The 110453-nt window shown below is 65.3% G+C and carries 88 protein-coding genes, 2 pseudogenes and 1 riboswitch; of the genes and pseudogenes, 60 read left to right on the forward strand and 30 right to left on the reverse strand.

Translation table 11 applies throughout. From position 1 onward, the window contains the following. Positions 1-404: 404 nt before the first annotated feature. From frc to AX729_RS33535, 3 genes are all read right to left on the reverse strand, one after another. Positions 405-1682, reverse strand: coding sequence for a formyl-CoA transferase (gene frc / locus AX729_RS33525; protein ID WP_061028456.1), 1278 nt, complete (start codon positions 1680-1682; stop codon positions 405-407). Between the two features lie 154 nt (positions 1683-1836). Further along, positions 1837-3570 carry an oxalyl-CoA decarboxylase gene (gene oxc / locus AX729_RS33530; RefSeq protein WP_061028457.1) on the reverse strand — a complete coding sequence of 578 codons (1734 nt, stop codon included), beginning with the start codon at positions 3568-3570 and terminating at the stop codon, positions 1837-1839. Between the two features lie 63 nt (positions 3571-3633). Beyond that, on the reverse strand, positions 3634-4329 hold the full coding sequence (locus tag AX729_RS33535; RefSeq protein WP_162131044.1) for a GntR family transcriptional regulator: 696 nt from the start codon (positions 4327-4329) through the stop codon (positions 3634-3636). A 351-nt stretch (positions 4330-4680) separates the two neighbouring features. On the opposite strand from AX729_RS33535, the gene AX729_RS33540 reads away from it, so the two are divergent. The 7 genes from AX729_RS33540 to AX729_RS33570 all read left to right on the forward strand — a co-directional run bounded on the left by AX729_RS33540 (position 4681) and on the right by AX729_RS33570 (position 13333). Beyond that, a complete protein-coding gene (locus AX729_RS33540; protein ID WP_061028459.1) occupies positions 4681-6810 on the forward strand; it encodes an acetate--CoA ligase family protein in 2130 nt (709 codons plus the stop codon). 234 nt (positions 6811-7044) lie between these two features. Then, positions 7045-8013, forward strand: a complete 969-nt coding sequence (locus AX729_RS33545; protein ID WP_061028461.1) for a Bug family tripartite tricarboxylate transporter substrate binding protein — start codon at positions 7045-7047, stop codon at positions 8011-8013. After that, positions 8010-8495 carry a tripartite tricarboxylate transporter TctB family protein gene (locus AX729_RS33550; protein WP_061028463.1) on the forward strand — a complete coding sequence of 162 codons (486 nt, stop codon included), beginning with the start codon at positions 8010-8012 and terminating at the stop codon, positions 8493-8495. Before AX729_RS33545 ends, AX729_RS33550 begins: the two co-directional genes overlap by 4 nt. Then, positions 8495-9994 carry a tripartite tricarboxylate transporter permease gene (locus AX729_RS33555; RefSeq protein ID WP_061028464.1) on the forward strand — a complete coding sequence of 500 codons (1500 nt, stop codon included), beginning with the start codon at positions 8495-8497 and terminating at the stop codon, positions 9992-9994. The genes AX729_RS33550 and AX729_RS33555 overlap by 1 nt, the downstream gene beginning before the upstream one ends. 53 nt (positions 9995-10047) lie before the next feature. Beyond that, positions 10048-10848: an NYN domain-containing protein gene (locus AX729_RS33560; protein ID WP_061028466.1), complete on the forward strand. Its 801-nt coding sequence runs from the start codon at positions 10048-10050 to the stop codon at positions 10846-10848. Positions 10849-10933: 85 nt separating this feature from the next. Beyond that, positions 10934-12736, forward strand: coding sequence for an adenine deaminase C-terminal domain-containing protein (locus AX729_RS33565; RefSeq protein WP_061028468.1), 1803 nt, complete (start codon positions 10934-10936; stop codon positions 12734-12736). A 213-nt stretch (positions 12737-12949) separates the two neighbouring features. Next, a complete protein-coding gene (locus tag AX729_RS33570; protein ID WP_061028470.1) occupies positions 12950-13333 on the forward strand; it encodes a DUF1236 domain-containing protein in 384 nt (127 codons plus the stop codon). A gap of 40 nt (positions 13334-13373) precedes the next feature. Here AX729_RS33570 and AX729_RS33575 read toward each other — a convergent pair whose 3' ends face one another. From AX729_RS33575 to AX729_RS33585, 3 genes are all read right to left on the reverse strand, one after another. Then, positions 13374-13751: a VanZ family protein gene (locus tag AX729_RS33575; RefSeq protein WP_061028472.1), complete on the reverse strand. Its 378-nt coding sequence runs from the start codon at positions 13749-13751 to the stop codon at positions 13374-13376. Between the two features lie 76 nt (positions 13752-13827). Further along, positions 13828-14424, reverse strand: coding sequence for a thiamine pyrophosphate-dependent enzyme (locus AX729_RS33580; protein WP_061028474.1), 597 nt, complete (start codon positions 14422-14424; stop codon positions 13828-13830). An 8-nt stretch (positions 14425-14432) separates the two neighbouring features. Beyond that, positions 14433-14999: a thiamine pyrophosphate-binding protein gene (locus AX729_RS33585; protein WP_061028476.1), complete on the reverse strand. Its 567-nt coding sequence runs from the start codon at positions 14997-14999 to the stop codon at positions 14433-14435. 239 nt (positions 15000-15238) lie between these two features. Here AX729_RS33585 and AX729_RS33590 point away from each other — a divergent pair, with 239 nt between their 5' ends. After that, positions 15239-16288, forward strand: a complete 1050-nt coding sequence (locus tag AX729_RS33590) for a hydroxyacid dehydrogenase (protein WP_061028478.1) — start codon at positions 15239-15241, stop codon at positions 16286-16288. A gap of 130 nt (positions 16289-16418) precedes the next feature. Continuing rightward, the gene (locus tag AX729_RS33595; RefSeq protein ID WP_061028480.1) at positions 16419-16631 is read left to right on the forward strand and encodes a hypothetical protein; all 213 of its coding nucleotides are present in this window, start codon (positions 16419-16421) and stop codon (positions 16629-16631) included. A 2-nt stretch (positions 16632-16633) separates the two neighbouring features. Here the strand turns inward: AX729_RS33595 and AX729_RS33600 are convergent, their stop codons facing one another. The 4 genes and pseudogenes from AX729_RS33600 to AX729_RS33615 all read right to left on the reverse strand — a co-directional run bounded on the left by AX729_RS33600 (position 16634) and on the right by AX729_RS33615 (position 20474). Beyond that, complete coding sequence (locus AX729_RS33600; protein ID WP_061028482.1) at positions 16634-17209, reverse strand: GNAT family N-acetyltransferase; 576 nt, start codon at positions 17207-17209, stop codon at positions 16634-16636. Between the two features lie 6 nt (positions 17210-17215). Next, on the reverse strand, positions 17216-19573 hold the full coding sequence (locus tag AX729_RS33605; protein ID WP_061028485.1) for an Orn/Lys/Arg family decarboxylase: 2358 nt from the start codon (positions 19571-19573) through the stop codon (positions 17216-17218). 103 nt (positions 19574-19676) lie between these two features. Beyond that, positions 19677-19859, reverse strand: a pseudogene (locus AX729_RS33610) (2Fe-2S iron-sulfur cluster-binding protein); the annotation flags it as partial. Positions 19860-19997: 138 nt separating this feature from the next. Next, the gene (locus tag AX729_RS33615; RefSeq protein WP_061028487.1) at positions 19998-20474 is read right to left on the reverse strand and encodes an Lrp/AsnC family transcriptional regulator; all 477 of its coding nucleotides are present in this window, start codon (positions 20472-20474) and stop codon (positions 19998-20000) included. Between the two features lie 143 nt (positions 20475-20617). Between AX729_RS33615 and ald the strand changes: the two genes are divergently transcribed. Beyond that, the gene (gene ald / locus AX729_RS33620; RefSeq protein ID WP_061028489.1) at positions 20618-21733 is read left to right on the forward strand and encodes an alanine dehydrogenase; all 1116 of its coding nucleotides are present in this window, start codon (positions 20618-20620) and stop codon (positions 21731-21733) included. Between the two features lie 140 nt (positions 21734-21873). Here the strand turns inward: ald and AX729_RS33625 are convergent, their stop codons facing one another. From AX729_RS33625 to AX729_RS33635, 3 genes are read right to left on the reverse strand one after another with little or no spacing between them, the layout of a single operon-like run. Continuing rightward, positions 21874-23784 (reverse strand): flavin-containing monooxygenase, encoded by a 1911-nt coding sequence (locus tag AX729_RS33625; RefSeq protein ID WP_061028491.1) that lies wholly within the window; start codon positions 23782-23784, stop codon positions 21874-21876. Next, the gene (locus AX729_RS33630; RefSeq protein WP_061028494.1) at positions 23781-24422 is read right to left on the reverse strand and encodes a TetR/AcrR family transcriptional regulator; all 642 of its coding nucleotides are present in this window, start codon (positions 24420-24422) and stop codon (positions 23781-23783) included. The genes AX729_RS33625 and AX729_RS33630 overlap by 4 nt, the downstream gene beginning before the upstream one ends. Continuing rightward, positions 24419-25912: an AMP-binding protein gene (locus AX729_RS33635; protein WP_061028496.1), complete on the reverse strand. Its 1494-nt coding sequence runs from the start codon at positions 25910-25912 to the stop codon at positions 24419-24421. Before AX729_RS33635 ends, AX729_RS33630 begins: the two co-directional genes overlap by 4 nt. Positions 25913-26086: 174 nt before the next feature. Between AX729_RS33635 and AX729_RS33640 the strand changes: the two genes are divergently transcribed. The 7 genes and pseudogenes from AX729_RS33640 (at position 26087) to AX729_RS33670 (ending at position 32323) form a co-directional block, all read left to right on the forward strand. Then, entirely contained in the window at positions 26087-27346 is a 1260-nt protein-coding gene (locus tag AX729_RS33640; protein WP_061028498.1) for an ABC transporter substrate-binding protein, read from the forward strand. 87 nt (positions 27347-27433) lie between these two features. Further along, positions 27434-28286: pseudogene (locus tag AX729_RS33645) on the forward strand (branched-chain amino acid ABC transporter permease). Continuing rightward, positions 28283-29302 (forward strand): branched-chain amino acid ABC transporter permease, encoded by a 1020-nt coding sequence (locus tag AX729_RS33650; RefSeq protein WP_061028501.1) that lies wholly within the window; start codon positions 28283-28285, stop codon positions 29300-29302. The pseudogene AX729_RS33645 and the gene AX729_RS33650 overlap by 4 nt, the downstream one beginning before the upstream one ends. Positions 29303-29304: 2 nt before the next feature. Next, positions 29305-30060 carry an ABC transporter ATP-binding protein gene (locus tag AX729_RS33655; protein ID WP_061028503.1) on the forward strand — a complete coding sequence of 252 codons (756 nt, stop codon included), beginning with the start codon at positions 29305-29307 and terminating at the stop codon, positions 30058-30060. After that, positions 30057-30770: an ABC transporter ATP-binding protein gene (locus AX729_RS33660; protein ID WP_061028505.1), complete on the forward strand. Its 714-nt coding sequence runs from the start codon at positions 30057-30059 to the stop codon at positions 30768-30770. Before AX729_RS33655 ends, AX729_RS33660 begins: the two co-directional genes overlap by 4 nt. A 164-nt stretch (positions 30771-30934) precedes the next feature. Beyond that, positions 30935-31153 carry a hypothetical protein gene (locus AX729_RS33665; RefSeq protein WP_061028507.1) on the forward strand — a complete coding sequence of 73 codons (219 nt, stop codon included), beginning with the start codon at positions 30935-30937 and terminating at the stop codon, positions 31151-31153. A gap of 111 nt (positions 31154-31264) precedes the next feature. After that, a complete protein-coding gene (locus tag AX729_RS33670) occupies positions 31265-32323 on the forward strand; it encodes a YeiH family protein (protein WP_061028509.1) in 1059 nt (352 codons plus the stop codon). A 139-nt stretch (positions 32324-32462) separates the two neighbouring features. On the opposite strand, the gene AX729_RS33675 is transcribed toward AX729_RS33670, so the two are convergent. From AX729_RS33675 to AX729_RS33695, 5 genes are all read right to left on the reverse strand, one after another. Then, on the reverse strand, positions 32463-33335 hold the full coding sequence (locus tag AX729_RS33675) for an ABC transporter ATP-binding protein (protein ID WP_061028608.1): 873 nt from the start codon (positions 33333-33335) through the stop codon (positions 32463-32465). Then, the gene (locus tag AX729_RS33680; RefSeq protein ID WP_156457341.1) at positions 33332-34234 is read right to left on the reverse strand and encodes an ABC transporter permease; all 903 of its coding nucleotides are present in this window, start codon (positions 34232-34234) and stop codon (positions 33332-33334) included. The genes AX729_RS33675 and AX729_RS33680 overlap by 4 nt, the downstream gene beginning before the upstream one ends. Further along, positions 34231-35652 (reverse strand): ABC transporter substrate-binding protein, encoded by a 1422-nt coding sequence (locus tag AX729_RS33685; RefSeq protein WP_061028510.1) that lies wholly within the window; start codon positions 35650-35652, stop codon positions 34231-34233. The genes AX729_RS33680 and AX729_RS33685 overlap by 4 nt, the downstream gene beginning before the upstream one ends. 181 nt (positions 35653-35833) lie before the next feature. After that, positions 35834-36610, reverse strand: coding sequence for a Crp/Fnr family transcriptional regulator (locus AX729_RS33690; RefSeq protein ID WP_061028512.1), 777 nt, complete (start codon positions 36608-36610; stop codon positions 35834-35836). 248 nt (positions 36611-36858) lie between these two features. After that, positions 36859-37155 (reverse strand): gamma-butyrobetaine hydroxylase-like domain-containing protein, encoded by a 297-nt coding sequence (locus AX729_RS33695; RefSeq protein WP_061028609.1) that lies wholly within the window; start codon positions 37153-37155, stop codon positions 36859-36861. Between the two features lie 205 nt (positions 37156-37360). On the opposite strand from AX729_RS33695, the gene AX729_RS33700 reads away from it, so the two are divergent. From AX729_RS33700 to mmsB, 12 genes are all read left to right on the forward strand, one after another. Then, positions 37361-38134, forward strand: a complete 774-nt coding sequence (locus AX729_RS33700) for a ferredoxin--NADP reductase (protein WP_061028514.1) — start codon at positions 37361-37363, stop codon at positions 38132-38134. 101 nt (positions 38135-38235) lie between these two features. Continuing rightward, on the forward strand, positions 38236-39978 hold the full coding sequence (locus AX729_RS33705; RefSeq protein WP_061028611.1) for a fumarate reductase/succinate dehydrogenase flavoprotein subunit: 1743 nt from the start codon (positions 38236-38238) through the stop codon (positions 39976-39978). Between the two features lie 31 nt (positions 39979-40009). After that, the gene (locus AX729_RS33710) at positions 40010-40243 is read left to right on the forward strand and encodes a 4Fe-4S dicluster domain-containing protein (protein WP_011085981.1); all 234 of its coding nucleotides are present in this window, start codon (positions 40010-40012) and stop codon (positions 40241-40243) included. A 2-nt stretch (positions 40244-40245) separates the two neighbouring features. Next, positions 40246-41223, forward strand: coding sequence for a HEAT repeat domain-containing protein (locus AX729_RS33715; protein WP_061028516.1), 978 nt, complete (start codon positions 40246-40248; stop codon positions 41221-41223). A gap of 101 nt (positions 41224-41324) precedes the next feature. Beyond that, a complete protein-coding gene (locus tag AX729_RS33720; RefSeq protein WP_061028518.1) occupies positions 41325-42497 on the forward strand; it encodes a fumarylacetoacetate hydrolase family protein in 1173 nt (390 codons plus the stop codon). Between the two features lie 404 nt (positions 42498-42901). Next, positions 42902-43678, forward strand: a complete 777-nt coding sequence (locus tag AX729_RS33725) for a FadR/GntR family transcriptional regulator (RefSeq protein WP_061028521.1) — start codon at positions 42902-42904, stop codon at positions 43676-43678. Then, complete coding sequence (locus AX729_RS33730; RefSeq protein WP_061028523.1) at positions 43675-44601, forward strand: Gfo/Idh/MocA family protein; 927 nt, start codon at positions 43675-43677, stop codon at positions 44599-44601. The genes AX729_RS33725 and AX729_RS33730 overlap by 4 nt, the downstream gene beginning before the upstream one ends. Before the next feature lie 2 nt (positions 44602-44603). Next, on the forward strand, positions 44604-45680 hold the full coding sequence (locus tag AX729_RS33735) for an aldose epimerase family protein (RefSeq protein WP_061028525.1): 1077 nt from the start codon (positions 44604-44606) through the stop codon (positions 45678-45680). Next, positions 45680-46558: an SMP-30/gluconolactonase/LRE family protein gene (locus AX729_RS33740; protein ID WP_061028527.1), complete on the forward strand. Its 879-nt coding sequence runs from the start codon at positions 45680-45682 to the stop codon at positions 46556-46558. The genes AX729_RS33735 and AX729_RS33740 overlap by 1 nt, the downstream gene beginning before the upstream one ends. A 73-nt stretch (positions 46559-46631) precedes the next feature. Beyond that, complete coding sequence (gene chvE, locus AX729_RS33745) at positions 46632-47702, forward strand: multiple monosaccharide ABC transporter substrate-binding protein (protein ID WP_061028530.1); 1071 nt, start codon at positions 46632-46634, stop codon at positions 47700-47702. 182 nt (positions 47703-47884) lie between these two features. Next, positions 47885-49462 (forward strand): multiple monosaccharide ABC transporter ATP-binding protein, encoded by a 1578-nt coding sequence (mmsA, locus tag AX729_RS33750; RefSeq protein ID WP_061028532.1) that lies wholly within the window; start codon positions 47885-47887, stop codon positions 49460-49462. After that, entirely contained in the window at positions 49459-50649 is a 1191-nt protein-coding gene (gene mmsB / locus AX729_RS33755) for a multiple monosaccharide ABC transporter permease (protein ID WP_028177154.1), read from the forward strand. The genes mmsA and mmsB overlap by 4 nt, the downstream gene beginning before the upstream one ends. Positions 50650-50694: 45 nt before the next feature. Here the strand turns inward: mmsB and AX729_RS40820 are convergent, their stop codons facing one another. Then, complete coding sequence (locus tag AX729_RS40820; protein ID WP_197433740.1) at positions 50695-50850, reverse strand: hypothetical protein; 156 nt, start codon at positions 50848-50850, stop codon at positions 50695-50697. A 170-nt stretch (positions 50851-51020) separates the two neighbouring features. Between AX729_RS40820 and AX729_RS33760 the strand changes: the two genes are divergently transcribed. The 7 genes from AX729_RS33760 (at position 51021) to AX729_RS33790 (ending at position 57660) form a co-directional block, all read left to right on the forward strand. Then, entirely contained in the window at positions 51021-51596 is a 576-nt protein-coding gene (locus AX729_RS33760; protein ID WP_061028534.1) for a cytochrome c oxidase subunit 3 family protein, read from the forward strand. A 2-nt stretch (positions 51597-51598) separates the two neighbouring features. Next, positions 51599-51859: a cytochrome C oxidase subunit IV family protein gene (locus AX729_RS33765; RefSeq protein WP_061028535.1), complete on the forward strand. Its 261-nt coding sequence runs from the start codon at positions 51599-51601 to the stop codon at positions 51857-51859. 95 nt (positions 51860-51954) lie between these two features. Then, positions 51955-52407: a c-type cytochrome gene (locus AX729_RS33770; protein ID WP_061028537.1), complete on the forward strand. Its 453-nt coding sequence runs from the start codon at positions 51955-51957 to the stop codon at positions 52405-52407. A 37-nt stretch (positions 52408-52444) separates the two neighbouring features. Then, entirely contained in the window at positions 52445-53791 is a 1347-nt protein-coding gene (locus tag AX729_RS33775; RefSeq protein ID WP_061028538.1) for a cbb3-type cytochrome c oxidase subunit I, read from the forward strand. A gap of 62 nt (positions 53792-53853) precedes the next feature. Continuing rightward, the gene (locus tag AX729_RS33780; protein ID WP_061028613.1) at positions 53854-54663 is read left to right on the forward strand and encodes a CbbQ/NirQ/NorQ/GpvN family protein; all 810 of its coding nucleotides are present in this window, start codon (positions 53854-53856) and stop codon (positions 54661-54663) included. A gap of 9 nt (positions 54664-54672) precedes the next feature. Continuing rightward, complete coding sequence (locus AX729_RS33785) at positions 54673-56589, forward strand: nitric oxide reductase activation protein NorD (protein ID WP_061028540.1); 1917 nt, start codon at positions 54673-54675, stop codon at positions 56587-56589. A gap of 135 nt (positions 56590-56724) precedes the next feature. Then, complete coding sequence (locus tag AX729_RS33790) at positions 56725-57660, forward strand: carbohydrate kinase family protein (protein ID WP_061028542.1); 936 nt, start codon at positions 56725-56727, stop codon at positions 57658-57660. Positions 57661-57672: 12 nt separating this feature from the next. On the opposite strand, the gene AX729_RS33795 is transcribed toward AX729_RS33790, so the two are convergent. After that, the gene (locus AX729_RS33795; RefSeq protein ID WP_061028544.1) at positions 57673-58560 is read right to left on the reverse strand and encodes a LysR family transcriptional regulator; all 888 of its coding nucleotides are present in this window, start codon (positions 58558-58560) and stop codon (positions 57673-57675) included. 124 nt (positions 58561-58684) lie between these two features. Between AX729_RS33795 and AX729_RS33800 the strand changes: the two genes are divergently transcribed. The 7 genes from AX729_RS33800 to AX729_RS33830 all read left to right on the forward strand — a co-directional run bounded on the left by AX729_RS33800 (position 58685) and on the right by AX729_RS33830 (position 66447). Further along, entirely contained in the window at positions 58685-60106 is a 1422-nt protein-coding gene (locus tag AX729_RS33800; RefSeq protein ID WP_061028545.1) for an amidase, read from the forward strand. An 84-nt stretch (positions 60107-60190) separates the two neighbouring features. Beyond that, complete coding sequence (locus tag AX729_RS33805; protein ID WP_061028547.1) at positions 60191-61141, forward strand: ABC transporter permease; 951 nt, start codon at positions 60191-60193, stop codon at positions 61139-61141. Continuing rightward, positions 61138-62025, forward strand: a complete 888-nt coding sequence (locus AX729_RS33810; protein ID WP_061028549.1) for an ABC transporter permease — start codon at positions 61138-61140, stop codon at positions 62023-62025. Before AX729_RS33805 ends, AX729_RS33810 begins: the two co-directional genes overlap by 4 nt. Positions 62026-62027: 2 nt before the next feature. Further along, positions 62028-63041 (forward strand): ABC transporter ATP-binding protein, encoded by a 1014-nt coding sequence (locus AX729_RS33815; RefSeq protein ID WP_061028551.1) that lies wholly within the window; start codon positions 62028-62030, stop codon positions 63039-63041. Further along, positions 63038-64042 (forward strand): ABC transporter ATP-binding protein, encoded by a 1005-nt coding sequence (locus AX729_RS33820; protein ID WP_061028553.1) that lies wholly within the window; start codon positions 63038-63040, stop codon positions 64040-64042. The genes AX729_RS33815 and AX729_RS33820 overlap by 4 nt, the downstream gene beginning before the upstream one ends. Before the next feature lie 54 nt (positions 64043-64096). Further along, positions 64097-65593: an ABC transporter substrate-binding protein gene (locus AX729_RS33825; protein ID WP_061028555.1), complete on the forward strand. Its 1497-nt coding sequence runs from the start codon at positions 64097-64099 to the stop codon at positions 65591-65593. Positions 65594-66000: 407 nt separating this feature from the next. Then, entirely contained in the window at positions 66001-66447 is a 447-nt protein-coding gene (locus tag AX729_RS33830) for an SgcJ/EcaC family oxidoreductase (RefSeq protein ID WP_197433741.1), read from the forward strand. Positions 66448-66530: 83 nt separating this feature from the next. Here the strand turns inward: AX729_RS33830 and AX729_RS33835 are convergent, their stop codons facing one another. Next, the gene (locus AX729_RS33835) at positions 66531-67157 is read right to left on the reverse strand and encodes an alpha/beta hydrolase (RefSeq protein WP_061028559.1); all 627 of its coding nucleotides are present in this window, start codon (positions 67155-67157) and stop codon (positions 66531-66533) included. Next, positions 67154-68092 carry a ring-cleaving dioxygenase gene (locus AX729_RS33840; RefSeq protein WP_061028561.1) on the reverse strand — a complete coding sequence of 313 codons (939 nt, stop codon included), beginning with the start codon at positions 68090-68092 and terminating at the stop codon, positions 67154-67156. Before AX729_RS33840 ends, AX729_RS33835 begins: the two co-directional genes overlap by 4 nt. 129 nt (positions 68093-68221) lie before the next feature. Here AX729_RS33840 and AX729_RS33845 point away from each other — a divergent pair, with 129 nt between their 5' ends. After that, on the forward strand, positions 68222-69142 hold the full coding sequence (locus tag AX729_RS33845) for a LysR family transcriptional regulator (RefSeq protein WP_061028563.1): 921 nt from the start codon (positions 68222-68224) through the stop codon (positions 69140-69142). On the opposite strand, the gene AX729_RS33850 is transcribed toward AX729_RS33845, so the two are convergent. Together AX729_RS33850 and AX729_RS33855 are read right to left on the reverse strand one after the other, a co-directional pair. Continuing rightward, on the reverse strand, positions 69135-71828 hold the full coding sequence (locus AX729_RS33850) for a hybrid sensor histidine kinase/response regulator (protein ID WP_061028564.1): 2694 nt from the start codon (positions 71826-71828) through the stop codon (positions 69135-69137). The genes AX729_RS33845 and AX729_RS33850 overlap by 8 nt on opposite strands. Continuing rightward, positions 71825-72868 carry an ABC transporter substrate-binding protein gene (locus AX729_RS33855; RefSeq protein WP_061028615.1) on the reverse strand — a complete coding sequence of 348 codons (1044 nt, stop codon included), beginning with the start codon at positions 72866-72868 and terminating at the stop codon, positions 71825-71827. Before AX729_RS33855 ends, AX729_RS33850 begins: the two co-directional genes overlap by 4 nt. A gap of 290 nt (positions 72869-73158) precedes the next feature. Here AX729_RS33855 and AX729_RS33860 point away from each other — a divergent pair, with 290 nt between their 5' ends. The 3 genes from AX729_RS33860 (at position 73159) to AX729_RS33870 (ending at position 91960) form a co-directional block, all read left to right on the forward strand. After that, positions 73159-73896: a hypothetical protein gene (locus tag AX729_RS33860; protein WP_061028566.1), complete on the forward strand. Its 738-nt coding sequence runs from the start codon at positions 73159-73161 to the stop codon at positions 73894-73896. 69 nt (positions 73897-73965) lie between these two features. Then, on the forward strand, positions 73966-90270 hold the full coding sequence (locus AX729_RS33865) for a leukotoxin LktA family filamentous adhesin (protein WP_061028568.1): 16305 nt from the start codon (positions 73966-73968) through the stop codon (positions 90268-90270). A 4-nt stretch (positions 90271-90274) separates the two neighbouring features. Beyond that, a complete protein-coding gene (locus tag AX729_RS33870; RefSeq protein ID WP_061028570.1) occupies positions 90275-91960 on the forward strand; it encodes a ShlB/FhaC/HecB family hemolysin secretion/activation protein in 1686 nt (561 codons plus the stop codon). Positions 91961-92090: 130 nt separating this feature from the next. Here the strand turns inward: AX729_RS33870 and bluB are convergent, their stop codons facing one another. The 3 genes from bluB to cobU are packed head-to-tail and all read right to left on the reverse strand — an operon-like array spanning position 92091 to position 94010. Beyond that, a complete protein-coding gene (gene bluB, locus AX729_RS33875; RefSeq protein WP_061028573.1) occupies positions 92091-92723 on the reverse strand; it encodes a 5,6-dimethylbenzimidazole synthase in 633 nt (210 codons plus the stop codon). Between the two features lie 4 nt (positions 92724-92727). After that, the gene (gene cobS / locus AX729_RS33880) at positions 92728-93510 is read right to left on the reverse strand and encodes an adenosylcobinamide-GDP ribazoletransferase (RefSeq protein ID WP_061028575.1); all 783 of its coding nucleotides are present in this window, start codon (positions 93508-93510) and stop codon (positions 92728-92730) included. Continuing rightward, on the reverse strand, positions 93507-94010 hold the full coding sequence (cobU, locus tag AX729_RS33885) for a bifunctional adenosylcobinamide kinase/adenosylcobinamide-phosphate guanylyltransferase (RefSeq protein ID WP_061028577.1): 504 nt from the start codon (positions 94008-94010) through the stop codon (positions 93507-93509). The genes cobS and cobU overlap by 4 nt, the downstream gene beginning before the upstream one ends. A 126-nt stretch (positions 94011-94136) precedes the next feature. Here cobU and cbiB point away from each other — a divergent pair, with 126 nt between their 5' ends. Next, complete coding sequence (gene cbiB, locus AX729_RS33890) at positions 94137-95078, forward strand: adenosylcobinamide-phosphate synthase CbiB (RefSeq protein WP_061028617.1); 942 nt, start codon at positions 94137-94139, stop codon at positions 95076-95078. A gap of 11 nt (positions 95079-95089) precedes the next feature. Continuing rightward, entirely contained in the window at positions 95090-96055 is a 966-nt protein-coding gene (gene cobD, locus AX729_RS33895; RefSeq protein ID WP_061028579.1) for a threonine-phosphate decarboxylase CobD, read from the forward strand. On the opposite strand, the gene AX729_RS33900 is transcribed toward cobD, so the two are convergent. Further along, the gene (locus AX729_RS33900) at positions 96044-97492 is read right to left on the reverse strand and encodes a cobyric acid synthase (RefSeq protein WP_061028581.1); all 1449 of its coding nucleotides are present in this window, start codon (positions 97490-97492) and stop codon (positions 96044-96046) included. The genes cobD and AX729_RS33900 overlap by 12 nt on opposite strands. A 12-nt stretch (positions 97493-97504) precedes the next feature. After that, complete coding sequence (cobO, locus tag AX729_RS33905) at positions 97505-98140, reverse strand: cob(I)yrinic acid a,c-diamide adenosyltransferase (protein ID WP_061028583.1); 636 nt, start codon at positions 98138-98140, stop codon at positions 97505-97507. A 40-nt stretch (positions 98141-98180) separates the two neighbouring features. Continuing rightward, positions 98181-98402: riboswitch (cobalamin riboswitch) on the forward strand. Positions 98403-98495: 93 nt separating this feature from the next. Between cobO and AX729_RS33910 the strand changes: the two genes are divergently transcribed. From AX729_RS33910 to cobJ, 7 genes are read left to right on the forward strand one after another with little or no spacing between them, the layout of a single operon-like run. After that, entirely contained in the window at positions 98496-98870 is a 375-nt protein-coding gene (locus AX729_RS33910) for a DUF1636 family protein (protein ID WP_061028619.1), read from the forward strand. Continuing rightward, positions 98867-99901 (forward strand): cobalamin biosynthesis protein CobW, encoded by a 1035-nt coding sequence (cobW, locus tag AX729_RS33915; protein ID WP_061028586.1) that lies wholly within the window; start codon positions 98867-98869, stop codon positions 99899-99901. The genes AX729_RS33910 and cobW overlap by 4 nt, the downstream gene beginning before the upstream one ends. Continuing rightward, positions 99901-103149 carry a cobaltochelatase subunit CobN gene (gene cobN, locus AX729_RS33920; RefSeq protein ID WP_061028588.1) on the forward strand — a complete coding sequence of 1083 codons (3249 nt, stop codon included), beginning with the start codon at positions 99901-99903 and terminating at the stop codon, positions 103147-103149. The genes cobW and cobN overlap by 1 nt, the downstream gene beginning before the upstream one ends. Then, on the forward strand, positions 103146-104309 hold the full coding sequence (gene cobG / locus AX729_RS33925; protein ID WP_061028590.1) for a precorrin-3B synthase: 1164 nt from the start codon (positions 103146-103148) through the stop codon (positions 104307-104309). The genes cobN and cobG overlap by 4 nt, the downstream gene beginning before the upstream one ends. Beyond that, positions 104309-104938: a precorrin-8X methylmutase gene (locus tag AX729_RS33930; protein ID WP_061028591.1), complete on the forward strand. Its 630-nt coding sequence runs from the start codon at positions 104309-104311 to the stop codon at positions 104936-104938. Before cobG ends, AX729_RS33930 begins: the two co-directional genes overlap by 1 nt. A 2-nt stretch (positions 104939-104940) precedes the next feature. Next, complete coding sequence (locus tag AX729_RS33935) at positions 104941-105672, forward strand: precorrin-2 C(20)-methyltransferase (protein ID WP_061028593.1); 732 nt, start codon at positions 104941-104943, stop codon at positions 105670-105672. Further along, complete coding sequence (gene cobJ, locus AX729_RS33940) at positions 105669-106403, forward strand: precorrin-3B C(17)-methyltransferase (RefSeq protein ID WP_061028595.1); 735 nt, start codon at positions 105669-105671, stop codon at positions 106401-106403. Before AX729_RS33935 ends, cobJ begins: the two co-directional genes overlap by 4 nt. On the opposite strand, the gene AX729_RS33945 is transcribed toward cobJ, so the two are convergent. Then, positions 106379-107125 (reverse strand): cobalt-precorrin-6A reductase, encoded by a 747-nt coding sequence (locus tag AX729_RS33945; RefSeq protein WP_061028597.1) that lies wholly within the window; start codon positions 107123-107125, stop codon positions 106379-106381. The genes cobJ and AX729_RS33945 overlap by 25 nt on opposite strands. On the opposite strand from AX729_RS33945, the gene AX729_RS33950 reads away from it, so the two are divergent. The 4 genes from AX729_RS33950 to AX729_RS33965 all read left to right on the forward strand — a co-directional run. Then, positions 107124-108305, forward strand: coding sequence for a bifunctional cobalt-precorrin-7 (C(5))-methyltransferase/cobalt-precorrin-6B (C(15))-methyltransferase (locus AX729_RS33950; RefSeq protein ID WP_061028599.1), 1182 nt, complete (start codon positions 107124-107126; stop codon positions 108303-108305). The genes AX729_RS33945 and AX729_RS33950 overlap by 2 nt on opposite strands. Further along, positions 108302-108670 carry a cobalamin biosynthesis protein gene (locus AX729_RS33955; protein ID WP_061028601.1) on the forward strand — a complete coding sequence of 123 codons (369 nt, stop codon included), beginning with the start codon at positions 108302-108304 and terminating at the stop codon, positions 108668-108670. The genes AX729_RS33950 and AX729_RS33955 overlap by 4 nt, the downstream gene beginning before the upstream one ends. Further along, positions 108667-109449, forward strand: coding sequence for a precorrin-4 C(11)-methyltransferase (cobM, locus tag AX729_RS33960; protein WP_061028603.1), 783 nt, complete (start codon positions 108667-108669; stop codon positions 109447-109449). The genes AX729_RS33955 and cobM overlap by 4 nt, the downstream gene beginning before the upstream one ends. Next, the coding region (locus tag AX729_RS33965; RefSeq protein WP_061028604.1) for a cobyrinic acid a,c-diamide synthase CobB at positions 109449-110453 on the forward strand (1005 nt) is incomplete at its 3' end. The genes cobM and AX729_RS33965, both read left to right, overlap by 1 nt.

The following is a 110453-nucleotide window of genomic DNA, read 5'->3' on the forward strand; positions in this document are numbered from 1 at the left end:
AGATTGAATCACTGCTGTCTCTGAGTCGCAACTGCGGCCTTTTTCAACAGAATCGGCCCATCGCTGACGTCTCTCGCGCTGACGTTCGATAACCACCTTTGGACTCCGGATCTCTGCAGCCCTTTCCGCGAACGGTGTGGTCGGGGATTCGTTCCGCATATGGCCACAGTCAGCCCCGATGTGCGATCCCCGGCATGACATCCACGATGGCATACTACCCCTGTTTTGCCCGACGGGTCAGAACTTTTTCGTCGAATCAGAAATATCGTTACGCGCCAATGAGATGGCTACTGTGCATGGGGTTGTTTTTGCAGTTTTGATTTTGAGCCTGCGACTGCACGCCTTCCCAAGCAAAAAGGGCCGCCCCTTCGGGCGGCCCGTTCGTCTCGTTCAATGTTGGCCGCTTACTCCGCGGCCTGCTTCTGCGGCGGGTCGAGCGCGCCGGACTTGTGGATCTCGGCGACCTGGTTGTCGCTGAAGCCGAGCACCGAGCGCAGGATCTCGTCGGTGTGCTCGCCGAGCAGCGGGGAGCGCTGCACATCGCTCGGAGAGTCCGACAGCTTGATCGGGTTGCCGACCGAGACGTACTTGCCGCGGGTGGGGTGGTCGATCTCGACCACGGTGCCGGTCGCACGGAGCGACTGGTCTTCCGCGATCTCCTTCATCGACAGGATCGGGCCGCAGGGGATGTCGTCCTTGTTGAGGATCTCCATCGCCTCGAACTTGGTCTTGGTCATCGTCCACTGCTCGATGCGGCCGAAGATCTCGTTGAGGCGCGGCAGGCGCGCGGCCGGCTTGGCGTAGTTCGGATCGGTCTTCCACGAGGGCTCGCCGATCACGTCGCAGATCTTCTCCCAGACCGGGGCCTGGGTGATGAAGTAGATGTAGGCGTTGGGATCGGTCTCCCAGCCCTTGCACTTCAGGATGCGGCCGGGCTGGCCGCCGCCGGAATCGTTGCCGGCGCGCGGCACGGCGTCGCCGAACGGCACGCCCTCGCCGAACTGGCTGTACTCCTTGAGCGGACCATGGGCGAGGCGCTGCTGGTCGCGCAGCTTGACGCGGCAGAGGTTGAGCACGCCGTCCTGCATCGCCGCGGTGACGCGCTGGCCCTTGCCTGTGTGGGTGCGCTGGAAGAGCGCGGTGACGATGCCGAGCGCGAGGTGCAGGCCGGTGCCGCTGTCCCCGATCTGCGCGCCGGTGACGAGCGGCACGCCGTCGCGGAAGCCGGTGGTGGAGGCGGCGCCGCCGGTGCACTGCGCGACGTTCTCGTAGACCTTGCAGTCTTCATACGGTCCGGGGCCAAAACCCTTGATCGAGGCGACGATCATCTTCGGGTTGATCGCCTGGATCTTCTCCCAGGGAAAGCCCATGCGGTCGAGCACGCCGGGGCCGAAATTCTCGACCAGCACGTCGCACTTCTTGATCAGCTCGGTGAGGACCTCCTTGCCCTTGGGGTTCTTGGTGTCGAGCGTGATCGAGCGCTTGTTGTGGTTGAGCATGGTGAAATACAGGCTGTCCACGTTCGGGATGTCCTGCAGCTGGCCGCGGGTGATGTCACCCACGCCCGGACGTTCCACCTTGATCACGTCGGCGCCGAACCAGGCCAGCAGCTGCGTGCAGGTCGGGCCGGACTGGACGTGGGTGAAGTCGAGAATGCGAACGCCCGAGAGCGCTTTGGTCATCGTGTTGCTCCTGTTACCACTTTGTTTCCGTCATGCCCGCGAAGGCGGGCATCCAGTATTCGCTGTCGTTTCAGTTGGGCTCAGTGCTCGCCACCCATGTGGTCTGGCGGTTACTGGATTCCCCGCCTGCGCGGGGAATGACCCGGCGGTGGACTTACTTCTTCTTCTGCAGAACGCTCTGCGGATTGAGGTTGCCGATGCGGCCGCTCTCCGAGCCGGCGGCCGGATCGATCACCGCGTTGATCAGCGTCGGCTTGCCGGACTTCATCGCCTCGTTCACGGCGCGCTTGAGCTCGTCGGGCGAGGTCGCGTTGACGCCGATGCCGCCGAAGGCTTCCATCATCTTGTCGTAGCGCGCGCCCTTGACGAACACCGTCGTCGCCGGGTCCGAGTTCGCGCCGTTGACGTCGGTGCCGCGATAGATGCCGTCATTGTTGAAGATGACGACGCAGATCGGAAGGTTGTAGCGGCAGATGGTCTCGACCTCCATGCCCGAGAAGCCGAACGCGCTGTCGCCTTCCACCGCCAGCACGGGATGGCCGGTCTCGAGCGCGGCTGCGATCGCCTGGCCCATGCCGATGCCCATCACGCCCCAGGTGCCGACGTCGAGACGCTTGCGCGGGCGGTACATGTCGATGACGCCGCGGGCGAGGTCGAGCGTGTTGGCGCCTTCGTTGACGAGTATCGCCTCGGGATACTCCTTGATGACGTTCTTCAGCACGCCGAGCGCGCCGTGATAGTCCATCGGCGATTTGTTGTTCATGAGCTTCGGCGCCATCTTGGCGACGTTCTCTTCGCGCTTGGACGAAATGGCCTTGGTCCATTCGGCGGGCGGGGCGGTCCAGCCCGACGCAAGCGCCTGGTTGAAGGCGGAGACGACCGAGCCGATGTCGCCGACGACGGGCGCGACGATCTCGACGTTGGAGTCCATCTCCTTCGGCTCGATGTCGACCTGGATGAACTTCTTGGGCGTTTCGCCCCAGCTCTTGCCCTTGCCGTGCGAGAGCAGCCAGTTCAGCCGCGCGCCGATCAGCATCACGACGTCCGACTCCTTCAGCACGGTCGAACGTGCCGCGCCGGCGCATTGCGGATGCGTATCGGGGAGGAGGCCCTTGGCCATGCTCATGGGCAGGAACGGCACGCCGCTCTTTTCGACGAAGCTCTTGATCTCCTCGTCGGCCTGCGCATAGGCCGCGCCCTTGCCGAGGATGATCAGCGGACGCTTGGCGCTCTTGAGCACGTCGAGCGCACGCTTGACCGAAGCGGGCGAGGGGATCTGCACGGGCGCGGCGTCGATCACCTTGACCAGCGACTTCCGGCCGGCTTCGGCGTTCATCACCTGGCCGAACAGTTTTGCCGGCAGGTCGAGATAGACGCCGCCGGGACGGCCCGAGACCGCGGCGCGGATGGCGCGCGCGAAACCGATGCCGATGTCCTGCGCGTGCAGCACGCGATAGGCCGCCTTGCACAGCGGCTTTGCGATCGCGAGCTGGTCCATCTCCTCGTAGTCGCCCTGCTGGAGGTCGACGATCTCGCGCTCGGAGGAGCCCGAGACCAGGATCATCGGGTAGCAGTTGGTGGTGGCGTGCGCGAGCGCGGTAAGACCGTTGAGGAAGCCGGGCGCCGAGACCGTGAGGCAGACGCCGGGTTTCTTGGTGAGGTAGCCGGCGATGCCCGCGGCGTAGCCGGCGTTCTGCTCGTGACGGAAGGAGATCACGCGAATGCCCGCGGCCTGCGCCATGCGGCCCAAATCCGTGATCGGGATGCCCGGCACATTATAGATGGTGTTGATGCCGTTCAGCTTGAGCGCGTCGATGACCAGATGGAAGCCATCCGTCAGTTCCTGCTCGGTGCCCGGTGCTTCGGACTTGGTCGCGGTATTCAGCATGGGCCTTGTCTCCCTGGTCTCAAGGTCGTTGGGGCGAGTGTTTCGCCCTTCTGGTGAGCGTTGCTAAGTGAACAGTTCCTGGCCATGCGCTTCGACATAGGCGGCAAGGCCGAGGGTGTGGTCGCGGGCCCGCTTCTCGGCGAGCTCGGTGTCGCGCGCTTCCAGCGCTTCGATGATGCCGAGATGCTCGGGCAGGGAGGTCGCGGTACGGTCCTTGCGTCCGATGGTCAGCTGGCGATAGCCGCGCACGTGCAGCAGCAGGTCGTTGGTGAGATCGACCAGCACGGGGGATTCCGAGAGAGAGATCAGCGCCTGGTGGAAGGCGATGTTGGCGCGCGAATATTCCTCGACGTGATCCTCGGGCAGGCGGTCCTTGCTGAAGTCCTTGAAGAAGTCGCGCAGCGCCGTGATGTCCTTCTTGCGTGCGGTCGTGGTGATGAGGCGCGCGGCCATGCTCTCCAGCGCCGCCCAGGCGCGGATCATGTCGACGATCTCGCTCTTGGTCCTGCGCACCACCATGATGCCGCGGCGCGGCACCGTCTTCACAAAACCGTCCTGCTCGAGCATCGCGATCGCTTCGCGGATCGGCGTGCGGCTGACGCCCAGACGTTCGGACAAGGCGCGCTCGTCGAGCATCACCGGCTCGGGCGTCGAGTAGATGTCCATCTTGAGGATGGCTTCCTTCAAGGCGTCGTACGCCTTGTTCTTGAAGCTGCTCTCCGGGGCAATACGAACGATTGCGATGTCTGCCTCGGCCATGTTCGGCAACGCCTTGGTTGGTTTCCGTAGTGACACGACGAATCTCCTCCAGTGGGAGTCGTCTTTTACAGGAATATTAACGGGAAAGTTTTTGGCATACCACATGCCAGAATGTCAAGCTGACGATTTTTTGCGGCGTTCTAACGTGTGCTCTGGCTTGACAATCTGGCTTCTGGCATACCAAATGCCATCGCCAGCCATTTTTGATCCAAGCCGGCGGAGCAGTCTCGGCCTTAGGCCGGTTCGTTCCGACCCATGGAACAGAGCGCGGCGAATGGCAAGCATCACAGGCAGCCGCAAACTACGCGCGCGCTTTGAAAAAGAACGAACTGAGGTCAAGGGAGAAGCCACATGTCCAATTCCAAAGATGCCGTCCGCAAGGTGCTTGACCAGGTCAAGGCGGACAACCGCACCAGCCTGACGGCGCCGGAAGGCAAGCTGGTCTGCGACGCCTACGGCATTCCGGTGCCGAAGGAGGGCGTGGCGAAGTCGGCGGGCGAGGCCGGCAAGATGGCTTCGTCCATGGGCTTCCCGGTCGTGATGAAGATCGTCTCGCCGGACATCCTCCACAAGACCGAAGCCGGCGGCGTCATCGTCGGCCTCAAGACGACTGAAGAGGCCGAGAAGGCCTACGAGACCATTCTCTCCAACGCCAAGAAATACAAGTCCGACGCCAAGATCGAAGGCGTCCAGGTGCAGCAGATGCTGGCCGGCGGCACCGAGGTCATCGTCGGCTCGATCACCGACGGCTCGTTCGGCAAGCTCGTCGCCTTCGGCCTCGGCGGCGTATTGGTCGAAGTGTTGAAGGACATCACCTTCCGCCTCGCGCCTGCGACCAAGGAGGATGCGCTCTCGATGCTCGACGGTATCCAGGCGCATGAGATTTTGAAGGGCGTGCGCGGCAGCGAGCCGGTCAACCGGACGGCGCTGGCCGACGTCATCGTCAAGGTCTCGCAGCTCGTCACCGATTTCCCTGAGATCGTCGAGCTCGACCTCAACCCTGTCTTTGCGACGGCAAAGGACGCGATTGCCGCCGACGTGCGCATCGTCGTCGACTTCGCCTTTGTGCCCAAGCCGAAGCCGCGCCCGACCGAGGAGATCGTCGCGGCCATGAACCGCATCATGCAGCCGAAGGCGGTCGCCGTGGTCGGTGCCTCCGCCGAGGACGGCAAGATAGGCAATTCCGTGATGAAGAACCTCATCAACGGCGGCTACAAGGGCGATATCTATCCGATCCATCCCAAGGCCGCCGAGATCCTCGGCTACAAGGCCTACAAGAGCGTCAAGGACGTGCCGGGCGTGATCGACGTGGCGGTGTTCGCGATCCCCGCGAAATTCGTGGCCGCCGCGCTCACCGAATGCGGCGAGAAGAAGATCCCGGGCGCGGTGCTGATCCCGTCGGGCTTCGCCGAGGCCGGTGCGCCCGAGCTGCAGGCCGAAATCGTCGAGATCGGCAAGAAGTACGACATCCGACTGATGGGGCCGAACATCTACGGCTTCTACTACACGCCCGCCAACCTCTGCGCGACGTTCTGCACGGCCTATGACGTCAAGGGCCACGCGGCGCTGTCCTCGCAATCGGGCGGCATCGGCATGGCCATCATCGGCTTCTCGCGCTCCGCGAAGATGGGCGTCTCGGCGATCGTCGGCCTCGGCAACAAGTCCGACATCGACGAGGACGATCTGCTCGCCTTCTTCGAGCAGGATCCCAACACCAACCTGATCGCGCAGCATTGCGAAGATCTCAAGGACGGTCGCGCCTTCGCGGAAGCCGCAAAGCGCGTCTCCAAGAAGAAGCCGGTCGTCGTGCTCAAGGCCGGCCGTACCTCGGCCGGTGCCAAGGCGGCCTCGTCGCACACCGGCGCGCTGGCCGGTAACGACAAGATCTACGAGGATGTCCTGGCGCAGTCGGGCGTGATCCGCGCCCGCTCGCTGCGCCAGCTGCTCGAATTCGCCCGCGGCGTGCCGGTGCTGCCGACGCCGAAGGGCGAGAACGTGCTGATCATCACCGGTGCCGGCGGTTCCGGCGTGCTGCTGTCGGACTCCTGCGTCGACAATGGCCTGTCGCTGATGTCGATGCCGCCGGATCTCGATGCAGCCTTCCGCAAGTTCATCCCGCCGTTCGGTGCGGCCGGAAATCCCGTGGACATCACCGGCGGCGAGCCGCCTATCACCTACGTCAACACGGTGAAGCTCGGTCTCTCCGATGAGCGCATCCACGCGCTGATCCTCGGCTATTGGCACACCATCGTCACCCCGCCGATGGTGTTCGCCCGCAACATGGTCGAGGTGAAGAAGGAGATGGAGGCCAAGGGTTTCGTGAAGCCGATAGTCGCGTCTCTGGCCGGCGACGTCGAGGTCGAGGAAGCTGCCGAATATCTCTACCAGAACGGGATCCCGGCCTATGCCTACTCGACCGAGCTGCCGGTCGAGGTGCTCGGCGCCAAGTACAAATGGGCGCGCGGGGCAGGGCTGCTCTGAGCACCATTTCGCCTCTCCCCGCTTGCGGGGAGAGGTCGAATTCGAGCGCGCTCGAATCCGGGTGAGGGGACTCTCCGCGAGTCCATCTCTCGCCCCATTTGATGGGGTTTATCCCGATGCCCGGCTGACCGGAAGCTCCGGGGGGATGTTACTGGACAGCATCCGCCGTTTTGGTTGATATGCGACCAAACGACACAATGCGGCAAACGTCCGCATGAGCCTGGAGATGCCCCCATGTTCCGTATCCCCGCGCGCCTTGCCGGCGCAGCCGTCGCGCTGACCCTGGCGGTCGCCAATCCGGCCGTTGCCCAGCAGCTGGAACTCAAGCTGATGGCGCCGGCCGCGCCCGGCGGCGGCTGGGACCAGACGGCGCGCTCGATGCAGCAGGCGCTGGTGGCTTCGGGCGTTGCGCGCAGCGTGCAGGTCACCAACGTTCCCGGCGCCGGCGGCAGCGTCGGCATCGCCCAGTTCGTCAACGGCGCCAAGGGCGACGGCAACCAGATGATGGTCAACGGCTTCGTCATGGTGGGCGCGCTCGCCATGAACAAGTCGCCGGTGACGCTGGAGCAGGTGACGCCGATTGCCCGCCTCACCGAGGAGATCCAGGTGATCGTGGTTCCCGCGAATTCGCCGATCAAGAATGCGCAGGATCTCGCCGCCGCGGTGAAGGCCGATATCGCCAAGGTCACCTTCGCCGGCGGCTCGGCCGGCGGAGTGGACCATGTGATGGCAGCGCTGTTCGCCGGCGCCGTCGGCGCAGATGCGAAGAAGATCAACTACATCCCGTTCTCCGGCGGCGGCGAATCGCTGGCGGCGATCCTCGGCGGCAAGGTCACTGCGGGCATTTCGGGCCTGAGCGAATATGAAGGACAGATCAAGTCCGGCAAGCTGCGCGCGATCGGCGTCACCTCGGAGAAGCGCATTGCCGGCAGCGACATCCCCACCTTTAAGGAGCAGGGCATCGACCTCGTGATCGCCAATTGGCGCTCGGTGGTCGCGCCTCCCGGCATCACCCCGGAGCAGCGCAAGACCTTGAGCGATGCGGTCGAGAAGATGGTGAAGTCCGACGCCTGGAGGGAAATCCTCAAGCAGAAGGGCTGGGAGGATGCGTATCTCGGCGGCGACGCCTTCGCCGACTTCCTGAAGAAGGAAACAGTGCGCGTCACCGACGTGCTGAAATCGGTCGGCCTCGTCAAGTCATGAGCTCAGGCGATCCCGCGCAGCCGCCGCGGCGGGCCGACCGCGCCGGTATCGTCATCGCCGCATTGCTTGCACTGCTTGCCGTAGTGCTGGTCTGGGACGCACGCGGTCTGCCAACCACCGCGATGTACGGGATGGGGCCCGAGGCGATGCCAATCGTGGTCGCCAGCGGCCTTGCGCTGTTGGCGATCGGCAATTTCATCGACGCGCTGCGCGGTAACCTGCCGGCGCGCGAGAGCGCCGATCCGGTTCCTGTGTTTCTGATCCTGGTCGGCTTGGCGCTGCTGATCGCGATCATCGGCTTCGGCGGCGGCTTCATCCTGGCGACGTCCGCACTCTTCGTCACGACGTCCACGGCTTTCGGGCGCCGAGCCATCCTGGTCGATTCGATCATCGCCATCGCGATGTCGACCCTTATCTATCTCGCGTTCGACCGCCTGTTGACGCTGAGCCTGCCTGCCGGCCCGCTGGAGCGACTGCTGTGATGGATACCTTTGCGGCGCTGGCGCATGGCATGGCGGTCGCCGTCCAGCCGATGAACCTGCTTTATGCGCTGATCGGCGTGTTCCTCGGCACGGCCGTGGGCGTGCTGCCCGGCATCGGCCCGGCGTTGACGGTCGCGCTACTGTTGCCCGTGACGTACAAGCTCGATCCCGGCGGCTCGCTGATCATGTTCGCCGGCATCTATTACGGTGGCATGTATGGCGGCTCGACCACTGCGATCCTGATCAACACACCCGGCGAGAGCGCCTCGATGGCGACCGCGCTCGAAGGCAACAAGATGGCCAAGGCCGGCCGTGGCGGGCCGGCGCTTGCGACATCCGCGATCGGCTCCTTCGTCGCCGGCACCATCGCCACGATTGGGTTGGCGTTCCTCGCGCCGTGGCTGGTCGACTTTGCCGTGCGCTTTGGCCCAGAGGATTACTTCGCGCTGATGTGCGTTGCCTTCGTCACGGTGTCGGCGACCTTCGGGGATTCCCCGGTCCGCGGCCTGACCAGCCTGTTCATCGGCCTGACGCTCGGGCTTGTCGGCATCGATAAGCTGACCGGCCAGGCGCGGCTTGCGTTCGGCGTCCCCGAGTTGCTCGACGGCGTCGAGGTGACGACGCTCGCGGTCGGGCTGTTCGCGGTGGGCGAGGCGCTCTACGTCGCATCGCGACGCCATCACACCGAGGAGAAGCTCGAGCCGGTGCGCGGCTCGCTGTGGATGACAAAGGAAGACTGGAAGCGCTCGTGGAAGCCATGGCTGCGCGGCACCATGTTCGGCTTTCCGATCGGCGCGCTGCCCGCAGGCGGTGCCGAGATCCCGACCTTCCTGTCCTATTCCACCGAGAAGCGGCTGACGAAACACCCGGAGGAGTTCGGCAAGGGCGCGATCGAAGGCGTCGCGGGGCCGGAAGCCGCCAACAACGCCTCCGCTGCTGGCACGCTGGTGCCACTGCTCACGCTCGGCCTGCCGACCTCGGCGACCGCCGCGATGATGCTGGCAGGTTTTCAGCAATACGGCCTCAACCCAGGGCCGCTGCTGTTCGCCGAGCGGCCCGATCTGGTGTGGGGTCTAATCGCGAGCCTCTTCATCGCCAACTGCATGCTGCTGGTGCTCAATCTGCCGCTGGTCGGCCTGTGGGTGCGACTGCTCGCGATCCCGCAGCCGTGGCTCTATGCCGGCATCCTCGTCTTCGCGACCATGGGCACCATTGCGGCAAAGCCGTCGGTGGTCGAATTGTCGATGCTGGCGGGCTTCGGCGTGCTCGGCTTCCTGATGCGCCGGTTCGATTTTCCGATCGCCCCCGTGGTCGTCGGCCTGATCCTCGGCCCGATCGCCGAAAGCCAGTTGCGCAGAGCACTTGCGATCAGCCTCGGCGATCCCATGACTCTGGTCCAGAGCCCGATCTCGGCGACGCTGCTGGCGGTGGCACTGATCGCGCTGCTGGCGCCCTTCGTGATGAAGGGGCTCGGGCGATTCAAGGCGAACGAGGATTAGCCGTTCCGACGCACGCATGTTCTAATGCTGCGGACATCCTGTGAGGAAATGCCATGCCGTCGGAACTTCGCTCGCCCCGTTTGGCCGTCCTGATCGACGCCGACAATGCCTCCGCGAAGATCGCGGACGGTCTGTTCGAGGAGATCGCCAAGATCGGCGAGGCCAGCGTCCGACGCATCTACGGCGACTTCTCCAATGCGCGATCGAGGGCCTGGGCCGACATTCTGTCCAAGCACGCCATCATCCCGCAGCAGCAATTCGCCTATACGACGGGAAAGAATGCGTCCGACATCACCCTGGTGATCGACGCGATGGACCTGCTTCACAGCGGCCGGTTCGACGGTTTTTGCCTGGTCTCTTCCGACAGCGACTTTACCCGTCTGGCCGCCCGCATCCGGGAGCAGGGCATCGATGTCTTCGGGTTCGGCGAGCAGAAGACGCCGGAAAGCTTCAGGCAGGCCTGCCGGAGATTCGTCTACACTGAAAACCTGCTGGCCGTTCCTGCAACCACCCAGGATGCCGCCTCGAGATCGACGTCGCTCCAGCCGCTTGATGCCGCCACGCCCATCATCAAGAAGGTGATCACGCAGATGGAGAGCGAGGATGGATGGGTGACGCTCGGGGAAGTCGGTCGCCAGCTCGCCAATCTCGCATCCGATTTCGATCCGAGGACATTCGGCTTCCGCAAGCTGAGCGACCTCGTGCGAAAGACGAATGCGTTCGAGATCGATGAGGCAAATGGCCGGTCGATGCGGATTCGGGTCAAGCCCACTGCCGCACCGCCGAGGCGAAGGCGGAACCCGCGCAGGCCTTCGGGCGCGAGGGCGGCAGGTGCTTCGGCGCCCAAGACCTAATCAGGTCCTGTCGCCAGATTTGGGCTTGCCTGGGATAGGGTCCGGCGCAACCATCGCTCGGCCGTAACGTCACCCGAGAGCCCCGATGACCAGACTCACCCGTTTCTCCGTTGCGCCGCTGCATGGCATGACGCGGCGCCTCGCTGATGTCGCCTCGGCGCGCCTCGCGCCCGATCTCGTCATATCAGGTGCGCGGGTGCTCTCGACCTATTCGGAGCGCATCCACGCGAACCGCGAGGTCTGGATTACCGGCGGGCGTATTGCCGCGGTGAAGCCGGCCGGCACAGCGAAGAAGGTCTGGAGCGGCGTGCCGCTCTATGATGCTGCCGGCGGCATCATCGCGCCCGGCCTCGTCGATCCGCACATCCACATCGAATCCTCGATGGTGACGGCCTGCGCCTATGCGGAGGCCGCGCTGCTCAACGGCACCACCACGATCTTCTGCGACAGCCACGAGATCGGCAACGTCATGGACGTAGCCGGCGTCGAGGCGATGCTGGAGGACGCGCGCGAGGCGCCGCTCTCGATCTTCTTGACGGTGCCGAGCACCGTGCCGGCGACATCGGCGGAACTGGAGACCGCGGGCGGCGATCTCACGCCGGACAAGATCGCCGGCCTGTTCGACCGCTGGCCGGAAGCGGTGGCACTCGGCGAGAAGATGGACTTCGTTCCGGTCACGATGGGCGACGAGCGCAGCCACGCCATCCTGGCGGCGGCGCTGAAACGCGGCCGGCCGGTGTCCGGCCACGTCTATGGCCGCGAATTCGTCGCCGCCTATGCGGCGAGCGGCGTCACCGACACGCATGAGGCGATCGACCGCGACATTGCCGACGATCTGCTCGACGCCGGCGTCTGGGTATTCTTGCGCGGCGGCCCGCCGACGACGCCTTGGCATTCGCTGCCGCAGGCGATCCGGACCATCACTGAGCTCGGGGCCTCGCACAAGCGTACCGCCGTGTGCACGGACGACCGCGACGCAGATGATCTCCTGCTGTTTGGTCTGGACTGGGTGGTGCGTGAGGCGGTGAAGGCGGGGATGTCGCCGGAGCAGGCCTGGTCGATGGGCTCGCTGCACGGCGCCACGCGCTTCGGCATGGACGGTGATATCGGCGGACTTGGCGGCGGCCGCCGCGCCGATCTCGTGCTGATGGACGATCAGCTCAAGCCCCGATGCACCTGGTACGGCGGCGAGCTGGTGGTCGAGCACGGCAAGATCACGCCTCGGCTCGATCAGGCGCTGTCGCAACGCTACCAATATCCGAAGGCGGCCTACGCGACGGTGAAGCTGCCGGAGAACGTGAAGCTGACGCCGGAGCTGCCTGCGAAGGCCTGCACCGCCAACGCGATCAAGACCGCGCTGCCCGGCATCACACTGATCCATGAGAAACTCGCGATTGAGCCGGCGAAGGATTGGCCGTCGCTGTTCGCGCGCCATGGCCTGTGCTTCGTTGCGGTGGTCGAGCGTCACGGCAAATCGGCCGGCAATGTCGCCCATGGCCTGCTCAAGGATTTTGGCCTCAAGCGCGGCGCAGTGGCCTCCAGTGTCGGACATGACAGCCACAACATCATCGTCGCCGGAACCAACGAGGGCGATATGCAGGTCGCGATCGCCGCGATCAGGGATCAGCAGGGCGGCGTTTGCGTGGTCGCCGATGGCGAGGTGAGGGCGATGGTGCCGCTGCCGATCGCGGGTCTGCTCTCGGACAAGCGCGTCACCGAGGTAGCTGAAGAGGTCAGGGCGCTGAAGAAGGAATGGGCGGAAGCCGGCTGCACCATCCCCTACATGGGCTTCAATCTGATTCCGCTGTCGGTCATTCCGGAAATTCGCATCACTGACAAGGGCCTCGTGCTGGTGCCGCAGATGGAGCTGGCGCCGCTGTTCGAGTGATCTCGCGAGAATCTCCAACGCGCATGGCGAAAAAGACCCGGGATCATGCGGCGGTGTTGCGCGCGCTGGACTGCCTGTGGGCGTGATATCCGCGCAGTCTGAACTGTTACGGCGTAACAGTCGGTGGTGGCGCGTATTTGGCCGTGGGGGAACCGGAACAATGCTTCGGCCCCGTGGTTGAAGGCGCATAACAATCACTGGAGACTTAAGGACATGAAAACCCGTCTTGCGATTTCGTTGGCTGCCGCCTCGCTGCTGGCTTCGAGCGCAGCCTTTGCCCAGTCGACGACCGAACAGGGCGCCAGGGACGGCGCGCGCGCGGGCGGCGACATCGGCGGCCCGATCGGCGCGATGGTCGGCGGCACCGTCGGTGCGGCGGTCGGCGCCGGTCTCGAAATTCCGAATGCGATTCTCGGCGGGATTCCGCGGAGTGACTCGGTTGTCGTGGAAGAGCGCGTCGTCGTCGGCGAGCCCCTGCCTCCGACCGTGGTGCTGCGCCCGGTGCCGAACTACACCGAGTATCGCTATGCGGTCGTGAACGACCGCCGCGTGATCGTCGAGCCGCGCACGCGTCGCGTCGTCAAGATCATCGACTGACAGGCGCAAGCTTGTGCCCTGAACAGGGCCCTGCGGAGCGTCACTCCGCGGGGCCTTCGCTCGTCAGGGCCGCATTTGTGCGAAGCCGGGTCATGACCCAATCGGCCGCGGCTGCGAGCGCAAAGCCGACGCAGGCGGTGAGCGCGTCGACCAGAAAGTCCTCCAGCCGCGCATGGCGTCCGGGTGCCCAAAATTGCATCAGCTCAAGCGCACCGATCAGGACAACCGAGGCCGCCGCAATTGACAGGCGGTGCCGCCGATAGGCGAGGCCGAAGGCCAGGCCCACCAGGATGAAAGCGAGCGCGTGTTCACCGTCCTGACCGAGATCGGAATGGGGCCGCAGGCCCGGTGGACCCAGAGTTGCGAAAGTGACGGCGGCTGCGAGTAGCCAGGCAATGGAACGAACCAATATGGACATCCGGCTCGCTTAGCACAGATTTGCAACGGGCCGTACAGTCCCCCCATCAGATCGACGTGTGGTTAATGACGAAATGTTAAAGTGGCTCGCGCACACCGAGGCCGTGCATGAAGCGTTCCCGGATCTGCACGGGGTCGCGGCGGGTGGTGCCCACGCCCGGCTTGTCGTCGATCCTGACGGCGATCAGGCTGGGTTCTGACGCTGCCATCGCGTCCTCGACCAGGCGCTCGAAATCTTCTTCGTCCGCGGCCCAGGCGCTGTTGGCGAGGCCCGAGCCGAGGGCGATGGCGACGATGTCGGCAACGTTCGCGGCCGGTGTCGGTTGCGCACCAGTAATCTGGTAGATGCCGTTGTCCATGACGATCATCGTGAGGTTCTTCGGTTTCAGGGCCGCAATCGTCGACAGTGCGCCGAGCTGCATCAGCAATGAGCCATCTCCCTCGAGCGCGAAGACGTGGCGGCTCGGCTGCGCCAGCGCCACGCCGAGCGCGATCGGAAAGGCGAGCCCCATGCTGCCCAGCATGTAGAAATTCTGCGGGCGGTGGCCGGCCGCCCACAGATCGAAATTGGTGTTGCCGATGCCGCCGATCACGGCCTCCTCGTGCTTGAGCTTTCCGATCAGGCGCGAGGTGAGGTCGAAGCGGTTCATCACCTTGGTGTTGCGCGTATCCATCGCCAGCCTCACTTGTCGAAAGTCTTGCCGCCGGTGAGCAGCGGGTTGAGAATCAGCGCCACGGGCGCCTGCGTGGTGACGGCCTGCTTGATCGAGCGGTCGGCGATGAATTCGAGCTCGTCGAGCCGGGTGATGGTGTGGTGCTCCAGCGCCAGTGCATCGAGCACCGGGCGCATGGTGCGGCAGACCAGCGACTGGCCGTAGTTGAACTCGCCGAGCGTGCCGCGCTCGGAGACGAACATGATCAGCGGGATCTGGTAGGGCACCGCCAGCGAGGCCAGCACGTTGGCCAGCGTGGCAAAGCCGGAGGTCTGCATCAGCACCGCGCCGCGCCGCCCGCCCATCCAGGCGCCCGAGACGATGCCGACCGCTTCCTCCTCGCGGGCGGTGGCAAAGGTGGTGAAGAAGGGATCGGCGTGCAGGTTCTTGATCAGCGGCGTCAGAACGCGGTCGGGCACGTAAGGCACGAGGCTGATCTCGTTCCGCTTCAACGTTTGCAGGACGATGGCGTGCCAGCTCCTTTCGATGGAGCCTTCAGTCGCCTGGCGCGAGGTCTGTTGGTCCGCAATCGCCATTGCGTTCTCCCTTCAGCCGCGCATGCTTCTTTCTGGCCGTCGCGGCGGTCCGCCGAACTTGACGCAGGCGATGGGATTGTCAACATGTCCCGGCCGGCACGGTGATCTGCGCCAATTGGCCTGCCTTGGCCGGCACCGCCATGTCACAAGTGCGGCAACGAATAAACGGGAGGAAGCACCGGAGGGGGCGTCGTGCCGACCTTGCCGAGCTCCTTCGCGAGCGAGCCGGAAGGGTCCTGATGTCGGTCAACAGCAAGCGTGTCTTCTACGTCAAATATCTGGCCAATCCCATCTATATCGACATTCTGAAGGCGCGGCCCGACGTCCGGCTCGATCGGATCGAGAATGAGAGCCCTGAGGATTTCTATGCGCCGATCCTGAGTGCGGCCCATGTCTACCAGATCGGCGCCGCCCGTGACGAACTGGCGCCGCATTTTCACGTCGATGCCGCCTTCCTGAAGCGGACGCCGAATTTGCTGCTGGTCTCCAGCAATGGCGCGGGCTTTGATCCTGTCGATGTCGAGGCCTGCACGGACGCGGGGGTCGTCGTCGTCAACCAGTCGGGCGGCAACGCCCATTCGGTCGCCGAGCATGCGCTGGCGATGATGCTGACGCTGTCCAAGCGCATCATCCAGTCGGACCGCCGGCTGCGCCGGGAGCGCGACGTCAACCGCAACGAGCTCGTCGGCAACGAGGTCGAGCACAAGACCGTCGGCATCATAGGCCTCGGCAATGTCGGCCGCCGCATCGCTGCGCTCTGCAAGGGCCTGCTCGGCATGAAGGTGCTGGCCTACGATCCGTACCTGTCGGCCGAGGTGATGGCTGAGCGGGGCGGGGAGAAGGTCGAGCTCGACGATCTCCTGCGCCGGTCTGATTTCGTGTCTATCTCCTGCCCGCTCAACAAGGGCAGCCGCAACATGATCAGCGTGCGCGAATTCGCGCTGATGCAGCCGCATGCCTATTTCATTACCACGGCGCGCGGCTTCATCCATGACGAGGACGCGCTGCTCCAGGCCTTGCGCGACAAGCGCATTGCGGGTGCCGGCCTCGACGTCTGGTCCAAGGAGCCGCCGCCGCCGGAGCATCCGCTGCTCCAGCTCGACAACGTGCTGGCGAGCCCGCATACGGCAGGCGTCACCATCGAGGCGCGCCAGAACATGGGCCGCATCGCCGCCGAACAGGTGCTGGATGTGCTCGACGGCAAGCGCCCGCCGCGCATCATCAATCCGGAAGTCTGGCCGCGTTATGCGGAGCGCTTCAAGGAGGCGTTCGGCGTGACACCGGGTTAAGTACGCCACGTGGTCATTCCGGGGCATGGCGAAAGTTGCTGCCCGTTCGGCACTTTGATCCGCCTCAAAATCTCCTTCCCCAGCGCGGCCTAAATGGGATTAGAGTGCTGCTGGGGCAGCAGGAGGTCTCATGTCAACTTATGTCGTCAGATTCATGAAGGACGTTCTCGGCGAGTACGGTCGGCAGTGCGAGATTTGCCAGGGCACGCTGGAGGTCGACGCCGCCGACGAGGACGAGGCTATGGAGCGGGCGAAGGCGAAGTTCTGCGAGGATCAGGCGCTGCCTCATTGGTCGCTGCATGCCGATCGGATCCACGTCAGACCGGCTGACTTTCCCTCGTAAGCCTACTTGCCAGGCGTTGCGGCGGGCGGAGGTGCCGTCGTCCCCGCGCCAAGCGAGCGTTGCACCATGACGGTGTCGGACCAGCGGCCGTGGCGATAGGCGACGCCGCAAAGCAGGCCGGCGCGCGCGAAGCCGAACCTCTCGTGAAGCGCCAGCGAGGGCGCGTTGTCGGCGTCGATATAGCCGATCATCTGGCGGAAGCCGGCCGCCGCGCAGACGTCGATCAATTCCTGGAGGAGCAGCCGTCCAACGCCGCGACCGAGATGCGCGTGGTGGACGTAGATCGAGTGCTTGGCCGTGTAGCGATAGGCAGGACGCTTGCGGAACAGCACGGCATAGGCATAGCCGACGACCTCGCCGCGATAGGTCGCGACCAGATGCGGCAAGCGGGTCTGCTTCAGGTTCTTGCGCCGGTCGCGCAGATCATCCGGCTCAGGGGCGCCGGTTCCCTCGACATCGCGCGGCACACCGTTGCGGACGTGATGGCGGTAGATCGCCAGCATCGCGTCGACATCGCTTTCGCGTGACGGCCTGACCAGAACGGGCTCGTCACGCGTGCGCGGAGCTGTTTCGTTCATCGGTACCTACTCGGCAACGACGTAAGTGTAGAGCCCGATGCGCCCGTTCGCATCGACCTCCTTGTAGACGCCCTGGATCTCGACGTCGAAGCCCGGGAACGTGTTGAAGCAGGTCTCGAACATCTTGAGATAGTCGATCATGGGCTTGGCCCGTTCCGTCAGCCGCTCGCCGGGCACGATGGTGGCGATGCCGGGCGGATAGACCACGAAGGGCGTGGTGGCGATGCGCCCCGCGATCGCCTCGATCGGCAGATAGTCGACGTCGTTGCGGAACAGATACCGCGCGGCATCGCGGGGCGACATTGCGATCTCGGGCATGTGCTGGGGCATGAACTGCCGCGCCTGGAGCCCGCTGACGTCGGCGGCGCGGAAGAAGCGGTGCATCTCGCCGCAGAGATCGCGCAGGCGCACGCCTGCGTAGCGCGCCTGCCGCCGCTGATGAAACTCCGGGATCGCGTCGGCCAGCAGCGCATTGTCGTCGTGCAGCCTCTTGAATGCGACGAGGCCGGAGATCAGCGTGCCCGCCTTGCTCGCCTCGACGCCGGGGGTGAGCAGGAAGAGCAGGGAGTTGAGGTCGTTCTTCTCGGGGACGATGCGGTTCTCGCGCAAATATTGCGCGACGACCGGGGCGGGGATGCCATGCTCGGCATAAGCGCCGGTCGCACGATCGAAGCCGGGGGTGAGCAAGGTCAGCTTGTTCGGATCGGTCATGGCAAAGCCTTCCGCGAGATCGGGAAAGCCGTGCCAGCTGGTGTCCGGAGAGAGCTGCCACAGCGCGGGATTGGTGGCGAGCTCGTCGGTAGAGAGCGTCTCCCAGGCGACGTTATGCGCGGCACCGGGGCGGCTGACATCGGGAATGGCGACCCGATCGGGAACGAAGGGCTCGAAGAACCAGCGCCGGTCCGGGTTCTGCTCGTTCTCCTCGAACTCCCGGCGCATCGCCCGGATCTTCTTGCGCAGCTCGATGCCGAGCCGGATCGTGTCGTCCCACAGCACTTCGCCGGAGCGGCCCTTCATCATCTGCGCACCGACGTCGAGCGAGGCGAACAGCGGATAGAAGGGAGACGTCGATGCGTGCTGCATGAAGCTTTCGTTGAAGCGGCGGTGCTCGACGCGCCGCTTCTGGCCGCGGATATGACGATCCTTGATGTGGATCTGGGAGGCCTGCGAGAAGCTCGCCAGCTGCTTGTGGGTCGACTGCGTTGCGATGATGCCAGGTGCCTCGGGGGGAAGATTCGTCAGGCCCATCGCAAAGCGGCCGGCATAGAGCGGGTGGAACTTCATGAAGCCGGCCCAGGCCTCGTCGAACAGGATGTAGTCGCAGAGATGGCCGATGCGCTTCAGGATCATGTCCGCGCTGTGGATCGAGCCGTCATAGGTGCACTGCTCGATCACGGCGACGCGGAACGGACGCTCCTTGCGCCAGGCGTTCGTGTCCGCGACCAGGGGATGATGACGGATCGCCTCGCGCAGGGCCTTCTCATCGAGCATGTCCCAGCGCATCGGGCCGATCAGGCCCCACGCGTTGCGGACGGTCGGGACGTAGACGGGAATGCCGCCATTGATCATCAGAGCGCCGTGATGGGCGGCCTTGTGGTTGTTGCGGTCGAACAGCACGAGGTCACCGTCGGTGACGAGGGCGCCGAGCGCGACCTTGTTCGACGTCGAGGTGCCGTTGAGCACGAAATAGGTTTTCTCCGCGCCGAAGATCTGGGCCGCTTCCTTCTGCGCCTTCAGCGCCGGCCCTTCATGGGTGAGGAGGTCGCCGAGATCGAGCACGGAATTGTCGAGGTCGTCGCGGAACACGGATTCGCCGAGATGCTCGACGAACACGCGCCCGATCGGGCTGCGGTTGTAGAACACGCCGCCATTGTGACCCGGACAGGTCCAGAGCTGGTTGCCTTCCTCGGCATAGTCGACCAGCGCGCCGAAGAACGGGGTCTTGAGCGTCTCGGCATATTGCTTGAGACGGCTGATCAGGTTCTTGGCGATGAAGGGCGGGGTCTCCTCGGACAGGAACACATAGCCGTCGATGAAATCGAGCACCTCGACCGGCAGATCCTCGAACCGCTTGCGACGGATCAGGAGGATGATCGGGAAGTCGAGGCCCCGGCGGCGCATCAGATTGATCAGCGCCGAGGTCTTGCCTTCGAGACCCTTCTTTCCCCAGTCCACCACCATGCAGCCGATCGCCGCATCGGTCTGCACCGCCATCTCGGCATCCTCCAGCTTGCGGGCCCGGACCACCTCGAAGCCGGAGCGCTGGATCTCCTCGATGATCTGGTTGAAGCGAAGGCCTTCGAGATCGTCGGCGTTGAAAACAGGTGCGGCGAACAGGAAGTTGAAGCGCTTGAAATAGTCCATGTCGGGTCCCGAATGTGGCAGAGACACAGCTCTCGGCACATTCGATGACAGTTGGATGACACCCCGAGTGCCGCGGGAATGTCGAGTGTTTGCGGCCTCAGTCCAGCACGGTACAGGCACCGCATTGGCCGTGATCGCAGCCTTTCTTGGTGCCGGTCAGCTCCAGACGGTCACGCAGGGAATCCTGCAGCGTGGTCCAAGGCATGACCTCGAGTGCGCGCCTGACGCCGTTGACGACGAGATTGATCGGAATGCGTTCGGGGATTTGATCCGTGATGTCGGCCATTGTCTGTTCCCTGCGGAGAGGCCGAGCTGAGCAGGTTTGGATGCTGACGCGAGGATCCGTTGCCGCCGCTGGCCAATAGCGCCCAACGGATGACGGATTGCTTGGTTCCCGTCGGATCTACGGGTGGTTCGGACGAGATCAGCGCTTCTCGCCGAACACCACGATCGGCACGGCGCGGTTGACGACCTCGCGCAGCGCGAAGCTCGATTGCACCCGCGCGACGCGCGGCAGGCGTGACAGCTCGGTGCGGTGGATGCGCTCGAAATCCTGGATGTCGCGGGCGAGCACGATCAGGATGTAGTCGTCGGTCCCCGACATCAGGAAGCAGCGCACGACGGAGGGGCACTTGACGACCTCCGCCTCGAACGCCTTCAGCGCATCGTCGCTCTGGCTCTCCAGCGCGATCCGGACCAGCACCGTCGTGGTGAGGCCGAACCGTGCAAGGTCGAGCGAGGCCTGATAGGCTTGGATGTAGCCTTCGTCCTCCAGCGCCTTCTGCCGACGCGCCAGCGCCGTGCTCGACAACCCAATCTTGTTGGCGAGCTCGGTGTGGCTAGCCCGTGCATTGGTGGTGAGTTCCGCGAGGATCGCGAGGTCTTTCCGGTCGAGGGCCAAGGTTTCGTTTCCAGCGTGAAAAGACATTTCCGCGCCGGAAACCGGCGCGCCGGCGGCGAACCTAGCGCAAATTTGCACGGAACCAAACCGCGGCTGCCGCTACGATAACGAACGGAATCAATGCGTTGGCGAGGGAGCTCAGGATGCGCGTCGGTGTGCCCAAGGAGATCAAGGTGCAGGAATATCGCGTCGGGCTCACCCCAGGCGCCGTCCGCGAATATGTCGCCGCCGGGCACGAGGTGACTGTCGAGACAGGTGCCGGCAGCGGCATCGGCGCGTCGGACGAGGTGTACCGGCGGGCAGGGGCATCCATTGCCGCGACTGCCCGCGAGATCTTTGCCAAGTCCGACATGATCGTGAAGGTCAAGGAGCCGAATCAGAACGAATGGGTCCAGCTCCGCGAAAACCAGATCCTGTTCACTTACCTTCACCTTGCTCCGGATCCAGAACAGGCCAAGGGCCTGCTTGCCTCCGGCTGCTCTGCCATCGCCTATGAAACCGTCACGGATGCGAGCGGTCGCCTCCCGCTGCTCGCACCGATGAGCGAAGTCGCCGGCCGCCTCGCCATCGAGGCCGCCGGCGCCGCGCTCAGGCGCTCCGCCGGCGGCCGCGGACTGCTGCTCGGCGGTGTGCCCGGCGTGCAGGCGGCGCGCGTCGTCGTGCTCGGCGGCGGCGTGGTGGGGACGCAGGCGGCACGCATGGCCGCCGGCCTCGGTGCCGAAGTCACCGTGATCGATCGCTCAATTCCGCGCCTGCGCGAACTGGACGATCTCTTTGCCGGACGCGTGCGCACGCGTTTCTCGACGATGGAGGCTGTAGAGGACGAGGTGTTCGCCGCCGACGTCGTCATCGGTGCGGTGCTGGTGCCCGGTGCCAGTGCGCCGAAGCTTGTCACGCGCGTCATGCTGAAATCGATGCGGCCCGGGGCCGTGCTGGTCGACGTCGCGATCGACCAGGGCGGTTGCTTCGAGACCTCTCATCCGACCACGCACGCCGAGCCAACCTACGAGGTCGACGGCATCGTGCACTATTGCGTCGCCAACATGCCGGGCGCGGTGCCGGTGACCTCGAGCCAGGCCCTGAACAATGCGACGCTGCCGTTCGGACTGCTGCTCGCGAACAAGGGGTTCGCGGCGGTGCTGGAGAACCCGCATTTGCGTAACGGGCTCAACGTGCATCGCGGCCGCATCACCAACAAGGCGGTCGCGGAGAGTCTGGGATTGGAGTTCGCGCCGGTCGAGAGCGGGTTGGCGGCGTAGCCACGCAGGTCCGTCATTGCGAGCGCAGCGAAGCAATCCAGAATCTTTCCGCGGGAGGACTCTGGATTGCTTCGCTGCGCTCGCAATGACGATGAGGTGAGAGTGGGGCGCTATCGCCACAGCGATCTTGCGGCCACGCCTTAACCCACCGTCAGCCTGTACTGTCGCAGATCCGGGTCGTGCGTCATGCGCCAATAATCGACGAACCGCCACGGCATCGCCGAGAACACGCGGCCGCTCGAATTGCGGTAGTAGGTCGTCATGCCCGGATGGGTCCAGATCATCGACTCGTGCTCGGCATCGACCTTGCGGACGTACTCGTCGAGCACGTCCTGGCGGACGTCGATCGCTGCGACGTCGTGCTCGATCATGTCGACGAGACAGGCCGAGATGTAGCGGCTCTGGCATTCCGACTGGAAGATCACGCTGCCGCCATGGGCCGGGCCTGAATTCGGGCCGAGCATACAGAAGAAATTTGGAAAGTCGGGAACGGTGAGGCCGAGAAACGCGGTCGGGTTGTCGTTGTGCCACGCCTCGCGCAGGTTCCTGCCACCGCGTCCGCTGATGTTGAGGCGCGCCGCCATCTCCGTCACCTTGAAGCCGGTGGCGACGACGATGATGTCGGCGGGGCGCAGCTTGCCGTCGGCGGTGACGATGCCGCTTTCGTCAAAATGGTCGATCGCATCGGTGACGAGCTCGACGTCGTCTCGCTTCAAGGTCTTGAACCAGTTGTTGTCGAGCAGGATCCGCTTGCCGTAGGGCGGATAGGTCGGCACGCATTTCTCGATCAGATCCGGCCGGCCCTGCAATTCGGACACGATGAAGTCGGTCAACTCCTGGCGGTGCCGGTCATTGCCTTTGTTGACGGCGCGCTCGGGATGCGGCCAGGCCGGATCCTTGCGCAGGAAAGGCAAGAGGCCGTCGCCGTAGCGCCAGAACATGTTGAAGCGATACCACTGCACATAGAACGGCAGATGCGCCAGCAGCCAGCGCGCGCCCTCGCTGATCGGGTCGGCATAGCCTTTCACGGGCCGCGCCCATTGCGCGCTACGCTGGTAGACCGTGACCGAGGCAGCGCGTCCGGCGATCGAGGGCACGAGCTGCATCGATGTCGCGCCGGTTCCGATCACGGCGACATGCTTGCCGTCGAATCTGATGTCGTCCGACCAGAATGCCGAATGCAGGATCGTTCCCTTGAAGTTGTCCTCACCCTTGAAGCGGGCGCGGGAGGGATCGTTGAGCTGGCCGATGGCGCTGACCAGCGCGGTGGACTCGAAAATCTCTTCGCCGTTCACGGTCTTCAGCGTCGAAATCCACCGCTTCTTGTCTTCGTCCCAGCGCGACGAGGTCAGCTCGGTATTGACGCGCAGGTGCTTGCGGATGCCGTATTCGTCGGCAACCTTCAGCAAATAGCCGAGCAGTTCCTCGCGCTGGCAGAAGTAGCGCGTCCACGCATTGCGCGCGCCGAAGGAATACGAATAGGAATGGTTCGGCGTATCGACGCCGCAGCCGGGATAGCGGTTGATCCACCAGGTGCCGCCGAGTTCGTCGTTCTTCTCGACGATGGTGTAGGGAATGCCGAGATGGCCGAGTGCGACGCCGAGCGCAATGGCGCAGACGCCGGCGCCGACGATCAGCACGTGCTGGCCCGCAAGCTTTTCGTCGGAAGGACGCGTCGTCCAGCGCGCCTCGCGCGGCACGAAGCCCATCTCCTCGCGCATCAACGGGGCATATTCCGGCGCGACGTTCTCGCCGAGACAGGCGCGCATCATCCTGAGCAACAGTTCCTCGCCGGGGTCGGTGATGACCGGCCTGGGCGTCCCCTCGGCAAACAGCTGGACCACCGCGGCGCGGATTTCGTCCTGGATCTCGCGCGGCACCCCGGCCTCGGGATCGGGGATCAGGCGGATATCGCGTTTGGGCAGATAGGGCGGGGCCAGCCATTTCTCGTCGCCCGTCATGTGCACCAGCACCATCAGCAGGCAACGGATATCGCCCTCGGCGATTGCCGAGGCGAGGTCGAGCGGATTGTGTGGAGATTCGATGTTCATGGCGTGTCCTGATCTCCGGAGGCAGTGAAGAGGCCGCGCGTCATCAGCTTGCGATAGGCGGAGATGACGTGGTCGGGCACGGCGGTGACGCCGCCTTCCGAATAGGAATAACGGCGACTGAGATAGCCGCGCGCGCCCATCAGCATGTGGACGATCGCCTCGAATTCTTCGTCGCTGTAGTCCTCGATGGCACCGGCGAGACGGGCGCGGCGCAAGATGCGAACATAGGCGGTTGCGATATTGTCGAGATGCTTCTGATAGCCGATCGGTGCGAAGAACTCGGCCTCGTTGAGGATGCGCAAGAACTCCGGCACCTCGCGGATGAAGTCGAAGAAGGCGGAGAAGCGCTCGATCTCTTGCCGCGCTGCATCCGCCGTGCCGGTGCGGGCGCGGATGAACTCGACCATGTCGAGGCCGATCTTGGGCAGGAGCTGGTCGAGCAATTCCTGGCGGTTCTCGAAATGATTGTAGAATGTGCCTTGAGCGACGCCGGCCTGTTCGGTGATGCGGGCGACCGAGGCTTCCGCATAGCCGTATCTGCCCACGACCTTGGTAGCGGCCTCGAATATCTTCTGCTTGGTCCAGGCGTTTCGCTCGACGCGGTTGAGCTTTGTCACCTTGGCGTTCACTTGCGTCATTCAGACGTCTCCAGCTCGGCGCGTAGCACGCGCTTGAGAATCTTTCCGCTTGGGTTGCGCGGCAGGCTGTCGCGGATGACGAGCTGCTTCGGCACCTTGAAGCTCGCCAGCCGCGCGCGGCAGTGTTCGGTGAGGACAGGCAGGTCGAGGCCGGCGCCTTCAGCCAGCACGACGATGGCGACCGGGCGCTCGCCCCAGCGCGCATCGCGCAGGCCGATCACGGCGACCTCGCGCACTTCGGGCAGGTCGTAGATGACACGTTCGACCTCGGAGGAAGCGATGTTCTCGCCGCCGGAGATGATCATGTCCTTCTTGCGGTCGGTCAGGTACAGAAAGCCCTCGCCGTCGAGATAGCCGACGTCGCCGCTGCGGAACCAGTCGCCGAAGAAGGCCGAGGCCGTCTTCTCCGGATCCTTCCAGTAGCCGCGTGTGATTTTCGGCCCGCGCAGGCAGATCTCGCCGTTGACGTTCGGCGGCAGCGCCTTGCCGTCCTCGTCGCGGATCTCGATTTCCACGTGTGCAATGGCGCGACCGGTCGAGCCGATCTTCTCGATCTCGCGGCCGGCTTCCATGAACGTGTCGCCGCCGACGGTCTCGGTGAGGCCATAGGCGTCGATATAACGCGCATTGCGGAAGTACTCCGAAAAGGCGCGGATGCGCAGCTCCGGCGTCTTCTCGCCGCCGCCAATCGCCCATGTCAGACTGGAGACGTCGTAGCGACCGCGGGCGGGGCAGGTGAGCATCGCCGTGGTCATGACCGGCGCGAACCAGGCGGCGTTGAGCCTGTCCTCGGCAATCGCCGCAAGCGCCGTCTCCGGCTCGAAATTGCGTTCGATACGGATGAAGCCGCCATGCCAGAGCACGGCGATGCCCGGCAGGTCGAGTGCACCGACGTGATAGAGCGGGCCGACGACGAGTAGCCGCGTCTCGGCACCGAGGCCGAGCGCAATCGTCTGGTCGGCGGACTTCCAGTAGAAATTATCGTAAGAGAGCATCACGCCCTTCGGACGATCGGTCGTGCCCGAGGTGTACATCAGCCGCATCAAGTCGGATGGTTGGCGCACATGCATCGGTGCGGGCGGCGTGTCGCCTGCGAGATGCGTGATGCTCTGCTGCGCGGCTTCGTTCAGTGCAACAGTCCTGGCGCCCGCGGCATTCGCGGCCAGCTCCTCATCGACGAGCAGCAGACGCGCGTCGGCATTGCCGACGATGTAGCCGACCTCGTCGCGCGAGAGGCGGAAGTTGATCGGCAAGAAGACAGCGCCGAGATGACTGGTGGCAAACACCAGCTCCAGAAACGCTGCGCTGTTCTTCATCAGCACGGCCACGACATCGCCGGGGCCGATGCCCTGTGCTGCAAGCCAACCCGCGACCTTGCGGACGCGCGCATCGAAGAGCGCGTAGCAAATCTCCTCGCCGCGATATTTCAGCGCAGGCCGCTCCGGCGTACGCCGGGCATGAAAGGCGATGAAGCTCGACAGGTTGATCATTCGCTGGAATTTAGCCGCTCGCGGGCTCTCGCGTCCCACTTCGATGAATTCTGACTCGTAATTCATCTTTGGCTTGACGTCACCCCCCTACCTCTGAAATCCTTGGGAAACACGGAGACGAGACGATCTCCGGCAAGGGACCAGGAAACGCCGACCCGAAAGAGGGAGGGGAAAATGACGAGAACCCGCAGGCCGGGCATCAGCCGCCGTTCAACGCTGGCGCTGATGGGCGCCGGTGCGATGAGTGTTGCCGCGCCATGGGTGGCGCGAGCGCAAGCCAAGACGATCAAGATCGGAATGCCGACGATCCTGTCGGGCCGTGTCGCGCAGCTCGGCACGTCCTCGCGCAATGCGGTGATGCTCGAGGTCGAGAAGGTCAACGCCGCCGGCGGCCTCGCCGGTCGGCAGATCGAGATGGTGATCCGCGACTCCAAGGGCCAGCCGCAGGAAGCCGCCCGCGTCGCGCGCGAGCTGGTCAACACCGACGGCTGCGAACTGCTGCTCGACGGCGAGGCGTCCTCAGGATCGTTCGCCGTGCACGAGGTGGCGCGTGATCTCGGCGTGCTCTGCATCCACACCTGCTCGGAAGCGTCCTCGCTGACCGCCGATCCGAAGCAGCATATCCCGAACGCATTCCGCTGCGTGCGCCAGGGCATCCACGATTCCATCGTCGGCGGCAGCTATGCCGCGTCGATCGCGAAAGCCAAGGGCCTGAAGAAATGGGCGACGTGCTCGCCGGACTACGCCTACGGCCGGGACACCACCGGTGAGTTCACGCTGTACCTGAAGCGCTTTGCGCCTGATGTCGAGATCATCAGCGAGTCCTGGCCAAAGCTGTTCCAGCCCGATTACACCGAAGTGGTGACGAAGATACTCCAGGCGAAGCCGCAGGCGTTGTACTCATGCCTGTGGGGCGGTGATCTCACCTCCTACATCGACCAGGCGAACATCTACGCGATGTTCAGCCAGATGGAGGTGTTCGCGGTCAACATGGCCGACTACACCGCGCTCACCGTGGTGAAGAACCTGCCCAAGGGCATCCACTCCGGCAACCGCTACATCAAGACCTTCCCGACCACGCCGGAGAACGCCGCTTGGGGCGATGCCTACAGGGCCAAGTACAACGAGTATCCGACCAACTGGTCGTGGCAGAACGCGACTGCGGTGATGTTCCTCGCCGAGGCCGCGAAGAAGGCGAACTCCGCCGACGGCAAGAAGATCGCCGAAGCCCTGAAGGGCCTCACCATCAAGTGCCCGTTCGGTGCCGACGGCACCGTGACCATGCGCGGCGACGATCACACCCTCGTCGGCTACGCCATCGGCTGGGGCACGACGATCCCGCAGGAGCCGTACGTGCCCGAGGTCAAGGCCGGCGACTGGAAGACCATCTTCGAGCTCGAAGCCGAGTGGAAGAAGAGCAAGGGCTATACCTGATCGCGCAAGCGGCGGGGACGGGCGACCGTCTCCGCCGTCGTTTCGCTTTCCGCGCCACACCCGGCGCGCTGCAATGAAAGTGCTCCCGTGGATCTCGATGCGCTTGCCGGCTGTCTCTCCAGTTCCGCGTGCCTTGTGACGCAAACCACCAGCGGCCTCATCATCGGCATGCTGCTGTTCCTGGTCGCGGTCGGGCTTACGTTGATCTTCGGCGTGCTCAAGGTGGTCAATTTCAGCCACGGCGCCTTCTACATGTTCGGCGCCTATTTCGCGATGACGGCCTATCAGCTCACCGGCAGTTTTGCGCTGGCGATGCTCGCGGGCGCGGCCGGCACCGCGGTTCTCGGCCTGATCTTCGAGCGCGTCTTCATGAGCCGCGTCTACGGCGCCGACGTCTTGATGCAGCTCCTCGTCTGTTACGCCTTCGTGCTGATCTTCGACGATGTCGTGCGCATCATCTGGGGGCCCGAGTTCAAGGCGATGGGCATGCCGGCGGCCTTCCAGGTAATGCCGCTGTTCATCGCCGGCGGCGTGGTGCCGCCATATTATCTGCTGCTGATCGGCGTCGCGCTTGTTGCCGCCATCGTGCTCGGCATCGGACTGTCGCGCAGCCGGATCGGCAAGGTGATCCGCGCGGCCGCGCACAATCCCGGCATGGTGTCGGCGCTCGGCATCAACACCGGCCTGATCTATGGCGGCGTGTTCGCGCTCGGCGGCATGCTGGCGGGGCTTGCCGGTGCTGATCGAGTCCTTCATCGTCACCGTGATCGGTGGCATGGGCTCCATTCTGGGTGCGCTGATCGGCGCGCTGCTGCTGGGCCTGATCCGCTCGTTCGGCTCGCTCGGCTTTCCCCTGTTCACGGAAGGGCTGATGTATCTGTTCATGGTTATCGTGCTGGTTTCTAAACCTACCGGCCTGTTCGGCAAGGAGGCGGCATGACCGAGCTGGAGGCCGGACGCGCCGAGCGATTGGCGCCGGCGCGGAGCGGTGTAGCGCTGCAACGTTATCGCGACGTGCTGATCGCACTGATCGCCTTTGCCGTGTTGGCCAGCCTGCCGCTGTTCACCGGCAGCAAGGCGCTGCTCGATTTCGTCATCCGCTGCTCGGCCTATGGCCTGTTCGCGACCTCGCTCAATCTGCTGGTCGGCTATACCGGCCTGACCTCGTTCGGTCACGGCATGTTCTTCGGCCTTGGCGCCTACAGCTTCGGCCTGATCATGCAGAAGCTCGCCGTGCCGATTCCCCTGGCCTTCGTCGCGACGCTCGCCATCACCGCGGTGATCGCCGCGATCATCGGCGCGATCTGCGTGCGGCTGAAGGAGATCTATTTCGCCTTCGTCACGCTCGCCTTCCAGATGCTGATCCACTCGACCATATTGTCCTGGGCTTCGTTCACTGGCGGCGATCAGGGCCTGCGCGGCGGCATTCCGCGACCGGCTTTCTTCGGCATTGATCTGTCCAATCACGTCCATCTCTATGTCACGAGTTGCGCGCTGCTCATCCTTGGCCTGCTTGCGATGCGCCAGATCGCGCAATCGCCGTTCGGCTACACGCTGCGCATGATCCGCGACAACGCCGCGCGCGCGAGCTTCCTCGGCATCGACGTCTGGCGCGCAAAGCTCACAGTGTTCGTGCTGGCCGCGCTGTTTGCCTCGATGGGCGGCATGGTGATGGCGCTTTTCGTCTCCGGCGCCTATCCGGAGTTCGCCTACTGGACGATCTCGGGCGAGGGCATCTTCATCAACATGCTCGGCGGCGTCTCGACGTTCCTCGGCCCGATGGTCGGCACTGTGCTGCTGTTGCTGCTCAACGATACTGTGACGCGGTTCACCGAGTATCACGGCATCGTGCTTGGGGTCGTCATCCTGTTCTTTGCCCTCGGCCTGCGCAAAGGCCTGCTCGATTTCGTCGCCGAATGGCTTTGGGACCGGCGCGATTCAGGCAAGGGGCGCTAGCGATGCTTGAGATCCGCAATCTCGCAAAATCGTTCGGCGGCGTGAAGGCGACCAACGACGTTTCGCTCGATTTTCCCGACGGCTCGCTCACCGCGGTGATCGGCCCGAATGGCGCCGGCAAGAGCACGTTCTTCAACCTGATCACCGGCGCCTTGAAGCCGGATTCCGGCCAGGTTCTGCTCGACGGCGTCGATCTCGCCGGCCGCTCGCCGCCCGAGATCGTGCGCCACGGTATCGGCCGCGCCTTCCAGGTCGCGAGTATCTTCAACTCGCTGACGGTAGAGGAGACCATGCTCGCCGCCGTCAGCGCCGACCAGCGCACCTCTGCGGTGCTGCACAAGCGCTTTCCCTTGCCCGAGACGCGTGACCGCGCCGAGCATGTGATGGAGCTGCTGGGTTTGGCGAGCAAGCGTCATCGCACGGCGGCGACGCTGTCGCATGGCGACCAGAAGCTGCTCGACATTGCGCTGGCTCTTGTGCTCGAACCAAAGGTGCTGCTCCTTGACGAGCCGACTGCAGGCATGGGTCCGGAAGAGCGCTGGCGCATGATCGACAAGGTGCGCGAGCTCTGGGAGATCCAGAAGATCACGGTCGTCTTCATCGAGCACGACATGGACATCGTGTTCAAGATCGCGCCGAAAATCGTCGTGCTGTGCTACGGCCGCATCCTCGCGACCGGCACGCCCGACGAGATCCGCAACAACAGCGCCGTGATCGATGCCTATCTCGGCACTGAGCATGCGGGAGCCTCCGCATGAGCACCGCCGTCATCGAAGTTGCCGATCTCGACGTCTACTACGGCACCAGCCAGATCCTGTTCGGCGTTGGTCTGTCTGTGCGGCAGGGAGAGACCATGGCGCTGCTCGGCCGCAATGGCGCCGGCAAGTCGACGACGATGAAGGCGATCATGGGGCTGGCGCCGCCGCGGCGGGGCAGGGTGAGCCTGCGCGGGACCGTAATCTCCGGTCTTAAGCCGCACACCATCGCACGCGCCGGCCTCGGCTTCGTGCCGGAGGACCGCCAGATCTTTCCCGAGCACACGGTGGAGGACAATCTCGTCATCGGCCGGAAACGCGGGCCGGAGGGGCAGGACGAATGGCCGATCAAGCGCATCTACGACGTCTTTCCGCTGCTGGAGCCACTGCGCCACCGCATCGCCGGGCGCCTCTCGGGCGGCGAGCAGCAAATGCTTGCGATCGCGCGCACGCTGATGGGCAATCCGGCGCTGCTGCTGCTGGATGAGCCGAGCGAGGGACTCGCACCGATCATCGTGCAGCGGATCGGCGAGCTCCTGCGACAGCTCCGTTCGCTCGGATCGACCGTGCTGATCGCCGAGCAGAACATGCATTTCTGCCTGGGATTGGCGAGCCATGCGACCGTCATCGACAAGGGCCAGATCGTCTACGCCGCCGGAATCGACGAGTTGAAGGCCAACGAGGCGATCCGCCGCCGCTATCTGGCCCTGTAGGCAGGTGCCGGTGTCAGAATAGGCCGGAAGAAGAAAACCATCGTTCTGCGCTGGTCCAGCGGAAGGAGTTTTCCTTCGGAGGGACAAAAAGGCCAATCGCTTCCATTGCCGTTTGGGGCCGAAACGACGACATTCCCATCAGAATTTGATGGATTGGCAGAGCCATGGAACGGACCGGATTTGAACCTTTCGGCGAGCAGCTGGTGTCCGCGACGGACACCCAGCCGCGGTCGCGTACGTCGAAGCTTCTGCTGCGGGTCGGCACCGGCCTGTTCTGGTCGCTGGTTGCGGGTATCGTGCTGGCCCGTGCCGCCTTCTTCGAGCCCGGCGTCTATGACGGCTTCAGCCGCGTCGCCTCGCTCGCCAAGAGCCTGATCTTCTGAGGCTGATTATTCCAGGCTGAGGATAGAACATCCCTCGGGCCTGATATGTCGAAAACTTATTCCCCAACGGAAGTCCGCTGCGTATAAATCTTTCTCCTCTGGGAGAGATTTGTGTCGCAGAATCAAGCATCCACCCCGGCCGAGACCAAGCCGGCTACCGCCGCGAGCCGGATTGCGGCGTTGATTCCCGGCATTCTCCTTTGCGTTGCTGTCGCTGGAGTCTCGGCCCTGCTCGAACGGGCGGAATTGGGCATGTTCGAGCATCCCTATGTCGAGGCGCTGGTCATGGCGATTCTGCTTGGCATGGCCCTGCGGAGTTTCTGGAAACCGGCGCCGCGCTGGCAGGCCGGCATTGCTTTCAGCGCTAAACAGCTCCTCGAAGTCGCGGTCATGCTGTTGGGTGCTTCGATCAGTTTCGCCGCGATCGCGGCCTCGGGCATCGCGCTCCTCGCCTCGATTGCGGCCGTCGTGGTGATCGCGCTCTGCGTCTCCTTCGGCCTGGGCCGGCTGCTCGGGCTGTCGACGCGGCTGTCGATCCTGATCGCCTGCGGCAACTCGATCTGCGGCAATTCGGCGATCGCGGCCGTGGCGCCCATCATTGGCGCGAACAACGACGAGATCGCGTCGTCGATATCCTTCACCGCGATCCTCGGCGTGATGATGGTGCTTGGGCTGCCGCTCCTGATCCCGCTGCTGCAATTGTCGGCCACGCAATACGGCATCCTCGCGGGCCTCACCGTCTACGCGGTGCCGCAGGTGCTGGCGGCCACGGTGCCGGCCGGCCTCGTCTCGACCCAGATCGGCACGCTCGTGAAATTGATGCGTGTGCTGATGCTCGGCCCGGTCGTCGTCTGCCTCTCTCTGGTCGCTTCGCGCTGGCAGAGCGACCCCAAGAAGACCAATGTCGGCTTCTTCCGCCTCGTCCCCTGGTTCATCCTCGGCTTCCTCGCGCTCGCAACCCTCCGTTCACTGGAGATCGTGCCGGCCACGGTGGTCGGTCCGGTCACGAAGATCACCGGCTTTCTCACCGTGGTCTCGATGGCGGCGCTGGGTCTCGGCGTCGACGTCCGCGTGCTCGCCAATGTCGGTGGGCGGGTGACGGCAGCCGTGACTCTGTCGCTGCTGCTGCTGCTCGGCATCAGCATCGCGCTGGTGCAATGGTTCAAGTGAAGAGGGCGAGACTGCCGTAGGGCAAGCAAAGGCGCGAAAGCGCCGTGCCCACCGCTTCGTTCGACATGCATCCATGGTTGGTGGGCACGCTCCGCCTTGCCCACCCTACGAGATCGTCATCTCAATGAGGCACGGTTTATCAAATCACATCCGCCAACGAGTGCCCGTGCAGCTCGATGTTCAGTCCCTGCATGCCCATGTCGGTGATCTCGCCGCCCATCGCCTTCAGGCTTTCCTCGCGGATCAGCGACATCAGCCCGCGGCGTAGCGCCAGGAATTCCGACGACATCATCATCGATTGCTGCCGCGGCCGCTCCAGCGGAATCGGGATCTCCGCCTTGATCGAGCCGGGGCGCGCGGTCATGCAGTAGACGCGATCGGAGAGGAAGATCGCCTCGTCGATGTCGTGGGTGACGAACAGCACCGAGATTTTCAACCGCTGCCACATGTTTGTGAGGATCTGCTGCATGATGACCCGCGTCTGCGCGTCCAGCGCGCCGAAGGGCTCGTCGAGCAGCAGCACCTTGGGACCTGTCGCGAGCGCGCGGACGATGCCGACGCGTTGCTTCATGCCGCCGGAGAGCTTTTCCGGATAGTGCTTCTCGAACGCCTCGAGGCCCGCGAGTCCCAGCAGGGTGCGCGCGGCGCGCTCGCGCTGCGAGCGCGGCATGCCGCGCATCTTGAGGCCGAACTCGACGTTCTCCCGCACCGTCTTCCAGGGAAACAGCGAATATTGCTGGAACACCATGCCGCGTTCGGCGCTGGGACCGTTCACGCGCTCACCGTCCACGGTGACGATGCCGGTTGTCGGCTTGAGGAAGCCCGCAACCGCGTTCAGCAGCGTCGATTTTCCGCAGCCGGAGGGGCCGACGATCGAGACGAACTCGCCGGGCTTGACATGAATCTGCGTCTCGGTGACGGCCTGAACCGGTCCCTCGATGGTCTCATAGGCGAGGGAGAAGTTCTTGACCTCGATATGGCCCTTGGAAGTGTTCGCAAGCATCTCGCTCATGTCGATCTCCACGGCATCGCCAACTGTCCCACGCCCCTGATGAGCAGGCTCGATCCGAGGCCGAGCACGCCGATGGCGATCATGCCAAGCGCAATGTCGGCATACTGGACCAACGAATAGGCCTCCCAGGTGAAATAGCCGATGCCGTACTGCCCGGAGATCATCTCGGCCGCGATCAGCGACACCCAGGCGACGCCCATCCCGACTGTGAGACCGGTGAAGACGTGCGGCAGCGAGGCCGGAAAATACACCTCGCGGAAGATCGAGCGCTCCCGCGCCCCGAGACACTGCGCAGCTCGCACCAGCACGGGATCGACCAGCGACATGCCGTGCAGCGTATTGACCAGGATCGGGAAGAACGAGCCGAGGAAGGTGATGAAGACGATGCTCTGTTCGTTGGTCGGCCACAGCATGATCGCCATCGGGACCCAGGCAATCGCCGGAATCGGCCGCAGCACTTCGGCCACGGGGAAGATCACCTGATGCACCAGCTTGAAGCGGCCCATGATCAGGCCGAGCGGCACCCCGATGATCGCCGCCAGAGAAAAGCCGATGAAGATGCGTCGGCAGCTCAGCGCGATGTGCATCAGGAATTTGGGGTCGTGCATCGCCTTGGTGAAGCTGGCATAGACCGCGAGCGGCGAGGGCACGTTGGTGAAGCGGACGAAGAACACGACGCGATAGCTCGTGAGCAGGTGCCAGACCAGCAGGAAGGCGAGCAGCGAGATGATGCCGATCGCGGTCGCGCGCAGCCGGCCCTGGTTGAGCCGGTACCAGCGCAGAGCGAGCGTGCCGGGGGAAGGGGGCGTTGCGGGCGGCGTGATGGCGGGCACGGGGCCCGCCTCTGCGATTGCCGGCATGTTGTCCTCGGGATGTCTGAGGATGGCGGGACTGCTCACGTCCTGCCCCCGCTGACAGCCGCCTTCACTGCTTCGTCGAAGCCGAGCACCTTGCCGCTGATCTTGGCCGCATGGGCCTCCGCGTCCTTCTTCAGCAGGAACGGGGCGACATCACCATTGCCGACCGCGAAGAAGGCCTGGTCCGCGAACAGCTTGATGCCGCGCGTGGTATCGAAGACATAGGCGACGTTGATCTTCTTGCCCTTGGCCTTGAAGTCGGCATAGGCACCCAGCGTGCAGGCGGCGGACGAGAACGGCAGGATGCCGGCCCCGTCGACCCAGACCTCGCCGGCCTTCCGCGGATCCGCGATCGGCTTCTTGCAGAATGAGTCCTCGCCGGAGATCTCGTAGTTCTTGGTGCTCGCAAGCTGCGCGTCGTAATCGAGCTTCATCTCGGCATAGGCCTTGCGGATGTAGCTGTCGTCGACCCACTTCTTTGGATCGAACTCCTTCATGCGGCCGAGATTCTGCAGCACCTTGACGTCAGTCGTGGCCGCGTCGATCAGCGCGGGCTTGATCGTCGGGTCGGTCGTCATGTTGCCGCCGGGTCCGAGGAAGATGTAGACGACCTCCTTGTTGATGCCGGTCCATTCCTGGATCTTTTCCGCGGCAAGCTTGGGATCGTCGCGCAGCCACTGGTTGGCGGCGATCAACGCCTTGAAGTAGGCGACGACGACCTCGGGATACTTTTCGGCGAAATCGGTGCGGACGACGATGCCGTGGAAGGTCGGCAGATTGGTCTCGACGCCGTCGAAGATCTTGCGGGCGAAGCCGCGGAACGGCAGCAGTTCTGCAAAGGGAACGAAGTCGGCATGGGCGTCGATCTTCTTCTCCTGGAGATTGGTCGAGCCGACCTCCGGGCTCTGGCTTACCAGCTGGAAGAAGTCGGATGGATAGCCGCGGTCCTGCATCGCCTTCAGCACCATGCCGTGCGCGGCAGAGCCGAAGGGGACGCTGACGAGCTTGCCCTTGAGATCGGCGAGATCGTAGTAGGGCGAATCCTTGTGAACGACCATGCCGTTGCCGGAGCCGGACAGGCTGTAGGCGGCAATTCCGATCAGGCGGCTCTTGCTCTCCGGATTGCTCTCGAAGGTGAAGCCGTTCACGATCAGCGGATAGTCGCCCATCATGCCGATCTGGAGCTTGTTCGCCATCATCGCGTTGGTGACGGGCGGACCTGAGGTGAAGTTCTGCCACTCGAGCTCGAACTTGATGTTGGCGTATTTGCCGTCCTTCGGCAGGAATTTTTCAAGCAGCTTCAACTGCCGGATGACGACGCCGGCGGTCACCGTGTTGGTCGTGGTGTCCTGCGTTCCGATTCCGAGCGTCACGGTTTCCGCCGAGGCCGACTGCGCAATCAGAAGCGTCAGCGACGTCACCGACATCGCGATCGAGAGCGTGGAAAGATGGCGGACCATTCTCATCCTCATTCGGTTGGATGTGCTGTGGTTGCCATGATTGGGTGAGGGCTCGGACAGGGCAAATCCGGAATGATGACCGCAGTCGATTAGTTGCCGGGAAAAACTGATTGCATACTCCTTGGGCAGTCCTGCACTATAAAGCCGCTTGTCTGTGCATCGGGGCTGGTCGCAAACTCTCTCAGTCAGATGCGTGTCCGCGCATCTCCTCGAGCACGTCGGGCCGGCAGACTACGATCTGCGAGCGCTTGGTCTGCACGATTCCCTTCTCCTGCATGCGCTTCAGGCTGATCGTAACCCATTGCCTGGTCGCGCCGACCATGTGAGCGATGTCGGCATGCGTGAAGGCCGCGGCGATCACCGTGCCGTCGGGGTCGTCGACGCCGTAGAGCTCGACGAGATGCAACAGCAGGTGCGCGAGCCGCTGCGTGATCGAACGCGTTCCCAGCATCTGGGCGAGCGCCGAATAGCATTTGCCTTTGAAGGTCAGGCCTTCGATGAGGCCGATGGCAAGGTTCGGGATCTCGGTGGCAAGGGACCGCAGCTCCTTTCCCGGCAGGTGCACGACGCTGCAATTGCTGGATGCGACGCCGGACCATTGGTGCACGGTGCCTTCGAACACTTCAGGGCCGCCGACGAAATTGCCGACATGCCAATAGGCCAGCGTGATCTCGCGGCCCAGCGGAGACGTGTAAAACACCCGGATCCGTCCGCTTTCGATCAGCCAGATGCCGTCGTGCTTGCCGCCCTGGCTGAACAGCGTCTGGCCGCGGTTGAGCACCTTGCGCCGCCCCTGCTTCAGCACCGCCTCCCGCTCGCGCGGTGACAGCTTGTCCATCAGCGGTGGCGGTCCGCCGATCCATCGCTGGTTCTCGGTGAGCAGCAGCGAGGAACTGCCGGCGGGCCGGACTGCCGGGGGAAGAGTCCCGCGAACCACATTGGCGGCCTGCAACATCATCTGCCTCCGGAACGTTCAAACCGTTCTAAAGAGGAGCAATGTCCATGCCAGATGAGGGTGGAAAGCGCAGCTGCCGGGCGGCCTGTGGCGCACCGTCACCCCTCATACAGCGGTCATTGCCCGCGAAAGCGGGCGATCCAGTATTCGAGAGACGTCAATGAGATACGGAGAGGCTGCGGCCTGCTGGATTGCTCGGAACGACAGCGGCGTTTGTCGCCGCTGTGGTCCCGATTCAAGGCTGCGTCTGCTTAACGTCCCGCGAGGCTTAGCAGATACGGCTTGGGGTAAATCCCCCGGTTATGCCCATCTGAAAACGAGATGTTCAGCCCGTAGCCGAGATCGCCGATTTCGGTGATCGCGATGCCAGGAAAGCGCTCGGGGAAGCGGCCGTCGAAACGGGCGCGCGTGCAATGGGCGCATTTGCAGGAGAGGCGAAGTGTCTCGGCCGGCAGGGTGAGCGCGTCGTCCCGCGTGGTGCGGACGAGGAGCGAAGCGAGGTCGGCGCTTGGTTCATAGTCGGCGACGGTCGGTGCCACCAAGGTCATGGTCATGACGAACCCTCCGACGTCGATCTAATTCGGCGCGGGCACGTGTGAATAGCAACTAATTGCCGGCGCGGACATGACCGCGTGCCTTCGCTTCAATCACCGCCTGCGAAATGTGAAACTAATCGACCGGGAACTCCACTTCCGAATTGCGGAGTCGTCTCTCTCCGAGACTTTCTGCGCCATCGACGGCCAAGGAGAGACCATGAGCGCATTTCAAAAGGAAACGGTCCTGTCGGTCCGCCACTGGACCGAGTCCCTGTTCAGCTTCACTGCGACGCGCGATCCCGGCTTCCGTTTCCAGAACGGCCAATTCGCGATGATCGGGCTCGAGGTCGAGGGCAAGCCGTTGATGCGGGCCTACAGCATGGCGAGCGCCAATCACGAGGAAGCGCTGGAGTTCTTCTCGATCAAGGTGCAGGACGGTCCGCTGACCTCGCGTCTCCAGAGGATCAGGGAAGGCGATGTCATCCTGGTCGGCCGCAAGGCGACGGGCACTCTCATCACCGGCAATCTCATTCCGGGAAAGCGGCTGCTGCTGCTCTCGACCGGCACGGGACTCGCTCCGTTCGCCAGCCTGATCAAGGACCCCGACGTCTATGAGAACTACGAAACCATCGTGCTCGCCCATGGCTGCCGCCAGGTCTCCGAGCTCGCCTATGGCGAGCACCTCGTCGAAGGCCTGCGCGATCACGAATTCTTCGGACCGTTGATCCGCGACAAGCTCGTCTATTACCCGACGGTGACCCGCGAGCCGTTCCGCAACCGCGGCCGGATCACCGATCTGATCGCCTCCAACCAGCTCTTTGACGACATCGGCCAGCCCGGGCTCGATATCGCGACCGACCGCATCATGCTGTGCGGAAGCCCGGCGATGCTGGAGGAACTCCACACGATGTTCTCCGAGCGCGGCTTCGTCGAGGGCAATCACAGCCAACCCGGGCATTTCGTGATCGAAAAGGCCTTTGTCGAGCGCTGAGGGCCAAATCGCATCCCGGCGACAACTAATTGCTATCGCCCGGATGCGCCTTGAACAAATCTGATGCAAAGGCGCCGCAACCGGCGAACCAGGAGCAAGCGATGGCACTAGATGAGATCGTCGACGGACTTTCGGAGGTTTCCTGCGATGTGCTGGTGATCGGTGGCGGCACCGCCGGCCCGATGGCCGCGTTGAAAGCGAAGCTGAAGAATCCGAAGGCCAACGTCGTCCTGCTCGAAAAGGCCAACGTCAAGCGATCCGGCGCGATCTCGATGGGCATGGACGGCCTGAACAACGCCGTCATCCCCGGCTACGCGACGCCCGAGCAGTACACCAAGGAAATCACCATCGCCAACGACGGCATCGTCGACCAGAAGGCGGTCTACAAATACGCCCAGAACTGCTACAAGATCATCGAGGAACTGGACAGCTTCGGCATCCGCTTCCTGAAGAACGAGAACGGCGACTACGCCGTCAAGAAGGTGCACCACATCGGCACCTACGTTCTGCCGATGCCGAACGGCGAGACCGTAAAGAAGGCGCTCTACCGCCAGCTCCGCCGCGCCCGCATCCTGATCTCCAATCGCTACATGGCGACGCGTCTGCTCAAATCCGCCGACGGCCGTATCGCCGGTGCGATCTCCGTCAACACGCGTACGGCCGAAATGCTGGTGATCAAGGCCAAGGCCGTCATCCTCTGCATGGGCGCCGCCGGCCGGCTGGGCCTGCCGACGTCCGGCTACATGTTCGGCACCTATGAGAACGCCGCCAATTCCGGCGACGGCTATGCGATGGCGTATCATGCCGGAGCGGCGCTCGCGAACCTCGAATGCTTCCAGATCAATCCGCTGATCAAGGACTATAACGGCCCGGCCTGCGCTTATGTCGCAGGTCCATTCGGCGCCTATACCGCCAACAACGAAGGTTCGCGCTTCATCGAATGCGACTACTGGTCCGGCCAGATGATGCTGGAGTTCTACAACGAGCTGTTGTCCGGCAAGGGCCCGGTGTTCCTCCAGCTCAAGCATCTGCACCCGGACACGATCTCGGAAATCGAATCGACGTTGCACAAGGTCGAGCGTCCCACCCGCGGCCTGTTTCAGCAGGGGCGCGGCGTCGACTACCGCAGCGAGTCGATCGAGATGCACATCTCCGAGATCGGCTTCTGCTCCGGCCACAGCGCCTCCGGTGTGTTCGTCGACGACAACGCGCGCACCACCGTGCCGGGCCTCTATGCCGCCGGCGACATGGCGAGCGTGCCGCACAACTACATGCTCGGCGCCTTCACCAACGGAGCGGTCGCCGGCATCGACGCCATGGAGTTCGCCGACAGCCACGACTTTGCGGAATTCGATGCCGCGGACGTCGCGATCGAGCGCGACCGCGTGATGGCGCCGACGCGGCGCGAGGACGGCATCCCGCCGAACCAGATCGAGTACAAGACGCGCCGCCTCGTCAACGACTATCTCCAGCCGCCGAAGGTCACGCGCAAATATGAGCTTGGCATGCGGCGCCTGGCCGAAGCGCGGGAGGACATGCAGGAGCGCATGATCGCACGCAACGCGCATGAGCTGCTGCGCGCGCTCGAGGTGCAGTCGATCATGGACTGCGCCGACATGGCAGCGCATGCCTCGCTCTACCGCGAGGAGAGCCGCTGGGGTCTCTACCACTGGCGCACGGATTTCCCGGAGAAGGACAACGAGAACTGGTTCTGCCACACGCTGCTCTCCAAGCGGGACGGCAAGATGACCAGCGAGAAGCGGGCGGTCGAGCCCTATGTCGTGCCGATCGCGGACGACGAGAAGGATCTCTACGACAAGCAGCGCATCCGCGCCACCGCCTGATACAGCAGAACATAGCCACAGGAGACATCAAATGCCTCTCGCTTCCTATCAAACGTCGGTTCCGGTGGTCGTCGACGACGCCAAATGCATCGCGGACAAGGGCTGCACCGTGTGCGTCGACGTTTGCCCGCTCGACGTCCTGCGCATCAGCGAGATGACCAACAAGGCCTACATGGCCTATGACGAGTGCTGGTACTGCATGCCTTGCGAGGCGGATTGCCCGACCGGCGCCGTCACCGTCAACATTCCCTATCTGTTGAGGTGATCATGTCGAGCCCGTTCGAATCCTACGACGATCTCGAAGACGCCGATGAGCGGTTGCAAGCCGCCGATCCCGCCGAGCGCCGCGTCGCGATCATCGCGCTCGGCCATTCCGGCGATCCCGCCGCGGTCCCTCATCTCGCCAACATGGTCGCCGATCCCGATGCCGGTGTGCGCCAGCAGGTCGCGATGGCGCTCGGCGAATTCGATGGGCCGGAGGCCGCAGGCGCGCTGGTGAAGCTGCTGGTCGACCCCGAGAGGATCGTCGCGTCGGCCGCGGCCGACAGCATGGCCGAGTTCAAGGATCCCGCCTGCGCCGATATCATTCTGCCGCTGGTGAGGCATGCCCACGCCTTCGTGCGCATGGGCGCATTGCGCGCGCTGAAAGAGCTGCGCCGCAAGGATACACTGAAGCCTGCGCTGGAAGCGCTCCAGGATTCCGATGCGGCCGTGCGCGTGCAGGCGATCGGCGTGATCGGATTCCTCAAGCTGGAGGAATCAATCCCCGCGCTGACCGCGCTGATCAACGATCCGGATTCGCATGTGCGTCGTGCCGCCGTGAGCGCGCTGGCGTTCTCGCAGATGAAACCTGCGGCGGAGACGATCACGCGCGCGTTGAAGGATGCGGACTGGATGGTTCGCGAGATGGCGGCCGAGACGCTGGGCCTCAACGCCAACGGCTCGCTCGCCGCCGACCAGCTCATCGCCTCGCTCGCCGACGAATTCTGGCAGGTGCGACTCAAGGCGATCCGAAGTCTCGGTCGGATGAAGATCGAACGCGCGGTGCGTCCAATCGGTCATAGCGTGAACCACGATCAGGCCAATTTGCGGAAAGAGGCGGCTGCGGCGCTGGGAGAGATCGCCCATCCCGACGGCGAGGCGTTCCTCGCCGTCATCGCCGACGATGCCGATCCCGATGTACGCAAGAACGCCCGCTGGGCGCTGCAGCAGATCGCGGCGCGCAAGGCGCGGGCAGGGGCATAGCCGCCGCACTGGACTTCCCGCGCCAGACGTTTATTGGTCTTCGCCAATGGGACCGGCCGCTGCAAACGCGGCCGATCCTTAGAAACAGCGAGGGCGCGGCCATGACGACATTGACGGTGAAAGACCTTCTGCCCGAGGATGGAACACGGGGCACGCTGGCCGGCCGCATCTGGCTGCCTCAGGTGAATGGTCCGGCCGTCGTTGCTGTCCGCGGCGATGGCGTCTTCGACGTCACCGCAAAATTTTCGACCATCAGCGCGCTGTGTGAAGAGGACAATCCGGCCAAGGCCCTTGCCGCGACCAAGGGAGAGCGCATCGGCGATCTCGAAGCGATCGTCGCCAACACGCCGCCGGACCAGCGCGATCCGAGCAGGCCGTGGTTGCTCGCACCCGTCGACCTCCAGACGCTGAAGGCCGCCGGCGTCACCTTCGCCATCTCGATGCTGGAGCGCGTGATCGAGGAGCGCGCCAAGGGCAATCCGGCTTCGGCCGAAGCGATCCGGAAGGAGGTCACGCGCCTGATCGGCGACGATCTGTCCAAGCTCAAGCCGGGCTCGGACCAGGCGATGCACCTGAAGCAGGTGCTGATCGAGCAGAACGCCTGGAGCCAGTATCTCGAAGTCGGCATCGGTCCGGATGCCGAGGTCTTCACCAAGGCGCCGACCCTCTCGTCGGTCGGCACCGGCATGGATGCCGGGCTACATCCGAAATCGACCTGGAACAATCCCGAGCCGGAACTCGTGCTGTTCGTCTCCAGCCGCGGCAAGATCGTCGGCGGAGCGCTCGGCAACGACGTCAACCTGCGCGATTTCGAAGGGCGTTCGGCGCTGTTGCTGTCGAAGGCCAAGGACAACAACGCGTCCTGCTCCATCGGGCCGCTGCTTCGCCTGTTCGACGATACGTTCTCGCTCGATGACGCGCGCAAGCTGGACATCAGCCTGAACGTGAGGGGTACCGACGGCTTCGTTCTCGACGGCCATTCCTCGATCAGCAAGATCAGCCGCGATCCGACGGATCTCGTCGCGCAGACCATCGGCAAGATCCATCAATACCCTGATGGCTTCGTTCTCTTTCTCGGCACCATGTTCGCGCCCGTGAAGGATCGCGATGCGCCGGGGCAGGGGTTCACCCACAAGCGCGACGACATCGTCACGATTTCAGCGCCAGAGCTCGGCAAGCTCGTCAACCGCATGCGCACCAGCGACGAATGCGAGCCCTGGACGTTTGGCATTGGCGCACTGATGAAGAACCTGGCGCAGCGGAAGCTGCTCTAGTTTCTCGCTGTCGCGTTTCCGGCAGCCCGCCCGATCGGGCCGTTGTGCTGGCCTTGGACATAACGGGGTTCACCCTCTAATTGGGTCATGTCATTGACTCGCCCTGAGCATGTCATAGGCTTTCACCAACCATGTCTGGGGCGCGCATCAGAGAATAGTCAAATAATATGACTAGTCGGAACCGCTGATCCGTGGAATATTGCCTTCCGTCGCCCCAAGAGGCTGACCAAATGGTGTCATAATACCAATTGACACCAACAGGGCTTGGAGATGCGCTTGGTGCTCGCGGGAGGTTTGCCGGGCTGTTGCGGCAAAAAGGCGATCAGCGTCGTCTGGTTCGAGGCGGGGCTCGCCTTGGTCTTTCCCCTGTTTCGACAGGCGACGGGATCCGAGAGAACGGTCGCATGACCTCGCGGATCGTCGTCATCCCGGCGCGGCGGGCTCACTCCAACCACGCGGAGGTCGCGCGCGCGATCGGCGTCGACATCATTGCCGGTCGCTATGCGGAGGGGACGCGCCTGCCGGGCGATGCCGAGATGATCGCGATGTTCGGCGTGTCGCGTCCGGTGCTGCGGGAGAGCGTGAAGACGCTGGTCGCCAAGGGTCTGCTCACCACCAAGGCGCGCGTCGGCACCGTCGTGCGCGAGCGCGGCGCCTGGAACATGTTCGACGCCGACGTCCTGGCCTGGCACCTCGACGCTGGTATCGACAAGCGCTTCCTCAACGATCTCGCCGAGATCCGTCTTGCGGTCGAGCCGCGCGCGGCCATGCTCGCGGCGGCGCAGCGGTCCGAAGAGGACCTCGCCGAGCTCCGCCGCAGCATGGATCGCATGCGGCGTGAGGCCTCCGACTCGGTCGGCTTTGCCGATGCCGATCTCGCGCTTCACGTGGCCGTGGCGCGTGCTTCCGGCAATCTGTTCATGCGCTCGATCGGGCATGTCATCGAGGCAGCCCTGCGCGCCTCGTTCCTGCTCAGCGCCCCCGTCGAGTCGGCAAACCGCGAAACCGTGCTGCTCTGGCATCAGAGGATCGTCGATGCCATCGCCGCCGGCGATGCCGACGCCGCCTCCGAGGCGATGGTCTTCGTCATTCACAATGGCATGCATCGCCATGAGGGCGCGGTGATCGAGACCGCGTCGGCCGAGGCGCTGCCATCCGCGAAATCCGGAGAAAGATCGTGACCGAGCTTCGCATCGCCATCGTCGGGTTCGGCAAGATCGCGCGCGACCAGCATGTCGGCGCGATCGCGGCGACCCCGGGTGCAACGCTGGCGGCGGTCGCGAGCCGCAACGCATCGCTGCCGGGCTTGCCGCATTTTGCCACCATCGAGGAACTGCTGGAGCAGGGACCACCGATCGATGCGGTGTCGCTCTGCACGCCGCCGCAGGTGCGCCGAACCCAGGCTGCGGCAGCCCTCGCCGCCGGCAAGCATGTCATGCTGGAGAAGCCGCCCGGGGCGGGTGTTGCGGAGCTCGATCCGCTGATTGCGATGGCGGCGGATGCAAAGCGGACGCTGTTTGCGACCTGGCATTCGCGCCATGCGCCGGCGGTCGAGCCTGCGCGGCAATGGCTCGTCGAGCGCCGCATCGCTTCCGTGCACATCAGCTGGAAGGAAGACGTCCGCGTCTGGCATCCCGGCCAGGCCTGGATTTGGGAACCGGGCGGCCTCGGCGTGTTCGATCCCGGCATCAATGCGCTGTCGATCCTGACCAGGATTCTGCCGAAGCCCGTGTTCGTCACCGCGGCCGAGCTGGCCTTCCCAGCCAATTGCCAGGCGCCGATCGCGGCGAACCTGACACTGACGGATATCAGCGGTCTGCCAGTGACCGCCGAGTTCGATTTCCGCCAGACCGGGCCGCAGAGCTGGGATATCGTCGTCGAAACCGATCAGGGCCGGCTGACTCTGTCCCGCGGTGGCGCGCGCATGGCCGTCGATGGCAAGGTGTTTGCCGAGGCGCCCGATGAGGAATATCGCGGGCTTTACCGGCGCTTCGTCGCCCTCGCAGCGACCGGCGAAAGTGACGTCGACCTGACCCCGCTGCGTCTCGTCGCCGACGCCTTCCTGCTTGGCAAGCGCACGATCGTCGAGCCGTTTGTGGACTGAACATGGCCGCATCAAAGATCACCAGAGACATCTTCGGGACGCTGCCGGACGGCCGCAAGGTCGAACGCATCGTGCTGCGAGGGGAGGGCGGCTTCGAGGCGCGGATCATCACCCATGGCGCCGTGCTTCAGGCGTTGATCGCCCCGGACGCGCGCGGCGGCCACGACGACGTCGTGCTCGGCCATGACGCATTCGCCGGCTATCTCGCCGAACGAAAGTTTTTCGGCGCGACCGTCGGCCGCTACGCTAACCGCATTGCCAAGGGCCGGTTTTCGCTCGACGGCGAGACGGTGCAGCTTGCCGTCAACAACGGCCCCAATGCGCTGCATGGCGGCCTCGATGGTTTCGACCGCAAGCTCTGGGAGATTGCGAACCTCGACGAGGGCGCCGAACCTGCGGTGACGCTCACCTATGTCAGCCCGCATGGTGAAGAGAATTATCCCGGCCGGCTCGACGTGCGCGTGACCTACCGCGTCACCGGCCCGGCCGAACTGTCGCTCATCATGGAGGCGCGGACGGACCGGCCGACCATCGTCAACCTCACGAACCACAGCTTCTTCAACCTTGAGGGCGCGACATCAGGGACGTCCATTCTCGACCACAGGCTGACCGTCGCCGCTGACCATTTCCTGGCGATCGATCCCACCGCCATTCCGCTGCCGGAGCCGCCGCGCAGCGTTGCCGGCACGTCGTTCGACTTCCGCGAGCCGCGGCCGGTCGGCGAGCGGATCCGCGAGAGCGATCAGCAATTGCAGAACGGCAGGGGTTATGACCACACCTACTGCCTCGCCCGCGACGGCAAGCTCGCGTTCGCCGCCCGGCTGGAGGCGCCGCGCTCGGGGCGCATCATGGAGCTGTTCACCGATCAGCCCGGGCTCCAGGTCTATTCCGGCAATTATCTGGATGGCACGATCTCGGGGAAGGGCGGCAAGCTCATTCGTCAATCGGACGCCATGTGCCTGGAGCCTCACATCTGGCCGGACGCGCCGAACCGTCCGGACTTCCCGAGCCCGCGCCTCGACCCCGGCGAGGTCTATCGCCATCATACGGTCTATCGCTTTTCAGTGAGGTCACCATGATGGAACAGGTGCCCACGACTGTGCTCTCGGACCATCCATGCCATCTCGGCGAAGGACCGACCTATGACGTGACCACCGATACGGCCTGGTGGTTCGACATCCGCGAAGGGCTGCTGTTCGAGGCGCAGCTTGGCAACGGCAGCATTCGCGTCCACGCGCTCGGCCGGATGGCGAGCGCGCTCGGACGCATCGATGCGGAGCGCCAATTGATCGTTGCCGAGGACGGTCTCTACATCCGCAAGCTCGCTGATGGCGGGATGACGTTATTGTGCCCGCTCGAAGCCGACAATCCCGCAACGCGTTCCAATGACGCGCGAGTGCATCAGTCCGGCACGTTCTGGATCGGCACCATGGGACGCAAGGCGGAGCCGGGGGCAGGCGCGATCTACGCCTTTCACCGCGGCAAGATCTCGCTGCTGTTCCCCCGCATCAGCATTCCCAACTCGATCTGCTTCTCGCCGGATGGTGCGATCGGCTATTTCGCCGATAGCGCGCGCGCCGTGCTCTACGCCGTTCCGCTCAATCCCGCGACCGGCCTGCCGCGCGGCGAGCCGGAGGTCCTGCTGCGCCACACCGGCATCGGCGGCTTCGACGGCTCGGTGTGCGACGCCGACGGAAAGATCTGGAACGCCTGCTGGGGTGCGAGCCGCATCGATGTCTATTCGCCGCAAGGCGAGCGTCTGCGCTCGCTGAGCGTGCCGGCGAAGCAGGCAAGTTGTCCGGCCTTCGTCGGTCCCGATCTGTCGCGCCTCCTCGTCACCTCTGCCTGGCAGGACATGGACGCGACCGCGCGCGCGGCCGATCCACAAGCCGGTTGCACTTTCTTGTTGGAGGCATCCGCGCGCGGTCGCGCGGAACCCGACGTCAAGCTCGCATAGGAGACCAGAGACAGCCCACGACCACGTTCTCGAAGTCACAAAGAAAACAGTCTGACATCCAAGGGAGTGAAACATGCTGAAACTGAAGACGACATTTCTCGCGCTGGCGCTGGCCAGCGCTGCGACGATGGCCACTGGCGTCACGGCCTTTGCCCAGAAGGCGACCGTCGGCATCGCCATGCCGACGAAGTCGTCGGCGCGGTGGATCGACGACGGCAACAACATGGTCAAGGTGCTGAAGGAGCGCGGCTACAACACCGACCTGCAATATGCCGAGGACGACATTCCGAACCAGCTGTCGCAGGTCGAGAACATGGTGACCAAAGGCGCGAAAGCGCTGGTGATTGCTGCGATCGACGGCACCACGCTGTCCGACGTGCTCAAGCAGGCGAAAGCAAAAGGCATCACCGTGATCGCCTATGACCGCCTGATCCGCGGCACGCCGAACGTCGACTACTACGCGACCTTCGACAATTTCCAGGTCGGCGTCTTGCAGGCGCAGTCGATCGAGCAGGGGCTCGGCCTGAAGGAAGGCAAGGGACCCTTCAACATCGAGCTGTTCGGCGGCTCGCCCGACGACAACAACGCCTACTTCTTCTACAACGGCGCGATGAGCGTGCTGAAGCCCTACATCGACAGCGGCAAGCTCGTCGTCGCGTCGGGCCAGATGGGTATGGACAAGGTTGCGACCCTGCGCTGGGACGGCGCCACCGCGCAGGCGCGCATGGACAATCTCCTCAGCGCCTACTACGGCAACAAGAAGATCAATGCCGTGCTGTCGCCCTATGACGGCATCTCGATCGGCATCATCTCCTCGCTGAAGGGCGTCGGCTATGGCAGTGCCGGCCAGCCGATGCCGATCATCTCGGGCCAGGACGCCGAAGTACCGTCGATCAAGGCGATGCTGCGCGGTGATCAGTACTCGACCATTTTCAAGGACACCCGCGACCTCGCCAAGGTTACGGCCGACATGGTCGACGCGGCGCTCGCCGGCAAGGAGGTCACCGTCAACGACACCAAGACCTACGAGAACGGCGTCAAGACCGTGCCGTCCTACCTGCTCAAGCCGGTGGTGGTCTACAAGGACAATTGGGAGAAGGTCCTGGTCGACAGCGGCTACTACAAGAAGTCGCAATTCCAGTAGGACTCTCGTCTCCCTCGCCCCGCTTGCGGGGAGAGGGTCGGGGTGAGGGGGAGCCTCCGCGAGGGAGGTGGCAGTGAGTCTCGCGGAGACTCCCCCTCACCCGGATCGCATCTTGCGATGCGATCCGACCTCTCCCGCAGGCGGGGAGAGGTGAACCAATAGCGATCGAGGGACGTGAAATCATGACCGCAATGCTGGAGATGCGCAACGTCAGCAAGAGCTTTGCCGGTGTGCAGGCGCTGCGCGATGTCAACTTCCAGGTCGAGGCCGGGCAGATCCACGCGCTCGTCGGCGAGAACGGCGCCGGCAAGTCGACGCTGATGAAGGTGCTGAGCGGGGTCTATCCGCATGGCAGCTACGAGGGCACCATCGTCTTCGAGGGCGAGGAGCGGCGCTTCCGCGACATCAACGATTCCGAGGCGCTCGGCATCATCATCATCCACCAGGAGCTGGCGCTGATCCCGCTGATGTCGATCGCCGAGAATATCTTCCTCTCGCATCCACCGTCGAGGCTCGGGGTGATCGACCGCGACGAGGTCTACCGCCGCACTCGGGACCTCCTGGCGCAGGTCGGCCTCAAGGAATCGCCGGATACGCTGATCACGGATCTCGGCGTCGGGAAACAGCAGCTGGTCGAGATCGCAAAGGCGCTGTCCAAGCGTGTGCGCATGCTGATCCTGGACGAGCCGACCGCGAGCCTCAACGAGGCCGACAGCGCTGCGCTGCTCGAGCGTCTCATGAAGTTTCGCGAGCAGGGCATCGGCTCGATCCTGATCTCGCACAAGCTGAACGAGGTTGCCAAGGTCGCCGACCACATCACGGTGTTGCGCGACGGCCGCACCGTCGACAGCATCGATTGTCGCGCCGAGCCGATCCAGGAAGACCGCATCATCCGCAGCATGGTGAATCGTGATCTCGCGCACCGCTTCCCGGAGCGCAACGCGAAGATCGGCGAACCCGTCCTCACCGTCGATAACTGGTCAGTCTATCACCCCATCCATCCCGAGCGGCAGGTGATCAAGAACGTCAATTTCAGCGTCAGGCGCGGCGAGGTCGTGGGCATCGCCGGCTTGATGGGTGCCGGCCGCACCGAATTCGCCATGAGCCTGTTCGGCCGCTCCTGGGGCACCAATATCAGCGGCAGCATCCGGCTCGAAGGCCATGAGATCGCGCTGCCTAGCGTCGCGGCCGCGATCGCCGCCGGTCTCGCCTATGTCACCGAGGACCGCAAGCAACTCGGCCTGATCCTCGCCGACGACGTTCGCAAGAACATTACGCTCGCCAGTCTCGACCAGGTCGCGCCGCGGCGGGTGATCGACGACATCGCCGAGCTGAAGGTCGCCAGCGACTACCGCAACCGCATGCGGATCCGCTGCTCCGACGTCTACCAGGAGACCGGCCAGCTCTCCGGCGGCAACCAGCAGAAGGTGGTGCTGTCGAAATGGCTGATGACGGACCCCAAGGTGCTGATCCTGGACGAGCCGACGCGGGGCATCGACGTCGGTGCCAAATACGAGATTTACTGTATCATCAACGAACTGGCGGAGGCCGGCCGCGGCGTCGTGGTGATCTCCTCGGAGATGCCCGAGCTGCTCGGCATCTGCGATCGCATCTGCGTCATGAACGACGGCGCCTTCGTCGGCGAGTTCAAGGGCGCCGAGGCGACACAGGAAAAGATCATGCGCGCCATCATGCGCAATGAAAGAAGCAATGGAAACGGCGTGCCTGAGGCCGCGGAGATGGGAGGATCGCAGCCATGACCGACAAGACGGTGTCGCTGCCCGAGGAGCGCCGGCACGGCAGCTTCATCAAGAACAATCTGCGCAATTACGGCATGCTGATGTCGCTGATCGCGATCATGCTGTTCTTCCAGGTCGTGACCGGCGGCACGCTGCTGCAGCCGCTCAACCTCACCAACCTGGTGCTGCAGAACAGCTACATCGTCATCATGGCGCTCGGCATGCTCCTGGTGATCGTCACCGGCCATATCGACCTTTCGGTCGGTTCGGTCGCAGGCTTCATCGGCGCCGTGGCCGCGGTGCTGATGGTGACCTACAAGGTCGACTACACGCTCGCCTTCATCGCCTGCCTTTTGGTCGGTGCCGCCATCGGCGCGGCGCAGGGCTATTGGGTGGCCTATTTCAAGATCCCGTCCTTCATCGTCACCTTGGCGGGGATGCTGGTGTTCAAGGGCCTTGCACTCGCGGTGCTGCAGGGCCAGTCGCTCGGGCCGTTCCCGGCGACCTTCCAGAAATTGTCCTCCGGCTTCATTCCGGAACTGCTACCCGAGGCCGGCACGCTGCATCCGACATCCATGCTGATCGGCGCCGTGCTCGCGCTCGGCCTGGTCTATGCCAGCGCCAAGGGGAGGTCGCGCGAGCAATCGCACGGAATCGAGGTCGAACCCTATGCGTTCTTCCTCGGCAAGAGCATCCTGCTGGCCTGCGCGGTGCTCTACTTCACCTATCTGATCGCCTCGCACCGCGGCCTGCCGAACGTGCTGGTGATCATGGGCGCGCTGATCGCGCTCTACGGTTTCGTGACCCGGCGCACCGTGATCGGGCGGCAGATCTATGCCGTCGGCGGCAACGCCAAGGCGGCGAGCCTGTCGGGCATCAAGACCGAGCGGCTGACCTTCCTGACCTTCGTCAACATGGGCGTGCTCGCCGCGCTCGCCGGCCTCGTCTTCGCCGCGCGCCTCAACACCGCCACTCCGAAGGCCGGCCTCGGTTTCGAGCTCGACGTCATCGCGGCCTGCTTCATCGGCGGCGCCTCGGCCTATGGCGGCGTGGGGCGCGTCGGCGGCGCCGTGGTCGGCGCCATGATCATGGGCGTGATGAACAACGGCATGTCCATCCTCGGCATCGGCATCGACTACCAGCAGGTCATCAAGGGCCTGGTGCTGCTGGGGGCGGTGTGCATCGACGTGTACAATCAGCGGAGATGAGTTGAGGTAAGATGTCGCTTTCGCTCCGTGCGACCACGGACACCATTACTGGGTCGTGAACAGCACTGCCGCGATTGCGACGGAGAGGCTCACTGCCGATACGGTCGCCACCGTCGACAATACCCCCATTCGCTGCAGCGCGATGGCGAAGGCGATGATGATGGGTGTGGCGGTCATCAACCCGATCTGTGCATCACTCATGTGATCGTTCGCCATTCCGTGGAAGCCTGAGCTGGTTCGTACCGCGATCCGGCCGGTCGGACGTTGTGTCGGCGCAAACAAGCGTATCGTAACTCGCCAGTTTGTCCGGCGACAAACTCGGAACCGGGCAGCCGGGATAAGTCCGGCCGGTGTCCTGATCCGGAAAGACGATGTCGACGGCCGAGTGCGAACAACGGGAAACGGGGTGGGGAAGTCTGGAAGATCTCCCCGGCGATCCCATGATGTGGGTGCTGATCTTCAGCGAGCTCGTCGCCTTCGGCTTGTTCCTCGGCGCCTTCGTCGTCGCCCGCGCGCTTCATCCGGCGATGTTCGCGGCCGGGCAATCAGCACTCGATTCGAATCTCGCCGGCCTCAATACCGTCGTTCTGGTCACCAGCGGCTGGGCGGCGGCAAAAGCGACGAAGGCCGCCCGCGTCGGGGAACGGCCGCTGGCGCGATGCTGGATTTTCGGTGCGATGGCGCTCGGCTGCCTCTTCATCGCGATCAAGATCACTGAGTATGCGGAAGAAATCGGGCAAGGCGCGGGGCTCGAGACCAGCCCGTTCTTCACGCTCTACTTCCTCCTGACCGGTTTTCATCTGCTGCATGTCGGCCTCGGCATCGTCATCCTTGCCGCGGTCTGCCGCCGCGCTGCGATGTCGGGCGTCGAGACGGGAACGGCCTTCTGGCACATGGTCGATCTGGTCTGGATCGTCATGTTCCCGATAATTTACCTGGTGAAATGACGATGCCTGATCGTATCGACATGACCTGGATCGTGCTGGTCGGCCTCGCGCTTGCGACCATCCTGCTGCCGCCGCTGGTGCCGCGGCCGCTGCTCGGCAACGCTCTGCTGCTCGCCTTCGCCGCACTCAAGGGTCACCGGATCGCGCTCGACTTCATGGATCTACGCGCCGTGCCCGCACTCTGGCGTGGTCTCGTCGTGAGCTGGATCCTGATCGTCCTGCTGTTCGCCTGGATCGCCTCGGCCGTCGTCGCCCTGATCTGACGTGTTCATTGCGCCCTGACAAAGAACGGGCCGGGCAGAGCGGCAATAAATCACACCATCGCGATTTCGCAAGAATCAAACGGAAAGGATTGGCAATGGCTGAACGCCTGACCAAGTCGGCCGCTCGAAATGTCTTCTACGGCGGCTCGGCCTTCTTCTTCGCTATCTTCATAGGGCTGACGGCGCACAGCCATTATTACATGGTCACGACTTCGACGGATGCGACGACGCTGACGTCGTCGGTCGCTCGCGGCAAGCATGTCTGGGAGAAGAATTCATGCATCAACTGCCACACTCTGCTGGGCGAGGGCGCCTACTTCGCGCCTGAAGTCGGCAACGTCTGGGACCGCTGGGGCGGCAACGAGGACCCGGCCGCTGCGCGCGAGACGTTGAAGGCCTGGATGCAGTCGCAGCCCTCGGGCGCGCCAGGCCGGCGGCAGATGCCGCAGTTCAACCTCACCGACCAGGAGCTCGACGATCTCGCCGACTTCCTGCAATGGACCAGCAAGATCAAGCGGCAGGAGTGGCCGCCGAACAAGGCCGGCTGAGCACGCTGTTTCCTCTTCCAAGACAGAGAGATCCGAGATGAAATATCAGACCCAGAAAGTCGCGATGCTGTATTTCTACGGCGCGCTGACCCTGTTCCTGGCCCAGGTCCTGTTCGGCCTCGTCGCTGGAACCATCTACGTCCTGCCCAATACGCTGTCGACGCTCCTGCCGTTCAACATCGTCAGGATGATCCACACCAACGCGCTGATCGTGTGGTCGCTGATCGGCTTCATGGGCGCGACCTACTTCCTGCTGCCTGAGGAAACCGAGACCGAGCTGTACAGCCCGCTGCTGGCAAAGATCCAGTTCTGGATGTTCTTCGGCGCGGCCGGCATCGCCGTGGTCGGCTATCTCTTCCAATACCACGAGGGCCGCGAGTTCCTCGAACAACCCTTCATCATCAAGGTCGGCATCGTCGTCGTCTGCCTGATGTTCCTCTTCAACGTCACGATGACGGCGCTGAAGGGGCGCAAGACCACGATCACGAACATCCTGTTGTTCGGGCTGTGGGGCGTTGCGATCTTCTTTCTGTTCGCCTTCTACAACCCGGCGAACCTCGCGGTCGACAAGATGTATTGGTGGTACGTCGTCCATCTCTGGGTCGAAGGCGTCTGGGAGCTGATCATGGCCTCCGTGCTCGCCTATCTCATGATCAAGCTCAACGGCATCGACCGCGAGGTCGTGGAGAAGTGGCTCTACGTCATCATCGGCCTTGCGCTGTTCTCCGGTATCCTCGGCACAGGCCACCATTTCTACTGGATCGGCGCGCCCGGCTACTGGCAGTGGATCGGATCGCTATTCTCCACGCTCGAGGTGGCACCGTTCTTCACCATGGTGATCTTCACGGTGCAGATGACCTGGAAGGCCGGCCGCAAGCATCCGAACCGCGCCGCGCTGCTGTGGTCAGTCGGCTGCTCGGTGATGGCGTTCCTCGGGGCTGGCGTCTGGGGCTTCCTGCACACGCTGTCCTCGGTGAACTACTACACCCACGGCACCCAGGTCACCGCCGCGCACGGCCATCTAGCCTTCTTCGGCGCCTATGTGATGCTCAATCTTTCCGTCATGGCCTATGCCATCCCGCAGATCAGGGGACGGGCGCCCTACAACCAGTGGCTCTCCATGGCGAGCTTCTGGATCATGTGCACTGCCATGATGGTGATGACCTTCGCGCTGACCTTCGCTGGCGTCGTCCAGGTCCATCTCCAGCGTGTGCTCGGCCAGGGCTACATGGACGTGCAGGACCAGCTCGCGATGTTCTACTGGGTCCGGCTCGGCTCAGGCGTGTTCGTCGCGATCTCTGCGCTGATGTTCGTCTGGGCCGTGCTGGTGCCCGGTCGCGCTAGGCAGGCGGTCATCCCCGGCGCGTTGCAGCCGGCTGAATGAATGCAACTGGCAGCCGCGGTTCGCCGCGGCCGCCAGCTTCCTGGATAGTCTGGAGAAAGATGATGAAAGCTGCCCTTCACACGGTCACCTCGGCACCCGCGCTGCCGGCCTATGTCGCAAGCGGCAATGAATGTGCGCTGTTCGAGCACGCCTGGCGCAATCAGCTGCCGGTCCTGCTCAAGGGCCCGACCGGTTGCGGCAAGACGCGCTTCGTCGCGCATATGGCGGCGCATCTCGGATTGCCGCTCCACACCGTCGCCTGTCACGACGATCTCACCGCCGCCGATCTCACCGGCCGCTACCTGCTGCGGGGCGGCGACACCGTATGGACCGACGGTCCGCTGACGCGCGCGGTGCGTGAGGGCGGCATCTGCTACCTCGACGAGGTCGTGGAAGCGCGCAAGGACGTCACCGTGGTGCTGCATCCGCTGACCGACGATCGCCGCATCCTGCCGCTGGAGCGCACCGGCGAGGAGCTCGTTGCGCCGAAGAGCTTCATGCTCGTCGTCTCCTACAATCCCGGCTATCAGACGCTGCTGAAGGCGCTCAAGCCCTCGACGCGGCAGCGCTTCGTTGCCGTCGAGTTCGGCTTCCTGCCGCCCGAGCAGGAAATCGTCGTCGTGTCCGCCGAAAGCGGACTGGCGCCGGAGCGCGTGCGGCCGCTGGTCGGGCTGGCTGGCCGGCTGCGCGCGCTCAAGGGCCACGATCTGGAGGAGGGCGTCTCGACCCGGCTCGTGGTCTATTGCGCGACGCTGATCGCCGCGGGGACGCCGACCACCGACGCGGTACTCGCCGGCATGATCGAGCCGCTCACCGACGACACCGACGTGAAGGCGGCGCTGTTGGACGTCGCGCGCGCCGTGGTCGGGTGAGGCGCTTCCATGCTCGACTTCCTCGAACTTGAGGAGACGGTCGGCCGGGCCTGGCATCGGATGATCGGCGGCACCGCGAGCTATCCGGTTTACGACGATCACGCGGTGACGCTTTCGGAGGTGAGGGGCCGGCTCGCGGTGATGTTCCGCGCGCTTGGCGGCGAGACCGGCGTTCAAATCGCCAGCGCAAGCGCGCGCCGGACGGGTCATCGTCTCGGCTGGCGGCAACGCATCGGCCTGGGCGACGAGCGGCTCGAGCAGCCCGGCCGTGACGCCGCAACCATCTTCCTGCCCGATCGTATCGCGATCTTTCCCGACCGGACCTTGAACGCAACCCTTTATCGCTGGCTGGCGGCATGGTTCGCCGCCGCGCCGATCGAAGCGATCGCGGAGATCGATCCGCTACGGCGGGATCTTCTGGTGTTGCGTCGGGCGAGCGAGACCGCTGTCTGGGTGCTCACGCAATTCCCTGGGCTCGTCGCCGACTACGCGCAGCTTGCCGCGGCCACCGCCGAGGCCCGGCCTCGTCGCTCCTTGCCGCGCGTCGAGCAAGAGATCGAGCAGATCGTCCTGGCCCTGCTCGGACCCGGAAGGGCGCCTCCAGGCAGATTGTGGCCGGCGATGATGGGGACGGGTCCGCTGCCGGACAAGGCGCCCCCGGGTTACCGTTCGATCCTGCCGTGTCCGCTCTGGGGCGATTGCTGGACGCGCGAGCTCTCGCCTGCACATGCGGACGAAGACGAATGCGCACCGGGTGCGGAGGCCGCGGCGAAGGACGATCGAAAGCGTTTCGCCGTCCGCGAGCGCGAGGACAATGTCAGTCGTCGCGATCCCTTCGTGCTCAACCGTTTCGAGAAGATCCTCGCGATGGCCGAGATGGTCAATGTCGACCGCCCGGCTGATGACAGCGAGGACGAGGATGCGCGGAAGGCGGCCGACGATCTCGAGGAGATCACGCTCAGCCGCCGCAGCGGCAAGCCGGCGAGCCGGTTCAAATTCGATCTCGACCTGCCACCGGAGGCCCTCGACGCCTCGCGGCTGAATGCGGACATGACCTATCCCGAATGGGACTATCGCAGCGGTTCCTACCTGCGCGATCATTGTCGCGTGCTCGCCGGCGCGGCCCCTGAACGAGGCGAGAACTGGACGCCTGATGAGACCATGCGTCGGCACGTCCGCCAGGTACGCCGCCGCTTCGAGGCCTTGCGGCCGCGCCGCGAATTGATGCGCGCTCAGGCCGACGGCGATGAACTCGACCTCGATGCGCTCGTGCGGGCGAGATGCGATCTGCGCGCCGGCAGCAGCGGCGGTCTCGATCGCGTCCACATGGCGATGCGGCCGCAGGGGCACGATCTCGCCGTCACGCTGCTGGTCGACGTCTCGCTGTCGACCGATGCCTGGGTCGACGGCTATCGCGTGCTCGACGTCGAGAAGGAAGCACTGCTCGTGCTCGCGCATGGGCTGTCGGCTTGCGGAGATCACCACAGCATCCTGACCTTCACGTCGCGCCGGCGCTCATGGGTACGGCTCGAAGCCGTCAAGGCGTTCGGCGAGCCGATGAGCGGGGCGGTGGAGCGCCGCATCGGCGCGCTCAAGCCCGGCTATTATACGCGGATCGGCGCGGCGGTCCGCCACGCCGCGGCCGAGCTCGCCCGCCAGCCGCAACGCAAGAAGCTGCTACTCGTCCTCACCGACGGCAAGCCGAACGACGTCGATCATTATGAAGGGCGCTTTGCGGTCGAAGACACCAGGAAATCCGTGCAGGAAGCGCGCCGGCTCGGCATTGCGGTCTTCGGCGTGACGATCGACGCGACGGCGCAAACGTACTTTCCGACGCTGTTCGGACGCGGTGGCTACGCCATCGTCGGGAACGTCAAGCGATTGCCCGTGGCACTGCCGGCGATCTACCGGCTGGTGGCGCATTGAGGCGGTAGAACATAACCTCGTGTGAATTGTTGCTCGGGAATTGGCTATGTGATCGAATGGCCGGATGGATCAAAAGGCCAGGGTCGATCGCGGCAGCCGCGCGGCGATGCGCGGCGTCGTGAGAGGTTGAAGCGGATGCTGATCACCTGCGGCGATGCCCTGATCGATTTCGTGCCGACGCGAAACACGGAGGGACGCGAGGCCCTGATGCCCGCCGTCGGCGGCTCCTGCCTGAACGTCGCGATCGGCATGGCGCGGCTGGGCGCGCCGGCAGGCTTCGTCGGCGGCATCTCGACTGACCTTTTCGGACGGATGATCGCCGATCATGCCGCGGCCTCGCAGGTCGAGCTGGGTCTCGCCACGCGTAGCGATCACCAGACCACACTCGCCTTCGTCCGCATCGTCGCCGGCGAGTCGCATTATGCTTTCTACGATGCCGAGACCGCGACGCGGAACTGGACCTACCGGCGCGGGACCATTCCCTTCGATACGGTCGAAGCCGTTCATGTCGGCTCGACCACGCTGGTCAACGATGACGGCGCGGCGCAGACGATGTCGCTGATCGGGGATGCGCGGACGCCGTCGACGATCTCCTTCGATCCAAATTGCCGGCCCAGCCTGGTCAACGACAAGTCGGCCTATCTCGCGCGCATGACCGAGTTTGCTGGAAGCGCTGACCTCGTCAAAATGTCGGAGATCGACTTTGCCTATCTCTTCGGCGAAGAGCCGTATCATAGGCGCGCGACCGCGCTGCTTGCACGGGGCACGAGCCTCGTCGTCATCACCCGCGGCAATCAAGGCGCCATTGCCTGGCACGTGGGGGCAGGGCAGATCGAGGTCACCGCGCCAAAGGTCGAGGTCGCCGACACCATCGGCGCCGGCGACAGCTTTCAGGCGGCGCTGCTGTTCGCCCTGCACAAGCAGGAGCGCATCGCTCGGCCGCGACTAAAGGACATCGGGGCGGACGAGCTCCGCCGCGCACTGTCCTTTGCCGCCAATTGCGCAGCCCTGACCTGCACCCGTCCGGGCGCCGATCCTCCCTGGAGCAGCGAGATCACATGGAGTCCGTAGGGGAGAGCCGCCTTACAGGCGGGCGACCACTTTCTCGGCGCATTTGAGAAAGGTTCGGATCAACGGGCTCTGTGAGTCACGCCGCCAGCATACCGCAATGTCGATGGAGTCGGTTGCATCCCGCAGCGGCCGAAACACGATGCCACGCGGCGCACCGAGCTTGGCGCAGGCGGGCAGGATCGCGAACCCTTCGCCGGCCAGCACGAGGCTCATCGCCGAATGCACGGTCTCCACTCGGCTGGCAATCGGCATCACCACCTGATGTCGCCGCAGCAACGCCGTCACCGCAGAGGAGGCGGCATCCTGGTCGGGCCGCGGCAGCGCGATCAACGGGCGGCCGTGCAATTTGGCCATCGGCACCGCGCCGAGGCGGGAGAGGGGCGACCGGATCGGCATCGCCAGCATGAGACGTTGCGCGCCGACCCGCGCCACCTGGATCTCGGGATGGTTGATCGCCGGCATGCACAGTGCGACCGTGACGCTGCGGTCGAGCAGTCGCGTCTCGCGCGTCGATGCGCTGAGCTCGGCGAAGTCGAGGTCGACGCCGGGAATGGCCCGTCGCAACTCCGGGATCAGGCGCGGCAGCACCGCGTTCGCCAGTGCGAACATGTATCCGACCGAGATCCGTCCGCGCTTTCCGGCCGCGACCGCGCGCGCGGCTTCGACGCCGTCGGCTGCCAGCGCCAGCGCCTCGCCGGCACGTGCCAGCAGGGCCTGGCCGGCCTCGGTCAGGTCCATGCCGCGCGTGCCGCGGCGGAACAGCGGCGCGCCGACTTCGGCCTCGAGCTTGCGGATCTGCACCGAGAGCGGTGGCTGCGCCATCCGCAGCCGCTCGGCGGCCTTGCCCACGCTGCGCGCTTCGGCGACGGCGACGAAATAGCGGAGCCGGCGAAGATCCATTGGCATACCCAAAACATATGGGATGACGACAAAAATTGTATTGGACGGCGAGTTAACAAGGCTGTCATTCTTGCTGTCAATGTCTTCGGGCCAATGGCGGCCCGCTTCGGAGTGCGATGTGACCATGAATGGCGATCCCTGTCGCTTGTCCGCAACCGAGCTGCGCGGCCTCATCGCCGGAAAGCGGATTTCGCCAGTCGAGATCGTCCGAGCCGTTCTCGCGCGTGCCGAGGCGCTCCAGCCCGAGCTCAACTGTTTCATCACCCTGTGCGGCGATGAGGCGATGGCTGCGGCGCGCGAAGCCGAGCGCAAGGTGATGGCCGGCGAACCGCTCGGCCTGCTGCACGGCATCCCCGTCACCGTCAAGGACATCGTCAACACCAGGGACGTCAAGACCACCTTCGGGGCCGTTCCCTACAAGGACAATGTGCCGAACGAGGACGCTGTGGCGGTGGCGCGACTGCGTGCGCAAGGCGCGATCCTGATCGGCAAGACCACGACGCCGGAATTCGGCAGCAAGTGCCTCACCGACTCGCCCCTGTTCGGTCGTACCCGCAATGCGTGGGACGCACGCCGGTCCTCCGGCGGCTCCAGCGGCGGCGCAGCGGTTGCCGTTGCCAGCGGCATCGCGCCGCTTGCCATCGCGACGGATGGCGGGGGCTCGACTCGGATACCGGCCGCCTGCAATGGCGTGGTGGGCTTGAAGCAGAGCAACGGCGTCATCCCGCACAGCCAGGCGCTGGATGCGTTCGGCAACCAGACCTATGTCACGCCGACCACCCGTACCGTCGCCGACACCGCGCTGATGATGCAGGCGATGGCCGGCGAGGATGCCTGCGATCCCTGGTCGATCGGCGTTCCCGCGCCCGATTTCGTCGGCACGGCCGCCCCGCGCGGCGATCTGCGCGGGCAGAGGATCCTGTACTGCCTGACGCCGCCGGGCCGTCCGGTGTCCACTGACGTCGCCGCCACTTTCAAGGCGAGCCTCGACCGGCTGGCGAGCCTTGGCGCAGAGCTGGAGGAATTCCCCGGCGACGGTTTCGACGTTGAGCCGATCTGGCGTGCCATCAACCACACGGTCTGGCGCACGCGCTTCGCAAAGCTGGCGACCGAGCACAAGGACGAGCTGAGCGAAGCCTTCCTCAAGCAGCTTGCGCTCGCCACCGAGGTCAGCGGCGTGGACTACCAGGAAGCGATGTTCGCGCGCACCGCGCTGTTCAGGCGGGTGCAATCGCTGCTTGCGCGCGGGCACCTGCTGGCGATGCCGACGCTGACGCGCACCGCGTTGCCGATCGAGCAGGACCTGTTCGGCACCATCGAGATCGACGGCAAGCATTTCGACAGTGTCCGGCCGCACTGGTTCCCATGGACCATGCCGTTCAACATGACCGGCCATCCCGCCGTGAGCCTGCCCAGCGGCTTCGGCCGCGACGGTCTGCCGATCGGGCTTCAGCTCGTCGGCCGCTTCCGCGCCGACGCGGAACTGCTGCGTGTGAGCGCGCTGTTCGAGGCCTCGCACGATCTTCTCTCGCGTTGGCCCGCTTGAGGAGAGGAGCATGCAGCAAAGAGCTTGCCTCAGGCGTCCGGACATGTTGATCGTGCTGGGGTTGAGCCCTGAAGCCGAGCGCGCATGAGCGTCTTTCTCCTCCGACGTCTGTTGACCTTGTTGGCGACGCTGGTCGGCGCCTCTCTCATCATCTTTCTGGTGCTCGACGCGCTTCCTGGCAACGCCGCGCAGATGCTGATGGGCGCCGATGCCTCGGCGGACGCGGTCCGCGCGCTCACCGTCAAGCTCGGGCTCGACCAGCCCTTGGCCGTCCGTTATCTGCAATGGATCAAGGGACTTCTCTCCGGCGATCTCGGCAACAGCTACGTCTACGGCACGCCGGTCGCCAGCCTGATCGCGGAGCGGCTGGTGCTGACCATTCCGCTCGCGATCATGGCCATGACCATCACGGTGACGCTGGCGCTCTCCGCCGGCATCTACACCGCCGCCAATCACAACAAGCTCGGCGACGTCGGCGTGATGTCGTTGACCCAGGTGGGCATCGCGTTGCCGAACTTCTGGTTCGCGATCCTCCTGGTGCTGTTGTTCTCGGTGCGGCTGCAATGGCTCTCGGCGGGCGGTTTTGCCAGCTGGGAGGACGGCATCTGGCCGGGGATCAAGTCGCTGCTGCTGCCGGCGATCTCGCTTGCGGTGGTGCAGGCCGCCATCCTCGCGCGGGTCACGCGCTCGGCGGTGCTGGAAGTGTTGCGCGAAGACTTCGTCCGCACGGCGCGTGCAAAGGGGCTCGGCAAGCGCGAGGTGCTGTGGCGCCATGTGCTGCGCAACGCGATGATCCCGGTCATGACGGTGATGGGGCTGCAATTCGCCAACCTGCTGGCCGGCACCATCGTGATCGAGAACGTGTTCTACCTGCCGGGCCTCGGCCGGCTGATCTTCCAGTCGATTGCCAACCGCGACCTGATCGTGGTGCGCAATTGCGTGATGCTGCTCGCCGCCATGGTCGTCATCGTCAATTTCGTGGTCGATGTGCTCTATGCCGCCATCGATCCCCGCATCAAGGTCCACGACCTGTGAGCGCGCCCCTGACCATTGACGCACCGATCGCAACGCGGCCGCTCCCGGCCCGGACGTTCTGGCGCCGCGCGTTGCGCCATCGCAGCTTCGTACTCGGCGGCACGCTGACGCTGCTGGTGGTCGCCTCGGCGCTGCTGTCGCTGGTGTGGACTCCGTGGTCGCCCTATGAGATCGACATCGCCTCGAAGCTCCGGCCGCCGTCTTCGTCGCATTGGCTCGGCACCGACTCCTTCGGCCGGGACGTCGTCTCGCTGCTCCTTGCGGGGGCGCGCTCCACCATCATGGTCGGCATCATTGCCGTGAGCATAGGTCTGACCTTCGGCGTCTGTCTCGGCCTGACGGCCTCGGCCAAGCGCGGCTGGACCGAAGAGATCATCATGCGGTTCGCCGATTTCAGCTTCGCCTTTCCGGCGGTGCTCTCCGCGATCATGCTCGCCGCGGTGGCGGGGCCGGGCATGGTGACCTCAATCGTCGCAATCGGCATCTTCCAGATCCCGACGCTGACGCGGCTGACGCGCGGCTCGGCCAATGCGATCTGGGCGCGCGAATTCGTGCTAGCGGCACGCGCTGCGGGCAAGGGACGCTTCCGCATCACGATCGAGCACGTCCTGCCCAACATCCTGTCGATCCTGATCGTGCAGGTCACGATCCAGTTCGCGCTCGCCATTCTCGCCGAGGCTGCGCTGTCCTATCTCGGCCTCGGCACCCAGCCGCCGCAGCCGTCCTGGGGCCGGATGCTGAACGATGCGCAGACGCTGCTGTTCCAATCCCCGATGCTCGCCGTTTATCCCGGCGTTGCGATCGCGATCGCGGTGCTCGGCCTCAATCTCCTCGGAGACGGATTGCGCGATCTGCTCGATCCCAGACTGGCGCGGGAGCGGTGATCATGGGCGAGCGTCCGACCATGCCGCTGATCGAAGTCAGCAATCTCGGCGTCCGGCTCAACACCAGCCGCGGGCCGGCACAGGCCGTGCGCGGCGTCAGCTTTACTTTGAAGCGCGGCGAGACGCTGGGGCTCGTCGGCGAGTCCGGCTGCGGCAAGTCGGTCACGGCACTCTCGCTGATGGGCCTCTTGCCGGACAGCGCGGTCGTCAGCGGCAGCATCAGGCTGGATGGCGATGAACTCGTCGGACTTTCTGACGCCGACTATTGCCGTCTGCGCGGCAACCGCATCAGCATGATCTTCCAGGAGCCGATGACCGCGCTCAATCCGATGCACACGATCGGCCATCAGGTGGCCGAACCGCTGCGGCGTCACAAGAACTACTCGGCCTCGCAGGCCCGGCGCGAGACGATCGCGTTGCTCGACCGCGTCGGGTTGCCTGATCCGGCGCGGCGCGTCGATGCCTATCCGCACCAGTTCTCCGGCGGCCAGCGCCAGCGCATCACGATTGCCATGGCACTCGCCTGCGAGCCGGACCTGTTGATCGCGGACGAGCCGACCACCGCACTCGACGTCACCATCCAGGGCCAGATCCTCGACCTCATCGCCGATCTCGTCGAGGAGCGCGGCATGTCGATGATCCTGATCTCGCACGATCTCGGCGTCATCGCCGAGAACGTGCAGCGGATGATGGTCATGTATGGCGGCGCCGTCGTCGAGAGCGGGCCGACCGACGAGGTGTTCCGCCGCATGGGACATCCCTACACGCAGGGCCTGTTCCGCGCCCGGCCGAAGCTCGGCGCGCGCAAGGGAACGCGGCTGACGACCATCCCAGGCACGGTGCCGGAGCTCGCCGATCTGCCTTCCGGCTGCACCTTCTCCGATCGCTGCCCGCTCGTGATCGACCCGTGCCGCGCCGCGCTGCCGCAGGTGGTGGAGGTCGGACCTCGCCATGGCGTGCGCTGCATCAGGACAGATGTCTCGATGGCCGAAAACGTCGGGGCGCTGACCGCATGACCGCCGCGCCGCTTCTCGACGTTACGGATCTCGAGCAGCGCTACACGCTGCCCCGCGAAAGCCTGTTCCGGCCGCCCGGACAGGTGCGTGCGCTGAACGGCGTGAGCGTGCAGGTCCAGGCCGGAAAGAGCCTCGGCATCGTCGGCGAGTCCGGTTCGGGCAAGTCGACCTTCGCGCGCGTGGTGATGGCGCTGGAACGGCCGACTTCGGGAAAGGTCGCGCTGCTCGGGCGCGATCTCAATTGCCTGCCGGCCGACGAGCTGCGCCGTGCCCGGCGCGATTTTCAGATGGTGTTCCAGGATCCCTACGGCTCGCTCGATCCGCGCCAGACCATCGCCCGCATCGTCGCCGAGCCGCTGACCGTACTGGATGGCGCCGACCGCAGGACGTTCCGCGAACGCGTCGCCGCGGTGCTGCGCCAGGTCGGCTTGCGTGATGCGGACATGGAGAAATATCCGCACGAATTCTCCGGCGGCCAGCGCCAGCGCATCGCCATTGCGCGTGCCCTGATCACGCAACCGAAGCTGATCGTTGCCGACGAGCCGGTTTCCGCGCTCGACGTCTCCGTGCAAGCGCAGGTGCTGAACCTGATGCAGGACCTGCATGAGCAGTTCGGCCTCAGCTACATCCTGATCAGCCACGACCTCGCCGTAGTCGACTATCTCTGCGACGAGGTCGCGGTGATGTATCTCGGCCGGATCGTCGAGCAGGGCCGGCCTGAGGATCTGTTCGAGCGCTGCGCCCATCCTTACACGCGGGCCCTGCTGGATGCGGTGCCGCGGGCGCGCCCCGTCAGTGGCCGGCGACGGCGCGGGGCGCAGGCGATTGCCTCGCATTCGGCGGCGGCGACCGGATGCCCCTATGTCGGGCGCTGTCCGCTCGCCGACCAGCATTGCCGCGAGGCTCTGCCTGAGTTACGCAAGGTCGGCGAGGGGCACCTTGCCGCCTGCCACAAGGCCGAAGCCGTGATGGCGTTGCCGCAGGCGGCCATGGAAGGTTAGTGTCCACCGCGGAATTGGCATAGGCTGAAACGTCAGCAGGCCGGGGAGTTACACATGTTGAGGAAACTATCGATCGTCGCCTTCGCCGCCGCACTCGCCGCAGCGCCTTTGCCGGTATCGGCGCAGTCCAAGAAGGACAGCGTCGTCATGGCGATGGCACTGGAGCCGCCGGGCCTTGATCCCACCAATGCCGCCGCCGCCGCGATCGCCGAGGTCACGCTCTACAACATCTACGAGACCCTGACCAAGATCAACGAAGACGGCTCGGTCTCGCCGCTGCTGGCCGAGAGCTGGACCGCATCGCCCGATCTGAAGACCTACACCTTCAAGCTGCGCAAGGGCGTCAAATTCCACAACGGCGAGCCGTTCGATTCCGCAGCGGTGAAGTTCTCGTTCGAGCGCAACGCCGCGCCGACCAGCACCAACAAGGACAAGAGCCTGTTCCAGGCCTTCGCGAAGGTCGATGCACCCGACGCCGACACCGTCGTGATCACCCTGAAATATGGCGAGCCGAACCTGCCGTTCCTGCTCGGGCAGGCGAGCGGCTCGATCGTCGAGCCGAAGAGCGCCTCAACCAATGTCACGCAGCCGGTCGGCACCGGGCCCTATCAGTTAGGAGCCTGGGCCAAGGGCTCTTCGATCACGCTGTCCAAATGGGCCGACTACCGCAACGCCGCTGCGGTCAAGCTGTCGAAGGTGACGATCCGTTTCATCTCCGAACCGGCGGCGCAGACCGCCGCCCTGCTGTCGGGTGACGTCGATGCGTTCCCGCGCGTTGCCGCCCAGCGTGCGATCGCGCAGTTCAAGGCCGATCCGCGCTTCAACGTCCAGGTAGGCGGCTCCAGGGCCAAGACCATCGTCGGCATCAACCATCGCAAGAAGCCGCTGGACGACGTTCGCGTCCGCCGCGCCATCCTCGCCGCGATCGACCGCAAGGCGATCATCGACGGCGCCGTCGATGGTTTCGGCACGCCGATCGGCAGCTTCTACGTGCCGGGCGCGCTGGGCTTCGTCGACACCACCGGCATCAACCCCTACGATCCCGAGAAGGCCAAGAAGCTGCTCGCCGAGGCCGGCGTCACCACCCCGCTCGAGCTCTCGCTCAAGCTGCCGCCGCCGTCCTATGCGCGGCAGGGCGGCGAGATCGTCGCAGCCCAGCTCGCCAAGGTCGGCATCGTCGCCAAGATCGAGAACGTCGAATGGGCGCAATGGCTCTCGCAGGTGTTCGCGCCCAACGGCCCGCACAATTTCGATCTCACCATCGTCAGCCATGTCGAGCCGTTCGATCTCGTCAAGGTCACCGAGCCGGACTATTATCTCGGCTACAACAACGAGACCTTCAATGCGCTCTACAAGCAGATCGTCTCGACGCCGGACGAGGCTGCCCGCGCCAAACTGCTCGGCGACGCGCAGCGCATGCTCGCGACCGACGCCGTCTCCGCTTATCTCTACCAGCCGCAGCTGATCACCATCACCAACAAGAAGCTGAAGGGCGTCTGGAAGGACGTGCCGCAATACGAGAACGATTTCTCGACCTGGTATTGGGAGTAGGGACTGCGAGACCAGGTCGAGCCTGTCGCTTCGACAATGGCCTCTCTCGATCGGAGAGAGGCCATTTTTTGTGAGCTCAAGAACAAAACCGTGAAAACAACCCCATGCACAGTAGACGGGGTCAGGTATTTCAATGGCTTGCACAGCTGGTCTGAAATACTTGCCCAAGCCGGCGAGTGCCCTTGACCCGTCGGGCAAAACACTGGCATGATGTCGTTATCGGTAATTCCGAATGAAGTGCGGAGCGTCGGATCGTGACGCGACTACCGACGATGAATTGAAGTTTACCAATCCACGTACTGCGGCCGGCCTCACGCTGGAGTTCGCGTTCAAGCGGGCAGTAATGACCTGAGCGCTGCTTACGCTGTGACCGTCATCGATCGTGACGCTTGCACTGGGAGGCTATGATGAAAAGTCTGGCGGCAGGGGTATGTCTTTGGCTGGGGACTTTCTCAACGGTCGCGCTTGCGGGACCTGCGGATGAGGCCAACGCGGTCATCGACCAATGGTCAGCGACGTACACTGCAAACGATCGTGATGCGCTCGTGGCTCTGTACGCCCCCGACGCGATTCTGCTCGGTACGACCAGCCCGGTGATGTCCGAAGGCGCGGAAGGAATCCGGAAATATTTCCAGGATCTGCCGGGGAGTGGTCGCAAAAATACGATCGTCGAGCGACGAACGATCATCGTCAACGAGACCTCCGTCGTGGGGACCGGTTTTTACAATTTCGCCCGGGCAGCAGAAAACGATGCTCCCCGTCCATCGCGCTTTACCATGGTACTCGTCAGACGAGAGGGGCGATGGATGATCATCCACCACCATTCGTCACCGTTGTCCGCTACACGCCAATGACGATCGCAAGTCTTGGTGCCGTGATGTATCGGTCCGCAGACCCGAGGCGGCGCACCGTTCGGAAACGATGCGCCGCCCGTCGGTCATGCCGCTTCCGCGTCGACGTTGCCGATCCAGTTGCGGGCCAGCGTCACGTCGGCCTGCGACAATTGATGGCCCGCGGGCAGCACCTTGTGCTCGACACGCGCTCCGGCTTGCGACAACAGCGCCGCAAGCTTTGCGGAATTGCTCGCCGGCACGATCGGGTCGGCCTGCCCGGACAGCAGCAACACCGGCTTGCCGCCGAGTTCGGCCTTGGGCGGATCCGACAGCGGCACCATGGCGCGCAGCAGGATCGCACCCGCAAGCGCCTCCGGCTTCAGCAGCAACAGCGCCGCCGCGATGTTGGCACCATTGGAGAACCCGACCGCAACCGGCGCTGCGAGGCCGTACTGCTTCCGCGCCTCCGTGACGAAGTCGCCGAGCTCGTGCGCGCGGCGGCGCACGTCTTCTTCGTCGAACACGCCCTCGGCGAGGCGGCGGAAGAAGCGCGGCATGCCGTGTTCGAGCACGCGGCCGCGCGGCGAGAGCAGGGCGGAGCCGGGCGAGATCATCCGGCCGAGCCCGAGCAGGTCGTTCTCGTCGCCGCCGGTGCCGTGCAGCAGCAGGAGCGGGGGAGAGCCCGCGCCGGTCGCGGGCTCGAAGCGATGGATGAAGGCACTCTCGGTCATGACGCGCTCTCTTCCAGGCTCGGCAGCACGTCCTCGATCTGCTTGCGATGCTGTTCGAGGAAGCTCGGCAGCTTCAGGTCACGTCCCAGCGTGGCGACGGGCTCGTCCACCGCGAAGCCGGGGATGTCGGTCGCGATCTCGAACAGCACGCCGCCGGGTTCGCGGAAGTAGATCGAGCGGAAATAGTTGCGGTCCCTCTGCTCGGTCGGGTGCAGGCCGTGATTGCTCACGAGCTTCTGCGCCATCTTGCCCTGCTCGGCATCGTCAGCCGCGCGGAAGGCGATGTGATGCACCGAGCCGCCGCCCTGGTGCCCGCGCAAGAAACCCTTTGCCTCGTAGATGTCGACGACGCTGCCCTCGGCATCGCCTGACGCCTTGAAGCGGATCACCGAGCCCTCGCGTCCGGTCTCCTTGAAGCCGAACACGTCGGTGAGGACGGCGGCCGTCTTCGCCGCGCTGTCGAGCAGCAAGGTCACGCCGTGGAAACCTCGGATCGCATGCTCGGCCGGCACGTCGCCGTTGCTCCAGCCGGGCTCGTTCTCCGCGCCGGGAATGCCGACCAGCGCCAGCGCCATCCCATCCGGATCAGTGAACGGCAGCACGGATTCGCCGAAGCGCTTCTCCAGGGCTTCGTACGCGATGCCCTTCTCGGTGAAGCGCTGCGTCCAGTAGCCGAGCGAACGCTGCGGCACGCGGAAGGCGGTCTGATGGGTCTCGCCGACGCCGCGGCGCCCGGCCGAGACGCCGGCCCAGGGGAAGAAGGTCAGGATGGTGCCGGGGCGGCCGGTCTCGTCGCCATAATAGAAATGATAGGTGCCGGGGTCGTCGAAATTGACCGTCTTCTTGACGAAGCGCAGTCCGAGATCCCGGGTGTAGAAGCCGAAATTCCTGATGGGATCGCCGGCGATCGCGGTGACATGGTGCAGTCCAGACATTGTCGTCCTCCAAGATTCGGGGAGCGGTCTTGCTCTGGCCGGAAATATCATTCCGCTTCGGATTGGAGACAATCCATGCAATTATGACCGCTATGTCTACGATTTGGAAACAATCGCTGGGGCGAGCCCGTGGATAAGCTCGGCAGCCTGCGGGCTTTCGTGAAGGTGGTCGAAAGCGGGAGCTTTGCAGAAGCCGGCCGGCAGCTGCGGCTGTCGCGCTCGGCGATCAGCAAATACATCGCCGATCTCGAGGAGAGCCTCGGCGTCCAGCTGTTGAACCGGACCACGCGGCACGCCAGTCCGACCGAGAGCGGCCAGCGCTATTTCGAGCGCGCGGTCGTGATCCTCTCGGAAATCGAGGCCGCGGATCAGGCGGTGGCGCAGGCGCAGTCGGCGCCGCGCGGCCTGCTCCGCGTCAACGCACCGATGTCGTTCGGCACGATGCGGCTCGGGCCGGCGATCGCCGATTTCATGGCGCGTTATGGCGAGCTTCAGCTCCAGATCGTGCTCAGCGACGATCTGCTCGATCCCGTCCAGGACGGTTTCGACGTCACGCTACGCATCGCGGAATTGGAGTCCTCGAGCCTGATCGCGCGCAAGATCATGCCGGTGGCACGCATGATCTGTGGCTCGCCGGATTATCTCGCGCGTCACGGCACGCCAAAGCATCCGCAGGACCTGCGCGAGCACGCCTCGCTGACCTACGGCTTCCTGCTCACCGGCAACCAGTGGAAGCTGACCGGTGCCGACGGCGATCACTGGATCCAGCCGGCCTGGTCGCTCTGCGTCAACAATGCCGAGGTGCTGCGCGACGTCGCCATCAAGGGCAGGGGGCTGGCGCTGCTGCCCGAGTTCATCGCCGCTGGTGCCTTGCGGAAGGGCGATCTGCGTACGGTGCTGGACGACTATTCTGCGCCGCCGCTCGCGCTTTATGCGGTGTATCCGCCGACGCGGCATCTGTCGGTGAAGGTGCGGCTGTTCATCGATTTCCTGGTCGAGCGGTTTGGGAGGGAGGACGAGGGCGGTCGCCGGCGAGCCGAGGCTAACTGACCGAGCGCTGTTCGGTAGGCTGAAACAATTCGTCCAAGGCCCGCATCGACGCCTGCTGAATCTCGGCGAGCTCGCGGGCGGCATTTCGGCACTCTGGTGGGGACATCGCCGGTGCTGCCAGCTCGACGTCGCGGCAGCGATCGAACAGGCGGACCAGCCCGAGCGCGCTGGCGGCGCTGCCGAGCTGGTGCGCGGATCGCGCAAGCTGCCTGCGATCGCCGATCGCTGCTGCCTTTTCGATGCCCTCGATGAGTGTTTCGCTCGTCTTTCCGAGCAAATGATGCAGTTTTGCGATTTGCGCCGCGCCGAGCAGCTCCCGCTGGTCGTCGAGAAAGTGCCGGTCGATCAATTCGCCGGTCGCGAGTTGCGCGGCTGCCGGCTGTTCGCCGGGATCGTCCTCGATCGCCTTGCGCAGCGCGTTGATCAGGATCGGCTTGCTGACGACCTTGGCGATGCCTGCGCCTGCGAGCCGCTCGCGGGCGCTCCGCGATACGTCGGCGGTCACGGCAATCATGCGCGGCATCTTGCGAAGGCCGAGCTTGCCGATCCGCGAGGCCGCCTCCACGCCGTCCATGTCCGGCATGTGCAGATCCATCAGGATGACGTCGAACGCCTGATCCCGCGCCAGCGAGACGGCCGATCCGCCGTCCCTGGCGATCGCGACGCGATGGCCGAGCCGCTTCAGGATCGCTTCGCCGACCTCGCAATTGACGGGGTCGTCGTCGACCAGCAGCACGCGGAGCTGGCGCTGGGGTGGCGGCAGCACACCTTGCGCGATGCCGTTTCGGGCAAGGCCAAGCGGCACTTCGAGCGTGAACGTGCTGCCCGCGCCCGGCATGCTGGCAACCGTCAGCTCGCCGCGCATCAGGCGGGTGAGGCGGCGCGCGATCGCCAGGCCAAGGCCGGTGCCGCCGAACCGCCGCGCGATGCTGTCGTCGGCCTGGACGAAATCCTCGAATATCCGCTCGTGCAGCTCGGGCGCGATGCCGATGCCGGTGTCGCGAACACTGATGCGCAGCAGGACGTGATCGTCGCGCCGTTCGGCCGCCGCGCTCAAGCCGATGCCGCCGCTGGGCGTGAACTTGATCGCGTTGCCGATCAGATTGAGCAGGACGCGATTGAGGCGCACCGGATCGCCATGCACGGCGGTGTCGACCGTCGCATCGCAGGCGAGATCGAAGGTCAATCCCTTGTCGACGGCCTGTGGCCGCATCAGGTCGGCAGCGGCTCCGATGAGCTGGTCGAGACGAAAGTCGCGCGTCTCCAGCATCTCCGTGCTGGCTTCCAGACGGGCATATTCCAGCACCGCATCGACCAGCGCGATCAGCGTTTCTCCCGATGCCGCGGCGGTGGCGAGGTGGCGGTGCTGGGCCTCGCTGAGGCTACCGTCGTCCAGCAATTGCAGTACGCCCATGACGCCGTTCAGCGGCGTGCGCAGCTCGTGGCTGACGACGGCAAGGAAGCGCGACTTGGTTTCGTTGGCGGCGACGGCCGCGCGGCGCGCGCGCTCGGCGGCCTCGTGCTCGGCGAGCGCCTGATCGCGCGCCTTCTCGAGCTCGGAGGTGCGCTCGATCACCTTGCGCTCGAGCGTGGCGTAGGACTCGCGCAAGTGAGCGGCCATCCGATTGAACTGGTCGCCGAGCGCCTCCAGCTCGTCACCGGTCTTGATCGCGAGCCGCGAGCTGAGATCGCCGCTGCCGATCCGCCGCGCCCCCTGCGTCAGGATCTGGATCGGCACGGTCATGCGCCGGCTGAGGAAGAGGGAGACCAGCACCGCGCAGGCCAGCAGGATGACGAGGAGAAACGTCGAGCGGCCGATCGATGCATAGATCGGCGCGTAGGCTTCGGCCAGCGGCAGCTCGACGAACACCAGCCAGCCGAGCGAGGGCACCGTCGCATAGGTCGACAGTACGCGCTGGCCGGACAGATCCTCCTTGACGAGACCGCCCGAGGGCGGCCCGATGCCGTCGAGCGCGGCGCGAACGTCCGCTTGCCCCGAAAGATTGCTTTGCTGCAGCGCCCGCCACAGATCGGGATGCGCGATCAAGACCCCCATGCGGTCGACGACATAGGCCTTGCCGGTGTTGCCGACCCTGATTCCGGCCACCAGATCCCAAATGAAGCGCAGATTGACCTCGGCGACGATCACATCGGGCGAATGGCCGGTGCCGCGCGTGGCAAGCGTCATGAATGGTTCGGTGTCGCCGAAGAAATAGACGGGACCGTAATAGGCCCGGCTGTCATTGGCACCGCGGAAGGCGGGCGAGGCAGAGAGATCGGTCTTGCTGCCGACCCTGTCGGCGACGCGGCGCGACACGCGCACCTGCTCGCGGCCTTGCGCGTCGAGCTGGGCGATTTCCGCGATCGCAGGCGAAAGGCGCAGCAGGCGGATCGCATTCAGACGCTCGTCCTCGTTGGTCGACAGCTCGGGCGGCAGGCGCGCGAGCCATCTGATCTGGTTTTCGATCTGGCCGATGAACTGGCCGATCTGAATGGCCGCGGAGGCCGCCTGCTCGCGCTGCGTCGCCGCCAGCAGCTGCTTCTGCTCGCGATAGGAGAACCAGACGTCGAAGCCGGTATTGATCGCTAGCGCGGCGAAGGCGAGGGCGACGATCGAGTAGAGATACTTCCTGAACAGCCGGCCGGGAGGCGTCCGCAGATGTCCCTGGTCGGCCGTTTCGTTCACTCGCGGATCTCGTCGGCGCGCGCAAGCAGCGTGAACGGGATCGTCAAGCCGAGCGTGCGGGCGACGGTGCGGTTGATCAGCAGCTCGTACTTGCGCGGCGATTGCACCGGAAGATCGCCGGCCTTGGTGCCGCGCAGGATCAGATCGACATAATCGGCCGAGCGCACTTCGAGCGTCGGCCCGTAGCTCATCAACCCGCCGGCATCCATGAAGTAATGGAATGGATAGATCGTGGGCACGCGATACTTTGCGGCCGCCGCAACGACGGCCTGCCGGTTGACGACGAGGAAGCTGTCGACCAGCGCAATCATCGCCCCCTTCGGCTGTTCGGCGAAGCGCCTGAGGGCCTCGTCAATGTCCGCAGGCGCGTCGACCGGGACGGGGACGACGGACACGCCGCACTCGGCCGCCTCCTGCTCGATCGAGTCCAGGAAGAAGCGTCCCCCCCGAGGTGTGGTCGAGGGGTTGTACAGGGCGCCCACGCGGGCAATATCCGGCACGGCCTCACGGACGAGTTGAAGCCATTTGCCGCCCATCTCGGCGGTGCTGCTGGTGAAACCCGTCACGTTGCCGCCGGGATGGGCAAGGCTTTCGACGAAGCCGTTGCCGACGGGATCATTGGCGGTCGCGAACACGATCGGAATGGTCTTGGTGGCGGCCAGAACCGCCGCGGTTTCGATCGTCGACCCCGTCAGGATCACGTCCGGCTTGAGCGCCAGCAATTCCTGAATTGCCGCCTTCATCCGGTCCGGCGCGCCGAAGCTCGAACGGAGCTCGAGGCGGAAGTTGACGCCTTCGACCCAGCCGCGCTGCCTCAAGCCGACGATGAGGCCGCCAAGACGGGAAGTTGCGCTGTTGATCAGGTTCCGTCTGGTCAACTCGTCGTCGAGCGGCAACGCGGTCAGCGAGGCGACGATCCGCATCCGGTCCGGCGTCGCGCCGAGCGCGATCCATCCCGCGGCGGTTGCGGTCGCAAGACGAAGGACATCGCGACGGGCAACCGCCGGCACAGTGTGGGCACGAGCGGGCCGCTCGATCATGAAATACTTCGCAAAACTTTCCCCGGGCGGTTGCATAACGCGAAAGGCCGGTGACCACAATTGAGGAAAAAATGCGCTTGTGAATGTTCATTCGCAGCGTTTGGCAGCCCGATACCGTATTCCTCTGCTGCCAAAGAGTCGCTGTTTCGAGCTTTGTCTTCGCGTGCCGCTTTGTAACGCCTTGTGGCGTTGCAACAATTTCAGTCCGGTTGAGCTTGCGGTTCGGGGAAGCCGATTTCGGTGCTGCTGATTTTTGAAGCGTTGTTTCAGGTTTGTTTCGAAGGTTCTCGATGCGCAAAATCTATCTCGTTCCGGCCCTCGTCGGCCTGCTCACCGTCGTTGCAGTCGGGCCACTCGCAGCCCAGGGGGCCGTGCCGAAGCAGAAGGCTGCGCCTGCACCCAAAGCCAGCGCAGCGGGGACACCGGCCGCCGCCGGCGCGACATCGGCGGCCGCGGCCGAGGCACCTGCCGCCGACGACAAGGGCAAGGCGATCGACGGCTTCCGCTCCGCCAAGTTCGGCATGAACGAGGCCGACGTCCGCGCGGCGATGGCCAGGGATTTCAACGCCAAGCCCGATGCCATCAAGGCGCAGGACAACGCGTCCGAGCTGACACGCAGCATCCTGCTGTCCGTTCCGGACCTGCTGCCGAACGGCGGCACCGCCGAGCTCTCCTACGTGTTCGGCTACAAGTCCAAGTCGCTGATCCAGGTCGGCGCCGTCTGGTCGAAGGGGACCGACGCGGCGATGACGCCGGAGAAGCTGTTCTCCAACGCCAACATCCTGCGCGCCCATTTCCTCAGCGAAGGATTCAAGCCCGACTCCATCGCGGTCAACATGCCCGTCAACGGCGGCATCGTGATGTTCCGCGGCAGCGATGCCAAGGATCGCTCGGTGATCCTGCTGCTCCAGGGCACGTTCGAGACCAAGGAGAACAACCGCGTGCTGACCCCGACCAGCCTTTTGCTGTTCTACGTCGCCGACGCCAAGAGCCCCGACATCTTCAAGCTTCCGCCCGGCCAGTTCTGATGCCGGACGATCGCGACATTCTCCCACCCGGTCGTGGATCGGCGCCAATGCCGATGAAGAGGATCTGAAATGCGCGGACCATCTGCGAAGCGAGACAATGGCGAACGCGGCTTGCGCGGGCTTGCGCATTTCCGTTCGATGTCGCTGCTCTGCGCGATGCAGATGGTCTTCCTGCCGGTTTACAGCGTTCGCGTTCAGGCACAGACGGCGAACGTCATCGTTCCGGACGGCCGCACCGGGACCTCCTTGCAGACCTCCGGCAGCGTCACCAACGTCACGACCTCGACGGTTTCGGGCAACAACGCCTTCAACTCGTTCTCGCAGTTCAGCGTCGGGCAGGGCAACACCGTCAATCTGCAACTGCCGACCGGCACGCAAAATCTCGTCAACATCGTTCGCGACGCCCCGGTCTACGTCAACGGCACACTGAACTCGTACATGAACGGCGCGATCGGCGGTAACGTCTATTTCGCCGATCCCAAGGGCTTCGTGGTCGGCCGCAGCGGCGTGGTCAATGTCGGCAGCCTCAACGTCTCGACGCCGACGCGCGAGTTCACCGACAGCCTGATCGGCCCCGGTGGGGCGATCAACGGCACGGCCGTCGGTAACCTGATGGCGGGCTCGTTCCCGGTCTCGCCTGACGGCAACATCCGCATCTACGGCCGGGTCAACGCCCAGGACGGCGTGCGCCTGACCGGGCAGAACGTCTATGTCGGCGGCGCCAGCCAGCGCGACATCGCCAATCTCGACCATGCCGCGAAATTCGCGGCCTCCGTCAACTCCAAGGGCCTGCGTAGCGCCAGCGCCATCACAGTGCGCAACGGCTCGATCCATATCGGCGCGGTCAACAATGCCCGGGTCAACGGACATCTGACTGCGCGCAGCCAGACCGCGACGCCGAGCAACATCACGGTGCAGGCCGGCAACAACATCGAGATCGGCAAGAGCGCCAGGCTCAACATCGCCAGCACGATCGGCAACACGGGCGAGATCCGCCTGAAGGCGGCCCAGAACCTCACCGTGGCGGGCGGCGCCAAGTTCAACGCCAGCGCGAAGACCGGAAATGCCGGCCTCGTCGATTTCAGCGCCAATGGCGTCATCGACGTCGGCCGCGGCGTTGCTGTCAACGTGGCCGCGCCGAACGGCAAGGCCGGCACGCTGCTGTTCGATCCGATTGACCTTGTCGTTGGCGATGCCAGCCAGGGCGATACCGGCGTGACGCTGTCGAACAGCTCGATCGCGAATGCGCTCGCCGGGCTCAGCGCCGGCGCCGACTACCTGATCCAGGCGGACAATTCGATCACGCTCGCCGCGCATGCGATGATCGATGCCCGCCGTCTCGATAGCTCCGGCCATTCGACCGGCAACGCCAACAACGTCATCATCGACGCGCCGAACATCGCGATCATGAACGGCGCGCAGATCCTGGCCCAGTCAGTCAACTTCGGCGGCACCACCTACACCAGCGGCAACGTCACGCTGAGGGCGACGGCGAGCGACACCAAGCTGTCGGGCCAGGCGACCGCCGCGACGTCCATCACGGTCGACGGCACGATCACCGGCCGTGACATCTCGATCGGCGCGACCTCGACGGCGTCGTCCAGCTTTACGAGCTCGGTCCCTGGCCTCTTTACGCTGGTGGGCACCACGCTCGCGGCCTCGATGCTCGGCATCAACGGCGGCTACGTGGCCGCGAGCGCCAGCGCTACGGTCAATATCAACGGCAACGCCAACATCAACGGCACCGGCAACGTCTCCATCGCCTCGCATGGTTCGGAGACGGCGCAGGATCCGTCGATTGCGAGCACCTTGATCGGCGGCTCGCCGATCGGTGCCGCCGCTGTCGTCGGCAAGATCGACGGCAATGTCAGCACCAATGTTGCCTCCGGCGCCACGATCAGCGCAGGCGGCAGCCTCGGCATCCACGCCATCAACGATGCAACGTTGGCCGTCACCGCGGTCGCAGCGACCTCCAGCGCGCAATTCGTCGAGACGGTGGCCTATTCCACCGGCTCGGTCTCGACCACGGCCAACGTTGCGACCGGCGCGAACCTTGCCGTCGGCACCGTGAATGCATCCGGCAACTCGCTGACGGTGCGGGCGATCAACAACAACTCGTTCTCGACCGGCGCGACGTCGATTGCGCTGAGCACGCCGACTGCCAGCGGTGGAGTTGGCGGAGCACTCGCGATCAGCGACGTGACCACGTCCGCAAACGCGACGCTCGGCTCGTCGCTGGGCACCAGCGCGTCGTCGCGGATGAACGGCTCCGTTCTGGTCGAGGCGACTTCGAACACGACGAGCAACTCGACCATGGCGTCGACCATTGTCGGTACGCCGGCCTTGGTCGGCGCGATCCAGCAGTTCTTGGTCTCCAGCCCCAGCCTGACGGGGATGATGGCTCAGCAGATGGTCTCGCTGATGCCGGTGAACTTCAATTTCAAGGCCGCCGGTGCGCTGTCGCTGGCCAACAGCACTGAAAACGCGACGGCATCGATCGGCCAGAATCCGAGCGGCGGCGCGCCCAGCCTTTATGTCAGCGGCAACGTCGCGGTCGTCAGCACCCTCATCGATCGGGGCGTGCGCAGCAATGCGACGGCTTCCGCGATCACCAAGGACGTCACCAGCGGTGAGGGCGTCGCGATCAGCGCGGCGGTCGCCTGGGGCAATTTCAACCACAATTCCAACGCCTATATCGGCAGCGGCGCCACCGTCAACGCGGCCAACATCGCCGTTGAGGCCACCACCTCGATGCCGATCACCAATACCTGGCTGAAGTGGGACGGACTGACCGAGGTCCTCGGCCATCTCAACGGCAATCTCGGCGTTGGCGGCAACATCCTGACGAGCTATGCCAACGCTACGGCCGACGCTGGCGACGTGATCGGCCTCGCCGGCTCGATGAACCATTTCGTCGTCAACAACAACACGACGGCCTGGGTGGCCGGCAGCGCCAGTCTGACCGCGACTTGCACCACCGCGGCCTGCGGCAGCAGCTGGTCCGCGACGGTAAACAACGGTGACGTCCACACCTACGACGCCAGCATCCAGATCGCGGCGACCACGACCACGGCCTCGATCGACGCCGCCGGCAATGTCGGCACGCTCGGCTTCCTGCCCGGTAACACGTCGGGCGGCTCTTCGGTCGGCGGCGCGCTCAATCTCGTCCAGTTCAACACCAGCACCATCGCCGGCATTTCCGACCGCGCGACGGTGCGGGCGGCGGACGACATCGCCGTCACCGCGATCACGTCGGACCAATTCGTCGCGGTCGCTCCGTCGTCCGGCAAGGCTGCCGGCGCGCTGGCGCTGAACGGCATCACCTCGCTCGGATTCCTGAACAACACGACGCACGCGTCGATCTCGAGTCAGGCCACCGTCTATGCCCCGACCGTCGGCATCCTCGCCCAGCAGGATCTGTCGGTCGTGACGCTGTCCGGCGCGATGAACTACAATGGAAGCGGCGGTTCAGCGGTTGGATTGTCCGTCGTCTATCTCGGCGCAAATACCGATACGTCTGCCTATATCGGCGACAACCATTCCGATATCCGGCCCGGCGTATTCAGCTCCAACGATCCGTTTGCCGGCAACAGCGGCGGAAGCGGGGCGGTCAACGTCGACAATCTCGCGATCAGCGCGACCACCTCCGGACGTATCACCGCGGCCGCCGTCGCGGCATCGGTCTCGGAGCCGGCGTCGTCGAGTTTCTCCGACAAGGCGGACGCTGCCGGCGCGGCCTCGACCGGAGGGACCGCCGGGGTGGCGACGGCCGCGAGCAAGATCGGTTCGACCTCGGGATCGAGCACCAGCGGCTTCAGCATCGATCTTGCCGGGAGTTCGTCCGTGAGTGACGTCTCGCTCGGCACCAGCGCCTATATCAGGAACACGACGGTCAACAAGTACACAACGACTGGCGCCGTGCTGACGAGTACGCTCGTTCAAGCGCTCAACGACACCATCCTCAGCAACGGCTCCGGCTCCGCGGCGTTCAATCTCGCCGGAGCGTCCGCCCAGGGCGCTGCGATCGGTGGCGCTATCGCGGTGGCGATGTCCAACAACGCGACACTCGCCTATGTCTACGGCACCACCATGAACAATCAGAGTTCGGTGACCGTGCAGGCGCTCAACGGCGGCTCGGAGACCGTCGTCGCCATCGGCGTGGCAGGATCGAAATCCAATGCTGCGTCGTTGTCGGCCTCCGTGGGCATCATCACGGACAGCGCCAACGCCTATATCGAGAGTTCGACGATCACGGGCCAGTCCACGGGCGTCAATCGCTCGCTGGAGGTCGATGCCTACCAGACGACGAACATCGCGATCGGCGGTGGTTCGCTCTACGTATCGGGTGGCCAGGCCGGCGTCGGCATCGGGCTGACCTATGCGTCGGTTGCCGATCCCACGGGTGGCAATGCGACCGACGCGCATATCCGCAGCACGTCGATTTCGAACTACGACACTCTGCTGGTGATGTCCGACAGCGCCAGTGTGATTGCGGCCGGTGCGGCCTCGGGCGGGGCGGGGTCCAACGGGCTCGCCGGCGCGATCGTCGTCAGCGAGATCACGCCGACCACGACGGCCTATATCAGCAGCGGCGCAACGGTGACCATCAACGTTGGACGCGTGACGGTGCTGGCAGACAGCGGCGCCGTGTCGGCGCTGGACACGGCGCTCGGCAACCTCGTCAAGAAGTCTAACAACAACCGTCTCGCCTCGGACACCTGTACGGTCGCGGGCGGCACGGGCGGGCAGAACTGCATCGACTTCGGCGCGGCGGCGCTCAACGACGGCACCGGCAACGGTCCGGGCGCCAGCATCATCTCCGTTGCTGGCCTCATCCAGGCCGGCAAGAACAATGTCGGCGCCTCGATCGTCTACAACACGATCGCAACGACGCATTCGGCCTATATCGCCAACGTCCTGATGTCGGCTGGCAGCAGCGGCAATGTCAGTGTGAGCGCGGTCGATTCCTCGAAGATCCAGTCGGTGACGATCGGCTTCGGCCTTGCGACCGGACAGTTCGCCGGCGTCGGCGGCACCACGATCAGCAGCATCGCCAACACCGTTTCGGCTGCCATCGGCAACAACCAGTCCAGCGCGTCGCAATCTTCCGTCACGGCCAACAACATTTCGGTCAATGCGACCGACAATTCCAGCATCACCGGAACGGCCGCGGTCGCGGGCGCCTCGACGCAAGGAAGCGCCGCGGGCCTGGCGCTGGTCTACAGCAGCATCGCCAACAATGTCAGTGCAGGGGTCACGGGCTCCAAGCTCACTGCTTCGGGCAACGTCGCGGTCGGTGCGAACTCGAACGCCAGCATCTACACCGTCGCCGTCGGTATCGCGATGTCGTCGCAGGTCGGACTGGCCGGTTCGGTCGCCACCAACCTGATGGGGACCAACGTCACCGCCAGCATCACCGCCGCCGGCACCAATGGCGTCAACGGCGCGGACGTCACCGCCACCAACAATGTCGGCGTGATCGCCGGCAACAACGACAAGGCGGCGGTGTTCGCGGGCGCGGTGTCGATCAGCAAGGGCGCTGCCGGCGGCGCCGGCTCGCTGGTGACGAACCGGATCACCGGGGCCACCGCCGCCTTTATCAGCGGCGCGAACACCAAGGTCGATGCGCTCGGGACCAGCTCGACCAACACGCTGTCGGTCAACAACGGCACGCTGGTGCATGCCTTCGACCTCGGCACCGCCCACGCGCCGAGCGACGCTACGCCCGATCTCTCCGAGAACCAGGACACCGTGCGCGGCCTTGCCGTGGTGGCCAGCTCGCACCAGGCGGTCGTGACCAATGTCGCCTCGCTGGCCGCGAGCAGCGGCATCGCCATCATGATCAACCCGATCACCAACGTGATGAGCGGGGCGACGCGGGCCTATATCGACAGCGCGGCGATCGACACGCGCCTGACCTCTTCGACGCTGGCGCCGCAGATCGTGGTCGCGGCGTCGAGCTTCTCCTATTCAGGCGCGTTCGGCGCCGGTATCGTGCCGCCCACCGGCAATGGCGGCGGCGGTGCGACCGTCATCAGCACCACGATGCAGCGCGGCACGTTCGCCTATATCACCAATGCCACGGTCGGCGGCGTGCAGTCGTCGAGCCCGACGGTCGGTGCCGTGACCGTGAAAGCCAATGCCGAGCAGGATGCGTCCTCGATCGCCGTGGGCTTCAACACCGGTTCGGTCGGGCTGAACGTCTTCCAGGCGACGACGGAAGCCTATGTCGATGGCGGCGCGCTGACGGCCGCGTCGCTGACGGTGAACGCCAACAACAACACCGGCATCTTCTCCGCGAACGGCTCCGGCGCCTATGGCAGCCAGGCCGCGATCGGCGCGGCCTTCCTGGTGCAGGTCTCTTCGAACCGGACCCTGGCCTATGTCGGCGACGAGTTCCACTATCAGGGCAACGGCGCCGCGCACACGACCGCGCTCAATTTGAGCGGCGCGCTCGACGTCGAGGCCAAGACCAAGAACCGTTTCGAGGCCTATGCGATCGGCGGCGCGCTCTCGACCGGAACGGCCGCGATCGCGGGCATGGCGAATATCGAGGTCGCCAACAACACCACGATCGCCGGCGTCTACGACACCACGCTGCAGGGGGTGACGGGCGGTACGGCCGGTGCGGTGACGATCAACGCCAACGAGGACGTGGCGATCAAGGAAATCGCCGGCGCGCTCGCGGTCGGCGCCAGCGGGGCAGGGGTCGGCGTCGGCGCCGCCGCCAACGTCATCGCGTTCAAGAGCCAGACCATCGCGGAGAGCCGCAACAGCAATCTGAACTCCTCCGGCGCGATCAACGTCAACGCGCTCAGCACCAAGGAGGTGCTGTCCTACGCGGTGACCGCCGGGATCGGCGGCAGCGTCGGCATCGGAGCGACCGTCGGCGTCATCATCATCGGCACCAACACCGCCGATCCGGACACGCAGGGGCAGCAGACCGGCCAGCTCAATCAGGGCGGCAACGGCACGATTGCGGCGGTGAACGCGAGGACCAGCACCACGCAAGGCAGCGGTGCGGTCGCGAGCGGCACCGCCGGCAATCCCAACAGTGCCAACGTGACGTCGACCTACAACGTCAGCGACGTTCTCACCGGCGGCAATGACGGAGTCACCGCGCAAATCGCGGGCGGCAACGTCACGGGCACGCAGGTCAATGTCGCCGCGACCAGCGCCAACGCAGCCAAGATGTATCTGCTCGGCGCCGGCTTTGCCAAGAATGTCGGTATCGGTGCGGGGATCGGCTACACCAGCGTCAACAGCAGCGTGCTCGCCAATCTGAGCGCGATCGTTTCCGCGCCCTCGGTGACCGTTGCGGCGGTCGTCAAGGATGCCAGCACCGGACCTTATGGCGGCAAGACCATCGACACCGAGGCGATCGCTGGCGGCGCGGCGCTTTACTTCGGCGCGCAGGCCGCCGTTGCGGTCGGCAATGTCGCCAATACCGTGACGGCTCAGCTCGGCGGCCAGATCACCGGTACGGGCGGTACCGGCGTCGCCGTCATGGCGCAGGACTCCTCGACCCAGGTCGTCTTCACGGGCGGCGTCACCGGCGGTGCCGCCGCGGTCGGCGCTTCGGTCGCCACGGCGGGACGGTCGAGCTCGGTCGCGGCCAAGGTTCTGGACGACGCCACGGTCAATGTCTCGACGCTGGCGGTCGGCGCGTCCGGCGCCGGCAGATTGTCCACAACGGCGACGGCGCTCGGCGGCGGTATCCTCGCCGGCGTCGGAGCGGATGCGGAGGCTCACGAGAATTCGAACGTGACCGCCGAGATCGGCTCTGGTTCCTCGATCACGACATCCGCGACCGGTGTCGGCACGCTGGTGACTGCGTCGATCATGCCCAATCTCTCGAGCGAAGCGATCGGCGTCTCGGTCGGCGGCGGCGCGGTCGGCGTCGCCATCGCGAAGTCCACGGTCGGAGCCACGGTCACGGCGGATGTCGGCAACGACGTCACCTTCTCGGGCGGGGCGTTGGCCGTGACCGCCATGGCGCTGGTTCCGAGCGGCGGCACGACGACTTGGGCCAAGGCGCTCGCCGGTGGCGGCGGCTCGCTGATCGGCGCGCAGGGCAGCTACGCGAAGGCCTCCCAGAACGCGACCGTCAGCGCTTATGGCGGAACGGGGATCGAGCTTCCGAACGCCGATGTGGTCATCGCGGCCCAGAACGACAGCGCCCAATACGCCGAGGCGACCGGCCTCTCGACCGGTTTCCTGGCCCTGGGTGCGACCGTCGCGGAGACCTCGTCGAGTGCGCACACCTACGCCTATCTGGGCGCGCCCGCGGACATGGATAACCTCAATCACGCCAACTACACCGGCATCCTCGAGATCACGGCGACCGGTACGGATGCCAATGTTTCCAATGCGACGGTCGGCGCGGGCGGCACCTATGCCGGCGCGGCGGCGGTTGCCACGACCGCCTCCACCGCCGTGACCAATGCGCGGTTCGACGGCGGCACGACGGACGACACGCTCTATTTCGGCGGCCTCAAAATAGAAGCAAAGCACACCACCAATTATGCCGCGAGTGGCGACGCCTACCAGGCGTCGACGGCCGGTGTCTCCGCCGGCAGAGCAAAGAACGACGTCAACTCGACCACCACGGCCGAGATCGGAACGCATCTGATCATCAATTCGGCTGGTGGCGATATGGTCGTCATCTCCAACGACATCGTCGACCAGGCCGGTGGCGGCGCGCGTTCAGGCTCCGGGGGATCGTTCTCCGGGGCCGCTGCGCTCAGCGGCTCCGATGTCACCCAGACCGTCACCACCAATATCGGCGCCGGCACGATCCTGAGCCTCAACGCCGATCCGCGGACATCGACGGGGGTGATCAACATCGAGGCCTACAACACGCTGAACACCAGGGACACGGCGAGTCTCGCCACGGCCAGCTTCTTCGCCGGCGGCGGCGCCGAATCCAACATGACGGCGAACGCCACGCTCGCGGTGAACATCAATGCCCGCGAGCTGTTCAGCGCCGGCAAGATCTATGTCGGTACGGCGGCGACGATGGCGGCCTCCAACAATGCCAATGCCAGCCTCTATGGCGCGATCGCCGGCGTCGGCGCCAGCACCAACAGCTGGGTCCACGCGGACCAGTCCGTCAATGTCGGCAGCGGCACGACGATCGAGGCCTGGCGCGACATCAACATCTTTGCCGGCATGTCGGGCGATACCATCACCTTCAGCAGCGTGCAGGCGACCGCGACCACGGTCGTCTACAACAACACAGTCATTCCGATCTCGACGCTCTACCGCGGCACGGCCAATGCCGGCGACACCACCAGCCTGACGCTCGCCGACGGCTCGCGGGTGCTCGGTGTACGAGACATCTATCTGGGTGCAACTCAGGGGCAGGTCACCGCCTCCGGCAACGGCAGCAATTACAATCCGTATCTGGACATCTTCAGCGCCAAGAACAGCGACAACCACAGCCACACCAGCGGAACCGGCGATGTCGCGCTCAACGGCCTGGTGGTGGCGGGCATCAACAACGACGTGATCATCACGATCGATCTCGGTGCAAGCGCGCCGACCTTGAGCACGACGAGCCCGTACTCTTCGCTGTCATCCACCCTCGAATACGTCTCGGACGTCGATCACTTCAGCCCGGTGAAGAGCTGGAACCACCAGACGGTCCAGTACACCGTCGTCGGCGGATTCAATCCCTACCAGAGCGTCGTCAACCAGCTCGTCACGCTGACCGGCCTGACCGAGACGCAAGTCCGGACCGCGCTCGCGGTGCGGACGCCGACGCCCACGATGTCGCCGTCCGGCGCCGATCCGACCGGCGACATCCAGCGTCAGATCAATGCGCTGATCCAGCAGGCACCATATACGTCCGACGCCGCCGGCAACGCCTTCGCGTTCGGCGACATGCTGGTGTCCGCCGGCAATGTCTCGATCCTCGCGCAGAAGCTAAGCGGAAACAGCGACGCCGGCCACGGGGCACCGGCCGTGATCGCGCGCGGCTCGCCGATGATCAAGGTCGAGAACCGGGGCCTCGACTTCATCGACTTTGCGAACCTCACGGTCACCAATGTGACCGGTGGAAACATCAACTACCGCCAGATCGACCATGTCGACCCGGACTCGCACTCCAATGTGACGTTCACCGCAACGCCGAGCGCGACGCCGATCATCGACATCTCCGCCACCTACAACCGCGTAGATCCCGGCAGTGGCCTGGGCGTCGACGGGAACGGCAACCAGCTGACCCGCACGCCGGACATCTATTTCGACGGCGTCGTCACCAACGAGAACGGCCTGCTCAAGATCACCAACCAGCTCGGCAGCATCGTCGCGTCGCAGTCGCTCAACGCCGCGACCGTCCAGATGGTGGCGCCCAACGGCTCGTTCGTCTTCCTCGGCGGTATCGGCAGCTTCTACACCTCCAACCACGACGTCGTCTCGCAATGGGCGGGTGTCCAGTACAAGCCGGCCGACAACGACACGCTGACGGCGGTGATGGCGGCGGCGACCTATCTCGGCGCCTATGGCGACTATGCGACCAGCCCGCATATCGGAGCAGGCGGCAATCACCCGTATTTCTATTACTGCTGCGTCGACGGGAATACCGGCGTTCAGCAAACGGCCGCCAACAGCACGATCTTCACCGCGCGCATGCTGATGACGTACTACGACGGCCTGTCGCTCTATTCGGCGATCTTCCTGCCGATGGGATCCGGTGCTCCCGGCAGCGGCAATCCCAACGCGGGCAGCGTGGGGAGCGTGGCCACGCTCTCTGCGATGGAGGGGCCGACGGTCCAGACCATCTCGACGGCGCCGTGGGAGCGGAATACCTATACCGACCAGGGCGTCTTCAGCAACACTACGCACGACACAGTCGTAACGAACCCTGACGGCTCAACCTCGACCCACACGGAAACGTATTACTCACCGTTCAATTGCTCGGGATGCTCGGCCTACTTCCAGGTCGTCAATATCCAGAATGACGTGATCACGCCGAGAACCGCGGCCTCGAACTCGTCTTCGAACTGGAGCTCGACCACGCCCTCCGGGTACCAAACGCCGGCGAACGCGCCCTTCATCCTCGGCCAGGCGATCATCATCTCGGCGGGGGTCATCAACGTCAACGGCCTCATTCAGAGCGGTACGAGCAGCAACTACTCGGTCGACATCGGCAGCGGGGCGTTGTCCGCCATCAACGACCTCAAGGGCAACAGCTCGGCCTTCGCCCAGGCCCAGACCAATGCGCGGAACGGCAGTTATTACGACATCACGGCCGCTGCGACGACGCAGGTCGCCGGCGATCTCAAGATCGGGGTGAAGTACAACGCGCTCACCGACCAGATCATCGTGAACGGCGTGGTGCAGGGCTCCGGCGGCTACGTCTATCTGAACGGCAAGATCATCTCGACCTCGACCGAAAACGGCGTCTCTCAGGGCACCATCGCGGTCAAAGGCGGCGCCGGCACGATCACCGTCAACAATACGACCGGGCTCCAGCTCGTCACCAACACCATCAATACCGGCGTCAGCGCGCCCAGCGTGATCCAGATCGTCGATCAGCTCAAGCAGCAGACGACGTGGTACGTCTACAATCCCTCCGCTGCGGGCGGCCAGCAGGTCTCGACGTATCAGACGAGTGGCGTCAATGCGAGCGCGTACACCGCCTCGATGCTGAGCGGCCTCAGCGGCACGGCAAACATACAGTACGCGCCGCAGGCGAACATGTATTACCAGTGGGTCGACACGGCGACGCTCGATCGTCCTGTGACCAGCACGCAGTTCGACTATGGCTGGCACTACACGCCGAATCCGGCGACCGGGGAGAACTGGACCCGCACCATCAGCCTGGTTTCGAACGTGATGGAGGCCACCGGCGGTGGCGGCAATACCGGCAATCTCCAGACCGCCAACTTCCAGGAAGTCATCACTGCGACCGGTTCGTATCACAATGCCGGCGGCAACACCCATCCGGAGAAGTGCTGCGGCGCCGATGCCCAATTCAACTGGTATCAGCAGATCTACGATCACCTGACCCTGACGTTGACCAATACGGTCAAGGCGTCGAACCCGATCAACATCCAGTTTAGCGGCGGCGGCAGCAGCACCGTCAATGTCAGCTCGAACTCCGGTATCGTCGTCAATGGCCCGATCAACAACCTTTCGGGTGACACGACGGTCACGGCCACCGGCGTCAATTCGGCGATTACGTCCGGTCCGAGCGCCAATAATCCGATGATCTCGGGCAAGAACGTGACGCTGTCCGCGCCTGGCGGCATCGGTACGCTCGGCACGAACGGTGTTCCCGTGCAGGTTCAGGTCTATGGCGGCAGCCTGACCGCCAACTCCGTCGACCACGACATTGCGATCGCGGCGATCGGATCGCTGTCGATCAACCAGGTGAAGGTGAGCCCGACCGTCGCGGGCAACGCCCCGCAGGGCAGCGTCTTCCTCTCGGCCAACGGCGACATCAACTCGGCGGCCGCTTACGACGTCGCCACGCCCGTCGTGATCGGCAAGAACGTCGAGATCAATTCCACCGCCGGCGCGATCGGCGCGACGAGCGCGGTCGTCAACGGCGCGTCCACCCTGACCAACATCAATCCGCTGGTGATCCAGGCGACGGGAACGATTTTGGCCGGCGGCAGCGTCGAGGGCGGCGTTCTCGACAGCGCCTCGGCCACCGGCACCTACATCGTCCAGTCGAAGGGTGATCTGCGCCTTGGCACGGTCCAGTCGACCAGCGGGCCGGTGTTCCTCGAGGCAGCCGGCTCCGACGGCAACCAGGCCAGCATCCTGAATGGCCGGGCGGCGGTGGGTCTCACCCAGGCGCAGAGCCAGCATCTCCAGGACGTCTGGGCCAGCCTCGACCTGCTCAGCGGCAATGCCGCCACCAACGCCGTCAACAGCTACCAGTCGATGGTGACCTCGGCCTACAACGACTATTTCCAGCTCAAGAACATCGCATTCCAGAACGGCAGCACCTACAATCCGACCTCGGTGGGGCTGACGGTGCTGCGGGCGCAGGTGGCGGCCAAGCTGGGCATCGATCCCGCAAATGTCACGACCACGCAGATGGAGGCCGAGGCCACGACGCGGTTCCTCCGGGACCAGTTCCTGCTCGGCAAGATCACCACCGACGAACTCAAGAGCTCGCTGACGACATTGCTCGGTAGCGCCCCGGCAGATCCGCTGGGCACCCTGTTCGGCAGTTCGCTGTCGACGACCCTGTTCACGAAGCTGTTCGACGGCGTTTCGACGGCCAACCAGCGCTTGCCGAGCAACGCGGCGCTGCAGACGGCGCTGAACGCCTACAATGCGAACTACAGCTACACGCTCGCATCGACCGAGCGGGTCTACGGCATCATCACCGCGGGCGCGCAGTGGACACAGAGCCAACTCGCCTACACGGTTTCGTCGTCGGCAGTCGGCGCGGCACCGCCGCCGATCGACGAGAACGTCGTGGCCAATGTCAGCGCCAACCAGATCATGCTCTACGCGCCGCGCGGCTCGGTCGGCAATTCGGCGGCGCCCCAGACCTTCACCTTCACCAGCGTCGATTCCTCGTCGCTGACGCCGGAGCAGAGGGGCTTGCTCGCCACGGCCGGCCCCGGCCAGCTCACCGTCGGCGCGGTCACGGATCCGACCACCCACGTCACGACCTATACGGTCAGCCTGTCGCAGCAGAACCTCGTCGTCGTCGACAACCCGATCGCGATCTCGGCCAAGGCGCTGACGAATATTTATCTCGGCAGCAAAAACAGCCTCGCGCTCGGCGGCATCACCGCGAATTACGGGCCGATCACGGCGGCCCGGGCCAACGGCATCGAGGTGACCGGCCGCGGCGATGTCAAGCTCGACGCCGTCACCAGCATCTCCGCCGCCGCCGGCGTGACCGGTGTGCCCGTGATATCCGGCGACATCGGCAACCTGACGCTGATCGCCGAGCACGGCAATATTGGTGCCCCAGGCACTGCCGGAAGCGATCCCGCGGCCAACGCGAACGCGATTCAGATCGCCTTCGCCGACCCCGCCAACGACCAGCTCGACCAGGTCTCGTCCGCGCAGGGCATCTACGTGAAGCAGACCACCGGCGATCTCATCCTCGGCAACATCTCCGCCGGAAATGCGATCCAGCTCGCCGCCACCGGCAGCATCTACGCCGAAGCCGGCTTCACGGACCGCACGGCGATCCACATCCTCGGCACCGATCTCGATCTGCGCGCCGGCGGCGATATCGGCTTCAACGGCTCCGTCTTCCAGCCGCTGCAGCTGAACATCTCCGGCACGATGACGGGCTCGGCGGTCGGCGACCTCAGCATCCTCGCCGTCACCGGCGACCTCGCGGTCGGCGCCAGCGGTACTTTTGGGACGCTCAGGGCCGGCGGCGCCCTGACGCTGAACGTTGCGCGTGGCGCGCTCACCATCAATGCCGACATCAGCAGCGGCGGCCTGATGCAGTTGCTCGCCGACCGCGGCATGACCTTCGCGGCCGGTACCAGCGCGGCACCGGTGACTGCGACCAGCAGCTCCAATGGCGTCACGCTGGTCGCCGCGACGCTGTCGATGGGCGCCTATTCCGCCATCAACGCGGCCGGATCGATCTCGGTGACCACCACGGGCGATGCGACGATCGGCCAGCTGAATTCGTCGCAATCCTACGCGGCGGCCTCGAACGCCCCCTCGATCGTCGTCACCGCCGGCGGTGTCGCCTCGCTCGGAGCGATCGTCGACAATGGCGACGGCCAGACCAGGTTCGTCGCCTCCGGCGCGGGCGCCGAAGTGGCGCTGAGCGCCTCGAACGGCATCGGCAGCGCGGCGAGCCGGTTCATTCTCAGCGCGCCGCGGCTGTCGGCGAGCACGAGCGCCGGCGACATCTACGTCAAGGTCCTGACCGACACCGAGGCGAGCTTGCTGTCGGCGGTGAAGGGCAGCGTCGACATCATCGGCATCGGCGGCTTGATGCTGCACCAGGTGCTGGCGGGGACGGGGACCGGCGCGAGCGGCAGCTTCAGCGCGGTCGCGAACAATGGCAGCATCATCATCGGCACCGCCGACAGCAGCGGCTCGCAGACGGTCCATGCCACCCAGAACGTGACGTTCAACTCGCTGGCGACCACCGGCAACGCCGGCGACGCCGGCAGCATCGACGTCACCGCCGATGGCGGCTTCATCCTGGCGCAGACGGTGTTGTCAGGCGGCGCGACCACGCTTGGCTCGGTCTCGGCCAGTGGCTCGGCGAGGCTGATCGCGGCGGGGTGTATAAGAGACAGCGGCAACGCCGTGCTGCAAGGCACCGTCGTTCATTGGGACAATCTCAATGCCGGCGGCTCGCTCGGCATCACCGCGACGACGGGGGCGATTACGCTCGGCACTGCCATCAGCGGTGGCACGCAGACGCTGCACGCAGTGAACGACATCGTCTTCACCCAGCTCACGACCACAGGCATCCCAGGCGATGCCGGCGATATCGACTTGCGCTCCGATCTGGGCGCAATCCGCGGCGGATCGATCGCCGCCAATGGTGACACCCGCTTCGCGTCGGCGGGCTCGGTCTCGCTCGACCGCATCAGGGGCAATATCGTCAAGCTGACCTCGCCGGGCGACCTGACCATCGGCTGGGTTAGCGTCGTGAAAGAGCTTGACCTCGCGGCTGACACGATCAACGTCAGGGGCGAGCAGGTCCGCTCGACGCCGCAGATCCCGCTGATCATGAACGTCACCGGTTATAATGGCGGCGTCGCGAAGTCTGCCAACGTCTCGATCGATCCAGAGCACATCATCATCAACCAGTTCAGGGTGGTGGATGCGACCTTCTGGACCGATGCGCCTGCCGTCTCGATCATCAACGGCTACGTTCCGGGCCAGCTGATGCTGACCACCGCGAACGCGCAGGTGCTGCTCGACAACCGCACGCCGGCGCCGTCCAGCTGGCCCGCGCTCCAGCTCTACCAGCCGGACGGCGTGTTCACGATGAGCCAGATCGGCAATGCCAATGTCAGCAACGCCTATGTGGTGTTCTACACCGGCAACATCTCGGCGACCGTCACCAATTATGGGCCGACCCACACCTGCTGCTACGACTTCACCGGCGCCAGCATGGTGCGCAACATCTCGGTCGACGGCGAGGGTAATCAGAGCATCGAGACCTGGCTCGCGAAGAAGGACGGCGGGACGTTCTACGTGCTTGGCCTCTCCGGCCAGGCGCGGCTCGACGCACTGCTGACGCCGCGAGCGGTCGAGACCATCGGGGCCGGCCCGGCCGTCAACATCGAGGGGCTCAGCGACATGCGCAAGCTGCGCCAGAAGGGGCAGCGTGCGGGACGTGCGGGCTGGAAGGATGCGGCGATCGAGACGACGGCGCCGGCTGTAGGCCGTCTCGCACAGGCCTGGTGATCGGATGCGGGTCCTGAGGGCAGTATTGGCGGTGGGGCTGGCAGCGTCCTGCGTCGTGCCCGCGCGTGCGCAGTCGATCAATCCCGGCGTGATCCAGAACGACATCGACCGGCAGCGACGGCAGCTCGAGCAGCAGAGCGCGCCGCCCAAGCTCACCGGGCCGGCGGTGATCGGCGGCGAGCGGGAAAAGTCCCAGCTGCTGAAGCCGGGCGGGCCGAAATTCCGCCTGCGCAAGATCACGTTCGACGAATCCAAATTCATCACGCCGGCGGAGCTCGACGAGATCGCGAAGAAGTATGTCGGCAAGGATGTCGACATCGCCGCGCTGTTGCAGCTCGTCGCCGACATCAACGCCATCTATGCCGAGCGCGGGATCGTCACCGGCATCGCGACGCTGCCGGAGCAGGACGCCAAGGGCGGGGTGGTGAAGGTCAAGCTGACCGAAGGACGGCTCCAGAAGACGACGGTCGAGGGCAACAAGCAGACCCGCACCGACTATATCCTCGATCGCGTGAAGGAGCCCGAAGGCGAGGTCCTGGACGTTCCCAAGCTCAATCGCGACGTGATCTGGTTCAACCGCACCAACGACGTGCAGATCAAGGCATTGCTCCAGCCCGGCACGAGCTTCGGCCTGACCGACCTCCAGTTCGCCGTGATCGAGCCGCCGGTCGACACCTGGCAGGTCTTCGTCGACAACCAGGGCGTGGAGAACACCGGCCGCTGGGAAGGCGGCACCTTCTACAAGCGCCACGGCCTGTTCGGCGTCGACGACCGCCTGACCCTTTACGGCGTCCGCTCCGACGGCAATCTCAACGGCAACGCTGCCTACAGCATTCCGGTCAATCCCTGGGGCGGCCGCGTCGGCGTCAGCTACACCGAGGGCAAAATCAAGATCATCCAGGGTCCCTTCGTCGCGCTCGACGTCACCGGACGCTCCAGCCAGGCCGCGGTGAATTTCAGCCAGCCGGTCTGGGTGACGCAGGACTGGCTGGTGCTGGTCAACGCCGCCTTGACCGAGGGCAAGACGGTGAGCCGCTTCGCCACGATCGCCGTTACCAACGATCATTACGACAGGGCCACCGCCGGCGTCTCGGTGACGAAATCCGGCAACGCCTATTCGATCACGGTCTCGCCCGCCGTGAACTACATCGAATGGAAAGACCACGTGCTGGGCAACGACCGCACGTTCAACACCTATACCGGCTCCTTGATCGCAACCAGCGCCGCGGGCCCCGCGAACTTCAGCGCCAACGTGCTGGCGAGCTGGCAGTACACCCAGGAAAAGCTGCTGCCCGGCGACCAGATCTTCTCGATCGGCGGCCCCACCACCGTGCGCGGTTATCCCTCCAACTCGGCCTCCGGCGACAGCGGCTATTATTTCAACGCCGAGCTGCACTACAACTGGTCGCAATGGCTGAAGGGTTTCGACACCTATATCTTCACCGATTGGGGCGCGGTGTATTCGACCTTCCCGGGCGTGACTGAGCTTGCCTCGGTCGGCGTCGGCTTCTCCTGGACCTACGCGCCCTTCATGACGTTCGAGGCCAATTACGCGACGCCGCTGAAGATGGCGGTCTCGACCCAGAACCATTACGAGGCCTATGGCCGCATCATCTTGCGGCCTTTGTTGATGTTCCAGAAGGAAAGCCCAGCGCCGGTGGCGGCGGTGGCCGGCAGAAGCAAGTCGTAGCCGCGGGTCGCTCCGCACTCTCCGCAGTCATTGCGAGGAGCTCTTGCGACGAAGCAATCCAGGGTCCATCCGCGGATACATTCCTGGATTGCTTCGCTGCGCTCGCAATGACGGTGGATGGTGTAGCGTGCTACCTTCGCAGCGTGAACTCGTCCGCTCCCCGTCGATGCTCCCAGTTCGCCTGCTCCAGCTCGGGCCGGTCGCATTCGGCTTCGGGATAGCCGATGCAGAGATAGGCAATGAACTTCCAGGTATCAGGCACATTGAGGACGGCGTGAATGCGATCCGGATTGAGGATCGACACCCAGCCGATGCCGATGCCCTCGGCGCGCGCGGCGAGCCACATCGCGCTGATCGCGGCGACCACGGAATATTCGGTCGTCTCCGGCATGGTGGCGCGGCCGAGGCCGTGGCCGATGTCGCCGGCCTTGTCCGCGAACACGGCGAGGTGGCCGGGCGCCTGTTCGAGGCCCGACAGCTTCAGCGTGGCATAGCACGTTGCGCGCTCGCCGGAATAGGCACTCAGCGCATCGGCGTTGCACGATCTGAAATCGTCGATCACGGCGCGGCGCCGGGCGTCCTCGTCGACGGTGACGAAGCGCCAGGGCTGGCTGAGGCCGACCGAAGGCGAGAGACAGGCGGTCTCGATCAGGCGTTCGATCGCGCCATCAGGCAACGGATCGCTGCGGAAGCGGCGCACGTCGCGCCGCCACACGAACAGCTCGCGCAAGTGCCGGCGGAAGCCGTCATCGAACTCGACCATGACGTCAATGCCCCAATTGGTAGGACGCGGCCACCAGCAGGATCAGAATTTCGCCCAGCTGCTCGAACGCGCCGAGGATGTCGCCGGTCTGCCCGCCGATCTGGCGAATGGCGAGCCGCGCCAGCATGTATCCGGCGAGCGACAGCAGGATCAGCGCCACCAGCGCCTTGCCCGGTCCCAACGCCAGGGCGAGCGCGAAGGTTCCAACAGCGAAAGCGAGGGCGACGCTGCGGCCCGGTGGCGATCCGGCGCTGGCCGACAGCCCGTCGGGCCGCGCCGGGGCGACCAGCGACATGAAGGCCGGCACGCCCGCGCGGGCAGCAGTGTGCGCAGCGCACAGCGCGAGTGCGACGCCCCATGGATTTGCGATGGCCGCAAGCGCGCTCCAGCGCAGGCCGAACGACAGGATCAGCGCACAGACGCCATAGGTGCCGATCCGGCTGTCGCGCATGATCTCGAGCTTGCGTTCGCGGGTGCGGCCGCCGCCCAGTCCATCGGCGGTATCGGCAAGCCCGTCCTCGTGCAGCGCGCCGGTGATGAGGGTGGTCGTGGCTAGCGCGAGCAGGGCCGCAAGGTTCGGCGTCAATCCGAACCGGCTGGCGATCTTGTAGACAAACGCGCCGGCAAGGCCGACCAGCAGTCCCGCGATGGGAAGGGCCCAGGTCGCGCGGGCGACGGCGCCATCGCCCGCGGGCTTCGACGATGCGACGGGAAGAATCGTCACGAAAGATGCTGCCATCCTGAGATCGGCGATGACGTCTTTCAGAAATTCGCCGCGCGGCATCATTTCAATTTCATCGGCAGGCCGGCAACGACGAATTCGACCTCGCCGGCAGCCGCGGCGATGGCCTGGTTCATGATCCCGGCGGCGTCGCGAAAGCTGCGTGCCAGCGCGTTGTCGGGCACGATGCCGAGACCGACCTCGTTGGTGACGAGCACGACCGGGCTCTTGAGACGGGGCAGGGTGGCGGCAAGCGCATTCATCTCGTGCTCCCAGTCGCGCTCGGCGTGCATCAGGTTGGAGAGCCACAGCGTCAGGCAGTCCACCAGCCTTGCGCCGCCGCCATCGGTTGCGAGCAGCACCGGCACGAGATCGAGCGGGACCTCGCGCTCGATCCATTCGGTTCCGCGCCGCGCGCGATGTCGTGCGATTCGTTCCTCCATTTCACCATCGAGCGCCTCGGCGGTTGCGATGTAGACGGGCTGGCCGGGAAAGCTGCGCGCGCGCGCTTCCGCCCGGGTACTCTTGCCCGATCGCGTTCCGCCGGTGATCAAAATGACGGCCATGAGGTCTCCTGTCGGCCAGCACTAATCACCAAACGCGGCCAAAGACAAAGCCGAAATCAGGCCGCGAGGGGCTTGCGCTCGGCCGCCGTCTTGCGCAACAGGGGCGGAGAGAGACGGGAGATTTTCGTGAGCTTTGCGGGGGCCATGGCAGTGGCGATGGCGGTGGATGCCCTTCTGGGCTGGCCGTCGTGGCTGTTCGTGCGGATCGGCCATCCCGTCACGTGGCTGGGCTGGCTGATTGCCGCGATCGATTCCGCCTGGAATCGGGCGTCCGATCCGCCGACGTTGCGCCGCGCTGCCGGCGTTGCCGGCGCGCTCGTGGTGATCGCGCTCTCGGTTGTGCTCGGTTGGTTGCTTCAGTCGTTGCTCCCCCGGGGCTGGCTCGAGATCGCGCTGATCGGCATCCTGGCCTGGCCCCTGGTCGCGCTGCGCTCGCTGCATGATCATGTGGCTGCCGTCGCAGAGCCGTTACGGGCCGGCGACATCGTCGCTGCACGAGACGCAGTCTCGCGTATCGTCGGCCGCGATCCCGCGGCGCTCGATGAAGCCGGCATCGCGCGCGCGGCGATCGAGAGCCTCGCCGAGAACGCCTCCGACGGCATCGTGGCGCCGGTGTTCTGGGGCGCGCTGTTCGGCCTGCCCGGAATCCTCGGCTACAAGGCGATCAACACGCTGGACTCGATGATCGGCCATCGCAGCGAGCGATACGAAGCGTTCGGCTGGGCGGCGGCGCGCATCGACGATGCCGCCAATTTCATTCCGGCGCGGGTAACAGGATTTCTCTTCGTGCTGCTGGCGCCGCACCGGTCGGAGGCGCTGTCGTGCATGACGCGGGATGCGCGCCGTCATCGCTCGCCCAATGCCGGCTGGCCGGAAGCGGCCATGGCCGGCGGACTCGGCGTGCGGCTCAGCGGTCCCCGCATCTATCACGGCAGCGTCACCAACGAGCCCTGGCTGAACGAAGGCGCGCGCGATCCGCGCGCCGCCGACATCGGCGAGGCGCTGACGCTGTACCGTCGCGCCATGATGCTGGTCGCCGGCGTCCTTGCGATCCTGGCTTTCGCGTGAAAGAACGGGGCATGCGCGAGCACGGTGGAAATCTCGATCTGGCCCAGCAGCGTTTTGGTGGGCGCGCCGAGGACTGGATCGATCTGTCGACCGGGATCAACCGGCTGCCTTATCCCGTGGGCGAGATAAGCGGTCGCGCGTGGAGCGCGCTGCCCTCGCGCGCCGAGATCGATGCCTTGCATCAGGCCGCGCAGCATGCCTACCGCACCGACGCGCCGATTGCTGCGATGGGCGGCGCGCAAGCCGCGATTCAATTGTTGCCGCAACTCGCGCCCCCCGGCCGCGCGCGCATTCTCGGGCCGACCTACAATGAATATGCCGGGGTCCTGTCGACCGCAGGCTGGGACGTCCGGGAGGTCGCGGATACTGACGCGCTGGCGGGCGCGGATCTCGCCATCGTCGTCAATCCCAACAATCCCGATGGCCGGCGTCATACGCCGAAGGACGCACTGGCATTGCTGCCGCGTGTTGGCCGTCTCGTCATCGACGAGAGCTTTGCCGATGCCGTTCCGCAATTGTCGCTCGCGCCCGAAGCGGATCGGCCGGGACTTTTGATTTTGCGCTCCTTCGGAAAGTTCTATGGCCTTGCCGGCCTGCGGCTCGGGTTCGCGATCGGCAATGCTGCTGATATCGGCAAGCTGGCAGCGTTGTCGGGGCCATGGCCGATATCGGGCGCGGCGATCGCAATCGGCAGCCGGGCCTTGCGTGACGATACCTGGGCCGAGGCCACGTCAGCGCGGCTTGCGCGCGACTGTGTTCTTCTCGACGAGATGGCGCAAGCGCTGGGCTGGCCGCTCGTCGGCGGCACGCCGCTGTTTCGTCTCTACGAGACGCCCGACGCGGTTGATGCACAGGAGAAGCTTGCGCGCAGCCACATCTGGTCGCGCGTCTTTGCGCAGAAACCGACATGGCTGCGCCTCGGACTTCCCGGCAGCGAAGCCGAATGGGCGCGCCTTGCCGAGGTTCTAGCGCGCTAGCGCGAGCAGACCTTCGACGTCGAGATGCTTTTCGATGTGATCGGCAAGGGCGTCGAGCGCGCTTTCGACCCTGGCGTGATAGGGCTCGTCGCCGGCGCGAATGTCGAGCTCCGCGAGATAAGCCTTGCGGAAATCATCCGAGGTGAACAGGCCGTGCAGATAGCTGCCCTGTACGCGGCCATCGCGCGAGATCGCGCCTTCCGGCTCGCCATTCAGCTTCGCAAATGGCCGCGCCCGGTCGGGGCCGTCGGTGCGGCCGATGTGGATTTCGTAGGCCTCGATCCGCTCCTCGGTCGCGGCATGCACGGCCGCAACGCGCGTCAGCGTCTTCTGCGGGCTCATCACCGTCTTCACGTCCAGAAGTCCGAGGCCCGGCGTGTCGCCCGCAGGGCCCTCGATCCCGTCGGGATCGGCGACGCTGTGCCCGAGCATCTGATAGCCGCCGCAGAGGCCGAGCAGGTGGCCGCCCCTGCGGTGGTGCGCGAGAAGATCGATGTCCCAGCCCTGCGCGCGCAGGAAGGCGAGATCGCCGCGGGTGGATTTGGAGCCCGGGATGATGACGAGTTTCACATCGCCGGGAATGGCTTCGCCGGGGCGGACCATGACGAGATCGACGTCCGGCTCGAGCTTGAGCGGATCGAGATCGTCGAAATTGGCAATGCGCGACAGTGCGAGGCAGGCGATCTTGCATCGGCCCGGCTTTCGCGCGTCACTCAGGCCCAGCGCATCCTCGGCCGGCAACTCGCCGGCACGCGCGAACCAGGGCAGCACGCCGAGGCCGCGCCAGGACGTCTTGTCTTCGATTAGCCTGTAGCCGTCGTCGAACAGCGTGGGATCGCCGCGGAACTTGTTGATGACAAATCCACGGATCATCGCGGCATCGTCAGGGTCAATCACCGTCTTGATGCCGACGAGCTGTGCGATGACGCCGCCACGGTCGATGTCGCCGACCAGCACGACCGGCACGTCGGCTTTTCGCGCAAAGCCCATATTGGCGATGTCGGCCTTGCGCAGGTTCACTTCGGCCGGGCTGCCGGCGCCTTCCACCAGCACGAGATCGGCGCGCGCCTTCAGCCGCTCGAAGCTCTCCATCACCGCGCCCATGAGCTGCGGCTTCATCGCCGCGTAGTCACGCGCGCGGGCTGTTGCGATGCGCTTTCCCTGCACGACGACCTGCGCGCCGACATCGGTCTCGGGCTTGAGCAGCACCGGGTTCATGTCGGTGTGCGGCTCGGCGCCGGCGGCGAGCGCCTGCAGCGCCTGGGCGCGGCCGATCTCGCCGCCATCGACGGTGACGGCCGCGTTGTTCGACATGTTCTGCGGCTTGAACGGGAGCACACGCAGGCCGCGCCGCGTGAAGGCGCGCGCGAGGCCGGCAACGATGAGCGACTTGCCCACGTCCGAGCCGGCCCCCTGGATCATCAGCGCGCGCACCATGGCGAGATCGTCTCAGAACTCGACGCCGGCTTGCGCCTTGATGCCGGAGCGGAACGGGTGCTTGACCAGCGTCATCTCGGTGACGAGGTCGGCGATCTCGATCAGCTCGTCCTTGGCGTTGCGGCCGGTGAGCACGACATGCGTCATCGGCGGCTTTTGCGTCGAAAGGAATTCGACCACTTCGGCGATGTCGAGATAGTCGTAGCGCAGCGCGATGTTGATCTCGTCAAGCACGACCATGCGCAAGCTCGTGTCGAGGATCAGCTCTTTGGCCTTCTCCCAGCCCGTGCGCGCCGCGGCGATGTCACGAGCGCGGTCCTGCGTCTCCCAGGTGAATCCCTCGCCCATGGCGTGGAACTGGCAGAGGTCGCCGAAATGGCCGGTGAGCAGGCGCCGCTCGCCGGTGTCCCAGGCGCCCTTGATGAACTGCACGACCGCGCAAGGAAAGCCATGGGCGACGCAGCGGACGATCATGCCGAAGGCGGAGGACGACTTGCCCTTGCCGGCGCCGGTGTGGACGATGATGAGGCCTTTTTCGCCACTCTTGGTCGCCATGATCTTGTCGCGGGCGGCCTTCTTCTTCGCCATTTTCGCGGCGTGCCGGGCGTCGGTTTCCTCAGCTGTTTGGGTATCCGGTTCAGGCGTCATCGGTCCCGGTCCTTCGGCTTGACAAGTGGCGGCCACCGGCAAATGGTGGCCGGGCGTTGGTTCCTGTCCTATGACAGGCGAAGAGGGAATGCGATAGGGCCCGAATCGGCAAGATTCGGATCCAAAATGCAGCCGCCCCCGCGACCGTGACCGGAGAGATGCCCAAAGCCACTGACTCCCGAAAGGGAATCGGGAAGGCGGGGATCGAAGGGCAAAACCCTGCTCCGCAAGCCGGGAGACCTGCCAGCGCGGACGATTTTGGACCGGCGGACGGGGTGTTCCGCGACGGGGAAGCGGGCCTTTGAACAGGATCCGTGCGCCTCTTCGCCTCCCGCTGTTTATTCTGGAAGAGGCGATGACGGTCACACTTCACGTCTGCATTACCTGCCGTGCCGGCCAGACGCTTGGTGAGGGCGAAGTCCCGCCCGGCCAGCGGTTGCATGGTGCTATCCTCGAGGCCGGCGTGCCCGAGGGCGTCACCGTGGTTCCCGTCGAATGCCTGTCGGCGTGCAGCCAGGGCTGCTCCGTCGCGCTCAGCGCGCCCGGCCGCTGGTCCTATGTCTATGGCCGGCTCTCCGAGACGAACGCGCGCGACGTGGTCGCGGGCGCCGCAGCCTATGCCGCCGCACCGGATGGCGTCGTGCCCTGGCGCAGCCGCCCGGAAATCTTCCGCAAGCAGTCGCTCGCCCGCATTCCCCCCATTGCCGTCGTGCCGGAGGCCGCCGAATGAACTCGCTCGCAAAAGTTCCGGTCACGGTGGTCACCGGTTTCCTCGGGTCCGGCAAGACCACGCTGATCCAGCATCTGCTCGCCAATGCGAATGGCAAGAAGCTCGCCGTGCTCGTCAACGAGTTCGGCAGCGAGGGCGTCGACGGCGAGATCCTGAAGTCCTGCGCGGATGCGAACTGCCCGGAGGAGAACATCGTCGAGCTCGCCAATGGCTGCATCTGCTGCACCGTCGCCGACGATTTCATTCCGACCATGGAGCAATTGCTGGCGCGCCCGGTGCGGCCCGATCACATCCTGATCGAGACGTCGGGCCTGGCCTTGCCCAAGCCGCTGCTGAAGGCATTCGACTGGCCACAGATCCGCTCGCGCATCACGGTGGATGGCGTGATCGCGCTGGCCGATGCCGAGGCCGTCGCGGCCGGCCGCTTCGCGCCGGACCCGATTGCCGTCGAAGCGCAGCGCGCGGCGGATGAAAATCTCGACCACGAGACGCCGCTGTCGGAGGTGTTCGAGGACCAGATCGCCTGCGCGGACATCGTGCTGCTGACCAAGGCGGATCTCGCGGGCGCCGCGGGAATCGAAGCCGCCAAGGCGGCGATCACCGCCGAGATGCCGCGTCGCGTGCCGATGCTCCCCGTCACCGACGGTGCGATCGATGCGCGCGTCATCCTCGGCCTTGGCGCCGCCGCCGAGAACGATCTCGCCGCGCGCCCGTCGCATCACGACGGCGAGGAGGAGCACGAGCACGACGATTTCGCCTCCGTCGTGATCGATCTGCCGGAGGTCGCGGATATCGATGCGCTGGTCGCGTCGGTCCAGCGTTTGGCGCGCGAGCAGAACGTGCTGCGTGTCAAGGGCTATATCGCGGTCGCGGGCAAGCCGATGCGCCTGTTGTTGCAGGCGGTCGGCGAGCGCGTGCGCCATCAGTTCGACAAGCCCTGGGGCCCAGGTGTCAGGCAGTCCAAGCTCGTCGTGATCGGCGAGCACGGCGATATCGACGAGGCGGCAATCAAGGCGGGACTAGGTCTCTGATGCACGTCGTCTTCCGCGAGAGCCGCGGTCTCGAGGAGACTGCGACGCCAAGGGACATCGGCCAGGACCCGGCCGATCTCGTGGTGCTCTCGTATTCGGATTCCGATCTTGCCGCCTTCGCCGCCGGCTGGCAGCGCGGCCGAAACAGCTTGCCATCGCTGCGGCTCGCCAATCTCGCCGAGCTCCGTCATCCGTTGTCGGTCGACACCTATGTCGAACGCACGCTGTCGCAGGCGCGCGGCATTCTGGTGCGGCTGATCGGCGGTGAGTCCTATTGGCCCTATGGGCTTGCGGCCCTCCAGCAACTGGCGAAGGATCGCAACATCGTGCTCGCCGTGCTGCCGGCCGATGGCCGCGACGACACGCGGCTCGATGCGTACTCGACCTTGCCGGTCTCGACGTTGCGGCGGCTGAAGGTGCTGTGTGACACCGGTGGTCCCGTCGCGGCGCAAGCCGCGATCGCGCAGCTTGCGCTGGCCTCGGGGCTTTACGCGGGACCGGTCGTCGGCGAGATGACCTTGCCCGAGATGGGCTTTTACGACCCCGCGCGAGGCGTCATTGCGGCGCCGGCTTGTGCCGAGGAGAAGCCGCGCGCGCTGGTGACGTTCTATCGCTCCTATCTCACTGCTGCGGACACCGGCCCGGTTGACGCCCTGATCGCAGCGCTGCACGAGAAGGGGTTTGACGCCTATGGCGTGTTCGTCACCTCCCTGAAGGCCCCGGGCGTCGCCGATTGGCTGCGCGGGCATCTCGCGCAAAATCCCGTGGCGGCGATCGTCAATGCGACGGCGTTCTCCGCGATCGGCGACGATGGCACGACGCCGTTCGACGCCGCGCCGTGGCCCGTGTTTCAGGTCGCGCTCTCCACGGCCCGGCGCGAGGATTGGGCGAGCTCGCTGCGCGGCCTGTCGCCCGGCGATCTGGCGATGCATGTGGTGCTGCCCGAGGTCGACGGCCGCCTGTTCACGGGCGTGGTGAGCTTCAAGTCCGCTGCAGAGCGAGATCCTGATCTGCAATTCTCGCATCTGGCGCACAGGCCTGACGAGGAGCGTGTGGCGGCTGTCGCCGCACGCGTCGCGGCCTGGCGGCGTCTTGCGGACAAGCCGGCCGGCGAGAAGCGGCTGGCGCTCGTGCTCTCGAACTATCCGGGCCGGCCGCACCAGATCGCGCACGCCGTTGGTCTCGATGCGCTGGCATCGGTCGAGGCCCTGGTGTCCGATCTCGCGGAGGTCGGCTTCGATGTTGCGCCAGTCCATGCGCTCGGCGAGACGCTGCTGACGCAGAATCTGACCTGGAGCGTCGCCGATTATCACGCTGCGCTCTCGTACCTGCCGCAATCCTTGCAGGACGATCTCGCGCAGGCCTGGGGCGCGCCGGAAGACGATCCGAGCTGCCGCGATGGCGCGTTCCATTTTGCTGCCATCCGGTGCGGCCGGTCGATCATTGCGGTCCAGCCCGAGCGCGGCGAAGCGGCCTCACGCGATGCCGACTATCACGATCTCGCCCGTACCCCGCGCCATGCTTACGTCGCCTTCTATCTTTGGCTCAGGCAGCAGGGGTGTGACGCCGTCCTGCACATGGGCGCGCATGGCACGTTGGAGTGGCTGCCCGGCAAATCGGTGGCGCTGTCGAACGCGTGCTGGCCGGAAGCCCTGATCGGCGATCTCCCAATCATCTATCCCTTCATCGTCAACGATCCCGGCGAGGCCGCGCAGGCCAAGCGGCGCCTCAGTGCCGTCACGGTCGGCCATCTGCCGCCGCCGCTCGAAACATCCGCTGTGCCGGAAGGCCTGCGCCGGCTCGAACGACTCCTGGACGAATATTCGACTGCCGACGGTCTCGATCCCGCCCGCCGCCGGCGCCTGATCGCTGCGATCCGCGACGAGGCCCGTGCCGCCGGCCTTGAAGAGGATCTCGGCCTCGATGCATCGGCCGCACCGGCCGAAGCGATCCCTCGGATTGATCGCTTTGTCTGTGATCTCAAGGAGAGCCAGTTCGGCGACGGCCTGCACGTGTTCGGCCGCGGCACCTGTGGCGAGGCCGAGCGCGATGCGCTGCGCGCCGCGCTCGCAGGCCGGCGCGTTGCGCCGGGGCCGTCAGGCTCGCCCTATCGCGGACGCCAGGACGTGCTGCCGACCGGGCGCAATCTCTTCGCCGTCGATCCGCGCGCGGTGCCGACGCCCTCCGCGCATGCGCAAGGCATCAAGCTTGCGGAAGAGCTGCTCCGCCGTCACTTGCAGGATCATGGCGACTGGCCGAAGGGCCTCATCGTCAATCTCTGGGGCTCGGCAACGATGCGCACGGCGGGCGAGGAGTTCGCGATGGCGCTGCACCTGGCCGGCCTTGCGCCGCGCTGGGATCACGCCTCTGGCCGCGTCACCGGCTATGACATCGTCGCGCCGGCCGAGCTCGGCCGCCCCCGCATCGACGTCACGCTGCGCGTGTCGGGCCTGTTTCGCGACGTCTTCTCCGGATTGGCAAAATTATTCGAAGCTGCCGCCGAGGCGCTCGCGGGCCGTGCGGAGGAGGGCGAGGAGAACCCTTACCGTCACCGCGCGTCACGCGTCTTCGGCCCGCGCCCTGGACACTATGGCGTCGGCCTGTCGGCGATCCCTGATGCCTTCACGGCCGAGACACGCGATGCGGCGGGCGAGGCCTGGCTATCCGCATCATCCTGGGCCTTCTCGGCAGATGGCGCGATGCAGCCGGATCGCGCCGGCATCGAACAGCGGCTCGCGTCTGCCGACGCTTTCGTCCATGTGCAGGACCTACCCGAAACCGATCTGCTGCTCGCGGCCGACTATGCCGCTCATGAAGCAGGCGTCGCTGCGGCTGCAGCTCACCTCGGTGCAGGCTCGCCGTCACTCTATCATCTCGATGCGACAAGGCCCGGCAAGCCGCACGCGCGCACGCTGCCGGAGGAGATTTCGCGTGTCGTCCGGGCACGCGCGGCCAATCCGGCCTGGATTGCCGGCATGATGCGCCACGGGTTTCGCGGCGCCGCCGAGATCACCGCGACGCTGGAGCACATGGCTGCCTTCGCGCATCTCGCCGGCGCCGTGCCGCCGCATCTGTTCGACCTCTATTACGATGCGACACTCGGCAACGAGGACGTCCGCGCCTTCATGGCCCGCGAAAATCCGTTAGCGCTCGCCGCGATGGAGAACTGCTTCACGCGCCTGCACGAAGCCTCACTCTGGCGAACCCGCCGCAATTCGATTGCGGCGGCGCTGCGGGAGGCCTCATGAGCGCGGCCACGGTCAAGGGCTGGTGTCCCGGCGCGCTGCGCCCGATGCTGTCGGGCGACGGGTTCGTGGTGCGCGTGCGTCCGTTTGGCGGGCGACTTGAAGCACCACAGATTTCAGGTCTGGCCGAACTGGCCGAACGTTTCGGCAATGGCCTGATCGACGTCACAAGCCGGGCCAATCTCCAGATCAGGGGCGTCAAGGAGGAGAGCCATCGGCCATTGCTCGATGGCCTTGCGCAACTTCAGTTGCTCGATCCCGACGCCGATGTCGAAGCCAGGCGCAACATCTTGGTGACGCCGTTCTGGAGCAACGGCGACGAGACGCAGTCGCTCGCCGCGGAACTCGAGGAGGCGCTTGCCGATTCCGGCCTCGCGCTTCCCACCAAGTTCGGCTTCGCCATCGATGACGGAAGGTCGCGCGTGCTGGCCGGTGATTCCGCCGACATACGCATCGAGCGCGATCGGTCGGGCCGCCTCCTGGTGCGGGCCGACGGCGCAAGGCTCGGCCGCTCCGTCGCACGCGGACAGGCCGTGAGCACGGCGCTGGCGCTCGCAAGCTGGTTCATCATCTCCGGCGGCGCGAGCGGCGGGCGAGGGCGCATGGCAGCCCACGTCGCGTCCGGCGCGGCGTTGCCTCAATCGCTGCGCGGCGAGACCGAGCCCGCGCCCGTGATGGCCGCATCGCGGCCCGGACATTATCCGCAAGGCGCGATGGTCGGCGTCGCGTTCGGACAGATGCTGCATTCGACGCTGCATCAATTCGCCGGCTGCGGACATGCCCTGCGTATGACTCCCTGGCGGATGGTGCTCAGCGAGGGCAAGCGGGAGATGCCGAATGGGGCGGGCCTCATCACCGAGCCGCATGATCCGGCGCTGCGCGTCATCGCCTGTAGCGGCGCGCCACGCTGCCGCGAAGCCCATGCCGATACGCGCGCGCTCGCGGCGGCGCTTGCGCCGCGCATCGCCGCCGATGCGCGGCTCCACGTCTCCGGCTGCGGCAAAGGCTGTGCGCATTCCGGTGCGGCCGCGGTCACGCTGATTGCGACGCACGCCGGATTCGATCTCGTTCGTGACGGCTCGACGCGCGACGAACCGGTGCTGCGCGGGCTCGACGGCGCCGACATCGTCAGCGATCCCTCCATCCTGGTCGGAGGACACTGATGCCGCACACCTACGAGACCGACGGTGCGGCGATCTACCGGCAATCCTTTGCGACCATTCGGGCCGAGGCCGATCTTGCGCGCTTTACGCCCGACGAGGAACCGGTGGTGGTGCGCATGATCCACGCCGCCGGCATGGTCGGCCTGGAGGCGCATATCCGCTTCACATCGGGCATGGCGACCCTCGCGCGCGCGGCCCTGCGCAAGGGCGCGCCGATCCTCTGCGACGCGCGCATGGTCTCGGAGGGCATTACGCGCGCGAGACTTCCCGCGGCCAATGCCGTCATCTGCACGCTCGGAGACTCGTCCGTCCCTGCGCTCGCGCAATCCATGCGCAACACACGCTCGGCCGCGGCGCTGGAGCTGTGGCGGCCGCATCTCGATGGCGCGATCGTCGCGATCGGCAACGCGCCGACCGCGCTGTTTCATCTGCTCAACATGCTGGAGGATCGCGACTGCCCGCGGCCGGCCGCGATCATCGGCTGCCCGGTTGGCTTTGTCGGCGCCGCCGAGTCCAAGGCCGCGCTGATGGCCGATCCGCCTGCGCCGGCGCTGACGGTCGAAGGCCGCCTCGGCGGCTCCGCGATCACGGTCGCGGCCGTGAACGCGCTGGCGAGCCGGAGCGAATAGTCATGGGACGCATCATCTGCTGCGGTCTCGGCCCCGGCGATCCTGATCTGATGAGCGTGCGCGCCGACCGTACGGTGCGCGCCGCCAAGCACGTCGCCTATTTCCGCAAGAAGGGCCGGCCGGGCCAGGCGCGGCGCATCGTCGAAGGCATGCTGGCTTCCGACGTCACCGAATATCCGATGGAATATCCTGTGACGACGGAGATCGCCTTCGCGAGCCCGGAATATGTCAATCTGCTCGCCGGCTTCTACGACGAATGGGCGGAGCGCCTGGCGCGGCTTTCGCGCGCGGTGGATGTCATCGTGCTCTGCGAGGGTGACCCTTATTTCTACGGCTCCTTCATGCATCTGCACACGCGCCTGCAAGGCCGCGTCGAGATCGAGGTCATCGCGGGCATTCCCGGCATGGTCGGCTGCTGGAACGGCGTCGGACAGCCGATCGCGCTCGGCGACGACGTGACGACGGTGCTGATGGGCACGCTCGGCGAAGACGAACTCGAACGGCGCATGCGCGATTCCGATGCGCTCGTGATCATGAAGACCGGGCGCAACCTCGCGAAGGTGCGCCGCGCGCTCGCCTCCGCCGGCCGGCTGGACGATGCCTGGCTGGTCGAGCGGGGCACCATGCCGGGCGAACGTGTCGCGCGGCTCGCCGAGATCGATGCTGCCGATTGCCCGTACTTCGCGATCGTGCTCGTGCACGGCAAGGGCCGGCATCTGGACGCCGCCGAATGACGGGCACGCTGACCATCGCGGGCCTCGGGCCGGGCAGCGAGGCGATGGTGACGCCGGAAGTCTCGGCGGCGCTCGCGGCCGCGACCGACATCCTGGGCTATGCGCCCTATGTCGCCCGCGTGCCGCCGCGGGCCGGACTCAGGCTGCACCCGTCGGACAATCGCGAGGAGTTGCAGCGCGCGCGAGAGGCCCTGCGTCTCGCGGACGAAGGCGGCCAGGTCGTCGTCGTCTCCTCCGGCGATCCCGGCGTGTTCGCGATGGCGTCGGCCGTGTTCGAGGCGCTGGAACAGGCGCCGCAATGGCAGGCGCTGCCGATCCGCGTGCTGCCTGGTATCACCGCGATGCTGGCGGCGGCCGCGCGTGCCGGCGCGCCGCTCGGTCATGATTTCTGTGCGATCAATCTCTCCGACAATCTCAAGCCGTGGGCGGTGATCGAGAAGCGCCTGCGCCTCGCCGCAGAAGCCGATTTTGCCATCGCGATGTACAATCCGCGCTCGGCCAGCCGGCCGGAAGGATTTGGCCGCGCGCTTGCGGCGCTTCGCGAGGCCGGCTGCGGCGGGCGCCTGGTGATCTTCGCGCGCGCGATCAGCACGGCTGACGAAAGGATCGAGACCGTCACGCTGAACGAAGTGACGCCTGAAATGGCCGACATGCGCACGCTCGTGATCGTCGGCAACTCGCAGACGCGCCGCGTCGGCCGGTGGGTCTACGCGCCGAGGCAGGTGCGATGACCGAGCCATTGCATGATCTCGGCCACGCTCTCGACCCGCAGTCGCCCCGGCAGTTGCGGTCGGGAGATCATGATCACGGGCAAGCCGAGCATGCGAGCCGCGTCGATCTTGGCGCGTGCGCCGTCGCCGCCGGAATTGCGGGCAACGATCCAGGCGATGGCGCGCGCGCGCAGCATCTCCAGCTCGCCTTGAAGCGTGAACGGTCCACGCGACACGATTACATCAGCGGCGAAGGGCAGGGGCGCCTCTGGCGGATCGACGAACCTCAACGTGTAGGCATGCTGTGGCTTGCTCGCGAACGGCGCGATGTGCTGGCGGCCGATGGCGAGGAACACGTTTGTCGGCGCGTCAGGCAGCGCGGCGACTGCCGCGTTGACATCGTGCGTTTCGATCCAGTTATCGCCGGTCGTTCTCGTCCAGGGCGCGCGTTCCAGCGCGATCAACGGCGCGCCGGTTTCCGCACACGCCGCGACCGCGTTCCGGCTCATCCCGGCCGCGAAGGGGTGCGTCGCGTCGATCACATGCGTGATATTTTCGCGGCGAATGTAGTCGGCAAGGCCGCTCACGCCACCAAAGCCGCCGATGCGGGTCGGCAGCGGCTGGTCGGCCGGCGCGCGGGTGCGGCCGCCATAGGAATAGATGGCGTCGATGCCGGCACGCGCGATCTCCGCCGCGAGCAAGCTCGCATCGCTCGTTCCGCCCAGAATGAGGGCGCGCGTCATGTCTGATCCCTGGCTGACCATCATCGGTATCGGCGAAGATGGCCTCGCGGGCCTGTCGGAAGCAAGTCGAAAGGCGCTTGCCACGGCCGAAACCATCTTTGGCGGCGAACGGCACCTCGCGCTTGCAGAGATCGGCAGCCGCGGCCGTCCGTGGCCGGTGCCGTTTGACGCGGATGTCGTGCTGGGTTGCCGTGGCCGGCCCACGGCGGTGCTCGCCTCCGGCGATCCGTTCTGGCACGGGGCCGGTGCTAGCCTTGCCGAGAAGCTCGATGCCGGCGAATGGATTGCGCATTCGGCTCCGTCGACATTCTCGCTCGCCGCCGCGCGCCTGGGCTGGCGTCTGGAGTCCGTCATTTGTTTCGGTCTGCATGCCGCACCATTCGAACGCCTCGTGCCGCATCTTGCGCCCGGAGCGCGCATCCTATGCCTAGTGCGTGATGGAAAGGCGGCCGGCGATCTCGCGAAATGGCTGAGCGAACGCGGATGGGGCGCCTCGACATTCTGGATTCTCTCCGCGCTCGGCGGGCCGCGCGAGAGCATCCGGAACTATCATGCCGACAGTTTTGCGGGCGATCTCACTGAGAACCTGGTCGCGATAGCTGTGGAGGCGAGGGGAGCACAAGGCATTCCCCGCAGCTCGGGCCTGCCGGACGATCTCTTCGTCCATGACGGCCAGATCACCAAGCGGCCGGTGCGCGCGCTCGCCCTCTCGGCGCTGGCGCCGCGGCCCGGCGAACGGCTGTGGGACGTCGGCGCCGGTTCGGGTTCGATTTCGGTGGAATGGGGATTGTGCGGTGGGACGGCCACGGCCATCGAGCTGCGCGAAGATCGCGCGGCCAACATCCGCAGCAATGCAGCCGCGTTCGGATTGGCGCATCGGATCGTCATCGTTTCGGGGAAGGCGCCCGAAGCCCTTGCTGCGCTGGAGCCGCCGGATGCCGTCTTCATCGGCGGCGGCCTCGATGGCGCGATGTTCGATGCTATCTGGGCGCGCCTTTCGCCTGGAGCGCGGTTCGTTGCACATTCGGTCACGCTGGAGACGGAAGCGCTGCTCGGCGAGCTGCACCAGCGCCATGGTGGCGATCTGATGCGGGTCGAGATCGCGCATGCGGCTCCGCTCGGTCGCTATCGCTCCTGGGAGGCGACGCGGCCGGTGGTGCAATGGAGTGCGGTGCGATGAAGGTCGCCGGGCTCGGCTTCAAGAAAGATGTGACGCTCGCCTCGTTGCGCGAGGCGCTGGCTAGAGCCGGCGGCTCCGAGGGTCTTGCGGCATTTGCGACCGTCAGCGACAAGGCCGAGGCGGCGGCGCTGAAGCAGCTCGCGCAGGAATGCGGTGTGCCGATCAGGGCCGTTCCGGCCGAGAGGCTGGCCGGCATCGACACGGCGACGCAGTCAAAACTCGTCGTGGAAAAGTTCGGGACCGGATCGCTTGCCGAGGCCGCGGCGCTCGCCGCGGCCGGTCCCCGCGCGCGGCTGATTGCGCCACGGGTCGTCTCGCAGGATCGCACCGCGACCGCCGCGATCGCCGAAGGAGACGGCGTATGACCGTGCATTTCATCGGCGCCGGCCCTGGCGCGCCCGATTTGCTGACGCTGCGCGGCCGAGATCTGATCGCGGCGTCTCCGGTCTGCCTCTATGCGGGCTCGCTGGTGCCGGAGGGTGTGCTGGCGCATTGCCCGCCCGGTGCACGCATCGTCAACACCGCGCCGCTCTCGCTCGACGAGATCATCGCGGAGATCGCCGCGGCGCATGCGGAGGGCAAGGACGTCGCGCGGCTGCATTCCGGCGACCTCTCGATCTGGTCGGCGATGGGCGAGCAGCTCCGCCGCCTGCGCGCGCTGGGCATTCCCTATTCGGTGACACCGGGCGTGCCTTCCTTCTCGGCTGCTGCAGCGGCACTGGAGACCGAGCTGACGCTTCCCGGTCTCGCTCAGACGGTGGTGCTGACCCGCACGCCGGGCCGTGCCAGCGCGATGCCCGAAGGCGAGAAGCTCGCTGCGTTCGCCGCGACGGGCGCGGTGCTCGCGATCCATCTGTCGATCCATCTGCTCGACAAGATCATCGCCGAGCTGACGCCGCACTACGGAGCCGATTGCCCGGTCGCGATCGTTTGGCGTGCAAGCTGGCCGGGCCAGCGCATCGTTCGCGCGACGCTCGGCACGCTCGAAGCGACTGTGAGCAGCGAGATGGAGCGCACCGCGTTGATCCTGGTCGGCAGGACGCTTGGCTCGGAGGATTTCGACGAGAGCCGTCTCTATGCCGCCGATTACGACCGCCGCTATCGGCCGGTCGGCGCCGAGCCGCGCTTTCCGGAGGCATCGTGATGGCCACAGGGCTCGTCATCTCTGCGCCGGCTTCCGGCGTCGGCAAGACCACGCTGACGCTGGCGCTCGCGCGCGCCTGGCGCAATCGCGGCCTGAACGTGCAGTGCTTGAAGAGCGGGCCGGACTATATCGATCCCGCCTTCCACGCCGCCGCGACGGGGCGTGCCTCCGTCAACGTCGATAGCTGGGCGATGGATCGCGGCACCATCGCGCATCTCGTCAGCCGCGGCGCGGACGCCGACGTCGTGCTTGCGGAGGGCTCGATGGGCCTGTTCGACGGCGTCGCCGCGCGCGGCGTCTGCGGCACCGGCGCCACCGCTGACATTGCGGAGATGCTCGGCTGGCCGGTGGTTCTGGTGATCGATCCCTCCGGGCAGGCGCAGACTGCGGCGGCTATCGCCGCAGGTCTTCGCGATTATCGCGCCGGCGTGCGCCTTGCGGGCGTCGTGCTCAACCGCATCGCCAGTCCGCGTCATGAAGATCTCGTGCGGCGTGCGCTTGACGACATCGGCATCGCGGTGTTCGGCGCGCTGCCGCGTCATGCCGAGATCAGCCTGCCGAAGCGCCATCTCGGCCTGGTGCAGGCCGAGGAGCAGGCCGAGATCGGAAAGCTGATCGACGAAGCCGCGCGCTTCGTCGCCGAGCACGTCGATCTCGATGCCGTGCTGCAGTCGGCCGCGCGTTGGTCGCCGCAAATTGCGAAGAACGGCCTGAACGTCACGCCGCCCGGTCAGCGCATTGCGCTGGCCCGCGATGCGGCCTTTTCCTTCGTCTATCCACACATGCTTGAAGCCTGGCGCGCAGCGGGCGCCGATATCTCGACATTTTCGCCGCTTGCCGATGAGTTGCCTGACGCGAGCGCCGACGTCTGCTGGCTTCCCGGCGGCTATCCCGAGCTGCATGCCGGCAAGCTCGCGGCCAATACTCGCTTTCGCAGCGGCCTGCGTGCCTTCGCCGAGACCCGGCCGGTCCACGGCGAGTGCGGAGGCTATATGGTGCTGGGC

This window comes from Bradyrhizobium sp. CCH5-F6, from assembly GCF_001556045.1.
In the GTDB taxonomy this organism is placed as follows: Bacteria; Pseudomonadota; Alphaproteobacteria; order Rhizobiales; family Xanthobacteraceae; genus Bradyrhizobium.

Excerpts from the sequence above, each read along its gene's own strand:
- AX729_RS33585 (WP_061028476.1), bottom strand. The coding sequence starts at position 14,999 with ATGGCGATTGCGGACCAACAGACCTCGCGCCAGGCGACTGAAGGCTCC.
- bluB (WP_061028573.1), bottom strand. The coding sequence starts at position 92,723 with ATGGTCGAGTTCGATGACGGCTTCCGCCGGCACTTGCGCGAGCTGTTC.
- AX729_RS33605 (WP_061028485.1), bottom strand. The coding sequence starts at position 19,573 with ATGGACTATTTCAAGCGCTTCAACTTCCTGTTCGCCGCACCTGTTTTC.
- AX729_RS33800 (WP_061028545.1), top strand. The coding sequence starts at position 58,685 with ATGAATGGCGATCCCTGTCGCTTGTCCGCAACCGAGCTGCGCGGCCTC.
- AX729_RS33710 (WP_011085981.1), top strand. The coding sequence starts at position 40,010 with ATGCCTCTCGCTTCCTATCAAACGTCGGTTCCGGTGGTCGTCGACGAC.
- AX729_RS33720 (WP_061028518.1), top strand. The coding sequence starts at position 41,325 with ATGACGACATTGACGGTGAAAGACCTTCTGCCCGAGGATGGAACACGG.
- AX729_RS33540 (WP_061028459.1), top strand. The coding sequence starts at position 4,681 with ATGTCCAATTCCAAAGATGCCGTCCGCAAGGTGCTTGACCAGGTCAAG.
- AX729_RS33725 (WP_061028521.1), top strand. The coding sequence starts at position 42,902 with ATGACCTCGCGGATCGTCGTCATCCCGGCGCGGCGGGCTCACTCCAAC.
- AX729_RS33760 (WP_061028534.1), top strand. The coding sequence starts at position 51,021 with ATGTCGACGGCCGAGTGCGAACAACGGGAAACGGGGTGGGGAAGTCTG.
- AX729_RS33955 (WP_061028601.1), top strand. The coding sequence starts at position 108,302 with ATGAAGGTCGCCGGGCTCGGCTTCAAGAAAGATGTGACGCTCGCCTCG.
- AX729_RS33860 (WP_061028566.1), top strand. The coding sequence starts at position 73,159 with ATGCGCAAAATCTATCTCGTTCCGGCCCTCGTCGGCCTGCTCACCGTC.
- AX729_RS33855 (WP_061028615.1), bottom strand. The coding sequence starts at position 72,868 with ATGATCGAGCGGCCCGCTCGTGCCCACACTGTGCCGGCGGTTGCCCGT.
- AX729_RS33930 (WP_061028591.1), top strand. The coding sequence starts at position 104,309 with ATGCCGCACACCTACGAGACCGACGGTGCGGCGATCTACCGGCAATCC.
- AX729_RS33630 (WP_061028494.1), bottom strand. The coding sequence starts at position 24,422 with ATGACGCAAGTGAACGCCAAGGTGACAAAGCTCAACCGCGTCGAGCGA.
- AX729_RS33785 (WP_061028540.1), top strand. The coding sequence starts at position 54,673 with ATGCTCGACTTCCTCGAACTTGAGGAGACGGTCGGCCGGGCCTGGCAT.
- cobG (WP_061028590.1), top strand. The coding sequence starts at position 103,146 with ATGAGCGCGGCCACGGTCAAGGGCTGGTGTCCCGGCGCGCTGCGCCCG.
- AX729_RS33795 (WP_061028544.1), bottom strand. The coding sequence starts at position 58,560 with ATGGATCTTCGCCGGCTCCGCTATTTCGTCGCCGTCGCCGAAGCGCGC.
- AX729_RS33640 (WP_061028498.1), top strand. The coding sequence starts at position 26,087 with ATGACGAGAACCCGCAGGCCGGGCATCAGCCGCCGTTCAACGCTGGCG.
- AX729_RS33625 (WP_061028491.1), bottom strand. The coding sequence starts at position 23,784 with ATGAACATCGAATCTCCACACAATCCGCTCGACCTCGCCTCGGCAATC.
- AX729_RS33560 (WP_061028466.1), top strand. The coding sequence starts at position 10,048 with ATGCCGTCGGAACTTCGCTCGCCCCGTTTGGCCGTCCTGATCGACGCC.
- AX729_RS33690 (WP_061028512.1), bottom strand. The coding sequence starts at position 36,610 with ATGATGTTGCAGGCCGCCAATGTGGTTCGCGGGACTCTTCCCCCGGCA.
- cobU (WP_061028577.1), bottom strand. The coding sequence starts at position 94,010 with ATGGCCGTCATTTTGATCACCGGCGGAACGCGATCGGGCAAGAGTACC.
- AX729_RS40820 (WP_197433740.1), bottom strand. The coding sequence starts at position 50,850 with ATGAGTGATGCACAGATCGGGTTGATGACCGCCACACCCATCATCATC.
- AX729_RS33945 (WP_061028597.1), bottom strand. The coding sequence starts at position 107,125 with ATGACGCGCGCCCTCATTCTGGGCGGAACGAGCGATGCGAGCTTGCTC.
- AX729_RS33830 (WP_197433741.1), top strand. The coding sequence starts at position 66,001 with ATGAAAAGTCTGGCGGCAGGGGTATGTCTTTGGCTGGGGACTTTCTCA.
- AX729_RS33765 (WP_061028535.1), top strand. The coding sequence starts at position 51,599 with ATGCCTGATCGTATCGACATGACCTGGATCGTGCTGGTCGGCCTCGCG.
- chvE (WP_061028530.1), top strand. The coding sequence starts at position 46,632 with ATGCTGAAACTGAAGACGACATTTCTCGCGCTGGCGCTGGCCAGCGCT.
- AX729_RS33780 (WP_061028613.1), top strand. The coding sequence starts at position 53,854 with ATGAAAGCTGCCCTTCACACGGTCACCTCGGCACCCGCGCTGCCGGCC.
- AX729_RS33865 (WP_061028568.1), top strand. The coding sequence starts at position 73,966 with ATGCGCGGACCATCTGCGAAGCGAGACAATGGCGAACGCGGCTTGCGC.
- AX729_RS33555 (WP_061028464.1), top strand. The coding sequence starts at position 8,495 with ATGGATACCTTTGCGGCGCTGGCGCATGGCATGGCGGTCGCCGTCCAG.
- cobN (WP_061028588.1), top strand. The coding sequence starts at position 99,901 with ATGCACGTCGTCTTCCGCGAGAGCCGCGGTCTCGAGGAGACTGCGACG.
- AX729_RS33870 (WP_061028570.1), top strand. The coding sequence starts at position 90,275 with ATGCGGGTCCTGAGGGCAGTATTGGCGGTGGGGCTGGCAGCGTCCTGC.
- AX729_RS33650 (WP_061028501.1), top strand. The coding sequence starts at position 28,283 with ATGACCGAGCTGGAGGCCGGACGCGCCGAGCGATTGGCGCCGGCGCGG.
- cobM (WP_061028603.1), top strand. The coding sequence starts at position 108,667 with ATGACCGTGCATTTCATCGGCGCCGGCCCTGGCGCGCCCGATTTGCTG.
- AX729_RS33775 (WP_061028538.1), top strand. The coding sequence starts at position 52,445 with ATGAAATATCAGACCCAGAAAGTCGCGATGCTGTATTTCTACGGCGCG.
- AX729_RS33550 (WP_061028463.1), top strand. The coding sequence starts at position 8,010 with ATGAGCTCAGGCGATCCCGCGCAGCCGCCGCGGCGGGCCGACCGCGCC.
- mmsA (WP_061028532.1), top strand. The coding sequence starts at position 47,885 with ATGACCGCAATGCTGGAGATGCGCAACGTCAGCAAGAGCTTTGCCGGT.
- frc (WP_061028456.1), bottom strand. The coding sequence starts at position 1,682 with ATGACCAAAGCGCTCTCGGGCGTTCGCATTCTCGACTTCACCCACGTC.
- AX729_RS33705 (WP_061028611.1), top strand. The coding sequence starts at position 38,236 with ATGGCACTAGATGAGATCGTCGACGGACTTTCGGAGGTTTCCTGCGAT.
- AX729_RS33570 (WP_061028470.1), top strand. The coding sequence starts at position 12,950 with ATGAAAACCCGTCTTGCGATTTCGTTGGCTGCCGCCTCGCTGCTGGCT.
- AX729_RS33790 (WP_061028542.1), top strand. The coding sequence starts at position 56,725 with ATGCTGATCACCTGCGGCGATGCCCTGATCGATTTCGTGCCGACGCGA.
- AX729_RS33590 (WP_061028478.1), top strand. The coding sequence starts at position 15,239 with ATGTCGGTCAACAGCAAGCGTGTCTTCTACGTCAAATATCTGGCCAAT.
- AX729_RS33575 (WP_061028472.1), bottom strand. The coding sequence starts at position 13,751 with ATGTCCATATTGGTTCGTTCCATTGCCTGGCTACTCGCAGCCGCCGTC.
- AX729_RS33700 (WP_061028514.1), top strand. The coding sequence starts at position 37,361 with ATGAGCGCATTTCAAAAGGAAACGGTCCTGTCGGTCCGCCACTGGACC.
- AX729_RS33685 (WP_061028510.1), bottom strand. The coding sequence starts at position 35,652 with ATGGTCCGCCATCTTTCCACGCTCTCGATCGCGATGTCGGTGACGTCG.
- AX729_RS33770 (WP_061028537.1), top strand. The coding sequence starts at position 51,955 with ATGGCTGAACGCCTGACCAAGTCGGCCGCTCGAAATGTCTTCTACGGC.
- AX729_RS33815 (WP_061028551.1), top strand. The coding sequence starts at position 62,028 with ATGGGCGAGCGTCCGACCATGCCGCTGATCGAAGTCAGCAATCTCGGC.
- AX729_RS33665 (WP_061028507.1), top strand. The coding sequence starts at position 30,935 with ATGGAACGGACCGGATTTGAACCTTTCGGCGAGCAGCTGGTGTCCGCG.
- AX729_RS33950 (WP_061028599.1), top strand. The coding sequence starts at position 107,124 with ATGTCTGATCCCTGGCTGACCATCATCGGTATCGGCGAAGATGGCCTC.
- cobW (WP_061028586.1), top strand. The coding sequence starts at position 98,867 with ATGAACTCGCTCGCAAAAGTTCCGGTCACGGTGGTCACCGGTTTCCTC.
- AX729_RS33900 (WP_061028581.1), bottom strand. The coding sequence starts at position 97,492 with ATGGTGCGCGCGCTGATGATCCAGGGGGCCGGCTCGGACGTGGGCAAG.
- AX729_RS33565 (WP_061028468.1), top strand. The coding sequence starts at position 10,934 with ATGACCAGACTCACCCGTTTCTCCGTTGCGCCGCTGCATGGCATGACG.
- AX729_RS33655 (WP_061028503.1), top strand. The coding sequence starts at position 29,305 with ATGCTTGAGATCCGCAATCTCGCAAAATCGTTCGGCGGCGTGAAGGCG.
- AX729_RS33910 (WP_061028619.1), top strand. The coding sequence starts at position 98,496 with ATGACGGTCACACTTCACGTCTGCATTACCTGCCGTGCCGGCCAGACG.
- AX729_RS33840 (WP_061028561.1), bottom strand. The coding sequence starts at position 68,092 with ATGTCTGGACTGCACCATGTCACCGCGATCGCCGGCGATCCCATCAGG.
- cobJ (WP_061028595.1), top strand. The coding sequence starts at position 105,669 with ATGACGGGCACGCTGACCATCGCGGGCCTCGGGCCGGGCAGCGAGGCG.
- AX729_RS33740 (WP_061028527.1), top strand. The coding sequence starts at position 45,680 with ATGGAACAGGTGCCCACGACTGTGCTCTCGGACCATCCATGCCATCTC.
- AX729_RS33820 (WP_061028553.1), top strand. The coding sequence starts at position 63,038 with ATGACCGCCGCGCCGCTTCTCGACGTTACGGATCTCGAGCAGCGCTAC.
- AX729_RS33545 (WP_061028461.1), top strand. The coding sequence starts at position 7,045 with ATGTTCCGTATCCCCGCGCGCCTTGCCGGCGCAGCCGTCGCGCTGACC.
- mmsB (WP_028177154.1), top strand. The coding sequence starts at position 49,459 with ATGACCGACAAGACGGTGTCGCTGCCCGAGGAGCGCCGGCACGGCAGC.
- ald (WP_061028489.1), top strand. The coding sequence starts at position 20,618 with ATGCGCGTCGGTGTGCCCAAGGAGATCAAGGTGCAGGAATATCGCGTC.
- AX729_RS33805 (WP_061028547.1), top strand. The coding sequence starts at position 60,191 with ATGAGCGTCTTTCTCCTCCGACGTCTGTTGACCTTGTTGGCGACGCTG.
- AX729_RS33535 (WP_162131044.1), bottom strand. The coding sequence starts at position 4,329 with ATGGCCGAGGCAGACATCGCAATCGTTCGTATTGCCCCGGAGAGCAGC.
- AX729_RS33825 (WP_061028555.1), top strand. The coding sequence starts at position 64,097 with ATGTTGAGGAAACTATCGATCGTCGCCTTCGCCGCCGCACTCGCCGCA.
- AX729_RS33595 (WP_061028480.1), top strand. The coding sequence starts at position 16,419 with ATGTCAACTTATGTCGTCAGATTCATGAAGGACGTTCTCGGCGAGTAC.
- cobO (WP_061028583.1), bottom strand. The coding sequence starts at position 98,140 with ATGACGCCTGAACCGGATACCCAAACAGCTGAGGAAACCGACGCCCGG.
- cobS (WP_061028575.1), bottom strand. The coding sequence starts at position 93,510 with ATGATGCCGCGCGGCGAATTTCTGAAAGACGTCATCGCCGATCTCAGG.
- AX729_RS33675 (WP_061028608.1), bottom strand. The coding sequence starts at position 33,335 with ATGAGCGAGATGCTTGCGAACACTTCCAAGGGCCATATCGAGGTCAAG.
- AX729_RS33695 (WP_061028609.1), bottom strand. The coding sequence starts at position 37,155 with ATGACCTTGGTGGCACCGACCGTCGCCGACTATGAACCAAGCGCCGAC.
- AX729_RS33735 (WP_061028525.1), top strand. The coding sequence starts at position 44,604 with ATGGCCGCATCAAAGATCACCAGAGACATCTTCGGGACGCTGCCGGAC.
- AX729_RS33600 (WP_061028482.1), bottom strand. The coding sequence starts at position 17,209 with ATGAACGAAACAGCTCCGCGCACGCGTGACGAGCCCGTTCTGGTCAGG.
- AX729_RS33715 (WP_061028516.1), top strand. The coding sequence starts at position 40,246 with ATGTCGAGCCCGTTCGAATCCTACGACGATCTCGAAGACGCCGATGAG.
- AX729_RS33660 (WP_061028505.1), top strand. The coding sequence starts at position 30,057 with ATGAGCACCGCCGTCATCGAAGTTGCCGATCTCGACGTCTACTACGGC.
- oxc (WP_061028457.1), bottom strand. The coding sequence starts at position 3,570 with ATGCTGAATACCGCGACCAAGTCCGAAGCACCGGGCACCGAGCAGGAA.
- cobD (WP_061028579.1), top strand. The coding sequence starts at position 95,090 with ATGCGCGAGCACGGTGGAAATCTCGATCTGGCCCAGCAGCGTTTTGGT.
- AX729_RS33835 (WP_061028559.1), bottom strand. The coding sequence starts at position 67,157 with ATGACCGAGAGTGCCTTCATCCATCGCTTCGAGCCCGCGACCGGCGCG.
- AX729_RS33635 (WP_061028496.1), bottom strand. The coding sequence starts at position 25,912 with ATGATCAACCTGTCGAGCTTCATCGCCTTTCATGCCCGGCGTACGCCG.
- AX729_RS33935 (WP_061028593.1), top strand. The coding sequence starts at position 104,941 with ATGGGACGCATCATCTGCTGCGGTCTCGGCCCCGGCGATCCTGATCTG.
- AX729_RS33580 (WP_061028474.1), bottom strand. The coding sequence starts at position 14,424 with ATGGATACGCGCAACACCAAGGTGATGAACCGCTTCGACCTCACCTCG.